Here is a 115,343-nt window from a genome sequence, read left to right on the forward strand (position 1 = left end):
GTTAGAAAAGCAAATGTAGGCATAAGTAACGATAAGGCAGGTGAGAAACCTGCCCGCCGATAGACCAAGGTTTCCTGGGCGACGCTAATCGTCCCAGGGTTAGCCGGGACCTAAGGGGATTGCCGAATGGCATACTCGATGGATATCAGGTCAAAATTCCTGAGCATCCTATATCATCGACGGAGTGACGGAGTGATGAAGTATCTGCGTACTGACGGATTAGTACGTTGAATTGCGTACCTATAGGTTGTGTAGTTAAATGCGCACGACTTGGGGAAACAAGACAGTACAGAGCGGCCACGGCCAATCTGATAACGATATGAAACGCTTCCAAGAAAACCTTCTAAGATTATGTTATAGGATCCCGTACCCCAAACCGACACAGGTGGTCAGGGTGAGTAACCCGAGGCGCTCGAGTGATTCATGGCTAAGGAACTAGGCAAATTAGCCCCGTAACTTCGGGAGAAGGGGCGCCTACTTACTTTGTAAGAGGCCGCAGCGAAGAAGTCCAGGCGACTGTTTAACAAAAACACATGGCTATGCGAACTCGAAAGATTCAGTATATAGCCTGACACCTGCCCGGTGCTGGAAGGTTAAGAGGGGGAGTTAGTGGTAACACGAAGCTCTGAATTGAAGCCCCAGTAAACGGCGGCCGTAACTATAACGGTCCTAAGGTAGCGAAATTCCTTGTCGGGTAAGTTCCGACCTGCACGAATGGTGCAACGATCTGGACGCTGTCTCGGCCATGAGCTCGGTGAAATTGAAGTAGCGGTGAAGATGCCGCTTACCCGCAACGGGACGAAAAGACCCCATGAACCTTTACTGCAACTTAACGTTGGCCGTTGGCCAGGAGTGTGTAGGATAGGCGGGAGACTGTGAAGGAGCGTCGCCAGGCGTTTTGGAGTCATTGTTGAAATACCGCCCTCTCCTGTTCGACGGTCTAACGGGTTTTGAACCCGGACATTGTTTGGTGGGTAGTTTGACTGGGGTGGTCGCCTCCAAAAGAGTAACGGAGGCTTTCCAAGGTTCCCTCACGACGGTCGGCAATCGTCGGAAGAGCGCAATGGCATAAGGGAGCCTGACTGCGAGAGAGACATCTCGACCAGGCACGAAAGTGGGACATAGTGATCCGGTGGTACCGCATGGAAGGGCCATCGCTCAAAGGATAAAAGGTACTCTGGGGATAACAGGCTGATCTCCCCCAAGAGCTCATATCGACGGGGAGGTTTGGCACCTCGATGTCGGCTCGTCACGTCCTGGGGCTGGAGAAGGTCCCAAGGGTTGGGCTGTTCGCCCATTAAAGTGGCACGCGAGCTGGGTTCAGAACGTCGTGAGACAGTTCGGTCTCTATCTGTTGCGGGCGTTGGAAATTTGAGAGGCTCTGACTTTAGTACGAGAGGACCGAGTTGGACACACCTCTGGCGTACCGGTTGTTCCGCCAGGAGCATCGCCGGGTACCTATGTGTGGAGCGGATAAGCGCTGAAAGCATCTAAGCGCGAAACCCACCTCGAGATGAGATTTCCTTATGAGGGTTGTTATAGATGATGACGTTGATAGGCTTCAAGTGTAAGTTCAGAGATGGATTAAGCTGAGAAGTACTAATCGCCCGAAAGCTTTTCTTCGGTTGGTGTCCCCTGATGGGGACACTGACAAAGTTTTTACTGTTCACAGTCAATGATATTAAGACATTGATGGTGCCAATGACGTAGGTGTTCACCTCTTCCCATTCCGAACAGAGCAGTTAAGCCCTACAGTGCTGATGGTACTGGGTTAACCCCCGGGAGAGTAAGTCGGCGCCACATTCCTAAAATATAGAAGGTTAGTTAACACAAGATGTTGGCTAACCTTTTTTTGTTTGTGCATATATCAAATGAGAATGTTGTTGGTGTCCAATGTAGTTATATCTTCGTAAACCGATGGTCCCCGAGGGGCCAAGGCCGCCTCGCTGGAGACGTGGATGTGGATGGAAAATCCAATATCTCAGAAATTACAGATGCCCAAATAATGTAGACCAATAATTCGTGTAACGAGGGGCCAAGGCCACCTCTACAAAGACGGAGAAATAAATAATGCATCCACGAAAAATAACCCCAAAATCTTGGAAGCTATTATTATGTCGATGATCTTACCTACTACCTACTACCTACTACCTACTACCTACTACCTACTACCTACTACCTACTACCTACTACCTACTACCTACTACCCCCAACCTAACATGCCCCAAATGATGCTCACAATGCCAAGCATAAATCCCAATATTCTCTCCTAAACTAATTTTCTGACCATGTTCAGGATGTAAGAAAGCACGTTTTAAATCTTCATCGTTTAAACTTTTTAAGAGCACTACCCATTTTTTATGTAGTGCTTTTAATAAGAGTAACGAACTATCAACATCATTATCTAAGGAGTCTGATAATTCAGCCCATCGATCCTCAAAATAAGGACGTATTGTTGGTGTATCTTCTGTTAATGCCAATTTAAATCTGATAAAACTATTCATATGACTATCCGCACAATGATGAATGACTTGTTTTACAGTCCATCCCCCAGGACGGTATGTAGCATTTAATTGATCTATTGAGATATCTTTGATGAGTTCTTCGATTGCATTTGGAAACCTTTCAATAACATGAATCCAGTTTGATATATTTTCTGATGTGATATCAAAAGAAGTAGGACATTCTCCTATGGGAAATTGAAGATTGGTGTCTATAGTCATTTTTGTTTGTTGTTAATAAGTGTAACTTTCTGATAAATCTAACGTTTTATTATTTATACAATAAACATAATTATCTGATATCGATGAAAATATTTTTCGATTTCAGATTTATTCTTTTTATGACGAACGCATACTCGAAAATGAACTAGTCAACTAAAACAAATTCTCTCTTTAAAAATGATCTTAAAACTAACCTCCTTATACCTAAAAGGTAAAGGTAGAAGCGTCTTTGATGCTCAGAGTGTACTCATTAAATTTTTCGTGGCCCTTATGGTGCTCTATTTTGGAGGAGCAGCAGTAAGTCTAGGTTTTTTCTTGGACAACATCATGTTGAAATATGATGAAACTCAAGTAGCCACTCTTACTCTAAGTAAGTTTCTTTATTATTACTTTGTTTTGGATCTGTTTCTTAGATCAGTTATTCAAAATCAAAGTCCATTTGATGTAAAACCCTATTTGTATTTACCTATCAAAAGGTCGAGCTTACTTCATTTTCTTCAAGTGAAATCGCTTTTTAGTGCATTTAATGTACTACCTTATTTTCTGTTTTTGCCTTTCTTTTTTATTGCAGTAATCAATGACGTAGATGGCATACAAGCTTTAGTTTGGTTGATATCAATAACACTTCATGTGTTGATAAATAATTTTCTTGCCTATAACATAGGGAAAACTGTAGGGAAAGCATTCATACCTTGGTTAATTATCACTTTATCTATTTTAGGTTTAGGTTATGTTGATATCAAAGGATATTTACCACTTTCAACCTACTTTGCAGAGTACTTTAATTTGGTGGTGACATCAACTTGGATGGTCATTATCCCTATTTTACTTTTTGTGGGTATCTATTTCATCACTCTAAATTTGTCCAAAACATTATTACTGACAGATCAAGAAATTCATAAGGAGAAAGTTTCTTCATTTGATTTGAGTTATTTGATAAAAGGCGATTCTGTCATGAAGAGTTTTATGATCTATGAATCGAAGTTGATTCTAAGAAACAAAAGATTGAAAAATCTGGTAGTAATGGTGTTTCTTTTCCTTTTCTATCCAATGATCGTCGTAAAAACTCAAGAACATCAAGCGCAAGTAATGCTATTTTTCTTTTGTTGGTTTACTACCGGAGTAGTAGGAGCAATGTTTGGTCAATTTATGTACGCATGGGAAGGGAAATTTTTCAATTTTATTCGAACACAACCGTTCACAGTAGAGGATTATATTAAAGCGAAGCATAACTTTTACTTAGGCATTACCACAATATCTATGATTTTGGGTTGTAGTATTTTTGCTTTCCTTGATCTAAACTTTGCCCTAATGATCTTTGTGGGTTACTTATTCAACATCGGAATAAATCTCAAGTTGATTTTCTTTATTGGTACATTCAATAAAAAGTCTATTGAATTAGATAAAGGAACAGCCTTTAATTATCAAGGAACGCAAGCATCGCATTTTATTTCCAATTTACCATTAATGATTATTCCTCTTGTTTTGTATGCCATAGGTTATTATGCTTTTGATCACTACACCGCATTAATCATTGTTTCTTCTGTGGGAATTTTAGGTTTATTATTCCACGGTTTTATGATTAAACCACTAGTGAATCAATTTAACAAGAGAAAATATAGAATGTCAGAAGGCTTTAGTCAATAAATAATATCATGATACATACAGAAAAACTAATTAAAAAATACGGTGATAAAACAGCTTTGTCTGTAGAAACGCTGGATATCAAAAAGAACGAAATTGTTGGTCTTGTAGGAAATAATGGAGCGGGTAAAACCACTTTTCTAAGTTTACTACTTGATTTAATAAAAGCGACTGATGGAGAAATAAAAATTAAAGATTCGGCAGTTTCAAAATCAGAAGAATGGAAAAAATATACAGGTTCATTTTTAGACGATTCCTTCTTGGTACCTTTTATGACTTCATTAGAATATCTTGAATTTGTTGCGAATTTACATCAATGGAAGAAAGGTGATTTGGATGAGTTCTTAACTCAGAACAAAGCTTTTTATGGTGATGATTTTCTGACAGGTAAAAAGATGATTAAGGATTTATCGAAGGGTAATAAAAACAAAACAGGAATTTTGGGAGCGTTAATAGGTAACCCAGAGTTATTGATATTGGACGAACCTTTTGCCAACTTAGATCCAACCTCTCAGCAATGGTTACGATTAAAAATTCAGAAACTATCAGAAGAAGGTGTAACTGCCATTGTTTCAAGTCACGATTTACAACATGTAACAGGTATCAGTTCTAGAATAGTGATGTTAGAAGATGGTCAAGTGGTTAAAGATGTTGAAAATACAGAATCGACATTGGAAGAATTGGAAAGCTATTTTGGAGCAAAAATTACTGAAGAATCAATTTAACCTACAAATGTTGATAACTTTTTGAAAATACTACCATGAATTATAGTGAAAATAAAAAGTTATTCACAATTAAGGTCAGAATTTAGATATTACAGAAATAAGTAGAAGAAACTACTCATTTATCGACATCAAATTGTTTGTAAACGGTGGAGTTGTTGATAAGTGATGGTGGATATTAAAATAGTAATGGGTAATCAAGATGTTGTTCACATTTTTGATTATCCATTTTTCATATTATGTAATAAGTTAAATGTTTTGTTGATTTCTCCTTTTTCAATCACAATGGAAAATTCGTGTTTAGTAGAAATAAATTCAACGACATTGATTTTATTCCATGCTAAAGTTTTCAAAATAAAATAGAATACACCAGGAGCATCTTTATCATAAGACATTGGCATACGCATCGTCACGGCTGCAAGGTCTTGGATTTCTGTTAGCTTTTCTTCCTCATCAAATAGCTCTTTTACTTTTGGAGCAAAAGATTTTGAAGTAATGATGTTCGTTTCGTGCATACCTTTAGAAGATGCATGAAACAAATCGCCAGTAACATTTTGGACTAATTCCAATAATTGTTTCTGACACCCAATCAAAGTCGGAGAGTTTTTGTAAGCAAAATCGACCAAATCGGATCTCACCAAAATATCACCCATATGTCGGATATATTCTTTGGCTTGATCTTCCATTCCAGAAGCTTCCACTTTGTGAGCCATTCTTTTTAAGGCCATCACAATAGCACCTTCCTGAACCTCTTTTTGCATGAGGTCATTGATTTCAGGATTTAATTTTCTAGCCAAGGCACTGTAGTTCACAATACCCTCGGCAATTCCTTCCTGAAGAAATGGAGATTTATTAATAATGTCTGAAATGGTTTCTGCTAATGTCATAGTTGTAATTGTATAAGCCCCAAAATTAAGAGGATATTTGCTGCAATGAAAGTTGTGTTAACGTTCTATCAATAATCTTTTCCCAATGATGGTAATCGTAGAATGCTAATGGTGTCTTTTTTTTCTCTAAAATAGGAGTTTCAATAATTTTTTGAGCAAATGCTTTACTATCCTCATCTTCGATGATAGTAATTTTATCATCAAGCGTTTTGATATTGATACCAAAACTTCCACTTCGGTAAGATATTGCAGTAGCACCTAATGACAAAGATTCCATTAATTTAATCTTTACACCGCCACCAATCCAAATAGGGTTCAACATTACATCTGTTCCTTTGATATATAAGTCGAGATCATCTACAAATCCTAACCAAGTGATATCATCGGATTGTTGGATATAATTTAGCTCTTTGTTTTGAATATTTTTGCCTGCTAAAAACAGGTGTATTTTTTTATTTGCCTTTCTTACTTCCGGTAGTACCTGATACAATAAGTTTTCTAACCCTTTTTGATTAGGGGCATAGTCCATAGGACCAAAATAGAATAAACTCAAAGTATCATCAGATATTTGGTGGGATTGATATACCTTTTGTCTACTCTCTGCTATATCAATAGGAAATTGATTCACCGATGTTCCATAAGGCATATTCAGGCATTTATCTTCCATCAACCCAATATTCTTGATAGCAAATTGACGGTCTTCTTCAGAGATGAATAAGACTTTATCAGCTGTTTTATAAGCGAACGATTCCAGCATTTTCATTAGTGGCCACCATATTTTACCCATGCTTTTAAAGCGGGTATATTCTATGTTGTGGGAGAAAATCAGAAAAGGGATACCTAGAATTCGACAAATTGGGAGGATTAATAAGCTCATAAAGGGCTGATTAAGTAAAATTTGCTTTGTTTTTAGCCTTTTTGCCGATTTATATATTTTCCATCCTACGAAAGGATTTATATATTTTGTAATTTTGTCGCCGAAAACTTTTTCAATCTTGAATGGGATTTTAATATCAGGATTGTTTGTGGTGGTGATGCAAGTTAAAGGTGTCTTTTTAGACAATTGCTCGCAAACATGGTAGTTGGCTTTATGACCTCCATTTACAGGAGGTAAAAAACGATAAGGCTCTATTACAATAAACATATCGTGAAGTAATAAAACAATTAATATCTTTGCAAGACGTAGAAAACGTTTGAAGTATTTTGAGAGATAATTCCTCAAAAAAGATTACGCTTTAAAACTTAATTAGAATACAATTATGAAATTGGCAATTGGTGGTGACCACGCAGGTTACGAATACAAGAAAGCAATCATCGAACACTTAGAGTCGAATGGTCATGAAGTAAAAGATTTCGGTCCTTTTTCAACAGATTCTTGTGATTATCCTGATTATGTTCACCCATTGGCTGAGGCTGTAGAAAATGGTGAGGTAGAATTCGGTATCACTATTTGTGGTAGTGGTATTGGTGTATCAATGGTAGCGAACAAGCACCAAGGTGTTCGTGCAGGTCTTTGCTGGGAGCCAGTATTGGCACAGTTAACGCGTCAGCATAATAATGCAAATGTATTATCAATGCCTGCTCGTTTTATTTCATTAGTAAGAGCTATCGAGATTGTAGATACATTTATTTCTACAGAATTTGAAGGAGGACGTCACAATAATAGAGTGAACAAGATTCCTTTATCATAAACTATCAAATAACTTAAAAAATGATTCAAAGAATCCAATCGATCTTTTTATTCTTGATCGTAGTCGGCATGTTTGCTGTAAACTTTGCTCCGATTTGGAGTGCTGGTGAAGCAGTATTAACTTCAAGAGAATTTACTTACAGTGGAGGGGTTATTAACACAATGGCTATTGCTGTTGTAGCAACAATATCTGCATTGGTCGCTTTATATTCATTACTATCATTTAAAGATAGAATGAAGCAGGTGAAATTGAACCTTGTAAATACATTATTAATCTTTATTACTTTAGGTTTAATGATGTACTACGGTTATTATCAAGGAGCGGAATTAGCTGGAGCAAATGGTGAACCTGCAGTAGGTTTCTTTTTGCCAGTTTTCTCTATTGTTCTTAACCGTTTAGCGATTAAATTCATTCAAAGAGACGAAAAGAAAGTAAAAGATTCTATCAGCGGTCGTCTTAGAGACTAATTGATAGTATCAGATACTTATTGAGAAGGTAAAGTAGCTTAGGTTACTTTACCTTTTTTAATAATCAAAATTACTATCAACTACCTAATTCACTTTCTTATCATACATCAATTTTTATTAGTTGTTTGATATCTACCTTTGTAATAGATCAAATAATAAAACATAAATAAAGATACGATTATGAAAAAGTTACTTTCTATTTTGGCCCTTGCAATTATGATGATGTCATGTGGAGATTCAGAAACAACATATGAACCAGACAATGCAGTTTTACCTTCAGATACAGATCCTGTTCATGGTAATACAGCGCCTAATGAACCACATTCGAATTAAAACAAAAACTGTCTGATTAGAGAATGGTAGTTTAGAAAACCTCAGATAGGTAGTTTAAATATTAGTTGAGATTAATAAAAAAAGAGGTAGTCACTGTGTGTGCTACCTCTTTTGCTTTCTTGAATCAAGAAATATTATATCTCGAAAGATCTCACTGTTTCGTCGATCTTTAAAGTTCCATCGTTGTATTCAGAGATGAATTTTGCAATTACTTCATCAGTGATTTCTTCAACGTGTAAACAGATATCGATAGGAGTACCGTTACCTTCTTCGTCATCAGGACGTTCTTCTACGAATTCACCTACATCGTAAGTATCGTCTTTAGATAAAGTAGCGATAGCTTCGTCGACAGCATCCATGTGTGGACCATCCATTACGTCGAAGTCAGCATCAGCAAACTTTGGATTTTCGTTGATGACGTGTTGAACTGCTTCTTCGTGAAGTTTCATTACGTATTCCATTTCTAAAGTATAGATAAAGGCATCCATTACTTTTTCTTCACCATCTCTTGTGCTGATGAATTGGAATTGTGCTTGGCTGTCATCATTCTCCTCAGGAGAAGAATAAACAAAAGATTTACCTGCAGCTTTGATCGCTGACTTTACGTTGTTTAATAATTTTGAGCTCATGTATTATGAATATCAATATTTTAAGTGACGCAAAGGTAAGATAATAATTGGTTTAAAGGTACTCTTGTATAGCATCAGTTGAAATTGTTGACCATTGTTTAATATTCTGTTTAAACTGAGTGAAGCTTTCGTACACTTTTTTAGCAAATGGATCTGATGCGATGAGGTCGGACATCACTGAGTCTGCGTTTTGTTTTAAAGTCTCCATTACTTCTTTCGGGAAAGGTAATATCTCGTTATTTCCTTCGGACTTTATTTTCTCTAAGTATTCTGTATTGAACTTTTCAAATTCAGACATCATACTACCGTTATATTTTAAAGAAACGATTCTGATCATTTCCTGTAAATCTTCTGGAAGACTATCGTATGCTTTTTTATTACAAACCAACTCTAATGTGGCCGATGGTTCGTGCCAACCTGGATAATAATAGTACTTGGCAATTTTATGAAATCCCATTAAGTAATCGTGATACGGACCAATCCATTCTGTCGCATCTAAAACACCTCTTTCTAGATTGGTGTAAATTTCACCACCTGCTACTGTTACAGCAGTACCTCCAGCTCTTGAAAATACTTTTCCTCCGAGACCAGGAATTCTCATTTTTATTCCTTGAAGATCTTCAGCTGTTTCGAGTTTCTTATTAAACCAACCTCCCATTTGAACGCCGGTATTTCCACAAGGGAAAGGTTCTAGTCCAATCTTATTATATAGTTCCTTCCAAAGTTCGTTTCCACCGCCATATAATAACCATGCATTTTGTTGCCTTGTCGTCATACCAAATGGAGTAGCAGTGAAAAATACGGAAGCAGGAATTTTACCCGCCCAATAATAAGCAGCACCATGCATCATTTGTGCGGCACCCAGTTGTACTGCATCAAAAGATTCTAAAGCTGGAACCAATTCTCCTCCTCCGAATACCTTTATATTAAGGCGGCCATCAGATAGCTCTCTGAGTTCATCGGCAAGATTGTTTACTCCTTCACCAAGAATAGGGAAGTTAGGAGGCCATACCGTTACACATTTCCAATTAAATACCTTCTCTTTTTTTTTACTTTTGACAATTTCTGAATTGTTTTCTTTGCTACAAGATGATAAAGCAGTAGCAGATACTAGAGCACCTCCACTTACTTTAGTAAGCTGTTTGATAAAATGTCTTCTATTTTTTTTGTTGTTAGTATTCATAGTCAAAAAATGAAAGGTTGAGAATGTGTTACTTATCAAAAAGTAGCAATGTTAGGAGTAAAAATATGACTAACTCATAATGAATGATATACAAAAAAAGGCATTTTGATGAAAACTCCTTATATAAATAAACAAATTGTTAATAAAGTTCTCCTATCTCACTGTTTTTAAGTGATGTATAAATAAAAATTTGGGAAGTAAAATAATATGATTACCTTTGCAAGCCGTTTGAAAGCTGTACTGTATCGTTACGGCTCTAAGAAAGGCATCAAATTGAAGGACCAGACGGGGAGTTCAATGCGAGTTTTTCTTTACAGAGTTAGGTGTAGATGAGTTGAATTTCAGGCGTTTAATTAATTAATTTTTAAAGTAAAGAACAATGCCAGGACTTATTGCAAAAAAAGTCGGTATGACTAGTATTTATGATGAAAACGGCAAGAACATCGCTTGTACGTTGATTCAAACTGGTCCTAACGTTGTGACTCAGGTTAAGACGGTAGAATCTGATGGCTATACAGCTATTCAGGTGGGCTTCGACGAGAAGAAGGAGAAGCGTACGTCCGCTGCTATGAAAGGTCACTTCTCAAAAGCTGGTACCACACCAAAACGTAAAGTGGTAGAATTCCGTAACCCAGTTATGGAAAGAGCTCTAGGAGATGTATTGAAAATGGATGAAATCTTCGCTGAAGGTGAATTCGTAGACATCGTAGGTACTTCTAAAGGTAAAGGTTTCCAAGGTGTAGTTAAGAGACACAACTTCGGTGGTGTAGGTCAAGCTACTCACGGTCAGCATAACCGTTTAAGAGCTCCAGGTGCGATTGGTGCATGTGCAACTCCATCACGTGTATTCAAAGGTCTTCGTATGGCTGGACGTACTGGTGGTAAGCGTGTTAAAGTGATGAACTTACGCGTTATGAAAATGTATCCAGAGGATGGTTTAATCCTTGTTTCTGGTGCAATTCCAGGTGCTAAAAATTCTTACGTAATCCTTGAAAAGTAATCAGTAGATGGAAATCGCAGTATTGAACTCAAAAGGCGTTGAGACTGGTAAAGTAGATTTACCAGAAGCAGTATTTGGTATCGAGCCAAATGATCATGCTATCTATCTTGACGTAAAAGCGTATTTGGCGGCACAACGTCAAGGTACGCATAAAGCTAAAGAGCGTGCGGAGATCGTAGGATCTACTCGTAAGCTTAAAAAACAAAAAGGTACAGGTACAGCTCGTTCGGGCTCTATCAAATCACCTGTTTTCAGAGGTGGTGGACGTATCTTTGGACCACGTCCGAGAAACTACCGTCAAACGCTTAACAGAAAACTTAAGCAATTGGCTCGTCGTTCGGCGTTGGCTTACAAAGCAAAAGAGAGCAATGTAACAGTTTTGGAAACTCTTTCTTTCGAGGCTCCACAAACTAAAGCTTACAAAGAAGTATTATCAAACTTGCAATTCTCAGACGTGAAGACTCTTCTAGTTTTGGGTGAGCAAAACGATAATGTTTACAAGTCAGCTAGAAACTTGCCAAAAGCAAACGTAGTAGTTGTTGATTCATTGAACACTTACGAAGTATTGCACGCGGACAAGTTGATCATCGCTCAAGATGCAGTTGAAAAATTTTCTAACCTTTAAGCCTTAATATAATGCAAGTATTAGTAAAACCTATCTTGACAGAAAAGGCTGCACTTGCTCACGAAGGTGGTGTTTACACTTTCGTTGTGGCTAAAGGAGCTAACAAGGTACAGATCAAACAAGCTGTAGAAGCTAAGTATGGTGTTAACGTAGAGGCAGTAAGAACTGCTATCCTACCAGGTAAATCAAAAACTCGTTACACAAAAGCGGCTGTTATTAACGGTCACACATCTTCTTTCAAAAAGGCGATGGTAAAAGTAGCTGAGGGTGAGATTATCGACATCTACGAAGGTCTATAGGATCTGAAATCTAAAATTGAAAATATACCTCCGGAGTAGCAATACTCCGGGTAGTAGTATATAAGTTTAACCAATTTGCTGTGTATGGGAGTCAGGAAAACCTATCTGAAACCCGTAAGAGCAAATACGAAAGTTTGAAAAATGGCTGTTAAAAAGTTAAAGCCCACAACTCCGGGACAGCGATTCAGAATCGCTCCTACTTTCGAGGAAATCACGAAAAGTACACCAGAGAAATCTCTGACTGTTGGTAAGCACCGTTCAGGTGGTCGTAACAACTCAGGTAAAATGACTGTTCGTAATAGAGGTGGTGGACACAAGCGTCGTCTTCGTGTTATCGACTTCAAACGTAACAAGCATGGTATCCCTGGTATCGTGAAATCTATCGAGTACGATCCAAACCGTACTGCTCGTATTGCCTTAATCTACTATGTAGATGGTGCTAAAGCGTATATCATCGCTCCAGAAGGACTACAAGTTGGACAGACTATCTTGTCTGGTTCAGGTGTAGCTCCAGAAGTAGGTAATACACTTCCATTGTCTGAGATCCCTGTAGGTTCTATCATTCATAACATTGAGTTGAAACCAGGTAAAGGTGCTGCTATGGTACGTTCTGCTGGTGCTTACGCTCAATTGTTAGGTCGTACTGGTAGATATGCTACAATTAAATTACCTTCAGGCGAGACAAGATTAGTACTTATCGAGTGCTTTGCTTCTATCGGTACTGTATCAAACGGCGATCACATGAACGTTCGTTTAGGTAAAGCAGGTAGAAAGCGTTGGTTAGGTCGTAGACCACGTGTTCGTGGTGTTGCAATGAACCCAGTGGATCACCCAATGGGTGGTGGTGAAGGTAAATCTTCAGGAGGACACCCTCGCTCACGTACTGGTGTTTACGCTAAAGGTCAAAAAACGCGTAACACTAAAAAGTACTCTAGTAAACTAATCGTTTCAAGAAGGAAAAAGTAATTTAAGCTATGGCAAGATCGCTAAAGAAAGGACCTTATATTGATTTTCGTTTAGTAAAGAAAATCGACGCAGCTAATGAGTCTGGCAAAAAGTCTGTTATCAAGACTTGGTCACGTAGATCTATGATCTCTCCAGACTTCATCGGTCACACATTTGCTGTACACAATGGTAACAAATTCATCCCTGTTTATGTAACTGAAAACATGGTAGGTCACAAACTAGGTGAATTCGCTCCAACACGTACTTACAAGGGTCACATCAATAAAAAAGATAAAGGCAGAAAATAATGGAAGCAGTAGCAAAACTTAACAATTGCCCTATCGCTCCACGCAAGATGATGCTTGTTGCGGACGCAGTAAGAGGTGCTCAAGTTATCGATGCACTGAACACTCTCCGTTTTGCTCAGAAAGCTGGTGCTCCTCTAGTAGAAAAGTTAATTCTTTCTGCTGTGGCAAACTGGGAAGCAAAAAACCCTGACGAGTCTGTAGAAGATGCAGATTTATACGTGAAAACTATCTTTGTAACTGGTGGACGTCAATTAAAGCGTTTCCGTCCAGCTCCACAAGGTAGAGCACACAGAATCCGCAAGCGTTCTAACCACGTTACAGTTGTGGTTGACGCTCGTAATACAAGCCTTATCGACGTAGTCGCTGAGGATACAGAATCAAACGAGTCAGATAACTAAAATTAGGTTTTTCCCATGGGACAAAAAATTAATCCAATTGGTCTTCGTTTAGGCTATATCAGAGGATGGGAGTCTAGCTGGTATGGTGGAAAAGATTTCTCTGACAAGTTAGTAGAGGATGACAAGATCAGAAAGTATATCGCAGTTCGTCTTCCGAACCCACGTGCAGGTATTTCAAGAGTAGTTATTGAGCGTACTATCAAGCGCGTTACTTTAACTATCCACACTGCTCGTCCAGGTGTAGTAATCGGTAAAGCGGGTACTGAGGTAGATAAAATTAAAGAAGAGTTGAAGCGTTTAACTGGTAAAGATGTTCAAATCAACATCTCTGAAGTTAAACGTCCTGAGACTGATGCGAAATTGATCGGTGAGTCAATCGCTCAACAACTGAAAAGCCGTGTATCTTACCGTCGTGCGATGAAGCAAGCAATTGCTAACGCTGTTCGTCACGGTGCGCAAGGTATCAAAGTGAAGCTTTCAGGTCGTTTGGGTGGTGCTGAAATGGCTCGTACTGAACTTTACAAAGAGGGTCGTATTCCTTTGCACACACTTCGTGCAGATATCGACTACGCTTTGTCTGAAGCTCTTACTGTATATGGTATCATTGGTATCAAAGTTTGGGTATTCAAAGGTGAAGTATTAGGTAAGCGTGACCTTTCTCCATCTGCTGAAACTGGACGTCGTGACAACCGTAGAGGTGGTAACGATAGAAAGCGTGGCGGAAACGATCGTCGTAGAGGCGGCCGTGGTGGCAGAAAAGGTGGTGGTAACAGAGGCGGTGGCAAACAGTCATAGTCTCGTTAGTTAACCTAACTGAACACAGGTGGACCCTAGCAGTTTTTTAATTGCTAGGGTCTTTTTTTGTGTCTTACGTTGGCTTTTTAAAAGAGTATTTATAACTTTCAAATTCTTATTATATAATTCATCATGTAATAAGGATGTAGTAAACTGACAATACATCGTCTTTCTATTATCATTAATCACTCAAACAGAATAATATTATCAACTTTTTGAAATACTTAGCCTAAAAGCAAATTTTATTTTGATGATATTTTTATTGAGTGAATAAAATTTTGATTTAAGTAAAATCAACATAATAAGTGGTAATTTTTAACATAACTTTTCATCGAAATTTGTAGCTCTTTCTTTGATGTAGTTTATTGCGGCTTCATTTGATATTTAAACGAGGATATATCAAGTGATTGGTTTACTCATTGTAATTATTACGAACAGATTATACTATTTAATTTATGGCGGGGGTATCTGAAAGTAGCCGTGGAGGCTTCTCTAATAAAATAGGATTCGTTTTAGCCGCAGCAGGTTCAGCTGTTGGTCTTGGAAATATATGGAAATTCCCTTTCGAAGTAGCAGACGGAGGAGGTGGTGCATTTGTAGCAATGTATTTAGCTTTTTGTTTTTTATTATGTTTTCCTGTGATGATGGCAGAGATTGCTATCGGACGTAAAACAAATAAAAACGCAGTAGGTGCATTTGAAACAAATGGACATAAGAATTGGTCTGCAGTTGGTAAAATGGGAGTACTTTCTGGTGCTTTGATTTTATCATTTTACAATGTAGTAGCCGGTTGGGCATTTGGGTTTGCTTTGGAAATGATCGCTGGTAACTTCGAAATAGGAGCCAACTTTGGTCAGTTTATTTCTGATTGGCACATTAACCTTGCTTTTTCATCTGTATTTATGTTCTTGACAATTTACATTGTGATGAAAGGCGTATCGGGTGGAATTGAAAAAGCTTCTAAAATATTAATGCCTTCACTATTGTTTTTGATTTTAGCCCTTATGGGATATGCTTTAACTCAAGACGGAGCAATGGAAGGTGTTGCGTTCTACTTAGTACCTGATTTTAGCGAAATCACTTTCGATGTAGCATTCTCTGCTATGGGACAAGCGTTCTTCTCATTATCATTAGGTATGGGTGCCTTGATTACTTACGGTTCATACGTTGGTAAAAAAGATAATATAGCACATTCTACTGCAATGATCTTACTAACAGATGTTGGTATCGCCTTTATTGCAGGTCTAATGATGTTCGCATTTATCTATTCTCAAGGTTTACAAGGAACAAGCGGTGGTGCAGGTTTAATCTTTACAGTTTTACCTAGTGCTTTCGAATCATTAGGACCAGTCTTAGGTAGAGTAATTGGAGCAGCATTCTTTATTTTATTATCATTTGCAGCTTTAACATCTACGGTATCTTTACTAGAAGTTCCTGTAGCTTATGTTGTAGATGAGCATGAAGTAAGAAGATCAAGAGCAGTGTGGATTGTTGGTGGTTTGATATTCTTATTGGGTATTCCTTCAATGTTAGGAAATGGTACAGTAGATTTCTTCAATAATTTCATTACCTATAGTTCAGGTAAAACGGTCAACTTTATGACGTTTATTGAGAACCTAGCTTCTGATACATTCTTACCTTTAGGTGGTTTCTTTATTGCTCTTTATACCGCTTGGGTGTGGAGAGGTGATAATTTCAAAAAAGAATTAGAACAAGGAAATCCAGGCTTTGGTGATACAATTTTAGGTAAGTATTCAATATTTGCTTTAAAGTTTTTAGTTCCAATTATTTTAGGAGCTATAACTATGGTGACTATTTCTGATAAATTCTTAGGACTTGATTTATTGGAAATAACTAGAAACCTTATTAATGATCTTATAAAATTTATAAATACTTAATTACGTTACTCTCAATATTTTTGAGTATTACTATAAAATTCTGTAAAAAGGAGATCATTTATTAAAAAAATGATCTCCTTTTTTTATGATTTTCATTCATTTCGAAAAAATTAATGTTTAAGTCGTCATGTTTTTATAATTTTACGGCTGAATTTTTGAAAAGATCATTGAAAATGGCAAAACAAGACAAAGAAAATATGTTCCAAAAAGTCGTTTCCCATGCTAAGGAATATGGCTTTGTTTTCCCTTCGTCGGAAATTTATGGAGGACTTCAAGCGGTATACGATTATGGATCAAATGGTGTTGAGTTAAGAAACAACATCAAGAAATATTGGTGGGCTTCTATGGTGCAAATGCACGAAAACATTGTAGGCCTTGATGCATCAATTTTTATGGATCCAAAAGTATGGAAAGCTTCAGGTCACGTTGATGCTTTTAATGATCCTTTGGTTGATAATAAAGACTCAAAGAAAAGATATAGAGCAGACGTACTTATCGAAGATTTGATGGCCAAATACCAAGGCAAAATCGAAAAGGAAGTAACTAAAGCTCAAAAAAGATTTGGTGATGATTTCGATAAGGAGCAATTCTTAGCGACGAATCCAAATGTGTTAAGAAATCAGAAGAAAATCGACGAAATCGAAGCGAAATTTAAAACCGCTTTAGAGGAAGACGATATGGAAGGATTAAAAGCGATTATTGAAGAAAACAATATCGTTTGTCCTATCTCTGGTACTTGTAACTGGACAGATGTTCGTCAGTTCAACTTGATGTTCTCAACTGAGTTGGGTGCCGTAGCTGGTGATTCTAACAAAGTATATTTACGTCCGGAAACAGCACAAGGTATCTTTGTAAACTTCTTGAATGTGATGAACACTTCTAGACAGCGTCCTCCTTTCGGTATTGCTCAAATTGGTAAAGCATTCCGTAATGAGATCGTCGCTCGTCAGTTTATCTTCCGTATGCGTGAGTTTGAACAAATGGAGATGCAATTCTTCATTCAGCCAGGTACGGAAATGAAGTGGTACGAATACTGGAAAGAGCAACGTATGAAGTTCCATACAGCTGTTGGTAACGCTGATAATTATGTATTCCACGATCACTTGAAAACAGCTCACTATGCTAACGCGGCAGTGGATATTGAGTTCAAGTTCCCATTCGGTCAAAAAGAATTAGAAGGTATTCACTCGAGAACTGATTTCGATTTGTCAGCTCACCAAGAGTTGTCTTCTAAGAAGTTACAATACTTCGATCATGAGTTGGGTAAAAACGTTGTTCCTTACGTAGTAGAAACTTCTGTTGGTTTGGACCGTATGTTCTTATCGATCCTAACAGGTGCTTACACTGAAGAAGAAGTGGAGGGTAAATCAAGAACTTATTTGAAATTCCACCCAGGTCTTGCTCCAATTAAAGCAGCAGTATTCCCATTAACGAAGAAAGATGGTCTTCCTGAAAAGGCAAGAGAAGTGATGAACGAAATCAAGTTCGATCACAATGTTTCTTATGAGGAAAAAGATGCTATTGGTAAACGTTACACTCGTCAGGATTTAATTGGTACTCCTTACTGTATTACTGTAGATCACCAAACTTTGGAAGACAATACAGTAACAGTTCGTGAACGTGATACAACAGAGCAATTCAGATTACCAATTGCTGAATTGAAAGCATATTTAGATAAGCATTGTTCGTTAACTAGCTTGTTAAAGCAATTAGTATAAAGCTAATTTCCATTAAAAAGTAAGCACATCTTGTGAAATTACTTTTGATGAAACTTAGGTTAACTAGACAATTTGTATATTTAAGGCTCAAGTCAGAGAATGACTTGAGCTTTTTTTTACTCTTATTTTTGCTTGATGAAGACAAACAATATTCACTCTTTATATATATCACTTATTATTAGCCTTTTTTTATTCACCTCATGTCAATGGTCAAGTCAATATACTTACCAGCAAAGAAGTGAAAAGAAAAAAAGAGAGTTACAGGCTAAACATGGCGGAAGTTCCTCTTCTTCTAATAATAATAACAGTTCTGTATCATCGAATACAAACAAAGAGAATAAGCCAAAATCTAAAAAAGGGATAGAGCATAAAATACCTCCAGGAAAAAAGTTAACTCCTCAAGAGTATATTGATTATTATAAGGATTATGCTATTGAGTCTATGCACCATAAAAAGGTACCTGCGAGTATTACCTTGGCTCAAGGTTTATTAGAGTCTGGTGCAGGTAATAGTAGTTTAGCCAGAGCTACAAATAACCACTTCGGAATTAAGTGTGGAGGTAATTGGTCTGGTAATACGTATAAATACGATGATGATAGACCCAACGAATGTTTTAGAGTCTATAATTCTGTATTGGACTCTTACGAAGATCATGGTAATTTTCTTAGAACTAGATCATGGTACGCGCCTTTGTTTAAGTTGAAGATAACAGATTATAAAGGTTGGGCCAAAGGATTAAAAAAGGCAGGTTATGCCACCGATCCTAAATACCCATCGAAGTTGATAAACATAATAGAAAAGTATCGACTTTACGAATACGATAAAAGATAGCTGAAAAGCACATGGTCTAAATAGAAATTAAACCATGTGCTTTTTTTGTTTCAGTTAGTTTTTTAATTTAAACTAGAGTTTGATACTCACTCATAATAAACGATTCTCACTTGCTTAACATTCTCTCATGAAAACAAATTTTCAATCGCTATTTGATTGGTTCGGTCTTAACTATAGATCAATTGAAAGTATCATTTACCTTGTTCCAACACTTGTTTTATTTCTTTTTGCTGATGTGATTTATCAAAAAATCTTTCCTTCTCCTGCAGTCATAGTTTTTGAGGCATCATCAAATAATTTAAAGGAGAGCAAAGAGATACCTTTATTTGACCCTAATATTTTTACTGTAGAAGAATGGAAAGATGTTGGTTTAGAATCTCATGTAGCTAAATCAATAGTAAAATATAGATTAAAAGGAGGAAGGTTTAATTCAGTTGAGGACCTTAAGAAAATCTATTTATTAACTGATGATGTATATGATCAAATAAGCCCTTATGTGAAGATTGATCCACCTAAATTAGAAAAGAGAAAGTGGGTGAAAAAAGAGAAGTATACTAGATATTCAAAAGAGAAGAAGACTACTACAGCATTTAACCCAAAACGATTTGATCCCAATAAAGTGAGTAAGCAGGAATTGCTCGAAATGGGTTTTTCCCATCAATTATCAAATAGTATGGTGGCTTATAGAACAAGTGGAGGTTCTTTTAAGAGCAAAGATGATGTTTTGAAGTTATATGGTGTGGATTCAGCTCAATTTATGGAGTGGAAAAAGTATATCAATTTGCCAGAACAAGAGCAATTGTTGGTAAAAGAAGTACCTAAAGTTATATCAAAGTTTAATTTAAATAAGGCAACACATAACGAATTAACCCAATTGAAAGGTATAGGTGATTATTCTGCTAATCAGATAATAAAGTATAGAAATCGATTGGGAGGAAGTTTTTATTCCCTTCATCAATTAGAAGAAGTATTTGGAATAGATTCTTTAAAAGTGAAAATTTTAAACGAATTTTGCTATATTAATCCTGAAGATATCAAGAAGATTAATATCAATACTTCTACTTATGAACAGTTGGCTACTCATCCTTACTTAAACTATAAACAAGCTCGTTGGATAGTAATGTATAGAAAACAGCATGGTGATTACGCTGATTTGAGTGATGTATTAAGAATTAAGACTTTACAAAAACAGGATCTATTATTGATGATTCCTTATCTACAATATAATTGATAGTATTCATGCAAAGGAGTATTCCTATATTTTTTATTACCTGCTTATTTTTTTCTTTTAGTGTAACAGGACAAAGCAGAAAGATTGATCCTATTGCCTTATTAACGAATACAAGATTATTGTCTTCAGATTTTTATCAAGGTAGAAAAACAGGAACTATAGGTGGAGAAAGAGCCAAAGAATTTGTTACTGATAAGTTTAGCGAAATTGGATTGTTAAACCTTCATCCTGATGGTTTTAAGCAAGATTTCAGTTTTTACAATCGCCTATATAATTTGAAAGCGAATGGAAGTAATATTATTGGCTATTTAGAGGGTGAACTGTGGCAAGACCCCAAAGAAGGGTGCATAATAGTTGGTGCTCATTATGATCATTTGGGGATTTTTGGAGGGAATACATATTATGGTGCAGATGATAACGCTTCAGGTGTTGCTGCATTAATCGAAATTGCAAAATCATTTAAAGAAACACCTCCTCAAATTCCAATAGTATTTATTTCTTTTGATGCTGAAGAAATGGCTTGTGAGGGATCAAAGTATTTTGTGGAATCTTCTTTACTTCCCCATGAAAGTATTTTCTTATTTATCAATTTAGATATGATTTCTATTTCTGATAAATCAGAGTTGGGGGTTTCTGGCACTCATTATCATCATGAATATAAGAAAATGATAAATGAGGCTGCTTCAGGTAAGCATTTGAAAATGAAATATGGTCATGATAATGCTAGAGACACAGAAAACTATTGGGTAGAATCTTCAGATCATAGAGAGTTTCATAAATATCAAATTCCGTTTATTTATTTCGGTGTTGAAGAGCACGAGCATTATCATCGAACCACCGATACGTTTGAAAATATTGATATTGGATTTTTTGTTGAATCAGCACAATCGATTCTGGAGTTTGTCGATTTAATTGACAATAAAAAAAGCTTTCAACGTTACCATCAAAAGCTTCTTAAATAATTCTGCTGTAAGGGAAGGATTCGAACCTTCACGGAGCACTTAGCGGCCAAGCAAATCGTGTGTGCATCTCACGTTTCAGTGGTCAACCCATTACTTAGTGTTTATCGTGTGATCCCCACCCCCGAGACAGGAGGGCATGTCTGCCAGTTTCATCACCTTACAGTGTATTTCAAATTCAAACTTTATCGATTATAAAGTTTAGCTGTAAGGGAAGGATTCGAACCTTCACGGAGTACTTAGCTTTTAAGCAAATCGTGTATGCATCGCACGTTTAGTGGTCAACCCATTACTTAAAGTTTATCGTGAACCTCCACCCCCGAGACAGGAGGGCATGTCTGCCAGTTTCATCACCTTACAGTATTATATCAACTTAACGGGGTTTGATATCTTTATACCTTTTTCCCTTATTGTTGATACAAAGTAAGGTAATCTTGATTTATAATGCAAATATTTCAATAAAATAACTAAATATTTACAGATATATCAATTTTAATCTTTATTTGTTATGTAATTTGTAATTTAAGGAGGGTAAAATGAAGTTTGATTAAAGATTTAATAAAAAAGTTCCCTGTAAATTAAAAAATCACCCTTTTTGTGAGGGTGATTTTCGATATTTTTGCAACAAATAATGGTTATTGTTGATGATTTTGTATCAGTGTTAGGGGAATTTTTATCAATTATGACTGTATGATAAAGATACATGGCTTTTTATGGATGTCGACTTTTGCCTTTTTCCATTGTTTGATTGTCATTGTTTTGATGTACTCATCCTCTGCATTAATGTTGGCAGCAATACAAAGCTTAGTATCTCCATTTAAGTTTTGACAAAGATCTTCAAGCATGGCAGTGTTTCTAAATGGAGTTTCCATGAAAATTTGTGCTTGATATAACTTTGAAGAATCTTTTTCTAGATTTTTTAGTGCCTTTTGTTTCTCTGCTTTTTTTATAGGAAGGTAACCGTGAAAAGCAAACTTTTGTCCGCTTAACCCTGATGCCATAAGTGCTAAAAGTATTGAAGACGGACCTACAAGAGGTTTTACTTGAATATTGTTCTTGTGAGCGTATTGAACGGCTAAAGCACCGGGGTCTGCAATACCTGGACATCCTGCCTCTGAAACTACACCAACGTTTTCTCCCTTTGGAATATTTTTAAATAACTCTTGAACTTTTTCTGGCTTTGTTTTTTTATCTAAAATCTGAAAATTAAGATCTTGAACAACAATACCTTCGATTTTCCAACCACCAATAAATCGTCTTGCAGTTCTTAAATCCTCTACAAGGTAGTATTTTGTAGTACGAACAGCTTCTTTTGTTTCAATTGGAAGGCTGTCATAACTATCAGCAGCAAGTAAACTTGGAATTAAAAATAATTTCACTTTTTTAAAAATTTAGTGGTTGAAATGAAAAATGGAACACTTTTGATGCAAAATAAGTATAATTCATTTTTAATTAATATAGAACGTGTGAATTGATAGTAAACAATTCCTTATTTTTGCACGCTAATACTTAAACCTATAAGATTCTTCATTTTATTAATATAAAATGAGCTAAGGTTTAAAAATGGTGAGTAATGCTAAACGAGACTGAACAAATAAAAATTGGATAGTTTTAAAAATATAGACATAAAGAGTGTATTAAAGAAAACATTAGCCATGCTGGTATCATTCTATTTGATGTTCCTAGCTTTTGGGGTAATGAAATATTCTTTTACACTAATGGGGAGTGAAATAGCTGAGGATTTAGTGAAAGTTCCTCATAATCCCTTTATATATTTCTTCATAGGGTTATTGGGAGCAGCAGTTTTTCAAAGCAGTTCAGCGGTAACAACTATTGTTGTTGGGGCCGTTGCTTCTGGACATATGTCATTGGACGATGCAGTATTTATTGTAATGGGGGCAAATATCGGGACAACTGTCACAAGTACAATCGTCGCCCTAAGTTATATAGATGATAAATCGGTATTTATGCGTGCCCTTTCTGGAGCAGCTTTGCACGATTTCTTTAATATTAGTGTTGCATTAATATTTTTACCATTAGAAATTTTTACAGGATTTTTGTCTAATCTATCACAAAAGCTTGCGGGTATATTATTTGATCAACCTACTGATTTGGCAGTAAAGAACTTTAATGGTTTTGGGTTTGGATTGGATGGAGTTGTTAAATACTTATTTTCAAATCTTACAGACTACCCTTGGTTAATCTTTTTTATTGCGATTGTATTAATTGTAGGTTCATTAAAGTTGATCGGAGGGGTAACTAAGCAAGCCTTGATGGAAAATAATAGTATTTCGACAAACTCTTTAATCTTTAAAAGTGATGGGGGAAGTTTATTGTCAGGTACCTTGATAACTTCTATAGTACAATCAAGTTCAATAACATCTTCTTTGATTGTTCCATTAACTGCTTCAAAGAAAATATCATTAGAAAAAGGATATATGTTTATAATGGGAGCCAATGTCGGTACCACAATCACAGCTTTATTCGCTTCTATCACAACAGGGACAGAGTATGGGATTGAAATTGCCTTAACCCATGTACTTTTTAATGTATTGGGTGTATTAATCTTTTTATTAATCCCTGGAGTGAAAAAATTTCCTATTTGGTATGCCAAGAAATTAGGCTTTTTAGCAGCAAAGGATAGAATATTTGGATTCTTATATTTGTTTACACTGTTTTTTGTATTACCATTCTTATTAGTGTGGTTCAGTATATAAAAAAACAAATTACAAATCTTGATAAAAAAAGAGGATAGCTTTTATAAATTAAGCTATCCTCTTTTTTTTAATTCCAAATCTCAGCTTCCTCCTTGTCATAGGTGTACTTCGAAGGTTTGTCTTTCATGGAATTTGATTTTCCTTTTATCGTAGGGTTATGAACATTCTTAAAGTGGGGAGCAAATCGCTGTCGTTGTATTTGCTTACCTGTATTTTTTCCTCTTCCCTTGCCATAATACATTTTAGTAAGAGAAAGTTGTTGTTTTACTTTTACATAATTAGGTTTAAAATTTGCTGCTTGTCTTGCAATCTTACGATTCCTCGATCTATCAACAATTACATAACCTCTATATTGAGCAGCATCTCTACCTACTCTTCTGCCAGGTTTTTTTTCAACAACTACATATCCACCTTTATAAGTAGCGGCATCCCTACCTACTTTTCGGCCAGGTTTCTTTTCGACCACCACGTAAGCACCTTCGTGGTTAGCGGCATCTCTACCTACTTTTCTACCTGGCTTCTTTTCGACTCTTATATAGTATCCTTTACTTTCTGAAAAATCTTTTTGAACCTGTTTTGCTTTGTTTTTGGGAACTCGAATTTCCTGAGGGTTATTTTTATGTTTATTTACTGCTTTATATTTATTGGTAGGATCAACATTTACATAAGGTTCAAACTTTTTCATATCCTTCGAAACTTGCTGTCTCGCATCGTTCGAGAATTTTAATTCAGGTTCTACCTTATTTGCGTTTTTTACACCTTTCCTTGTTTTTTGTTCATCCAAATGTTGATTAGAAGAATTACTATCCCTATTTCTTTTGGTTGGTTGAGAAGGAGCTGCCATTTCTTTTTCATAAAACTTAGCCTTTTTCTCATTGCTCTTTCTTTCATCCTTAAAATCTTTATTTACGGATTTATTATGTTTTTTGGATGAATTCGTATGATAATCCCTTTTACCACTCATTTTGTAGGTGCTTTTTGATTCCTCTTGAGGAGTAGCCGTTTTTCTTTTAGACTTACTATTACTTTTTTTATCCTTATTAGTAATTGCTTGCCTTTGTTTATTCGGATTACCTTTTTGTTCGTAAGGGTTACTATTGCTTATTTTCGTTCTCGTTTTTTTAGATTGAGACTTCTTATTTTTTATTTCCTTATTGTGCTGTTTTGAGTTTTTAGTATGATCTTTTCTTTTTTGAGCATAAGATCCCGTAGTAGCTAAAACTAAAAATAGCCCGAAAAATAAAAGAATTTTGTATAGTGTTATGTCAGATGATCTATTAGCCATGTGTGTATTCCAAACATTCTAAAAATCGAAATCACAACCATTGTAACAAGTAGCCACCGTATAAAGATGTTTACTTTATCAGACTTCGATGCTATTTTACCTGCAAACCATGTGCCTAGAACTTGGCCTACAGCTAATAATAGTGCTGCTAGCCAAACAACTTGTCCCTTAATGACAAAAACTATAAAAACCGGAAGGGTATAAGCAGCAATTATTAGCATTTTTATGGCATTGGCTCTAATGAGCGTCATTTTACCTAAATTTGATACACTTACGAGTATCATTATACCAATTCCTGCCTGAACAAAACCTCCGTAAAAGCCTATACAAAAGAATATGATATTGTCTCTCCAAAATGTGTATTGTGGTTTTTGGGTTGCAGTTACTTTTAAATTGACTCCTTTTTTATTTTCATTTAATATGGGGTAGAGCATAAGCAACATCAAAGTACCAATAATATATTGAAGGATTTTTTCATCGATATCAGAAACAGTTAATGCACCAACGATTGCACCCAATAAGGAAGGGATCACATATTTCATCGAAGAAGGTATGTCTAATAAGTTACTTTTCTTAAAAGTATAAGTTCCTGTTACATTTTGGAATAATATCCCTAATCGGTTTGTACCATTTGCTAAGCCAACAGGCATTCCTATAAACATTAATAAAGATAGGGTGAATAGCGATCCACCTCCTGCTAATGTGTTAACAATACCTGCTATAATTCCGGTTGTAATGTAGGCGATGAGTAATAATGGGTCTAAAGAATGATAATCCATGGAAAGTTTTTAGGATAAATCTTTATTTAAGAAATATTTAGTGAGTAAGCCTACTAAAAGTTAACTATATTTGTGGCTGAAATTCAAATAAATTAGCCAAAAATGTTATTAGTTTCATATATATCAGAAAATAAACTAGAAGTAATCCAAGGATTACAGAAAAGATATATCGAAAATGCAGAAGAAGTAGTAGAAGAAATACTATCTCTAGATGCGGAAAGACGTCAAGCTCAAAAAGACAGAGACGACGCCTTGGCTGAAGCAAATAAATCTGCTAAAGAAATCGGTATGTTGATGAAAAATGGTCAAAAAGAAGAAGCCGAAAAAGCAAAAGCATCAGCATCCGAAAACAAGCAGAAAGCAAAAGAACTAAGTACAAAGGTTTCTGAATTAGAAGACACTCTTCAAAATAAATTATACCATATTCCTAACATTCCACATCCTTCAGTTCCATTGGGGAAGTCTGATGAAGAAAATGAGGTAATGTATGAAAAGGGAGAAAAACCTACTTTTGCGGAAGGAGCAAAACCTCACTGGGACCTAATCGAGCAATATGATATTATTGATTTCGAATTGGGGAATAAAGTAACAGGAGCAGGTTTTCCTTTCTACAAAGGAAAAGGAGCTCGTATGCAAAGAGCTTTGATTAGCTTTTTCCTAGATGAGGCAGTTTCTGCGGGTTATCTAGAGGTACAACCTCCAATCGTAATCAACGAAGCATCGGGTTATGGTACAGGTCAGCTTCCTGATAAAGAAGGTCAGATGTATTTTATGGGGGCTGATAACTTATACATGATACCTACTGCTGAGGTGCCAATTACAAACATGTATAGAGGTAGCTTACTTCAAGAAAATGAATTGCCTAAGAAAATGGCAGGGCATACACCATGTTTCCGTCGAGAAGCGGGTTCTTGGGGAGCACACGTGAGAGGCCTAAATAGATTGCATCAATTTGATAAGGTAGAGATTGTTGAGATCCAAAAGCCAGAAGATTCAGCTGATGCTCACGAAAGAATGGTAAAACACGTAGAATCTCTTTTAGAAAAACTAGGTTTACCTTATAGAAGACTATTATTATGTAGTGGAGATTTAGGTATCAACGCTAATCTTTGCTTCGACTTAGAAGTATATTCTGCAGCTCAAGAAAGATGGTTGGAAGTTTCATCAATTAGTAACTTTGGAAACTACCAAGCAAACCGTCTTAAATTAAGATACAGAGACAATAATAAGAAGACTCAATTGTTGCATACTTTGAATGGTTCAGCACTTGCTTTACCAAGAGTTTTAGCTGCAATTTTGGAAAATAATCAGACAGAAAAAGGAATTTTAGTACCTGAAGTACTGCAAAAATATACTGGTTTTGATTTAATTGACTGATATATAGTAATATTTATCGTTGTTAACTAACCAAGTGCTTGTATTTTAATTTTAAATATAATATTTTTGCATTCCGTTTGGGAGAGGTTTGTGAAAACTGATTTCAGACTTAATCTTAGAATTTTAAATATAGATATATAATGGCAAATCATAAGTCAGCTAAAAAGAGAATTCGTTCGAATGAGGCGAAGCGCTTGAGAAATAGATATCAACTTAAAACAACTCGTACTTTCGTGAAACGTTTACGTGACACTAAAGACCACGCTGAAGCGGTTGAGTTGTACAGCAAAGTTGCTTCTATGATTGACAAGTTAGCTAAGCGTAACATCATTCATAACAAGAACGCAGCTAATAAAAAATCTAAATTGGCTAAGCACGTTAACAAACTTGCTGCTTAATTTAGAATCACAACGTTTACGTTGAAAAACATTCAAGCCAAGATTATGATTTAATCTTGGCTTTTTTCATTTTTGTACTATCAATCTAATTTCATCATCAAGGAATCGAAACCTTGATTTTGACTTAACAACTCATTTTTTAATATACTATGAACTTCAAGCATATTGTACTTGCTCTTCAGTTTGTATTGCTTTCAATCGTTATTAATGCTCAAACTGTAGATTTTTTGAAAGCCGATACAACAGACACAAATAAAACATATCCGCGATATATGTTTGCCCAAACAAAACTTCATTATGGAGGGCACTTCTCAACAGGTGTAGATGGATTAGAAGAAGTCGAAAGAAATAATTTCAGTGCCATGGAACTTAGAGTAGGTTGGAAAGGCTACGGTAGGAAGAGGTGGCAAAAATTAATGGGGTACCCGAGTTATGGTTTTGGCTTATATCAAGCAACCTTTTTCCCAGAAGCCAATATTCTAGGAAGTCCTTCTGCTGTCTATGGTTTCTTTAATGCACCATTTAAAAGGTATAAGAAATGGAGTCTAAACTATGATTTAGGAGTTGGTTTGGCTTACGATTTCTTTGGTTATGATCCAGAAAATAACCCCGATCAAACCGCAATTGGTAGTGATTTTAATGTCTATTTTACTGTTTCAGTAGAAGGTGAATTTAAACTATCTAGAAGGTTAGACCTTACAACTGGCTTCTTATTTACACACTTTTCAAACGGAAGAACAAGAACGCCAAATAAAGGGGTAAACTTATATGGTCTAAATGCTGGTTTGAAGTATAACTTTAATGCTTACATACCAAAGCAAGGAGGACAGCGTTTAGCTAAAGATCAAGATCCTAGACCTAAATATATAGATTACAACCTACCTGAATTTAAGCCGTATTGGGAATATTATATGTTTGCTGCAGGTGGTTGGAGTACATCGCCATATGATATTGAAGATAGAGAATTATACTATGGTGTTGCTACCTTAGCATTTGATGTGGCAAGACACTATTCACATAAAGGTAAATTTGGTATTGGTGTGGATGTTTTCAGAGATGGTTCTTTGGTCGAAGAGTATCAAAACAAACCAGAATATGCGAATGGAGTACCAGAAAGTAGATTGTGGTACCCTGGTATTCATGTCTCTCACGAATTATTAATTCATAGGTTTACTTTGGTTACACAAGTGGGTGTACCTCTAATTCATGTTGAAGGCCGTGGAGGCTGGTACGGTAGAGTAGGTGGTCGTTATGATATCACTAGAAAGGTATTCGCGCACTTGGCTTTAAAAACACCTGGCGGCTTTATTGCTGACTTTGTAGAGTGGGGTGTAGGGTTTAGAATGTATGGTAAGAAAAAAGCTTAGAGTAGGTTTTTCCATGTTCCTTTCCACCAATTGTATTTAAATGTACTTGAAAGGGATTTCCAAAAATACTTATTGATATTTACGCTAAACGACGGTTGCATATAGCAATTGATCGTGCAAGAATCACATTCAGGTAATCGTCCTTCTTTAGGAATGATTGCCTGAATTTTTTTTGAATTATAAAGGGTGTGTAAGTTCTTTTCAATAGGAAAATGATCTTGACCTAAATGATAGCAAGGTAATATCAATTCGTTCTTGGGAGATATAACTATACTGCTACTTGCTGCTTTACATACAGGCTGATGTATATTATTTCCTCCATCTAATCTTAAATCGATCAAAGCATCATTTAGAAAAATCCATTTTTTCTTTCCCCATTGTTTTAATTCAGATAATTGATCGGTGGATAATTGACTGCCAATCGAATCATATTCAAAAATGGGGTTAAGGATTAGGATCAATTCATTTGGCTTAGAGATTTTTTGATAAACATCCGATATTTCATTCAAATTATCCGGCATGACCGTAAATAAAATATCGGGACGTTCCCCTAATGATCGAGCAATATCAATAGATTCAATTACTTTGTCGTAGCAGGCTACTCCTCGTCCTGTATCATGTTTTTCTTTATCGAAACTATCCAAGCTAAAATGAAGCATGTCTATCAACCCTTTTAACTGTTCTGCTCTTTTAGGATAAAGTAAAGCATTGGTAGTTACTGTGGTGATGAATCCATAATCTTTAGCCAATGCTAGTAATTCATGGAGTTGTTGATGAAGGAGCGGTTCACCTCCAGTAAAGTCAATTACTTTTACCCCTAATTTTTTTAAATCTTCAAAATTGGCTTTTGCGTCTTCAAGGGTAATATAAGGAGATGGCTTTTCCCAAATATCACAAAAATGACATTTTGCATTGCACCTGTAGGTGACGTAATAGTTGCAGAGTACAGGATGGGAGATGAGACGCATTGTTTAAGTAATAAGTAGTAAGTAATAGGTAATAGGGGGGAATACTCGCTATTATTTTTATTACTTGATTTGTTAATAGTTAGGTAAAAGCTATAATTGCTTTTTAAGAAAAAGGTAGTAGATAATAGAGATGTTTTTGAGAACTCCTATTACCTACTACCTATTAGTTATTACCTAATTATATTTCTTTCGCAGGCATACCAAATACAGTAGTATTAGGTTTAACCTCCATCATAACAAGTGAGCCAGGTCCTACTTGAGCACCTTCACCAATGATTACATTAGGAGCGATAATAGCACCAGAACCAATATGTGCACCTTTACCAATTTGAGCACCGGCACCAATAATAGCTCCAGAGCCTACTGTTACTAATTCATCCAATTGAGCATCGTGTTCTAATACGGCATTGGAATGAACGATACAGTGGTCGGCCATTTTTACGTCAGATCCAATTCTAGCACCAGCGTTGATGAAGTTGCCGTATCCAATAAATGCAGATTCAGCGATGCTAGAATCTTTATGGATCGCATTTACAGGCATCACCTTACGGCGTTCTTTTACTACTTTGATAATACTCTGACGAGTGTCTAACTCTTCTATAGCAACAAAAGCATCGCACTTTTTACCAATATGTTTCAAGAAATCGTTGGTAGGAGCACCCATTACGGTAACATCCCCTATTTCCGCACCATGAAGTTCTTCATTGCCATCAAGGAAACAATACACCATTATTCCTTGGCTTTTAAAGATATCAAGAGCAGCTTTACCTAAACCGCTTGCACCAATGATGATTACTGGATTTAATTCCATAATTTATTCTGAAGATATATTCTAATCGAACCTGATTAATATATAAACTTAATCATGTTCTTATTTAAAAGAAAAGGATAGTACAAGTAAATTACGAGTACTATCCATGAAAATATATTTTGATCAAGAATTAGTATGCCTTAGCGAAAAGCACACGTTGAGTAGAAGGATTGCCTGTGTAAATACACTTGCCCTCTTCTTGCTCGTTATTTAAAGGAATACAACGAATTGTTGCCTTTGTTAATTCTTTGATTTTTTCTTCTGTTTCTGTTGTTCCATCCCAGTGAGCAGATATAAATCCACCTTTGTTTTCTAAAAGGTCTTTGAACTCATCAAAAGTATCTGCTTTAGTGATGTGTGTATCTCTATAATCAAGTGCTTTTTTGAAGATGTTTTCTTGGATATCCTCCAATAATTGTTGAACTGTTTCAACAATACCATCTAGCTGATACGTATTTTTCTCTTTAGTATCACGACGAGCAATTTCTACAGTACCATTTTCTAAGTCACGCTGACCCATTGCGATACGAACAGGAACACCTTTTAATTCCCAATCAGCAAATTTGAAACCTGGGCGTAGAGAATCTCTGTCGTCGAATTTTACAGAAACTCCTAATTTTTGAAGCTCTTTTTGGATAGGCTTAATTTTCTCAGCAATAGCTTCCAATTGATCTTCACCTTTATAAATAGGAACGATAACGACTTGGATAGGAGCTAATTTTGGAGGAAGTACTAAACCTTCGTCATCTGAGTGTGCCATGATTAAAGCACCCATTAAACGAGTAGAAACACCCCAAGAAGTACCCCAAACATGCTCTAGTTTATTGTCTTTATCTGAGAATTTTACATCAAATGCTTTGGCGAAGTTTTGACCCAAGAAGTGAGAAGTACCTGCTTGTAATGCTTTACCATCTTGCATCATTGCCTCAATACAGAAAGTGTCTACCGCACCTGCAAAACGTTCATTAGCAGTTTTTACACCTTTTACCACTGGAACACCCATAAAGTTTTCTGCAAAATCAGCATATACCTCCAACATTTGTTTTGTTTCAGCAATTGCTTCTCTTTCAGTAGCGTGAGCCGTGTGACCTTCTTGCCATAAGAATTCAGAAGTTCTTAGGAATAAACGAGTACGCATTTCCCAACGCATTACGTTTGCCCATTGGTTGACTAATAAAGGAAGATCTCTATATGATTGGATCCAGTTTTTATAAGTACTCCAAATTACAGTCTCCGATGTAGGACGTACGATTAATTCTTCGTCTAGTTTAGCTTCAGGGTCAACAACAACTCCAGATCCATCTTCAGCATTTTTTAAACGGTAGTGAGTCACTACTGCACATTCTTTGGCGAAACCATCTACGTGATCAGCCTCTTTGCTTAGGTAAGATTTCGGGATAAGTAAAGGGAAATAAGCATTAGAGTGTCCTGTATCTTTGAACATCTTGTCTAATGTTTGTTGCATTTTTTCCCAGATAGCGTAACCATAAGGTTTGATAACCATACAGCCTCTTACTGCTGAGTTTTCAGCTAAATCTGCCTTTTTTACTAACTCGTTGTACCACGCCGAGTGATCATCGCCTCTCTTCGGTAAGCCTTTTGCCATGATATATTTATTATCTGTAAATTGTTATAACCTCTTTTAACTCTCTTGTAGAGATAAAGTTAGGGAATGTTAGCTTAAAATTGTTATATTTGTAATGAAGCTAAACAGAAACCTAATCATGCTTCGACAAGAGGTTTGCAAATATAATAATTTTTTAACCTCATATTGATTAAAAACCGATGTAACTACGTTTATTATGAATAAATGGATATGCACCGCTCTCAGTACACTATTCATCGTCGCTTCTGCACAAGCGCAAGAGTTTGATGATATGTACTTCACTAAAGCGGATAGAGAGGTATTAAGTGCAAAGCCTGCAGCTGTTCCAGTTGATATGGGGATGCATAGTTTTCCAGCTACACCGGAAAGACAAAACCCACAAAGTAGATTTTCTAATCCAGACGGTGCAGGTTCTGGATATGGATATAATTATTATGTAACAGAAGAAGGAGTAATTCCTTCATCAATACCCACAGAAGGAAATGCTTACATGGAAGCTACTCAAGGAATGAGTATCGCCGAACAAGCAGGAAAAACATCTAAAAAAGGTGGGTTTTTCTCAAATCCTTCTATAAATATAGGCATGAGTGCAGGTACATTTGGTACTGGTACGAGTGTTGGTATAGGATTCGGAAATAATTCAGCTTTCCAACTTGGTTTAGGAATTGGCATGGGCATGGGTATGGGAATGTACCCAGGTTATGGCATGGGTTATCCAGGTATGGGCTGGGGTATGGGTTACTCTGGTTATGGAATGGGCTATCCTGGCATGGGCTGGGGTTATCCAGGCATGGGTTGGGGTATGGGATACCCTGGCTACGGTATGGGTTACCCAGGTATGGGCTGGTACGATCCAATGATGGCTGGCCGCTACCCTGGCATGGGTTGGGGTTATCCAGGTATGGGTTGGGGTTATAGACCAATCCGTGTTACTCAGTCTCCTGAACAAAGAGCATATGCTAACAGTGTTAGAAATAGAGGTTTAGCACAATCGAATAAAGGTTTAAAGTATCCATCAAGATACAGAACACCTTCGACGGCTTCTTCTGGTGCTAGATCAGCAGGAACGCCAAGTAAATCACAAAGATACAATAACACAAGAAGTTCAAATCCGTTTAATAACAATTCTTACGGAAGACCTTCTTATAATTCTGGAGGATCATCTTTCAGAGCTTCACCTTCTTCTGGTGCAGGAAGAAGTTCTGGTTCTGCGGGTAGATCAGTCAGAAGAAGATAATTTCACTTACATATGAGCAAAAGGATGTTTCTACCCGAAGCATCCTTTTTTTAAATTCAATAACTAAAAACAACTATCTCCTATCATTTTTTCTAAATAATTATCACAAATACTTATGATAAATAATCTAACAGGGAGAAAATTATTCATCTTAACGATATTTTTTTTAGTGTCGATGGGTACTAATGGACAAACTTATCTTGCCACTGGGTTTTATAAAGATGTGGTGAATTTTTCGCAGCAAAATCCAATGGGTACAGCCAGGGTTAGAGGACTTGGAGGTGCTGGAGTATCGCTTGGTGGTGACTTTTCGCATGGTGTATTAAACCCAGCAGGTTTGGGTTTTATAAGAAAATCAGAATATCATTTTTCAGCTGGTATGGGCTTTACAGGTTCTTCAGCTAGTGGGGTGGGTACATCAGGTACCGGTAATGCGTCAAAATTTTTCTTACCAGAATTTGGTATCGTTTGGGATCACGCAAGTGTTTCTGATAACGGTAAAGGTGCAGGTTGGAGAGGAGGAGCCTTTTCAATATCATTTAACCGATTGGCTGATTATAACCAACATATTTCTTACACAGAAGATGGTACGAATCGTACATCAATGTTGAACTATTTGGAAGAAGCAGCATTTGGAGTAGAAAAGTTTAGACTTGACGAAGCTAAAAGCTTTTATAATCAAGGTTATCCTTTTATTGCTTTAGATGAAATGGCTTATTATCTAGATCTAATCAAACCAATTTATGGTGATGATGACGAAAGCTATAATTATTACTATATCTTGGATAGAGATAAAAATGGTTTTACAAACACGCCTGTATCATCAAGAACTCAAGTAGAAGAAACTCGAGGTGGTCAATACGAAACCAGTTTTGCCTATGGTGCAAATTATGACGATAAGTTCTATATAGGAGCAAAGGTAGGTATTCAGTATACCAACTATCACAAAACATCTTCTTATGTAGAGTTAAGAGATAGTCAGTTAACATATCTTGGTTTGAATGAGGACTTCAGAACCAATGGTTGGGGTATTAATCTCCAAACCGGTGTGATATGGCGACCAATTGATGCATTACGTATAGGAGCGACAATTACATCTCCTACATGGCATACAATGGAAGACACTTACACAGCAACTATGACGAGAGATTATAATAATTACATTTGGAATGATGCCAAATATCAAGATGCTCATTTTGCAGGTGATGATCCTTCTTTCGTTTACAACCCAGAAGGAAAACCATTGTATAATCCAAATGCATCTGATGTTGATGCCAAATACAATGGTAGAAGATCAGCTCGACATGAAGAAATAAGAACCACTTATAATATGAATACTCCTTGGAGAGCATCTGGCGGTTTTTCTACTTTCTTTGGGAAAAAAGGTTTCCTAACGGTTGATGTAGAATATGTTGGTTATACTGCAATGAAGATCAATAAAATGAAAACCTATTATGGGCCATATAGTGACGGTTTCCCTGATAATACAGAAGGTGATAATGAAATCCTAAATGAGGAGTATAGAAACACAGTCAATATTAGGTTGGGTGGAGAGTTTAGAGTAAATAAAAACTTTAACCTAAGAGCAGGATATGCTTTCTATCAAGATCCACAAAAAGAAGAATACAACCTTGGCGTAGATAAAAGTAAAATGTTGTACTCTGGTGGTTTAGGTTATAGAAATAAAGCATTCTATATAGATATGGCAGTAATATATTCTCAATGGAAAGGTTTACATAGCCCATATCAATTAGATGCCAACTTTGTTGATGAAAACGGCAATACAGTTTTGATTTATCCTATCACAGATATTACCAATTCTCGTACAGAGGTGATTTTTAGTATAGGAAAACGCTTTTAATTACTATGTATAAAATTATCAATGATCCTATTTATGGTTTTGTATCCATTGGGTCAGATCTCATCTTAGAGCTCGTCAATCATCCCATTTTTTTACGATTGACTAGAATAAAGCAAATGGGTTGTTCGAGTGTGGTATATCCTGGAGCACAGCATACTCGTTTTAGTCATGCTTTGGGCGCCATGCATTTGATGAAATCTGCCATAGAATCATTGGCAAGAAAAGGGACATCAATTTCTGCGGAGGAAAAAGAAGCAGCAATGATTGCTATCTTACTTCATGATGTTGGGCATGGTCCTTTTTCACATGCATTGGAAAAAATCTTACTAAATGTTCATCACGAAGAGCTTTCTCTTTATTTAATGCATCAATTAAATAAGGAGATGGATGGTCAGTTAGATATGGCTATTCAAATGTTCACGGGTGAGTATCCTCGACATTTTTTTCATCAGATGGTATCTAGTCAGTTGGATATGGACCGACTAGATTATTTACAAAGAGATTGTTTCTTTTCTGGTGTGATCGAGGGAAGTGTGGGTGCAAATAGAATCATCAAAATGCTTGATGTTCATGATGATGAGATTGTTATTTTGGAAAAAGGAATTTACAGCATCGATCGTTTCTTAAATGCTAGAAGAATGATGTATTGGCAAGTTTATTTACATCGTACAGGCCTAGCTGCAGAGTTGATGCTTCAGAATATTATTAAAAGAGCAAAATATTTAATAGAACAAGGTAAGGAATTGATGTGTGATCCTGACTTGGGCTTTTTTTTAAAAAACTCTATTTCTAAAAAGAATTTTGAAAGTGATCCTAAAATTTTAGAACACTATTTACAATTAGATGATTACAATATTTGGAATGTTATCAAATCTTGGCAAAAATGTGGAGATAGGGTTTTAGAAGTTTTGGTAAAAGGGATCTTACAAAGGAAATTATTTGATTGTGAACTTTCACATGAAGAATTTGATCAAAATAAGATTGATACAGTAAAAAAATCACTGTTGGATAAAAATTTTTCTGAAGAAGAAATTGGCTATTTATGTTTACATGGAAAGGTAAGTAACGCTGCTTATACTTCTGATAAACAGAATATTAAGGTGAAAATGAAAAGTGGTGATATATTAGATATTTCAAATGCATCTGACTTATCAAACATAGAGGCATTAACTAAAATTGTCACAAAATATTATCTATGCCAACCCAAAGTTGTATCTTAGCATGATTTTTTGTTCGTTGGTCGAATAAAGATCAAAAATTTAATATATTCTGATAAAGAAATAAGAGGCAATACCGCATTATGAAATTAGAAATTACTGTACAGCAGATTGCAATGCTACTTCAGGGTGAAGTAGTTGGAGGGGATGCAAATGCAAAAGTTTCTACAATTGCTAAAATTCAAGAAGGTGATGAAGGAGCCATCTCGTTTTTAGCCAATATGAAATACGAAGAATTTATTTATTCAACTAAAGTGAGTGCGGTTATTGTAAGTAAATCTTTTGTTCCAAAACAGGAAGTGCCATGTGCAATGATTGTAGTGGAAGATGCTTATGCAGGATTTACTGATTTATTAACAGAGTACCAAAGAATGTTGAGTTTAGCAAAGGTAGGTATTGAACAACCTGCTTTTATAGACGAATCTGTTGAAATGGATAAAGCGACAGCTTATGTTGGGGCTTTTACTTATATATCTAAAGGTGTGAAAATTGGTAAAAATGCTAAGATTCACCCACAAGTATTTATTGGAGAAGGTGTAGAGATTGGCGATAACTGCGTCTTATATGCAGGGGTAAAAGTTTGCCATGGTTCTAAATTGGGTAACAACTGTACCCTACAAGCCGGAGCAGTAATTGGTTCTGATGGCTTTGGTTTCGCACCTCAAAAAGATGGTACTTATAAAACTATTCCTCAAATTGGTAATGTTATTTTAGAAGATAATGTTGATGTTGGAGCGAATACAGTGGTAGATAGAGCCACAATGGGATCTACAGTTTTGAAAAAGGGAGTGAAACTAGATAACCTTATTCAAATTGCTCACAATGTAGTAATTGGTTCAAATACTGTGATTGCTTCACAAACAGGTGTTTCTGGATCAAGTGAGATTGGAGAAAACTGTATGGTAGGTGGTCAAGTAGGTGTATCTGGCCATATTAAAGTTGCAGATCGTACAATGATTGCAGCACAATCAGGATTAGCTCAAGGTGTGGAGCAAGCGGGAACAAGAATTATGGGTTCTCCTGCAATACCATCTATAGAGCACTTAAAATCTTTTGCAGTGTATAGGAAGCTACCTGAGTTGCAAAGAATTGTAAGAGATCTTGAAAAAAAAGTATTAAGTTTGTAGTCTGGTAACTTTTACCGACTTAATTAGAATAGAATAAACCAAGTAGTTCAGCAATTTTAAGTTGCTAAACCTATTGAATGATGTATACAAAACAGCATACAATTAAAGAGCCAGTGACCGTAGAAGGCGTTGGTATTCATACAGGAGCCATTAGTAAAATGGTATTTTTACCTGCGGAAGAAAATCACGGTTACAAATTTCAAAGAGTTGACATCGAAGGTCAGCCAACAGTGGATTGTGATGTAGACAATGTAGTAGATGTTTCTCGCGGAACTACAATTGAACAAGATGGAGCAAGAGTAAATACTGTTGAGCACGTTTTAGCAGCTCTAGTTGGATTACAAATTGATAATGTTTTGATCCAAATTGATGGTCCAGAACCACCAATTATGGAAGGAAGTTCTATTAAATTTGTAGAAGCTTTAATGGAAGTAGGCTTAGAAGAGCAACAAAGCTTGCGTAACTTCTTTGAAGTTCCAGAAGGAGTATTCTATAAGGAAGATGATAGAAAAGTAGAAATTGCTGCATTGCCATTAAACGATTACCGTTTAACTGTAATGGTAGATTATAACTCTCCAGTACTTGGGTCTCAGCATGCTGCTTTAAATAATATAGAAGATTTTGCTGCAGAAATTGCATCATCAAGAACTTTCTGCTTCTTACATGAAGTAGAGGCCTTAAGAAAAGCCAACCTTATTAAAGGTGGTAACTTTAATAATGCCATTGTTGTTGTTGATCAAGTAGTAAATCAAGAAACTTTAGACGATTTAGCTGAGTTGTTTGAATTACCATCAGTAGAAGTTGCTGAAGAAGGTATTTTGAATAACGTAGAGTTACGTCACCCTAATGAACCTGCACGTCATAAATTGTTAGACATGGTAGGTGATTTAGCATTAGTAGGTAGACCAATTAAAGGTCAAATTTTAGCGGCTCGTCCAGGTCACGCTGCCAACGTAGCTTTCGCTAGAAAATTAAAGAGTTTGATGTTGAAATCAGCTCGTAAAAATGTACCTACTTACGATCCTCTTCAAGCTCCAATATATGATATTAATCAAATTGAGGAGTTACTACCACACAGGTATCCATTTAGATTAGTTGATAAGATTACAGAGATTACTGATAAGTATGTTATTGGTGTGAAAAATGTAACGATCAACGAGGAATTCTTTATGGGTCACTTCCCAAGCAACCCAGTAATGCCGGGTGTACTTCAAATTGAAGCAATGGGACAAACAGGTGGTATTCTAGTATTGAACTCTGTGGATAACCCTGCAAATTACTGGACTTACTTTGTTGGTGTAGAAGAGTGTAAGTTTAGAAGAATGGTAGTTCCAGGAGATACATTGGTTATCAAATGTGAATTATTGATGCCTATTCGTAGAGGTATCGCAAAGATGAAAGGTCAAGCTTATGTAGGTGATAAACTGGTTACAGAAGCAATTATGACAGCATCTTTAGTAAAAAAAGATAATAACGCTTAAAAATATTAAAGGATGAGTAGATTGATTTACAATCTTCCCATCCTTCCTTCAATTTATTTGATGGAGTCACTGATCTAGATATAAACGATGTCGAAAAATCCTTACGCTGAGAAATATCCGATGACCAATATCCATCCTGATGCAAAAATTGCAGAAGGGGTGATCGTAGAACCTTTTGCCACTATCCAAGGAGATGTAGAAATTGGTGAAGGAACATGGATTGGTCCTAATGCGGTAATTATGGACGGTGCACGTATCGGAAAAAATGTAAAAGTTTTTCCAGGTGCATGTATTTCTGGTATTCCTCAGGACTTGAAATTTAAAGGAGAACAAACACTTACCTATATTGGCGATAACACGGTTTTAAGAGAATGTGTGACTGTGAGTAGAGGTACTACAGATAAAATGAAAACAGTTGTAGGTAGCAACTGTATGTTGATGGCTTACGTACATATTGCTCATGATGTCATCATGGGAGATAACTGTATTTTATCTAACTCTACACAGATTGCAGGTCATGTTGAGATTGCTGATCATGTAATCATTGCTGGAACTGCAGCTGTTCATCAATTTGTGAAAATAGGAGCCCATGCATTTATTGCTGGTGGTTCTTTAGTAAGAAAAGATGTTCCTCCATTTGTAAAAGCAGCAAGAGAGCCGCTAAGCTATTGTGGTATTAATTCAGTAGGTCTTAGAAGAAGAGGGTATGAGAGTGAATCTTTACAAGAAATTCATGAAATGTACCGTTTAATCTATACAAGAGGATTTACTATTGCAGAAGCAACTAGAACAATGGAAGAAGAGTTTGTTTCTTCAGAAGAAAGAGATTCAATTCTAGAGTTCCTTAAAAACTCTGAGAGAGGCATCATCAAAGGATACTAACATTTATATGTTTATATTGAAACCATCTTTTCTATTAAAGGAAAGATGGTTTTATTTTTTATAAGATGAAAATAGAATTATCAAGTTTAGGAAAACGATTTGCAAGAGAATGGATATTTAGAGATATCAATTATTCTTTTGTCCAAGATAAAATTTACGCTATCACGGGAGGAAATGGTAGTGGTAAGTCTACTTTTCTAAGGATTTTGGCAGGGATTAATGATCCATCAAAAGGTCAAATCAATTATTATGACCAAAAAGGGAAAAAGATAGCGGTAGAAGATATTTGGAAAGTATTATCAATTGCTGGTCCTTACACAGAATTAATTGAAGAATTTACTTTAGAAGAGCATCTTGATTTTCATTTTTCCTTAAAGAAAGGAACAAAAACGAAAAAAGAAATTATTGATATTCTGGGATTTGAAAAGTCGAAAAATAAGCAAGTACAGGACTTTTCATCGGGGATGAAACAGAAGTTAAAACTAGCACTAGCCTTCTTTACAGAGGGTGAAATTTTACTTTTAGATGAGCCTACGTCCAATTTAGACGCCAATAATATCAAATGGTATCAAAATTGGTTAGAGAAAGTAAAACAGAATAAACTATTGATTATCTGCAGTAATCAAAAGTATGAATATGAGATATGTAATGAAATAATTTCTATAGAAAGTTATAAATTCTGATATGATTTAGTATATTTGCTATCAGTCGGTCTCCTTATTTCAATTGTCTCTATTACATTCTAAAACTTAAAAAAAAATTGTAATGAAAAACATTTGGAAAAACGCACTATTGGTAATTTCACTAATTGGTTTAATGGTATCAGTATCTAGCTGTGGTAGCGATGATAATCCTGATCCAGCTCCAACTTCAACTACTTATACTCAAGCTAGTATTACGTATCCTGAAGGTGAAACTGCTCCGTCAGTATCTATTACAATGGTGTTACATTCTGACAAAGTAACTTTATCTGGTATTGGAGATGCTACTTTAATGCCAGCATTAACAGATGGTGATCACACTTATGAAACTTTCAATGCTCTTTGGACTGAAGGTAGTGTAAGTAACTCGACTTCTGCTGCAACAATTACTTTAGTCAAAACAGATGATAGTTCGTCTGCAAGACCAAAAGGTACAGAAAGAAACTATACTTACGTCTTCAACAAGAAATAATAAGTTTTGACTGTAAGGAACGACCTTATTGAAATAAGACCCTATTACTTTAAGTGATGGGGTTTTTTTTATGCCTTTTTTTTGAGGATATATACATTAACTTTGCAGCTCATTAAAATCACATATAAACTACATTTATGAAATTCTTTAAAATCGACCTGGGTATTGCCATTTTAATCGCAATGATTTTAGGGGCAGCGTTGGGTTACGTTTTCGGTGAAGACGTATCTGTCATCGCACCAATAGGTCAGATCTTTATAAAACTACTATCCATGCTAGTGATTCCATTGGTATTCTTCTCTATTATTATGGGAGCACAAGCACTGGGACAATCTAAAAATGCAGGTAAAATCGGTACTTTAACATTTGTCTATTTTGGGGTTACCTCATTTATAGCAGTGTTCTTTGGTATATTATTTCCAATGATATTTGAGCCAGGAGCAGGATTGGATATCTCTAATCTAGCACAAGGAATTACAGATGCCTCTTTAAAAGACAGAGGAGATGTTGCTGGCTTTTGGGATACATTACTTGGAGCCATTCCAGCCAACCCTTTCTTTTCCCTTAGTAAAGGTGAGGTTTTACCTATTATTGTTTTTGCTTTATTCTTTGGTGTAGGAGTTGGTAAGCTACCTAATGAAAAAAGAGATTTAGTAACTAAATTTATAGAAGGAGTGAACGATGTTCTTACTTGGATGATCATCAAAGTGATGTGGATTGCTCCTTTTGGTGTATTGGCTTTAATGGCTGATGCAGTAGGAACATTTGGTTTCGATGTCTTGTCAAGTATTGGACAGTTATTTATACTTTATATGCTTGCTTTGCTGATTGTGACTTTCCCTGTTTTCGGATTATTGGTACAATGGTTAAGTAAAGTATCTGCTCTTAAGTTCTTCAAAGAGATGATGACGCCACAAGTATTTGCTGTATCATCTGCCTCTTCTTTGGCTACATTGCCATTAAATTACAAGGCATGTGAAAATATGGGAGTAAAGAAATCTATTTCTTCCTTTGTACTTCCATTAGGTGCAACAGTGAATATGGCAGGAAATGCAGTATTTAACCCTATGGTCGCTATATTTTTTGCACAGTTATACGGTATGGAATTAGGCTTTAGTGAATACATAGCCATTGCTATCGTTTCTGTTTTAGGAGCAGTAGGTACAGCTGGAGTACCAGGCCCAACATTACTTTCTGTTGCGGTTTTAATGGCTGTAAATATTCCTGTTGAAGCTCTTCCTTTAATTTTTGGTGTAGACAGAATATTTGACATGTTCAGAACGGCTGTAAATATCACAGGGGATGCATCTTGTGCTGTAATTATGGAAAATTTAGATTCATCTACAGATGACATTAAAGAAGTAAATACAAAAGCAGCATAAATAAGTAGGATTACAACATAAATTTAGTTTATCAATTGCATATTTAAAGCCTAATAAATTGATGAACATTTATGATAAGGGTGTCGATAAATTATTTCGACACCCTTATTTTATTAAATACTATTTAATAGATGATACTTTTTGATCTATATCCCGAATTCTTTATAAGATAATTCGATTTAGTTTGAAACAATTTACATTAGAACTACTAAATTGAAGGATCAACTAATAATCTACTTGTCAATTATATGTCGAAATCTACTTCCCCAAACAAAGAAGGTGAGAAAAAGCCAATGACGTTATCCACTAAAATCCTCATTGGTTTATTTATTGGAATAGCAACAGGTTTATTTTTTGGAGAATATTGTAAGCATTTAGCAATTGTTGGAGATGCCTTCATCGGGTTGCTTCAAATGACGGTATTACCGTATATTGTTTTCTCTCTTATCGTTAATATTGGTAGGTTATCATTAGATGATGGTAGAAAGCTTATTATACAAGGAATTCGTTTCCTTTCAATTTTATTGGCTATTGGTTTAACGGTAGTAATGATTTTACCTTTAGCCTTTCCAGAATGGAAGTCAGCGAACTTCTTTAGCTCAAGTTTTGTAGCTCCAGCTCCTGAATTGGATTTTTTAGAACTATACATTCCAGCTAATCCTTTTTTCTCTTTATCATCAAGTAAAGTTCCTGCAGTAGTGCTGTTCAGTATTCTTGTGGGTATTGGAGTGATGCAGATCAAAGGAAAAGACAAGGATATGTTATTGCATAGTTTAGATGCTTTCAATAAAGCACTAAACCAAGTAAATAAATTAGTAGTAAAGCTTACTCCGGCTGGTGTTTTTGCCATAGCAGCAAGTACTGCAGGAACCATGACATTGGATGAACTCGGTAAAATGCAAGCCTATTTGCTTACCTATATTGTTGCTGTAGTAATCATGTGTTTTTGGGTGTTACCAATGCTAATTTCTGCTTGTACACCATTTAAGTATAAGGATATTTTCAAGTACACCAAGGCTACATTAATAACCATCTTTGCAACAGGTAAAATCATTGTGGTTTTACCTCAGCTTATCGAAGATATCAAAGAGCTTTTTGAGGAATACGATTTAAATTCTGAAGAGAATAACGCAGGTATAGATATTTTAATGCCATTAGCATATCCATTCCCGAACTTGGGTACCTTATGTATTTTCGTATTCGTTCCATTTGCCTCATGGTTCATAGGTAGTGGCATATCCTTAAAAGATTACCCTATGTTTATGGGAGCAACTCTTTTAAGTAGTTTTGTAGCCCCAGTAACCGGTATTCCTTTTATGTTGGATCTACTCAAGATACCTAAAGATATGTTCCAATTATTTGTGGTATCTACAGTATTTACAGATAGAGTTAGAGTAGTATTAGGTGCAATGCATTTAATTACACTCACTATTTTAACACTATCTTCAACTTATGGATTTTTCAAAGTAAAAAAGAGAAAAATAGTTTTTGGACTTGCCACTACTGTAGGTTTATTTTTTGTGACTTTAATACCACTTCGTATCTTCTTAGGATATTCTTTAAAAGATGCTTATCAGAACGATAAAGTGATCTCCAATATGCAACTTATCCATAAGTTGGTACCTTTTACAGTAATTGAAAAGTCGACACCTAATCCAGATCCGCTTTTAGAAAATGAAAGTGTTTTGGATAGGGTGAAAAGAAGAGGGAAAATTAGAGTTGGTTTTTATGAAGACGAGATCCCATTCAGTTATTTTAATGAAGAAGGAGAGTTAGTTGGTTTCGGTATTGATATGGCTCATGAACTAGGTTCTGCTTTGGAGGTTGAATTAGAATTTGTACCAATTACTGTTGGTCATATGCCTGAGGAACTGAAAAACGATCATTTTGATATTGTCATGTCAGATATATTTATGTCCACACAATACTCTGCAGAGTTATCGTTTTCTAATCCATATCTTGATGTTACCATGGCATTAGTAGTCAAAGATCAAGATGATTACTTCAAACAGTTTGAGACAACTGCTGCATTAGATTCCTTTAGAATAGGTTATTTCGAAAGAAAAGATGTAGCTGATAAGTTTATCAAATACTTCCCTAATGCGACAGGGGTGAGGTTAGATTCCGTCAATCAGTTCTTTTATGATATTGAGGATAGTATTCCTGCTTTAGATGGATTACTGACAAGTGCTGAAAGAGGTGCAGCTTTAACATTACTTCATCCAGAATATCAAATAGCTAATCCTTTACCTTATAAAATAACATTGCCATTAGCTTATCCAATAGGAAATAATGATGAGGCCATGACAAGCTTTGTTTCTAACTGGATTGAGGTAAATAAAAGAGACGGTACTATCGATCGTTTCTATGATTATTGGATCTTAGGCGATGATCAGTTAAGAAGGAAAGAACATTGGAGTGTGATCAAAGACGTACTTCATTGGGTAGATTAATTCATCAAACTAAATATAAAGATTGTGCTTCACTTAAAAGTACAATCTTTTTTTTGACCTATAATGAGTAATATTTTTGAACAAATTCCCGTTTTATAACTAAGAATATTTAGTATATTGAAAATCATTTTTTAACCTATTCAGATAACTTCGTGATATAAACTTAAAGTCTCATGTATCAGAAAAAGCGCTCCATTGTAATAAGTTATGTTCTCTTATTTTTATTTTCTTGTGCTCCTCATCAACAGCCAAATGAACTGAGTAGTTTGGATCATTTTAATGGGGAAGATTTTAACTGGAAAGCGTTAACTGGTCATGATGTTTTCGTTGCATCACGTTCTAGTGAGTCTGAAGAAGTGATGGCTAAAATTTACTCTTCTCCTGCAATGCAAGAATTACAGGAAGCAAGAGATAAAATGCCAGAGAGTTTAGCTTTACTTACGGATAATTTCCTGAATGAACTTTATGAGGATTTTGATAAGATGTCAGAACATCAGCAACAGATGTTGTTAGAAAATTCTCATTGTGGATTTAAGGTGTTAAATAAGCAAACTGATCCTAAACGTTTTGCTTTAATTCATCAAAAAATGAATAAAGCATTTACTTATTTGAGACAAACTAAAGGCATACGATCTGGATATGCTTTTGTTGGTAATATTGCAAAGTCTAATGTTGGAGGTCAAAAAGGATATATTGTAAATATGTCTACAGGTGAATTAGTAGAACTTCCCATTTCAAGTGCATGGCACGGTATAGGTTTTGAAGAAGATTCTGAAAGAACTCCATTGGGCTATTTTATTGTTTATGAAAAATATTCTCAACCTGGATGGCAGTCAAGAACAAAGACAACTTCTCCTAAAAGAATGTTTTGGAAGTTAGAAGGACAAGCTTATACCAATGAGGCACTATATATTTACAGAAAATCAACTAAGACTGAAAAGGCATATATCTGTTCTAATCAATTTGGTTTGATTGGACAAAATTTTGGGGCTGAATTTGTTGACCTCGAAGCTATCAAATACTTGCGTAAAAATCCAGATGAGTTTGCGTTTATAGATAATAGTAACTCAGGTATACGACAACTCTATCTACACGGTACAAATAGAGAAGATCAATTGGGATATGAACTTTCAGGTGGATGTGTTAGAATGTCCAATCTTAATTCTTTTATCATCAAAGAGATTGTAAAGAAACAGCAAACTATGCCTGTATTTTTAGATGCAGCCGCTTTACATCCTCCTAAGAAAGTTAATTTACCAGGGTTTGATACTTCAGATTTGGAATCAGTATATAATGAGCAAAGTATTGTGATTAGAAAACAGAATATGCTCGATTCTATGACACTGAATAATAAGCTCTATACGAAAATACTTCCTCCTTTAGCTAATTCGATTGCTTACAGAATGTCTAAAATAGAAAAGCAATCTGCGGATGTGAAAATTAGTATCAATGTACCATTTCCAGAGTCAGCCATGAAATATTGGTTGCATATGCAAGATACTTCAGATTATAGTCATATTCCATTTCAACAGCACTTTGGCTTTAGAGGTGAATATTACAAGGATATGCTGAAAACAAGTAATACTCATCCATTCTTTAAGAAGTACGATTATGAAGAGATTAAATCTTATTTTACAGGAAGATTAGATGATGCTAAAGGTAGACTTCAGGAAGACTTATCAAGAGCATTTATTAAGTATGATCTGGACACTGCAGAAATGTTTGACATCGTCAATATAGAAGAGCAAACGATAATTGACCCTTACTTTAAAGATGATAATGATTCCATAAGTGGTATAGAGTTTTTATCTATTTCTGATGAAAGACGGAGAGTGATGCACTATATGGGACTTTTGGATACATTGGCGACAGAGTTTCCTGAAAATTTAGAAAATTGGGAACATTTGAATTGGATCAATGCCTACACGTTTTTAAGAGATAATGAGCCAGGCACCCAACCAGCAGGAGAAATTGATTATTACGATGCGATAATGGCACAGGCATATATCTATGCTATGGGAGAAAGAGAACTGTACGAAAGAGAAATTAAGGCAGGGAAACTTCTTCCAATTAAAGGTCAGGAATTCCAAGATTACTTAGTTAGTAAATATGGTCCTGAAGGGGCTTTGAAACTAATGGATGAAATAGGTCTATGGAAGTTGTTTCAGTATTCAAGGAGCTCGGAGAATACGGCGAATATGAAAATCACTACCGTTTCCAGACCAAAAGAAGAAATGATATGGGGAATCCACCGTTTAGCAGAGGCGTATTATTCTAAATACAAATGGATTTCTAATCAATATGTAATTACCTCTTCGGTAAATGGACAAGCAATCTCACTTGCTGATTAGGGAATAAGATGATTGGGAGCCTTTCTAAATAATGTGTTTTAGAAAGGCTCCAAGTTTAAAAAATCATGCGGTTTATATAAAAAAAGAAGGTGCTTCGTTATTAAACGGAAACACCTTCTAGTTCTATATAAAAATCGACAACTCCTTCTTCTGCTAATAATTTAGAGGCATAAAAGTCGTCTTCGGTTAAATCGTGTTGTGCATTTTCGAAGAAAATCTCTTCAGAGTTATCATCGTAAATGAGGGTAACCTTAAATGTGGTTGCGTGAGTGTCTGTACTCTCATAACCACCTTCCCATAGGTATTGATTTGTATTAGCGATACTCATAGATATCAAAAATGATTATACTTAAATTTAATCAATTTTGATGAATCAAATACATCTTAAGAAAAGTTTTTTGCCTTTGATTTGTTAATTAATATTTACTTAAAAATCAAAGATGAATAAATAGTAAAATGACCGAACAATTCATTATCAAGTCACATATATTTAATGTTGACAGGAATGATTGTTCGGTCATTATTATATTTCAAAAACTAAATTAGTATTGGCAGCTTATTAAAATTTCCATCCTACCCAGAAACTTAGGGCAACAGTTCTTGTTAAACCATCAGGACGTGCTTCTCTTGCCATAACAGGAAAACCTAAATCAGAACCAATAGTATATTTATCGAATGTTTTAACAATGCCACCAGTGATGTTTAAAGTCAATCCACTAGAATTTTCGATGTTAATACGTTCATTTGTTTCAGGATCTACATATGAATCTTCTCCAATGTGATAAATACCCAATAAACCTGCTTTCCATGACCATTTGTCTTTACTCTCTGCTGTCTTTTTATATTCTGCACGTAAAGCTAAATCGGGCATACGTTCGTAACCATTAGTCGTTAAAAGTTTGGATTCAGCAGTTTGGTTTGGATTAACATATGTACTATTATTCTGAGTTAACGGATGCTGATAACCTGCTGAGAATAAAAATTTATTCACGTTGACTGCAATACCAGCCAATGCATCAAAAGTACCTAAAGAGGGTTGATAAGCCATAGGTAGAGCTTTTCCGTTATCGCTAAGGTTACCGTCGTTTAACGGTATTTTGGTACCACCAAAGACAGTTGCTATCACATTATCATTTTTATAAACAGGAACAGATAAAGATAGCGTTATATCACCCAAGCCAGCTGCAGTACCTAAATCACCTGTGGAAACGATATAAGGCATTACAAACTGAAAATAAACTTTATCATTTACATTATAATCAGCTTCTAACTGAAGTCCAATAATGTGTGTTTGTTTCTCTCCAAGAGAATAAGTTGGTTTAACTCTAATTTCGCCATTAGAAGCATCATCGGCCATTGTATTGTTGTGGGTCATTGGACCGATACTACAGACACCTGCGTCAGAACATCCTTGTGCTTTTAATGTTTGAGTGGAGATAACAATCGAAAATAGAACGAGAAGTGAATAAAATCTGAAATAAAAAATTTTCATTTTGTTCAAGAGAGTGTAAATAAACACTAGGATTAAGTTACATCTAATGTACAAAAAAATAATTGTTTGTTTAAACAATTATTGTAATTATGAAGATTCGATATGTTTTTTATTCAAATTATCTAGAAAAAACAGCTTTTCAGAAGGGATTTTTAATAGAAAAGATTGAAGTCGGATGGTGTTTTTAGTGATCAAAATCTCGAATGTATCATCATTTTTTAATTTAAACGAGACATTGATATTTTGTTCTGAATTATAGAAATATTGTCTTTTAGAAGGAAGTAATTCTATAAAGTCTAATTTTTTTTCATCACAAGCTAATGCCATCAGTTTCTTGTTTTCAAAAAAGAATCGCCAAGATTCATTTACATTTTGATTAAAGATACTGATCATTACCCTTTCCTGAGCCAACTCATTATCTAATAAACCTTCGTCTTCAACTTTATAAATGGTGATGGAAGAAATTTTATTCTCTTGAGCGAAGGTGGTTGTATACCCACCAATAAAGAATAAAATGGTGATAAAAGCTTGTTTGAATGAATGGGTGTGTTGTGTAACTATGTTAGTTATGTTGATCACACTGCAAAATTAAACTTTATATTAACTAATCGTAATCTTTTGAGATTTATCTGATAAAAAAACGGGAAGCATTTAACTTCCCGTTCGTTGTGTATTTTATTTTTTAGAAAATAGTATGTCTTTCTATTTTCGATTCATCTTGTATTTGTAATTGTTCTTCCTCTATCTCGTCTACAATAACGTGAGGACGAACACCAATTACGAGCATGTCATCAATTTGTCTTTGATTGCCTTCTCTCATCCATTGTTCCATAAACTTAGATATCGCTTCTCTTTGAATGTTCATATCTTTTTTATGCACATTATATAAGAGTTCTTTAAATGGACGTTGCATTAGCTTTCTTCCACTAGGACCACCAAATTGATCTTGGTATCCATCTGAACAAATGTAGAATACTTCGATGTTCTCTAATGGTAAAGAGAAAGAGTCGTATACCTTTTTCTGATTCTTCTTACCGCCGACACCAAACTTACCACCTTTTAAGCGTTGAAGTTCTGATGGATTGGTTTTATCAACATAGTATAAAGGTCTACCTGCACCAGCAAATGTTAATGTTTTACGTTTAGGAGATACCACACAAACTGCAATGTCCATACCGTCTCGAGAATCATCATTTTCTGCTTGGTTCAAGGCTTGACGAATCATATCATTCATCAATTTCAAAATACGACCCGGATCAAGAATACCTCTTTCATAAACAATTTGGTTTAGAAGGTCATTACCGATTAATGACATGAAGGCTCCTGGAACACCGTGACCCGTACAATCTGATGCTACGATAATGTAATTTTCGTTTTTCTCACCAAACCAATGGAAATCACCCGATACAATATCTCTAGGCTTAAGGTAAACGAAACCATCCCAGTGAGGTCCAATACTTTGCATTTTGTCTTCCATGTCAGATGGACGACCAAATACGGCTGTTTGCATTCTACGGGCATAGTTTACGGAGCTTTTTACTTTTTCGTTATGTTGAGAAAGTAGTAAGGCTTGTTCTTTTACCAGTTCGTTTTGTCTAAGAATTTGCTCTCTATGGGATTTCATTTCGTGATGTTGTTCACGAATTGTTCTTGTTGTTTCTTCTAACTGATTGTTTTGATCTTTCAGTTTACTTGCCGCTTTTTCTGCATCCTTTTTCGCTCGTTCTAGTTCCTTGGTGTTGTGGTTTAGAATGGCTTCGGATCTTTTTAAACGGTTAAATGCTTTTTCTAATTCGTAGTTTTTCTCAGAAAGCTCGTTAGATTGCATTTCCACCTCTTTCGTACGAATATTTACTTGTTCCTCTAGTCTTCTTTGCTCTCGTCTTGATCTGTAACGGTTAATTTGGATAGTAACGACAATAACAAAAATGGTTACTCCTAAATAGATCAAATAACTCCACCATTGTTTATAGAATGGAGTGTAAACAGAGAAACGTTGAGATAAAGGTCTTGACCAAGAGAAGTTACCAGTTTTACGACCTCTAATTTCTAATGTATATGTTCCGGATTCCAATTCGGAGATTAGTAATCCTTCTTTTTCTTTATCAAAGTTCATCCATTCGTCTTTTCCTGGGTATCCAAGAATACGTCTTTGGAAAACTACGTTTTCAGTAGGATAAACAGAAATATGATAATCCAAACGTAAATAACTATCCGATGGAACTTCTAAGCTTTTATTTAGAGGGATATCATCACCTCCTGCAGATATCTTTTTAACAATTGGTCTTGGAGTTTCTTTTAATACCTGAAGGTTAGGGGCAAAACCAATACCTCTTGTAGTTGATATAAATAATCGACCATAAGCATCAATGAACAAACCTCTAATATTGAAGTTGGCATCAGGAAGACCATCTTTATTGTTATAGATCAAATATTCTTCAACTTCAAAGTTATAACGAATCAATTCATTTGATGTCGCCACCCACAGTTGTTTTTCACTAGGGTCAATTCCTAATGCGTTATTTGTTACAGAAGTATAATCACCAAAGTTAAGACGCTTAAACTTTTCGTCTTTTAATAATAAGGTACCATAAGAAGTAGCAAGAATTATTTCTCCAGTACTTAGGGTCGCAATATCGTTTGTTTGGATGTTGTTGTCTATCCTAAATTTAATCTCTGGAGTCAGGTTTTTAAAGATGTCGTTTCTTTTATCATATTGATAAATTAGACCATCTTTAGCTGTACCACCTACAAAAATTTCTCCTTTATCGTCAATTTTTATAACGATAGGTCTACTACTAATACCGTTTTCAATACCATAGATAATTGGCTTGTTGTCTTTTCCAATTTTGATGGCACCAACAACACCATCTTGACAAGTCCATAGGTAGCCATCTTTATCTTGCTCTAAGATATAAATAGCACCACCAACATTAGACATATCAATTTTCTTTACCTCTTTACCATTTCTCCAAAGCTGAATAATACCATTGGCATCAGAAGTATAAACACCTTCTTTTGTTGGTAGAATTCTTAGGAATGAGTTACCATTTCCTGTAGTGATCTTATGGTTGAGTGTAAATTGGTTTAACGTATTTATAGTACCGTTGAAAAAATTATTACCATCAGAGAAGTAAATGTTATCGTCATCTCCACTGATGTGTTGTATATATGATGTACTTAAGTTGTTCGCGAAAACATTAAATGGCAATTGTTGGAATAGGGAAATACCATTGTCCTTTGCTAACCAAATATCAAGATCATTATAGTAAATAGTATTACCATTGTAAACACCTAATTCTGGATCACGGAAGAGTTTGAAACCTTTAAATGTGGTCTCCAAACGATACATACCACTAACAAACCCGGTCACCAAGTACTGATCGGTACCAATTTCTTGAATAAATGAAGCATCAAACTGTCTACCGATCTGATCTACTTTGACTTTATCGTTAGTAACGTCTACTAAGGATACGCCTCTATCGCTATCTGCAACTAAAAAAGCAGATTCTGTGTACCAAATTGCATGTTGGATATTTTTTAACTTTCCAACCTTTTTTGATACTAGAACAAATTTGTCTTTTTCTACATCAAATCTGTAAACATGACCAGAATAGTGAAAAGCGTATAAGTCACCGTTTGCATTTTCCACCAATTGGAATGAACGGTTTTCATTTTCAGCAGGAAGTGTAAAATCGGTTAATTTTACTTCAAACTTATTGTTTTCATTTTGACGGAATATTTGGTTGTTATCGGCAGCCCATAATACATTGTCTCTGTCTTCGTAAAGTAATTTACCATAATGAAGTTTGCCAGGTACTTGTTCTTCCGATTCCATTTTTAAAAGGAAGTTCCAATATACTCCATTCGGTTTACTATAGATTTGTACAATCTCTTTATTCGAAATTGCATAAAGAGAACCGTCTTTTTTCTGGAATACTTGTTTGATGTATTGGCTTTCTAATTTTTTAGTTCCTAATGAAAGGAATTCGCTACCATCGTAACGAATAAGGCCATTATCACTTGCTATCCAAAGGTAACCAATGGAGTCTTTTGCAATATTTTTGATATAATCAGCTTTTAAGCCATCATCTTTAGAGTAGTGAGTACTTAAAATATTTTGAGCTGATATAGGGTTACTTATTCCAATAACAACTGAAAGTAATAAGAAAGAAGTAAAGTAATTTATGATGTTGTAGTACTTTTTCATGGCAATACTCTGCGTTGAACAAGTCAAAAAAAGGATCAAAAAATGCTATTAATTAGCGGTTTATCTAAATTCTGAGAAGAATAGACCTCAAAGAACAAGATTATAATACAATTATTTACAAGAATAATCAAATTACTAACGCTAAGGAGTAGCTTTTAGTGTAAAAAAAACGTGAATTGTAAGCTTTAAGGCAAAAAAATAAAAAACGATGCAAGCTGATTTGTCATTAGTAGTCTTATTTGCGCATATAATTTAAATGAACGCTATCCTTAAAGTTGATTTTAATGTTTTTGTTACCACTTATCTTACTCAATATAGGTGCCAAATATTGTTTTGCGTTGTCTTTTGCCCTAGCTTCTAACTGCATTTCTTGCCCAGTTACTTTTAATTTCTTTTCTGCTTCGATGTAAAGTTTGTTCATTGCATCTGGACCAGCATGTTCAGAAGAATATATTTTTACTTCTTTTGGGTTTATTCTACCATCAATATGAAGTATAGGTAGATCGATAACTACAGTAGAATCTATTAAGTGAATATCGTCTTTTTTGATTTCATTCAGATTGATATAAGCCACAATCTCACCTCCAATAACTGCAAGAATTTTAGATTTAAAGAATTCATTGGCTATAGGAATATCCTCAAGGTATTCGTTATCTTCCGAATACTCAGCTACATCTCTAACATGTGCCTTGTAGAGTTCTAAGCGACCTAAACCTTCCAATTCTTCAACGATAAGTTGATGATCATTTTTTTCCTCAGAGTAATTATCCTTGTAGATGTCAAATAGAATATAGAATGACATTAATATAGCAATTGAGGAAAGAAGTATTGTATGAATCTTTGAGGACATAAATTTGTACTTATTAGCGAATTAATTTCATTCAAAATTACATTCGAAAATTGGATATACCTAAACAATCAATTTGTTGAATGACAATTGTTTGCAATTAATTGTTACTTTCTAACATAACTCTCTGATTTTTTAGAAATAATAACATTGCAAATAGATATCTCTATGATAATTATCAATAATCACTAGTTTTTTTCTGATGTATTTGAAGTTATTCCGAAATCTATTAGTTTTGATGATTTAATAATGCAAAAAAGTGCACATAAAAAATGTTGTGCTTTGATTAGAGTTGCTTAAACTTTAATAGAATAAATTACCATTTTTAAATTAAATGAAAGTCTCCACACAACTTCCATTTCAGTTAGTATATTCATTATTTCAACATCAATTCTTAGGATATCTTTTTGAGTCCTTTGTTATACAATTAAATAAGGAAAATAAACTAACCCTTCAGCATCAGAATATTTCCTCTAGAAATGCTCATGAATTTAAACAACGCTTAGACGATACAGATTTTGAGCTTATTGCTTTAATGGATGAAATTCAGCCCGATGCCATTGCCAACCGTTTTGGTAATAAAAAGAGAATGAAACCAGACGTATTCTTTTTGACTGTTTTTGATGAGCAAAAAGGAGATGAGTTATTGCAAAAAAAGATTAACGCTTTTGTGGAGAAACAGCGTTCGAAAATCTTAGAAAAACTGCATAATAAAATGGTTTTCGAAATGGGGAAAGATGGTAATCCTACCTATAAAACGATTCGGGTTCAAAAGGAAAAAGCTGAAATAGAATTCAGATTCTGGAGAAATAAAGAACAAGAAAATACGAACTACCGACCATTCATGTTTTATGATGGTGAAAAGGTTGAGTTTCAATATAAAAATGCGGTGTTATTATCAAATACTCCGGCTTGGCTTTTACTCGAAGGAAAGCTTTTTACTTTTAAAGGTGGTGTCGACGGTAAAAAAATCAAACCATTTTTATACAAAAACTTCATTGCTGTTCCTCAGAAAATGGAGAAAAGTTATTATGAGAAGTTTATTTCTCACTTAATAGAAGACTACAAAGTGTGGGCAAGTGGTTTCTCTATTGTGAATAGAAATGAAGAAGTAAAAGCAAAACTTAAGGTAACTGAATTAATAATTGAGTCAGAAGACGAGAACGTTGTTCTTCCATCAGAAGTAGAATTATTAATGCAGTTTGATTATAACGGTGTTGTTGTTGATGCTTCTACATTTGGTAAAAGAAGTAAAGTAACAATGCTTTATGAAGACGACGAATTTACATTTACCAAAACATGGAGAGATACTCGATTTGAAGAGTCTATTCTTCAAACAGTAGGTAATATGCAATTAGACGGTATTGATAAGGGTAGGGTGGTTCTTCCTAAAAACGATGCCTTTTCGTGGTTGTCAAAGCATTCGAATACATTAGCTGATTTCAATATTAAAGTCACACAATCCCTAGAAGAAGGGAAGAAATACTTCGTAGGTGAATCAAAGATTAACCTCGAAGTGACTGAAGATAGAGATTGGTTCGATATAAAAACAAAAGTAGTATTTGGGGAATTCGAAATTCCTTTCCAAACGATCAGAAAATTGATTGTTTCAGGAAGACATGAATTCGAATTACCAAACGGAGAAATTGCCATCATTCCTAATGAGTGGTTTACTCAGTATCAAGAACTCTTTTATTTCCTTGATCATGAATCCCCAAGATTACAGAAACATCACCTTGCTTTAGTACAAGATTTACAAGAAGGTTCGCTGGCCAAAGTGAGCTTCGATAGAAAACTTGAACGTTTAAGCGACTTCGATAAAATTGAAGATTATAAAGTACCTAGATCGTTCAAAGGAAAATTACGTCCTTATCAAAAGGCAGGGTACAATTGGATGAGATTCTTATCTGAGTATAATTTTGGGGGGTGTCTTGCTGATGATATGGGTCTAGGTAAGACCGTTCAAACTCTAAGCGTCTTAGAATTTGAAAGAGTTTCTCATAATGGAACATCTCTTCTGATTATGCCGACTTCATTGGTATACAACTGGGAGATGGAGGCGAAGAAATTTACGCCGAAGATGAAAATACTGAACTATACAGGAACGAATAGAGTAAAGAATCCAGAAAAATTTGGTCATTATGATATCGTTATCACTTCTTATGGTACAGCAAGAATTGATGCCGAGATTTTATCGGAATATTACTTCAATTATATTATTCTAGATGAAGCACAAACGATCAAAAACCCAACATCGATTGTGACCAAAGCTGTCAATCAGTTAAAAAGTAGAAAGCGATTACTATTGACAGGTACGCCTATTGAGAATACTACTATGGATTTGTGGTCGCAAATGAATTTTGCCAATGTAGGTTTATTGGGTAGTCAGAATTTCTTTAAAAAAGAGTTCTTGACGCCAATTGAAAGAAGAAAGGACGAAGAAAAATACAATAAATTATATCGTTTGATCAAGCCTTTTATTATGAGAAGGCATAAGTCACAGGTGGCATCAGAATTACCAGAAAAGGTAGAGAAAGTGATGTACATCGATATGACTACAGAGCAAAAGAAGAAGTACGAAGAAGTAAAATCTTCTTACAGAAACGATATTTTAGAACATATAGAATCAACAGGAGTGAAAGGTTCACAATTCATGCTTTTAAAAGGCTTGACAGAATTGAGACAGTTGGCCAATCACCCTAAATTGGTGGAAGAAAAATACGAAGACTCAGCTGGTAAATTTGATGAGGTGATTCGATCACTGAATAATGCCGTAGCAGAAGGACATAAAATATTAGTTTTTAGTCAGTTTGTGAAACACTTGTCTATTTTCAAAAAAGAGTTGGATGATAATGGAATGAAGTATGCCTACTTGGACGGAGGAACAAAAGACCGTAAAAAGGAAGTAAACGATTTCCAGAATAACAAAGACATTCAAATTTTCCTTATTTCATTAAAAGCTGGTGGACTAGGATTAAACCTTACTGCGGCTGATTATGTATTTATTTTAGATCCTTGGTGGAACCCTGCAATCGAGGCACAAGCCATAGATAGAGCACACCGAATTGGTCAGGAAAATAAAGTGTTTGTCTATAAATTTATAACAAGGGGTACAGTGGAAGAGAAGATCTTGGCACTTCAGCAAAGCAAAAAGGAATTAGCAGATACTTTGATTACAACAGAAGAAAGCTTTATGAAGAAGTTAAGTAAAGACGATATTAAGACACTACTGTCTTAGTAAATTATAAATGAGAAACCTATTTAGTGAGTTTGACACAATAGTTAAATTAATACTATCAAAATGCAAACGAGCGTTAGCTCAACATTTCACGTTTTTCATTCTTCATTTTTAATTTTTCATTAAATCAAAAAGGGCACTTCAGAATTACTGAAGTGCCCTTTTTGTATTTTCTACTTGAGAATTAGTTAAAGATATATCTTAAACCAACTTGCATTCTCCAACGAGAATCAGTAGAAGTGTTGTTAACGAAAGTAGTGTTACCGCCAACATATTGATATTGTGGTGTATTCGAATCAGCTGATGAATAACCAACAAAATTAATAAAGCGATCGTTAGCTACTTGCTGACGTACACCCCATGATGAGTTCAATAAGTTACCTAAGTTTTGAATATCAAATGATAGTTGGATAGTGTTTTTCTTACCACCTACCTCGATATTGAAGTCTTGAAGTATCTTCATGTCTAATTGAGTGTACCAAGGAGAAACAGCACCGTTTCTTTCAGCATAATCACCTCTTCTTGAACTTAAATAATCATCTTGAGAGATATAAGCATCTAATTGATTCCATTGTTCTTCAGCTGAAACAACAACGTTACCAGTACCATCTGTGATATCTACCAATTGAATTTCATCACGGTTAGAAGGAACGTACATTAAGTCGTTACCTACGATACCATCTCTGTTCATATCACCTGCGTATGTGTAAGAGAATCTGTTACCTTGTGCAGCTTCGAAGAACATACCGAATGAAGTACCAAAATTCTTTTTGCTACCATACTGAAGTGCATATGAAAGAGAGGCGATCAATCTATGTTTTAATCCAAATGAAGAGAACGCTAAACCAGGAGTGTTAGGGTTGCCCACTACTGCATTTCTTTGATAAGCATCAGCAGCAATTTCACCAGGGTTAGATGTTACATCTTTCGCTTCTGAATAAGTATAAGCAGCCATCAATGACACACCAGATCTAAAATTCTTTTTCAATTGACCTGTTAAACTATATTGGTAACCTTTGTCTGTATTGTCCAACATAATCATACCTGCATCAAGGAAAGAGTTTTCTTGACCTTCAGCATCCGATGGACCTTGCCACATTGGTTTAATTCTAGGACCAGTTGCAGGGTAGATTTCTCTGTTATCAGCACCATTTGCTCTTTCTCTGTTTGTAACCATGTTATAGTTTACGTGTTGAACAGCGTGCATATCTTTTGTATAGATAGCTTCGAAAGTACCAATAATACCACCTGGAAGTTCGTGATCAATGGCAAAGTTAGATCTCCATACCTGAGGGAACCTAAAATCGTCTGTAGTGCCATTAATTTGGAAAGTGTACCAATCGTCGAATTGAGAGTTTGCAGCTTGGTTAGAGATCCAAACAAAAGGAATTCTACCAGTAAACAAACCAGTTCCACCTCTTAACTGAGTTGTATTTTGACCATTTACATTGTAGTTAAATCCAACTCTTGGAGAGAACATTGGTGAGTTCTTAGGAAGTTGAGTAACATCAACTCTTGCTGCTTGATCATTCTGATCTCTCCAACCTTCGTAATTATCAACCTGTTCGTTTGGAGCAATATCAGTTAAATAGATTGGAACATCCATTCTCAAACCATAAGTTAAAACGAAGTTATCATTTACATTCCATTCGTCTTGTGCATAAAGGGAGAACTGAGCAACGTTTACATCAACAGATTTAATTGGAGCACCTGTTACTGCAGATCTATATCCTTCATAACCACCAAATCCACCAAAGTATCCATCTAAAGCTGTTTCTAAACCTGCAGCTCCTGTGTATTCATATCCACCAAAGAATGGGTAGCCATATCTTTGTAAGTTGAACGCATTTTCAAAACCAAAATATTCAAAGTTTGTACCCAAAGTAATGGTGTGATTTCTTTTATAAATAGTGAAGTTATCTGTAAACTGGAATACGTTTTGGCTTAATTTATTTTCTACTGAGAATTGCTCAGAACCAAAAGAAACATAAGTTGTACCTCCTTTAACAACATCCACCATTGGGAAAGGCATTGAGTTAGGTAACTCACGAGTATCTCTGAATGCAGTATAACCAATTTGCATTTTGTTTGAGTACTTATTACCGAAACGGCTATTTAATTCTGCCATAAATGAATCGAAGTTGTTATTGATTCTATAACCAGAATTTTGATATTGCATGGTATTCACTGATGGAACACGAGATGAAGGTGCAATTGCAATTGGGTGAGGCAAATTATCTCTGTAAGAAGTTAGGTGATTATAACGAATAGAGAATGTGTGTGACTTGTTAATATTCCAGTCTAACTTAGCCAAAAACTTATTGTTGTATGTCTCTAAGTTATAATCTTGGTAAGGACCTGTTTCGTAACCATACTTATTTCTCAATAGGCTGCTGATGTCTTCTAGATCTTGTTCTAAAACTCTTGATACACCAGAAATTTTACCATCTAAGGCATCTTGTGCTTCTTGCTCATTTTTTGCAGCCCTATAAGTAGTAGCAGGATCAGTTCTTCTAGTAAATTCAGCATTAGCAAAGAAGAAAAGTTTGTTTTTAAGAATAGGACCACCAATACTAAAACCAGATTGATTGTAATTTAAATCAGGATTAATAATATCTGCACCATCTACAGTGCTACCGATCATACTGTTGTTTCTAAAATAAGTATAAGCAGTACCCTTAAATTCGTTTGTACCTGATTTTGTAACTGCATTTACACCGGCACCTGTAAAACCACTTTGACGTACATCGTAAGGAGCCAAAGAAACTTGAACTTGCTCAATAGCATCAAGAGAAACAGGTTGAGAGTTTGTTTGACCACCAGGAGCGGCAGCGTCTAGTCCAAAAGAGTTGTTGAAAATAGAGCCATCAAGAGAAAAGTTGTTGTAAAGATTGTTTCTACCTCCAAAACTATTTCCGTCTGATTGAGGAGTTAGTCTTGTAAAATCAGAAGTTGATCTTGAAATCGTAGGCATCATTCTCAACGTGTTTTCATCAACATTGGTAGCAGCACCAGTCATTTCTGAATTAGCTAAACCCTGTGTCGCTGTGATTTCGATTTCATTCAACATTTCGTCCTCCGAGCTCATAGTAACATTTAAAACATAAGTGTTACCTAATGTCAAATTGATGTCTTTATAAGCTACATTTTGAAAACCTACATAAGATACGATCACTTGGTAAGGGCCACCTACTCTCATGTTAGGTAAAGCAAAACGACCATCTTCTCTAGTAGTTACTCCGTACTTAGTACCAGAAGGAGTGTGTGTAGCAAATACAGTAGCACCGATTAAAGTGTTCCCGTCTTCATCAGTAATTAAACCACTCATTCCAGATGTTGTGGTTTGGGCATGGATATTAAATCCTAAAAAACTGAGGAATAAAATTGTAATGACGTAGCGTGCCATAGAATTAGATAAGAATTTATGTTTGTGAAAGCTTACAATTGTATGCAAGTGCAATGTTAAATGAACTAAATGTTAATCTCAATTGGTAGAATACTAACTATTAAATAAGTGTGAATAAGTAGGTTATAATATTAATCGTTATTAATTGAATAATCATTCACTATGGTTATTTAGTTTTTGCGAATTTTATAAATATTCGATGAAAAATTATCAATTTACTATTTTTAACTTATGTTTTATTAAGTTGTGTTTATAAAGAAATTTTAACAATTAAATCAAAAATTAATTTAAGATTGGTGGATTTATTAAAATATATAGTATTGAAAAATAGGTAGTTGTTAATGAGAGAGACTGTAAATAAAATTAAATGGGATGTTAATTTATAATTTGATGTGATTTACAATTATAGATTTACATCCGTAAATTCTAATTATGCCTAAAAAAATAATTTTGATAAAAAATAAACTATAATTTATTGATAGTAAAATAATTATAACTAACTTATAAGTTTTTGAGATAAAATTCAGGAAAAAGCCTTGCAGAATAAAAAAATGTACGTACCTTTGCATCGCAAGTCAGGTCGATTTGCTCCCTAGAATCCCCCAGGTACGGAAGTAAGCAAGGGTAATAGGTTGTAGCGATGCGTTCCTGGCTTGTTTTTTTATACAAGACACTTTGTAAAAAGAGGTAGATAAACATTAAAGTTTTTTCTACCTCTTTTTTTATTTTTGATCTAATTAATAGTTACTCTTCAATTACCTATATCAGGTAACCGATATTCAGAATCAACCAAAATCATCTACTTTTATATCTTCCGAATTAATAAATGGATTACAGGATAATTGCTTTGATAAGCTATTACTGAACTCATTTGACCCAACAATATAATATTGGAAGTCTTCCCATTGATGTAAATACTCATTCAATAAATTAGAATCGATCCTTTTTTCTTTTGAAGTAAAAACCGGCACATAATTAAAGTTATCCAATTTCATTTTTAAGAAATCTTGATGATAAGCGGCACTTTCTTCAGTTTTATTGGAATAGAAAAGGTAAATAGGATGTTTATAATCCATTTTTTTTAATTCCATTAATAGCGGAAGAATAGGAGTAATACCAATGCCAGAAACGATAAACGCAATTCCCTTCGTTGCATTTTTAACTGTAAATTTTCCAATAGGTCCATACATTTTACTGTATTCATTTACAACTAATTCACTTATTGACTTTTTAAAAGCACTGTCACTGTATCTCATAGTAAATCGTATATTATTTTCAGTTGGGTGTGATACAATTGATAATGGTCGATGTGGAATATCTAATTTTGAGTAGGCAGGGTTGATAAGTTCAAGGATGGCATATTGTCCTGCGTCATAATCAAAATTATCAGGTTTTTCATAGACCAATTCTACTGTATTTTGAGCAATATTTTTTTTCTCAATAAGCTTAACCAAACGATTATCTTGAACATCTGATTTGGTTAACTTTTTAGAATTAATGGATTTGTCCACTTGGTTCGCACATAGGAAACCACTGATAATAGCTCCTGTAAATCCACCGCCAGGAAAAGTCCAAGCACCGGCGAAATGTAAATTTTTGACAGGAGATTGTAATGGATTTCTCCCCATTCCTGATTGCTCTGGGGTTTGCGCAAAACCATAAGGAGTACCAAATGGATTTCCTGTATATCTATTTATTGTTTTTGAAGTGGCTAATTCGTAGTACTCAATCTCATTGGCTATACCGGGTATTTGATTATTAAGTCTATCAATAAAAATTCTAGAGACCTCTTCTTTTTTGATTTTATATTCTTCAGGAGATAAATTTTCCCAATCCGTCAGGTAATCTGCACAACAGATGATTCCAAAGCTTTTGTGTTGAGGAGCGAGTTCAGAATCAATCTGACTATAATCTACAAATACATAATTTCTTTCTTTGTAATCGCCTTTAGCATTGGGATAAATATCGTTTATATTCTTTACTGATGATGAGTTGAAGAAAGTAGAGTAATACTTACTTCCCAGCTCTTTGATATCGCTTTTAAAGCCTAAGTAGATGCTTAATAAGGAACATGCAGGTCTTAAATGATCAACCTTCTTACCCAATTTTATAGCTTCCTCATTTGGTAGCATTTTTTTAACCACTGGCACAGCACAATTGGCTATTATTTTTTTTCCAGATACTTTTTGGGTGTTATTAGGATTAAAAGCATCTTGGAAAACAACTCCAGTTGCCACCTTGTTTTCAATAATTATGTTTTTAACCTTCTGACCTAATAGTACAGTACCACCGTTTTCTTCTATAAACTCTTTAAGGTAATCAGATAGCTTTTGTGACCCACCTTTGATGAAATATCCTCCTCCAGAAATATAAGAGGTTTGAGCAGCCGAAAAATAGATCATAGACATGCTGTAAGGATCATCATGATAATAAAGTAAGTTGGCCTGTAGTACTAACTTCAGGTTATCATCATCAAAGTAATGATCCAACCATTCTCCTAACGTTTTTTTAGATGCTTTTACCACATTTGGATAAGTCAAAGGCATAAATGGCAAGTTCAAATACTGCTTCCATTTATCCACTGGAAAACAGGGTAATTCTGAAAGTATAGCATCCATGAAAAGTAAGAACTTTTCGATGTTCTCACGTTCATGAGGGAATTTATCAGCTAAAGCATTTAATGCTGCTTCATGACCGTGAGGAAGAACAAAATCAAGATCATTCGATTTGAAATAGTACACTTCAGGAACTTGTAGTAAATCGACATTCTTTTTGATATCAAGATAATCGAAAATATCATTTTTGATATCCCTTTCGTATAAACCATCCATTTCATGAAGACCAACCTCCATGATGAAATCTTTTCTTTTAAAAGTAGTCGCACAACCTCCTATAACATAATGTTGTTCTAAGAGTAACACTTTTTTTCCTCTTTTACTTAAAGTAGCGGCAGAGACTAACCCTCCAAGACCACCACCAATGATAATAGCATCGTATTGTGGGTATGACATCTTATTTAAGTTTGATATTTAGTTCAGTTAATTTATTTTTTTTGACGTTAAATGAAGCCTCCTCAAAATTAGGAGGGGAAAATACACCAAAAACATTATTTGAAAATCCATATTTTTCAGATGGTTTTCCAACCCAGTTAGTATTTAATTTTTTGTCTTCATTTTCGTCATGCCATACGGCTATAGCATATGTCCCCTCAGGCAGGTCATCTACAGAAATTGTAATTTCCGAGCCATTGGGAGAAATAGAATATCCCTTGTAAAATTCATTAGATTTAGGGAATGTAGATGATGAATTATAAATACCTATTTCCACTTTACCTTTGGAAGATTTCAAACCGGAAATAGTTATTGTTACATCATCTGTAGGTATACTTAACAGGTGAGTATATATTAATAGGTTTAACAGGAAAGACATGACGTGATATTTTTGTTTGATTGCAATTACAAACTTTCCTTAGAGAGTTAAAACCTAAAAGTTACGGTTGGGAGAAAATGGGGTGAGAAGGCCCATTTTTTGTGTAAAAAGGGATGTTTTAGTGATGAATGGGACGAATGGGACACTAAATAAATAGAATATTTTACTTGTAAATACTGATCAGTTCCTTAGAAAATGACCTAGAAACGGGTATTTGAAAATCGATGAAATCGATGTGGAGTTCATAATTTCTAGCATTGCCACTTACCCTAATTATTTTATCAAAATTAGCAATATAAGACCTGTGACATTGATGTACATTGTAGCTGTTGTCAATTTGTTGAAGAGCCAATTTTAACGATAATCGAACAACGTCTTTTTTCAGTTTATGATCATCAGAAATAGAATAAATTTCTATATAGTTACCTTCTGATTTTATACAGATAAACTGATCTAAATTGTAAGTGTATGTTTTGTTGTCTGTTTGAAAAGTAATCCCTTTTTCTACTACTGCTTGATTAACTTCGTTGCTGACTAACTTTCTGGTAATTTTTTTTGCAGCCTCTTCATGTTTATGCCTTAAACTTTTTTCTGTGAAAAGTATAAAAACAAAAATTGGAAATATACCGACAGAAAAAGTAATACCTATAAACTTGATGTATGAGTGGCTAACATCGAAAAACTCTTTTCCAACAACGCTTGTATAGTACCAATTGACAGTACTAATCATCAAAGTGATTAAAAGAGTGAAAAATATAGCTTTACCCACCGTCCATTGATCTGGCTTAAAGAAATCTTTAAATAATATTGGAAGTACAAAAAAACAAAAAGCTACAGAAGAAAATGTAATAAGTCCGTAACCTAAAATGAATAGAGGTTTGTAGAATGAAATACCTGCAATGCCAAAAGGTTGAAACACACTTAAAAAGACAATTACAAATGCACCAAACAAAAAGGAAGCTAGCCATTTCATTTTTTGATCTGTTATTAAAGGGAAGGCTGCGTTTAATTTCTTAAATAACATAATGGAATTAATTAGTACTCAAAAATAGTCAAATTTTAATATTTTGGAGTACTCGATAAAAATTACTGCTACTCCTATGTTATTAGTGAAAAAAAATCTAATTATCTCTATAATTAGAATGACCGGTTGATCATACAACCCCAAACAACCACCCCTGAAGATGTAATTCCTGTTTCACCTCCAATCTGCATTCTATACTTTTTGATGTTATAATACACATTGAACCAATACACTTGACTCCATTTTTCAGCCCAATCAGAAGAACTATTACTTTCGTCAATTTGATATTCAGAATGTTTCATGACCCAGCCTGCAGCCAAATCGAAACGACCTCCAGAAATCCAATAATATCCATTGTTGATGCTATAGTTATTTAATCCAGATGTGATATCCTTATTAAATACTAGATAAGGCAGTAAATGCTTAGTTAGGTATCCATATCCAAGCGATAATGTGAAATTATTTTCGGTGACATCTTGATATCCGGCCCTGAAATTGACCATGTGCTTTGGGGTAATATTTTGCCATACAGATACTTGTTGTAATCCGCCCATGCCATAATAATATTGAACACTTGTTTGTGCTTTGACTTTATCAAAAGAAAAGAATAACAAAAGAAGAGTGGTGAAAATGATTAAAAACCTTTTCATTTAAATGATATATACGATTAGAATGTGCTTAGTATAACAAAGTTAATTTTGATAGAATAATGGAGGAGTATCTTCAGATTAATGATTGATAACACTAACATCTATTAACCTAAGTTTAAGTCGGTATTTTTTTAAAAAAAAGAAAAGGCTGTCAAATATAATATTTGACAACCTTCTTGGAATCAACTTAAAAATTTAAGTTTGATGTAGTTTAAATAAAATTGGTATTTATGACCAATGTATTTTTCGAACAATTACCTTGCTCAAACTATTTATGTTTTTTTCTAAAATCTAAAGCTTTAGAGAACATGATTCCCCAAAACCAAACTCCCGAAGAAGTAACACCTACTTCTGCACCCACTTGAGCCTTCATATCGGTTAGGTTATAATAAACATCAAACCAATAACTCTGACTCCATCTGCTGTAAGTGTCAGTAGGTATTTCTGCCTGAGGATTCGAATACGTTTCATGCTGATTTAAAGTCCAACCTAATGCAAAGTCCCATCTTCCTCCAGGAGCCCAATAATAACCGTTGGTAAACGAATAATTATTTAAGTCTGAAGTGACGTCTTTATTGAAAACTAAGTAGGGTAAAAACTCTCCAAATAAACGACCATAACCAATAGACAGAGAAACATTATCCTCAGCAAAATCTTGATATCCTACACGGAAGTTTAATAAATCGTTATCTGAAACATTCTGCCAAACCGAAATTTGTTGAACATTCCCCATACCATAGTAATACTGAACACTAGTTTGGGCGTGTAAATCGTTAATGGTAAACGAACAGTACATAGTTATTACTGCAAATGTAAGTAGTAGCTTTTTCACGTAAATTAGTTTAAGATAAATAAAACTTTATTCCTTATAAAGAAATAGTATGTTTGTATACCAACAAATGTACGTGAGTGATAATTAAATAGATAAGCTTTAAGTTAAACGATTGATAACATAAACATCTGTTATACTGTAAAAACAAAAAAGACTTTTACGAATTGTTACAAAATCGCAAAAGCCTTGTGTAAAAGTTAAATTGATTTAAATTAGATGTTAAACAATTTATTCTTCCATGTATATGTCAATTAAACCATCAGGTAAATTGGTGATCAATTGTTTCTTTTCCATATCAGCTTTAATCACAATATCATCACTAATAGGGATAAGAACTTCTTTCCCTTTGTAATGCATTTCAATTAAATCTTGTGCAGAATTGGTGTAGATCTTTTTGATCTGACCAAGTTCACCTAGATTGTTATCAACGATCGTAAAGTCAACTACATCGTGGTAGTAGAACTTACCTTCTTCTAATTCAGGTAGAGCAGCTAACGGAAGATACAATTGAGCATCTTTTAATGCTTCAGCATCTTCAAGAGTTTCTATATCTTCGAATTTGGCAATAAATCTATTGTTATGCATCGAAAGGTATTCTAAAAAGTAAGGAACAAGATTTCCTCTTCTTTCTATAAATACTGCATCTAACCCTTCGTATTGAGTTAAATCATCCACATCAGCGAAGATCAATACTTCTCCATTTAAACCATGAGTTTTAGTAATCTTACCGAACTCGAAACACTCTTCTTTAAGCATAATATTTTTGATTTACTTTTTTCTAATTTATTCTGTCATCAAAATAGACAACAATTGCAATTGCATATCCGATTTTTGATGATCAGATAATTGTTCGATTTCATGTACTTCTTCGACCATTTTTTTAGCTAAAACCATAGCATCCTGAGTAGATCTTTTTCTATTGATCATTCTGATACTATTAAAGCGTACGCCTTGAAGTAAAATACCGAACTCGGCTAATTGTACTTTTAATGAGGTCATCAAAGCACTGTTAATTTCATTCGAGTGTAATCGTAAAGAAACGCCATTAGCATTATCAAACGGATACATCTCTACTAAAGTTTGGGCTTTTTCTTTTGTTATGGAATTGACTGTTTCTTGAACATCAGACATTCCAAAGTGTACCTTAGCCGCATCTTTGATTTGCCAACGACATTCGACGTTAAGTTCTAAAGCGACTCCATCTTTAGCAAAAGATTCCCATGGCCCAATATGTTGTACATTATTTTTTAGGTTTACCTTAATGATCTTTCTAAAAGGATGTGACCAATAAAAGCCAGCGACATTGATGGTACCTTTATATTTTCCTAATAAATTAATTAAGGCAGCCTCTCCATTGGCCACAGTAAAGTAACCTCTTAACAAGACAAGGTCTATAAAGAGAATAAGCATACTCACTGCACCAAGGTTGGGTAATGATAACACATATCCAGCAACTCCAAATAGAATTGTCTGTATGATAATCATGAAATACCCCGAGAATCCTTTTAATAATTTGTCTGTCATGGATTATTTATTGAATTGATTCATTGTTCTTGATAAACCTATACTTGAAAAAGATTCACACATTTGAACAGATGTATCGATTAATGTATCTAAATCTATTTTTTCATCTTCAGTAAATTCACCTAAAACAAAATCGACTTGTTTTCCTTTTGAATAGTTATCACCAATACCAAAACGTAATCTTGGATAAGCCGCCGACTGTAATTGGGCCTCAATATCTTTTAAGCCATTGTGACCTGCAGCACCACCTTTACCTCTCATTCTTAAGGTAGTGTAAGGAAGGGCTAAGTCATCAACAATGACCAAAATATTTTCTTTTTGGATCTTCAACTGGTTTGCCCAATACTTTACTGCTTTACCACTAAGGTTCATAAAAGTGGTTGGTTTAATTACAGTAATGCTTCTTCCTTTATGTTTAAAATCTGCCACATAAGCCAAGCGATCCATCTCGAATTTAGCATCATGTTTTTTTGCGATAGCATCTGCCACCATAAAGCCAATATTATGACGCGTTTTTTCGTATTCTGGACCGATATTGCCTAAACCGACGATTAAATATTTCATTGTAAAAATTATTTTCTGATTTTGATTCGCAAAGATAGTTTTTTGATCACTTTTAATAAAGCGAAAGTACCAACGCTTTGTGATTCAGTTCGATTTGAAGGACTTTTAGAGAATCGTTAACAATTTTTGGCGATGAAAATAAATAAGCAGTTACTCTTTCATTATCATCTTTTATTCTTTGGATATTGTCTTTCAGCTCTAATTTTTGATTTTTACTGTATGCGTAAGCTTCCCAAACTTGCTTTGGAATATCTTCTTTTGGTGTTGAACAATCTACCCATACTTTGTTGATAAACTCCTTCTGATCAATTTTTAATAATTCAACCGGAAGCGTTCCACAATTGATAGAAAATATAGAATCGGATAATTGAGAGCCGATTCTGAATGCTTGATCAGCAATTTCGTTTTCTTTAAACCTTTTGATTTTTCTCTCCTTAATCTGTTTGTTCACTTCAGGGGCATTGATTTTATCTGAAGTTTTAAAACCACAAGCAGTGATACTAAAAAAGAGTACGAAAGTCGAAAGAATTTTTAATGTGATTCTATGCATTTTGAGTTTTCAAAAGATGATTTTATAAATTGCACTTCAAAACTAATAAAGTACACTTATCAAAGTGTAGTTATATAGCTTATTTTTTGATTAGATATACAATAAAAATTATTTCATAGATGAATTTGTTTTATAGAGAACTAGGAGAAAAAGGAAATACACCACTAATTATACTTCATGGTTTGTTCGGACAATGTGATAACTGGATGACATTAGGGAAGAAATTTGCGGAAAAGTTTCATGTATTTTTAGTCGATCAAAGAAATCATGGTCAGTCTCCTCAAAGCGATGAATTTTCCTATGAAATTTTAGCTCAAGACCTTAAAGATTTTATTGATCAACATGAATTAGTAAAACCTGTTCTTTTAGGGCATTCTATGGGAGGTAAAACAGTGATGCAATTCGCTGCAAACTTTCCAGAAGTGCCAAGTCGTATGGTAGTAGTTGATATTGCTCCAAGACATTACCCAGTGCATCATCAAACCATCTTAGAAGGATTAAATGCTATGCCGATAAATACTTTAAAATCAAGAGGCGAAGCAGATAAAATTTTAGCCGAATACATTCCGAATTTAGGTGAAAGATCATTTCTACTTAAAAATATCTATAGAAAGAAAGAAGGTGGTTTTGCTTGGAGAATGAATTTACCTGTTTTAACTGAAAAGATCGAAGAAGTAGGTAAAGCATTGGATAGTAAATACCTTATTGAAGTACCTACCTTATTTATTGGAGGAACGGACTCTAATTATATTCAGTCTTTTGATATGTCAGAAATAGATGAAAAATTTGCTTCCGTACAAATAGAGATGATTGCAGATGCCGGACATTGGGTACATGCACAGAAGCCTCAGGAACTATTAGAGGCTGTTTTGAATTTTATATTATAAATTACGTAATTTTACACTGATCACTGTTTTACTATCAATAAATACTAAGTGGAAGAATTCATACCATATAAACACAAGGAACTTTCAGAAGCAGAAATGCTTAAAGTGACACAAGAATATTTGGAGAAAATTTCTCATAGAAGATCATTAAGAGAATTTTCAGATAAAGAAGTTCCAAGAGAAGTAATAGAAAATATTATTCAGGCAGCAGGTGCAGCTCCATCAGGAGCAAATAAGCAGCCATGGATGTTTTGTGCTGTTTCCAATCCTGAAATGAAAAAGAAAATTCGTGTAGCAGCAGAAAAAGAAGAATATGAAGGCTATCACGGACGTATGTCTGAAGAGTGGTTGGAAGATTTGAAGCCTTTTGGCACAGATTGGAATAAACCATTTCTAGAAAAAGCTCCTTGGTTAATTGTGGTCTTTAAACAGGTCTACGAAATAGATGAAATGGGGGTGAGACACAACAACTACTACGTGAATGAATCGGTAGGTTTAGCTTGCGGTTTCTTGCTTCATGCAATACATGAGGCAGGGTTAGTAGCATTAACTCACACACCTTCGCCAATGAACTTTCTTGCCAAAGAATTAGAAAGACCAGCCAATGAGCGACCTTTCTTATTGATCCCTGTTGGATACCCAGAGAAAGATGCCTTAGTGCCTAATATCGAAAGAAAATCACTTCGCCAAATTAGTCAGTGGTACTAATATAAGTGAAGAGTGAAGAGTGAAAAGTGAAAAGTGAAAAGTGAATAGCGATTTGCTTTGAAAATATACTGAGTTGAGAAATTTACCTTTAAGTTAATTTCTCAACTTTTTTATTGATGAAAATTGATAATATGATAGAAAAACCCTTAAAATTATACTTTTCTTTAATTTTGAGAGTTTTTTAGTGAATAAAGTAGAGTCAAAAATCTACTAAAGTATAATTTTAGACATATTTCTGATTTATCAAATTATTATGTGAGAAATAAAATTCAACTAAAAAATACAATATTCAAGCTCTATAGCGAGGTGAATTTTTAGTGAATTCTCTCTCACTTTATAAACAAATCCCCCGCAACGGGGCTTTTGATACGTACCTACATAGAACGAAATCAACCCTTAGTTTCTTAGTTCCTTACTTCTTAGTTAAAACGAGCGTCAGATTAGAAACTCCTAATTCCTCCCTCCTAATTCCTAATTAAAAAACGAGCGTTATTTTCGCTACCTACCTATACATCATATACACCGCCGACTTCTTCCTAAAATCCTCTTCATCTTTTCTCCAATAAGGTTTTACATCATCAAAAAGATAGTTTTTAGTGAAATTAGTGCGAATAAGATTAGTGCCACATACTTTATCAAACATACCGAATCGATTTTCTTTACCAGCAAATAGATCTTTATCCGGATAGAGGTCTTTTAATACGGCTAAGGCATGAAATTGAATTTCAGATAATCTTACTTTATCATAATCGGTAATATATACTTGAACACCATGAAGCTTCTTGCCTTTTTTGTCTTTATAGTACGGTGTAAACGTTATTTGTCTGAAATGTACCCCATCAAGATGTAAAGCATTTAAAGCTTCTGCATATTTCAATCCATTGATCCATTCAGAGGCAAATACACCAAAAGGAAGGGTGTAACCGATTCCGATAAAACTAGCTTCAAGTTCTCCAATTATACCTGTGGCAGGGTAAAGTTCGGCCGTTTGAACATTTGGAATATGAGGAGAAGACGGTACCCAAGCACGACCAGTATCTTGGAATCTCATAGAACGTTTCCAACCTTTCATTGGAATTACTTTGAGTTTACATTTTTTACCTCCTTTGAGCCATCCTTCATGATTCATCATGTAGGCCAATTCTCCAACGGTAAGTCCATAGATGTAAGGAATTGGAAATTGACTCACAAAAGAAAAGTATCCTTCCATTACAATATTACCTTCCACTTTTTTACCTCCTAATGGATTGGGGCGGTCTAAAACAATCACCTCTTTTCCATTTTCCGCGGCTGCTTCCATTACTAGTCCTAATGTACTAATGAAAGTATAAGATCGAACTCCGATATCTTGAATGTCATAGACGATCACATCTACATTTTCGAGCATTTTAGGAGTTGGTTTTCGAGTTTTTCCATATAAAGAGTAAACATTTAGCCTAGTGGTTTTATCAAGATAACTATCTACGTGAGCACCCGCATCTGTATCTCCTCTTACTCCATGTTCAGGGCCATAAAGTGCAGTTAAGTTTACATTTGCAGCTTGATGTAAAATATCAATTGTAGAAGTGAAATTTATATCGATACCGGTAGGATTAGTAACCAACCCAACTCGTTTGCCTTCTAAAGTTTTAAAATTTTGATCTTTCAGCACTTCGATACCCACCTTAACATATGAGGTTTGTGCTTGAATGTTAAGTGTAAAAAACAGAAATAGAGTAATGTAAAAATATTTATTTAGCATAAGGGATATTTAAATGAGTAATCGTTAAGTGAAGATAGGGAAAAAATAGGTAGAAGTTAGGAATTAGGAGGGAGGAGTTGCGGAATTGACGCTCGTTTATTTAAGTAATAACTAATAGGGAATAGGGAAATTGTATTGTTGGAGATGGAGTATCATAAGCCCAGTAATTTATTGCTGGGGATGTGGTTTTTGAAGTAAGAGGTAAGAGGTAAAAAGTAAGGGATGGTTTTGTGTGAATTTGGTAATTAAGATAAAACCCATTTTAATACTGTCGCTATTACCAAACTAGTGACCGCGTTATGAGGAGCGTAAATTCAGCACCTACTACCTACTACCTGCTACCTAATATCTACAATCCGAGGTCGGGAGACCTCTTACGTTTTAAAGGCACAAATGACGCTTTCGCTAAACATTTGCACCAGAGGTGCAAACCACCCATACCCCTCCTTAACATCTCACGTTTTTCATTTTTAACTTTTCATTTTTAATTTCCCATACAAAAAAAGCCCTCAGGCTTCCCCAAGAGCTTTTTACCAATTCAATTATATATGGCTTAGATGAAGTGGTAGCGAACGAATGCTTCCATTGCTTCATATTCTGCTAGTCCAAGTTGGTTGTAAAGCTTGGCAGTATCAGAGTTACGCTCTTCGGCACGTTGCCAGAATTCACGGTCGTCTGTACCTTGGAATACCACACCGTCTTTTTGAGACTCGTGGAAGAAAATTGCTTTACGTTTGATCATCACTTGCTCTGGTGACATTGGTACAGCCATTTCGATTTCGTCGATTGGCCACTCATGCCATGCACCTCTGTATAACCAACACCAGCAATCTTTCATGTAATCTTCATTTTTCAACTCTTCAAGAGCAGCGAAGATCGCATCTAAACAAACGCGGTGAGTACCGTGTGGATCGGCTAAGTCACCTGCTGCATAGATTTGGTGAGGCTTGATTTCTGAGATCAAGCTTTTGATGATTTCGATATCTGCAGGACCTACTGGGTTCTTACGCACTTTACCTGTTTCATAGAAAGGAAGATCTAGGAAGTGAACTTTTGATTCTGGAACTCCAGTGTAACGACAAGCGGCAATTGACTCGTCTCTACGGATCTGACCTTTTAACTGACGAACAGCCAAAGAGTCGATATCACCTTCTTCTTTAGCATCAAGGAAACCTGTAATTTCTTTGAACTTAGAATTTGATTCTGCTGTATCGAATCCGAATTTCGCCATCAATGATTTTGAGAAAGTCGCATATCTACGAGCATCATCATCAGAAACGGCAATGTTACCAGATGTTTGGTAAGCAACGTGTACTTCATGTCCTTGGTCCACTAAACGTTGGAAAGTACCACCCATAGAGATTACGTCGTCGTCTGGGTGAGGAGAGAAGATAATTACACGTTTCTTTGCAGGTTCAGCTCTTTCAGGACGTTGTGTATCGTCTGCTGAAGGCTTACCTCCTGGCCATCCAGTAATTGTATGTTGTAAAAGGTTGAATACTTCGATGTTCAAATCGTAAGCAGCACCTTTTGTTGATAACAAGCTATCTAAACCATTTTCGATATAGTCTTTGTTTGTTAGTTTCAATACAGGCTTACCTGTTTTGTATGCTAACCAAACAACGGCTTTTTTCATCATGGCTTGTGTCCATTCTACTTCACGAACTAACCAAGGGTTAGTTACACGAGTTAATGATTCAGTAGCACCCTCATCTAGGAATACTGATACGTTGTCGTGTTTTTGAAGGAAAGTGGCAGGGACTTGCATAGAGATATCACCCTCTACCATTTTTTGAACGATCGGTGCTTTACCAGAACCCCAAGCCATCATAATGATACGACCAGCTTGCATGATTGGCTTCACACCCATTGTGATCGCACGTTTTGGAACGTTGTCTAAACCACCGAAAGATGGAGCAGCATCGATACGAGTTACTGCAGCAAGCGTCACCATACGAGTACGGCTATTTTCTGTAGAACCCGGCTCGTTAAAACCGATATGGCCTGTACGACCAATACCTAAGATTTGGATATCCAAACCACCTGCAGCAGCAATTTTTGCTTCGTAGTCTTGACAGAAAGCGTAAACGTCTTTCATTGCCAAAGTACCGTCAGGAATATGGATGTTTTTCTCTTCGATATCTACATGATCAAAAAGGTTCTCTTTCATGAAACGAACATAAGAATGAATCGAATCAGGTTGCATTGGATAGTACTCATCCAAGTTGAAAGTGATCACATTTTTGAACGACAAGCCTTCTTCTTTATGAAGACGAATAAGTTCGTCATATACTTTAAGAGGAGAAGAACCTGTAGCTAAACCTAAAACAGCGTTTTCACCTTTAGAAGCTTTGTCGCGAATAAGGTCGGCGATTTCATTAGCGATAACGATAGATGCTTTCGCACTTGTTTCGAAAGTAAGCGTTTCTAAACGCTCAAACTCTCTGTCTGTCATCACCTGTTGGTTTAACAATGTAGTGGTCATAATATATTTTTTTATGTTGGTTTTTTACTCTTTTAATGCTCGAAAAGAAGTATAGAATCGGTCTCTTTTTCTTTTCGATGTACCAAAATTATGTAGAGGTGTAGATTGTACATAATAATTTCGATACAAGACGTTCGTCGATAGATAAACGGTTTTGATCGATCATAACGTTCCATATAGAGTGATTTTTAAATATCATTCACAATAAATTTTACAAGTGATTACCAAATGTGAATGAATTTATATTCTGTATTATTAAAGGAACTATTTAGGGTGTATAACTCATTACTGATAACGAAAAATGATCTCATCTTTAATTTAATAATTAAAAATGACCTATACATTAAGCTAAAATGAATAATTGAGGGTAAGTAAGAATAAGAATAGTTTTGTTCTTAGTGCAAAGGGTAAAGAATAGAATGGACTTTTTGGGTTATACTTGCAAAATTACTCTGTGATTTCGTTGTCATTTTCTTCTTCTTCCTCTTCTTGATGAGGGAAAATTAGTCTAACCATGTCAATTCTAGCTCCATCCATGGTAACAATATGGAATTTTAGGTCCTCAATATCGATTTCTTCATCAACTACAGGTATGTTTCTATAATGATGTAAAATAAAACCTCCAAGGGTATCATATTCTCCTTCTTCTATTTCCCAATCTTTCTTTTCGTTGAGCCAATCAATTTCATGTCGAGCAGTTAGAAGAAAAGTATATTCATTTTCTTGAAAGAAAGGAAGTTCCTCTTCATCGTGTTCATCTTCGATTTCACCTACAATTTCTTCAGTAATATCTTCTAACGTAACAATGCCTGCAGTTCCACCATATTCATCAATAACAGATACTAAACTTTTCTTTTCTTCCATCATAAATGTCATCACTTCATCTGCAGCAGCAGTTTCTGGACGAGTAGGGATCTCATGGAGAATTTCTTGTATAGTTTCAGGCTTTTTAAATAACTGTCGAGCGTGACAGTAACCTACAATATCATCAAGGTCTTCTTTATAAACTGGGATTTTGGAATGTCCGCTTTCTATAAAGAGTTTCTTCAGTTCTTCAATATCTTCTTCAATATCGATAGCAACGATTTCTTTTCTTGGAATCATAACATCTCTCACACGAACATCTTTAAATTCTAATGCGTTTTCCAAGTAGGTTTTATCAATAGCATCTCCTTCTGAATCTTCTTGATCAAGTGATGCTACTTCTATATCTCTAATATATTGACTCAGATCGGTGAGGTTGAATGAATTTTGTTCTTCTTGAGAATGGAAACCAAATATATTTTTGATAGTAAACTGTGATAATTTTTCTACGCACCAAGTAATTGGATATAAGAGTGTGTAGATAACATTCATTGGAGGCGATGCAATATTTAGGAAAACATCGGGGTTGATCATCGTTAAACTTTTGGGTAGAAATTCCGCTGTTATTAAAACGACAACTGTAGATAAAATAGTTTGTGTAATTAAAACAGTGACTTCTACAGTCCCAGGATCCATGGATGGAAATTGAGTCATATAAAAGTTTTGTAAAATTGGGTCTAAAACTTTCGATACAAAAATACCATACATCACTAAAGCAGTGGTGTTTCCGATTAATATTGTGGTAATAAAAGTCGATTTATTTTCGAAAAATTTATTAATAAGACGACCTGCCAAAGAAAGCTTTTTTCTTTGTACCTCTATATGAAGACGATTCGCAGAAACAAATGCGATTTCCGTCGCCGAAAAGAAGGCGGAAAAAAGTAGACAAAGTCCTATGTAAATGATGTTTTCGTTCATTATAATTCTTAATTTCTTATCAAATATCAAAAAAAGTCTTGGAGAGTGACACTATTTTTGAATTTTTTCCTCACAATAGTACAAATGTATCTATATTTATGGCTTGATACACATCGCAAAATATGTTTGGACAATAATATGAAGGAATTAAAATTAGATATTCGCGTAGAAAAAGCTCAAAATTCTCGTTTAAGCGAAGTAGATTTTGACAATATTGCATTTGGTAAAACGATGTCCGATCACATGTTTGTCGCAGATTACCGCGATGGTGAATGGCAGGACTTGAGAATTGTCCCTTACGATAGTTTTCAACTTGCACCTGCAACGTCGTCTTTACATTATGGCCAGTCAATTTTTGAAGGATTAAAAGGATTTAGAAATGCTCAAAACCCTGAAGAAGTCCTTGTGTTTAGACCAGAAGAAAATGCAAAAAGAATGAACGTCTCTGCTGAGCGTATTTGCATGCCTAGTATCCCTGAAGAAATTTTTATGGAGGGTCTTCACCGTTTGATAGAAATTGATAGAGATTGGGTACCAAGCACGCCGGATAGCTCACTTTATATTCGTCCATTTATGTTTGCTACTGATGAGTTCTTAGGAATGAAACCATCAGACACGTATACTTTTGCTATTATTACTGCTCCTGCAGGTAAATACTATTCTAAAGCTTTAAGAGTTAAAGTGGAGAAGGAATTCAGTAGAACTGCACCAGGCGGAACTGGATTTGCAAAAGTAGCAGGTAACTATGCTGCATCTTTACTTCCAGCTAAATTGGCTGCTCAACAAGGGTACGATCAATTATTATGGACAGATGCTAAAGAGCATAAGTACATTGAGGAGTCAGGTACAATGAACGTTATGTTTGATATTGACGGAACATTCGTAACAGCACCAACTCTACCAGTAGAAGATACTATCCTTAGATCAATCACTCGTTTAACAGTAATCGATCTTATCGAAGGGATGGGACATAAAGTAGAAGAGCGTCATATTTCAGTGGACGAAGTAATTGAATCGATAAAAAATGGAAAACTGAGAGGTGCATTTGGTATTGGAACAGCGGTAACAATCGCTCCTTTTGCAGTGATCTCTAACGATGGTGAAGATTTCGATCTACCTGCAGATTATACATTCTCTACAGAATTGAAGGCCAAATTCCAAGGTATTCAAAAAGGAGAAATTGAAGATACGAAAGGATGGACATATAAAATCTAATTTTTATAACTCCATTATTTGATATTACCTAAAGAAGCTGCTCTTTGTTTTTATGATAAAACAAAAGGCAGCTTCTTTTTTATGGGATTCATATTACTTTGTACTTATGTACTATTGAAATTTATATAACTAATTGATGATGAGATGTGTTAGGTGTTATAAAATCACGTATTCATCAAAAAATAATAGCGAAAATGATTCTAAACCGTATTTAAATTTATTAATTTTGTGATGAAATTAATTCTTACCCGACCGACTATCAAATATCATGAAGCCATTGCTAATTACCTTTCTCATGTGCTTTACTCCGTATTATGTTACACATCAACAGGGAGTAAAATGTCCATACGACAATCACTTCACTCAAAGAACAGTAGAAGACAGTGAAACACTATTCTATGGAGGTTTTCATCAAAAGTTTGACATCTCTAATTACTCTCCATATTTAGCTCGTTGTGGCAAATGTAATTTTCTTGGAACTGAAGATGATTTCAAGAAAAAATATTCCAAAGAAGAAATGGATTATATCCTGAAAGTTTCTAATAAACATGCCCATCAAAAATTAGATAACAATGCTGCTATTTACAGAGTGGTTATTGAGATGAAAAAAGAGTTGAATCACCCAAAAATCGAAATTGCTGAGGTGATGTTAGCTGAATTGTTTTTTGAACTTGATCCTGAAAAAAGGAAAGATAAAATACCAGAATTACTGGGTTACTTAGAACACATCGAATTAGAAGATGGGTCTTATCAAGATAAGTACCACAGTAATTTGAGTTATTCTATAAGTCAATATAAACAGGAAGTATCTGGGGAATAGGTTATTTCTTTTTCTTCTTCTTGATCTCTGGGTGAGCATCAAGATATTTATCCCAAAGATCAGGTCGTCTTTCTTTTGTTCTTTCCATAGATTCCTCCAATCGCCATTCATCAATTTTAGATTCGTGGCCAGAAAGTAAAATGCTAGGGACTTCTTTTCCTTTCCACTCTTTTGGGCGAGTGTATACTGGTGGGGCTAGTAGACCATCTTGGAAAGAATCGGTTAGTGCTGATGTTTCATCGCCTAAAACTCCTGGAAGTAGACGAATTATAGCATCAGCAACAACTGCTGCAGCTAATTCACCTCCAGATAGCACGTAATCTCCTATACTTATTTCTCTAGTTACGAGTTCGTCTCTTACTCTTTGGTCAATGCCTTTATAATGACCACAAAGAATAATAATGTTTTCACATGTAATCGAAAGATGATTGGCGATTTGCTGATTGAATACTTCACCATCAGGAGTCATATAAATTACTTCCTGATACTCTCTTTCTTTTTTTAAGTCTTCTATGCAATTGAAAATAGGTTCACACATAATGACCATGCCTGCACCATGACCGTAAGCATAATCATCAATATGACCGTGTTTATTCACTGCGTATTTTCTTAAATCATGTACATGCACTTCAGATAATGATTTATCGTTAGCTCTTTGTAAGATAGAATGTGAAAAAGGACTGTCCAACAAGTTCGGAACACATGAAATAATATCAATACGCATAATTTTCAATCAATTTTTTTGATGATTTGAGTACAAAATGCCTCTAGGGATTACTTTAAATGAGATGTACTAACCTATACAAAGATAGAAACAAAGACAAAGATACCTTAGTGGAGTCCATTTCAATTCACTAATATTTATAACTTTTTGGATTTGTTGTAAATAAATGTTAACTTGGAACACTGTTAAATAATTATCTCTCCGATAACAACACATTATTATGAAAATATTAAAGTTATTATTAGCTACCGGGATAATTATAGCTATGTCAAGCTGCACTTCATATAAGAATCATGTAGCTGCAGGTTATAACCCAAATAACACTGAAAACATTTACCATTTGGTACACGAATAATTTTAACCATTATCAAAAAGAAATTATTAAGTATGAAATGTTAATTATTACAAACCCTTCGTTGCATTCAATGAAGGGTTTTTTATTTTCTTTATGTTGAATGCACTTTGTTATTCAAAAAGTGTGTCTTTAGTTATTGATTTGTATGGTATTTTTCAACTTTATAAAAATTGTTATCAAGTTGTTAGTATAAGTGTAACACTTACGATATTTATTTCAAGGATTAGCTATAAACCGAAACATCGCATTTTAAAATGTCAAAAGTTGTTCTCTTCAATCTAATCTGAGGGCAACTTTTTTAAAATCATTTTAAGCTACATCAACCTTCTACCATCATAAATTTAAACCTAATTAGCATTATGAAAAAAGTAAAAATCTTATTGAGTATCGTTACCATTGTAGCTTTAAGTAGTTGTATCACATCTAAAAATACAGTGGCTGTATCCGATCCGGATCATCCACATTCTATTTATGAGAAGGTGTATCATTAGTACAATTAATGATTACTAACACATATTTCTATAAATTACTTTTTAATTACTTGTATTAATAAAGGAATCATCGAACTTTGTCTACCTAAAGTATTTACACTCAATGAAGATATTTTAGAATATTTCAAGTATTAAAAAAGACAATATGCTTTTCTCGCAAGTTCCAGGAGCAAATGATATAAAGAAGGTATTAATTCATGCCGCACAGCAAGGTAAAGTAGCCCATGCACAACTTTTTATTGGTAAAGAAGGAGGGGTGCAGTTGGCTTTAGCTTTGGCATATGCTACTTATTTAAATTGTGAAAATCCTACAGATGAGGATGCTTGTGGTGAGTGTAAATCTTGTAAAAATGCGGAACGATTGATGTATCCTGATCTTCATTTTGTTTTGCCAACCGTATTGACAAAGAAAGTGACTAAAAGAGAGGATGCCACTTCCGATAAATTTTTACCCGATTGGAGATCGTTTCTTTTAGAAGAAAATGGTTTGTATAAAAATGTTGCCGATTGGGTAGATCATATTGGAGGAGATAACAAACAAGCAATGATTACTCGACAAGAGAGTAGACAAACTATTAAAGCCTTGTCTGTTAAAGCACATCAGAATGGTTATAAAATTGTTTTAGTATGGTTACCTGAATTGATGCAGGCACCCGCAGCAAATGCCGTTTTAAAAATATTGGAAGAACCGCCAGAAAAGACATTGTTTTTTATGGTAACGAACGACCCAGAGAAATTGATAGTGACTATTTTATCAAGAACACAAAAGGTATTCGTTCCCTCACCTTCTGACGAACATATTTCTAAGTTCTTAATTGAACAAGGTGTTGAAACTGAAAAATCGAAAAAGGTGGCATTTTTATCTGATGGAAACATTAGAGAAGCACTTCGAATAGCATCAGATATTCCAGATCAAAGCGAGAGTTTGTTTAAAGAATGGATGCGTGCTTGTTTTAAACCAAGCTTTACTGAAATTATCACACAGTGGTCGGAAGAATTCAATAAGTTGGGTAAGGAAGGGCAGAAAAGTTTCTTCAAATTTGGTTTGACCTTGTTTAGAGAAGCCATGCTTATCAAAAATCAAGCAGATCAAGTGGTTCGTTTAGACGAAGAGTCGCACACCTTTGCTAAAAATTTCGCTCAAGTGTTAAGCGATAAAAACTTACCCATGCTGGTAAACAGTTTTAACGATGCTTGTTATTTTATCGAAAGAAACGGAAATGCCAAAATTGTATTTGTGAGTTTGTCGATAAAAGTAAGTCGTGCTTTCGGCCGAATTCAGTAGAAAAAAGTTCCAATTTGGCAAAAAAGTTCTTTGCTCTAATCAGTATATTTTTATATTTGTATAGAGAACTAGATAAACAACCCATTTTTCCTATGTCTTTGTACTATCTAGTACTGGAAAAAGAAACTCAAAAAAGTATTACATATGAACTTTAAAGAAGAATTTAAAAAATTTGCTCTGAAAGATCAGGGGATCTCTAGCTTGCATACGGATGCATACATGAGTAACATCGAAAATACTACACCTTACGTTATCGAGGAAAGAGAGCGTAACTTTAGACAAATTGATGTATTCTCAAGATTGATTGCTGACCGTATCATTTTTATGGGAACTCAAGTAGATGATCAAGTGGCAAATATCGTTGTTGCTCAGTTGTTATTCTTGGAATCTTTAGATGCAAAGAAAGATATTTTGATGTACATCAATAGCCCAGGAGGATCTGTGTATGCTGGTTTGGGAATGTATGATACAATGCAATATGTACGTCCAGATGTGGCAACTATTTGTACTGGTTTAGCTGCATCGATGGGAGCTGTGCTTCTTGCAGGTGGTGCAGATGGTAAAAGAGCTGCTTTACCACACTCAAGAATAATGATCCACCAACCCTTAGGAGGTGCTCAAGGTCAAGCTTCTGATATTGAAATTACAGCTCGTGAGATTCAAAAATTAAAGAAAGAATTGTACGAGATCTTATCAACGCATACAAAGCAACCTTACGATAAAGTGTGGCAAGATTCTGATCGTGATTATTGGATGAGAGCACAAGAAGCTAAAGAATATGGTTTGGTGGATGAGGTTTTAACTAGAAAACCATAATTCATTAAGTCGATTTACAAAATAATAAAGGTGGTCATTCATTAATTTTAATTAAATTAGTGTAAATGATTACAATAGAGAGGGAAATGCAACACATTTCCCTCTTGTTTATGCTAAGAAAGTGCAATTAAATACGTAAATTGCGTTTTCAATCAAAATTGAAATTTATCAGTTAGTTGACTGATAATGAAAGAAGAGTGTTTAACACTTTTTGTGAAAAAGGATAGTTAATAATAAATGAAAGGAAATTTCTGTTCATTTTGTGGCGCACCGAAAGATACGGTAGAGCTAATGGTTTCGGGACAAAATGCCCAAATCTGTAATAACTGCATTGAGCAAGTGCATCAGATCTTAATGGAGGAAAGAAAGCCTCGTAAACAAGATGCTGAAACATCAGACTTTACCTTAAAAACGCCTGCAGAAATGAAAAAACATCTTGACGAATATATTATTGGTCAGGATAAAGCGAAGAGGGTGCTATCTGTAGCAGTATATAACCACTATAAGAGGTTAAATCAAAAAGCAGATAATGATGAGGTGGTAATTGAGAAATCAAATATCATCATGACAGGTAATACAGGTACTGGTAAAACGTTATTGGCTAAAACTTTAGCAAAAGCGCTTCAGGTTCCTTTTTGTATTGCTGATGCTACTGTAATTACAGAGGCAGGATATGTAGGTGAGGACGTAGAAACTATTCTTACACGTTTATTACAAGCAGCTGATTACAATGTAGAGCAAGCTGAAAGAGGTATTGTTTACATTGATGAGATTGATAAAATTGCTAGAAAATCTGATAACCCATCCATCACAAGAGATGTATCGGGTGAAGGTGTTCAGCAAGCATTATTGAAATTATTAGAAGGTTCTATTGTTAATGTACCACCACAAGGCGGTAGAAAGCATCCAGAACAAAAACTTATTTCAGTAAATACTGAAAATATCTTATTCATTTGTGGTGGAGCATTTGCAGGTATTGCAGATATGATTGCCTCTCGTTTAAATACAAGACCTATTGGTTTTGCAGGAAAAGAGGATGATCTACCTGAATTGGATAAAGAACAACTTTTAGAGTTTGTTACTGCACAGGATTTGAAACGTTTTGGTATCATACCAGAATTGATCGGTCGTTTACCATTGGTAACTTACTTGAAGCCATTGGATAAAGATGCATTAAGAAATATCCTAACAGAACCAAAGAATGCACTAACAAAACAATATCACAAATTGTTTAAGATGGAAGACATCGAGTTAGAGTTTACTGATGGTGCATTGGATTACATTGTTGAAAAAGCAATGGAATATGATTTAGGTGCAAGGGGACTACGATCAATCCTTGAAGCAATTATGTTGGATTCTATGTACGAAATTCCATCTAGCGATGAAAAGGTTGAGAAGTTTGTAATCGATAGAGATTACGCAACTTTAAAATTTGAAAGTTCATCACATGCAAAAAACCTAAGAGTTGCATAACAGGATTAAAAAATAAAGTAATAAACAGACAGCAAAACACTATTTTTAGTGCTTTGCTGTCTGTGTTTTAAATAAAATTTGTTTTATGGATTTTAGCAATATGTTTGGACAATTAAAACAAGTCCAAGAGAAATTAAAAGAAGCACAAGAGGAGTTAGTAAATGTAGTTGCTGAAGCAGATGCTGGAGGCGGTATGGTGAGATGTGTAGCAAATGCTAAGAAACAAGTCATCAAATTAGATATCGACCCTTTACTTTGTAAAGAAGAAGATAAAGAAATGCTTCAAGACCTTGTGATCGCAGCAGTGAACAAAGCAATTGCAGAAGCAGATCAAAAAGGACAAGAGCGTTTGATGAAGACTACAAAGGGGATGATGCCAAATATTCCAGGTATGGATTTTGGAAACCTAGGATAACAAACTTTTTTAATATAGTAATTTATATATGCTTCCCTACGATCAGGTTGCGGTCGTTATTTTAAACTACAACGGCAAACATTTTTTAGAACAATTTCTTGATAGTGTTATTCAAAACAGTAACAATGCGAGAATTATTATTGCAGATAATGCTTCTACCGATGGTTCAGTGGAATGGTTAAGTAAAAATCAACCCTCTGTAGAGGTAATTGTTCTCGATAAAAACTATGGTTTTACGGGAGGTTATAACCGTGCCCTCGCACAAGTAGAGTCTAAATATTTCGTTTTATTAAACTCTGATATCGAAGTTCCCGAAAATTGGCTCGCTCCAATGCTAGAGTTAATGGAATCCGATGGTCGTATCGCTGCTTGTCAGCCTAAAATCAAATTGTTTTCTGAAAAGCAATATTTTGAACATGCAGGTGCAGCTGGCGGTTTTATCGATTATATGGGTTACCCTTTTTGTAGGGGACGAATCATGCATACATTAGAAGAGGATAAAGGGCAATACGACGATACTCGAGAGATTTTTTGGGCTACTGGTGCATGTTTATTTATTCAGTCTAAACTATATCATCAAATGGAAGGTTTAGATGAACGTTTTTTTGCCCACATGGAAGAAATTGATCTATGTTGGAGATTAAAATCGGCGGGTTATAAAATCATGACAGTGGGTAACTCAGAAGTGTATCACGTTGGAGGTGGTACGTTAAGCAGAGACAATCCTAAAAAGACATATTTGAACTTTAGAAATGGGTTATTTTTACTATTTAAAAACCTACCTACCAAACATTTGTTGCCAAGCATTTTTATTCGAATGGTTTTAGATGGAATTGCTGGAATTAGGTTTTTATTTAAAAGTGAAATGGCTAATTTTCTCGCTGTAATTAAGTCGCATAGGGATTTTTATCTATCTTTACGCTACTTAATATGTCAGAGAAAGAAAATTCCTGAAAAGAGACTTTTTTTTGATCAAGTTTATAAAAGATTGATCGTATCGGAATACTTTTTGAAGAGTAGAAAAAAGTTCTCAGATCTTCAAGATATTGAATCTCTAAAATAGAGTCTCTCTGGAGTTCGACGACTGACGAATATACTTCCTTATATTAATAAAAAAGTGAAGAGAAAAATAGAGGATAATAGGTGAGCCAAATGTAAATAATGAAGCATAAACAAAGTAAAGTCTAATGCTATTAGAAGAAATACTTAGTTTATTACCCAATTTAGAACATACACCATATGCTTGCTTTTCGATGAATCTTTGAATTAATCTAGGGGTCATAGTTTTATAATATGTTAATTATTGAAAATATTAATTTAAATCGATAGAGCATATTTTTTTATCATTTATCTTTAAAAAATAAAAGTAAATATACCTTTTGTGCTAATTTCACTCTGATAATCTACCTTTTTACTGGTTAAAATTCTAAAAAAAGTTAAGATTTGTACTGTAAAGATGAAATTTGCCTACATACGGGTAAATTGCGGATCTAGAAATAGAAAAATTTTGGATGACGATTATGAACAAATACACTAGTGCTTTGTCAACTGTACTTGCTGCAGGTACATTGTTCTTCACGAACTGCTCGAACGTAGACGTGAATAAGATGGCCGAAGAGCAAGGCTTGACAATTAATCCTTCACCGTTAGAATTACACGGTGACTCTGTAGTTTTTGACATTGATACAAAACTTCCAGCGAAGACGTTGAAGAAAGGTTTTACTTACGACGTAGTTGTACAGTATAACCCTAACGATGCTGAGCCTATCGAAGTAGGTGTTGTATCTTTCAATGGCGATGATTATGCTGATGCTCCTGAAGCTACTCCATCATTAAGCGAGCGTATGGCGTTTGCTTACGAGGATAAGTTTGAGAGAGGTCAATTAGAATACTTAGGTCGTGCGACTAAAGTGAAAAACCAAAAAGTTAAAGAAACTAACGATGGTGCTTTCGCTGCAATGCCAAACGGTTTAGGTCAAGGTGTTATCACAACATCTAAAAACTACCAACCAGTATTTATCGCGAACTACGCGGATCACGGTTACAACGATGCAGAAGAGTATATCCCAACTAACGTTGATTTCTTCTTCTTGCAAGGATCATCAGTTCTTCGTTACTCGGAGAAGAGAGGTGAGCAAGGTAAAGCTTTAACAGAGTATGTTTCTGCTAACAACCCTACAAGAACTGTAACAATTACAGGTTCTCACTCTCCTGAAGGTTCGACTGAGGCTAACACTAAATTAGCTAACAAGCGTCCTGAGGCTGTACAAAGTTACTACGAGTCTTTATTAAAGAAATATAAAGTTGAGGAAGGTGAAGCTCCTCAATTCGTTACTAAGCCAGTAGTAGAAAACTGGTCTGCTTTCAAGGCTATCTTGAAAGATTCAGACAAGTTTACTGATGCTGAAAAAGATGAAATCTTATCAGTAGTAAATGGTTCAGGTGATTTCGTTTCTAAGCAATTGAAATTACAATCATTAGCTTCTTATAAGAAATTATTCCGTTACGTTTACCCTCCATTACGTAACGCTAAATCAGAGATCTTAGAGATCAAAGATAAATTGGATCCAGAAGTAATCAAGTCTCGTGCTGCTAGCATCGCTGACGGTCAAATGGCTCTAGATTCATTGTCTACTCCTGAGTTACTTTACGCTGCACACTTCGCAACTGATCTTGACGCTAAAGTTAAAATCTACGAAGCTGCTATCCGTAAAGACGATTCTGCAATCGCTCACAACAACTTAGGTGCAACTTACTTCGCTCAAGCAAAAGCTGCTGATGCTGACGCTGCTGCTGCATTGATCGAAAAAGCAATCCCTCACTTCGAGACTGCTGCTAAGTCTAACAGCATGCCAGAAGCTTACGCTAACCTTGCAGGTGCTAAGTTGACTAAAGGTGATGTTGAAGGTGCTCAAGCGGATATCGCTAAAGCAAATTCTTCTAACCCTTCAGTTGCTGCAACTACAAACGCAGTGAAAGGTTATGTTGCTTTATCAGAAGGTGATTATGACGGTGCTATCCAGTACTTCTCATCTGCTGGTGACGACGCAACTGTTCTTTACAACAAAGGTCTTGCTTACTTATTGAAAGCTGAAAAATCAGGTGCTACTGATTTCTCTCAAGCAACTGCTGCTTTCGGTGAGTCAATCAACGCACAAGACAACGCTTGGGCTCACTACGGTAACGCTATCGTTGCTGCTAGACAGTCTAAAGCTGACGAAGCAATCAAAGAAATCAAAGCTGCTGGCGACTTGAAAACAAAAGCTGCTCAAGATCTTGAGTTCTTCGCTCTTTGGGAAAATGCAGATTTCCAAGCTGCTACTAAGTAGTTTGTAAACATAAAAGCAAAACAAAAAAAGGCTTACTTCTTAGGAAGTAAGCCTTTTTTTGTTTTGAGCGAAGGGGGAAATGAAAAATTAAAAGTGAAAAATGAAAAACGTGAAATGTTAGGGTAAATGTGTAAATATATCCCAGAATAAATTATTGGGCTATTGATACTCTATCTTCAATAAAATTATTCCTTATTCCCTATTAGTTATTACTTATAAACCGAGCGTTAGTTTAGTAACTCCTAATTCCTACCTCCTAACTCCTAATTAAAAAACGAGCGTTAAATTTGCTACCTGCTACCTGCTACCTGCTACCTAATAAAGATGCTGATACCTCTGCGATATCATCTTCGGCGTCACCCCAAATTTCTTTTTAAATGCTTCTGTAAACTTGGTACTCGATTTAAACCCACAGCTTCTGCTAATTTCTAATATTGATTTGTTCTCTGTGGCGAGCATTGATTTGGCTTTCTCTAATCTGAAGTTATAATGAAAACGATGGATGGATGTACCAAAAACCTGTTCAAAGTCTCTCCTTAGTTTTGAAACGGAGAAACCATATTCTTCAGATAAGCTTTCTAATGAGGGAGGACGTTCCAAGCTTTGTAATAACTTGTTTTTTAAGTCCATCATGTAGGTGAAATCCTGTTCATGTAAGCTGTGTTCTTTTATTTGATTTCGGCTTAGTAGCTTATCATAAAAGATACTTACACAGTCGCTGCCTCTTGCTACTAGTCGATTATTAAATACGGGAACATGCATTTCTCTAGACATTCCAAAAGCATCTTTTAACTGAACTTGTACTTCTAATGGGACAATCTCTGTTCTCCACCATAAGGAGGATTGATTAAACACATCACCAAAATACTTTGTAAAAGATACATGCTCATATTTAACGGCTTCTTGATCAACTCGGACAGCTAACCATTGATTAAGCGTATCTTTTTTGATATCCACCAAAAAATCTAAACGAGTATCGTAAGCTATCATATTGCCTGTTAACCCTAAATCTTTCCCCAGTTTTGTTTTCTTTCCTTGCATTACGGCTCCAATATGTTCAAAGCGAAAACAAATACGAGCTGTTTCTTTGGTTTCACCTAAAGTGATCATTTGATGATCGTTTTTAAATTTTAAGGAGTTTAAAGTAACTTCTAAACCTTTTTGTAAAGAAAAATACCATACAAATCCCTCCACCCATTCGTTATTTACAGTATAGTGGTGTTTATTATGAAGGGTACCTCCAAAAGTATCTTTTAGTTGGAGTAATAAAGAATGCTGTGTTCCTTCATTAAATGTAATTTGATAGGGGATTTTTTTACTCATCTTAGATTTCATCAAAAGTATTTAACCAATAACAAGAAAAACCCTCTATTTTAAAAATAGAGGGTGAAAATTACTTACTAATAAAGGAGTTATTTTTGAGCTTTTCTTTCGTCATTCCACTTATTGTACTGTTCCATAATTTTATCAATTGTGAAACTGTCAATAGATTGGATTTGAGGGTACTCGTACAACGATTGTACAAACTGACCAGCGATATATCCACCTTTGTAAAGGAAGAAAGGTCTTTTTGATAACCAATGCCAGTAAGAGTTCGAATCTGTATCAGCACGCTCGTATGGATCTCTTCTAATGTTGAATACTTTTGGAGCTCTTAACTCAACGAATGGCTCTAACCATAACGCTAATGTTTTCGCTCTTTGCTCCATGTATACTACTTTCCAGTCATCTGTACGAATTGCAGTGATGTCACCATCATCAGAAGTATAAATGAATGTATGTCTTGGAGATTCTTCTACTTCACCTTTGAAATAAGGAAGCATGTTGAAACCATCAATAGTAGTTTGAACATCTCTACCCATGTAAGAAATACCTGACTCAATTTCTTGTTTGATGTTATCTACACCAGCTGCAGATAATAAAGTAGGTAGCCAGTCTTGGTGAGAAACGATACCGTTCAATACTTTTCCTTCAGGGATTTGACCTTTCCACATTACGTGACAAGGGATTCTGTAACCACCTTCCCAGTTCGTGTTTTTCTCAGATCTGTATGGAGTTACAGCACCGTCAGGCCATTCGTTGTAGTGAGGTCCGTTGTCAGTAGAGTACATGATGATCGTGTTTTCCATCATGCCCAAATCTTCCAACTTCTGTAAAATCTTACCAATGTTTCTGTCGTGACCAACCATTGCATCCGCATAGAAAGTGTCACCTTCCATTCCAGAAATACCTTTGATGTCCTCAGCAGGGTAAGTAGGGTAGTGCATACCTACTGTATTGTACCATAAGAAGAAAGGCTCATCTTCTTCAGATTTCTCGTCTAACCACTCTAAAGTTCTATCAGTGATTTCTCGGTCTACAGTTTCCATACGCTTTTTCGTTAATGGACCTGTATCAGAAATTCTACCGTCAGCATATGAGTGGATGACACCTCTTGGAGCGAATTTTTCTTTGAACCACTCTTCTTTAGGGTAGTCCTCGTGCTCTGGCTCTTCCTCAGCGTTCAAGTGGTAAAGGTTACCAAAGAACTCGTCGAAACCGTGGTTTGTAGGCAATTGCTCATCTCTATCACCAAAGTGATTTTTACCAAATTGAGCAGTAGAGTATCCTTCTCTTTTCAACAACCAAGCGATAGACGGGTGCTCGTTTTTGAATCCAGCAGGAGCACCCGGCATACCAACTTTAGATAAACCAGAACGGATAGGGCTTTGTCCTGTCATGAATGCAGATCTACCTGCAGTACATGACTGCTCTCCATAGTAATCCGTAAATGCAATTCCTTCTTCAGCGATTCTGTCGATGTTAGGAGTTCGATAACCCATTTGACCTCTGTTCCAGAAAGACAAGTTAAATTGTCCGATATCATCACCCCAAAGGATAACGATGTTTGGTTTTTGATTTTTCTTTGGTTTTCCTTTGTCATCGGCTAAACTGACAAAAGACAACGCAGATAATAATAGTATAATTACCTTTTTCATATCATGTATTAGTCTTAATTCAATGATATAAAACGGTAGGGAGCTCTTTGTAGATTATACTTTAGTTTTCAAAAAATATCCTGTTTTGTTCAAGTGGTTGTTTTTGGTTTTACCATGCTTTCTTGAGCCCATGATTGAAATCATGGGTTGGTGAAGTGGTGATTTTTTTAAGACTGAAGTCTTTAAAAAATTGTACTACAACCTAATTTTTATGACACTTTAGTGTCATAAAAATCAACTTATCACCAACCCACGATTTCAATCGTGGGTAATAAAGGTATGGGAAGCTGTTAAAGCACTATCTGATCAATTTTATTCAATTCTTCCGAACTAAACTCAATATTATTCAGGCAGCCAATACTATCAAGAAGTTGTTCTTTGCGACTTGCACCTACTAATACAGAAGTCACACTTTCATTTCTAACTAACCAAGCCAATGACATTTGAGCTAACGTTTGTCCTCTGCTTTCGGCTATCTCATTCAAAGCTTTCACCTTATGTAATACCTTGTCAGTCAGCTGTTCTTTATTGAGGTGGATTTTATTTTCATTGGCCATTCGGCTTTTTTCTGGAATACCATTTAAGTATTTATTCGTTAGCATTCCTTGGGCAAGAGGAGAGAAAACGATGGCACCTTTTTTATGTTCCGCTAATTTATCAAATACTCCTTTTTCTGGAGAACGATCTAATAGTGAGTATCTACATTGATGAATGATAAAAGGTGTCTTTAACTCTTTGAATAGTTGAACAGCCTTTTCCGTTTGATCAGGATCATATCTTGATATACCTATATATAATGCTTTACCCGACTTGACTAATTGATCTAAAGCCAAGACAGTTTCTTCCAATGGAGTTTCAGGATCGAATCGATGAGAATAGAAGATATCAACATATTCGAGACCCATTCTTTTTAAGCTTTGGTCACAGCTCGAAATAATATATTTCCTTGACCCCCCAATACCATACGGTCCAGGCCACATATCGTATCCTGCTTTACTACTTATAAGTAGTTCATCTCTGTAAGGGAGAAAGTTTTGCTTTAAAATCCGACCAAAATTTTCTTCTGCAGAACCATATGGAGGTCCGTAATTATTCGCTAAGTCAAAATGAGTGATGCCGTTATCAAAAGCAGTGGTGGCAATTTCTGTTGCATTTTCGAAGTTATCATGATTACCGAAATTGTGCCACATTCCTAAAGATAGGATAGGAAGTTTTAATCCACTGTCTCCACATTTACGATAAAAAATTTTTTCGTATCGATCCTGTGATGGAGAATAAATTGGTTTAATCATATTAAATAATGTTGTTTTTTTGTTCTCAACGAAAATACAAGATTTAGTATCGAAAAGTCTTTATTTTTATAAATTTTGGGTGAATCGGGGATCAATTATCAACTTTTAATGATATATGTTCTTTTTTCACTAAAACCTTTTGCACTATCCTATTAAAAAATAGATGAAAACTTATTATCTTGGCATCCGAAAACGAAAATACTGATATAATTAGCAGAACTTTTAATAAGTAATGAGAGAAATACAATTCAGAGAAGCCCTTAGAGAGGCGATGCAAGAGGAAATGCGTCGTGATAAAGATGTATTTATCATGGGTGAGGAGGTTGCTGAATACAATGGTGCCTATAAAGTAACTCAAGGTATGTTAGACGAGTTCGGTCCTGATCGTGTGATTGACACTCCGATTGCAGAACTTGGTTTCGCAGGTATTGGCGTTGGTGCTGCCATGAACGGTACACGTCCAATTGTTGAATTCATGACTTTCAACTTCTCTTTGGTAGCAATTGACCAAGTAATTAACAGTGCAGCGAAAATCCTTTCGATGTCTGGTGGACAATATTCGGCACCAATGGTATTCCGTGGTCCAACTGGTAACGCTGGTCAATTAGGAGCTCAGCACTCCCAAAACTTTGAAAACTGGTATGCTAACACTCCAGGTTTGAAAGTAGTAGTTCCTTCAAATCCATATGATGCAAAAGGTCTTCTTAAAGCATCGATTAGAGATAACGATCCTGTTATTTTTATGGAATCAGAAGTAATGTATGCAGATAAGGGTGAAGTACCTGAAAGCGAATACATTATTCCATTAGGGGTTGCGAACGTAATTTCAGAAGGTACAGATGTTACTTTGGTATCTTTTGGTAAAATGGTTCACGTAATCACTAAAGCGGCAGAAGAGTTAGAAGCAGCAGGTATCTCAGTTGAAGTAATCGACTTACGTACAGTAAGACCAATCGATTATGATGCGATCCTTACTTCAGTGAAGAAGACAAATCGTCTTGTAGTTGTTGAGGAAGCTTGGCCATTAGCGTCAATCTCGTCTGAGATTTCTCACCACGTACAATTGCATGCATTCGATCACTTGGATTCTCCAGTGGTAAGAGTAGCATCTAAAGACGTTCCACTTCCTTACGCACCAACATTAATCGAAGAAATTCTTCCTAACGTTGCACGTACAGTAGAAGCGGTAAAGAAAGTGATGTACAAAAAGTAATCTAGATTACCTTATTTAGATTATAAACTTCATAAAATAAACCTCTTGTTTCAAGTATCTTTGAGACAGGAGGTTTTTTTATACCTACAACTAGCACAATAAACACTAAATGGAATGGAACCTAAGACAGAAATCGATTATACAATTAGTTTATGCGATGTTTCAGAAATAGATCGCATTGCCCCATTATGGAAAAAATTATATGCCTATCATCATGCAATGAGGCATCATACAGATCATGAACCAACGGATGCCGATTGGAACCGTAGAAAAACCAAACTTCGCGATAAGGCTTGTGATATGATTGTATTCATCGCCGTATCAGAAAATCAGACTGTCGGCTATTTAGTGGCATCACTACAAAAGCTAGAACCTACTTGTGGAGAAGTTGATTCTTTATTTGTTAGAGAGGACCTTCGAAGTGATGGAATAGGTGGTGCTTTACTTGAGGAAGCCTTAAATTGGTTTAATTATAAAGGTGTGATCAGAAAGAAACTTGCTGTAGGTGTCGAAAATGAAAGAGTACTTCGTTTTTATGAACGTTATGGGTTTAAAGCGAAGAGGGTGATACTTGAAGGATAAGGTAAAGAATACGGTATTGATTATCAGTATGTTTTTCATCATATACTTAGTGATGTTGTATTATTGAATGATTGATTTTTAATTAACTAATATTCCTTCTCTTTTTTTTATACTATTCTGATAATGAACTGTTTTATTTTGTTATTCTACGTGTATTTTGTTAAATTGTTATAAATCAGTACTTTATTTACCCTAAAATTCTTCACTCGCTATTTTATTGTTGTCTAGTACTTATTTACCTAAATTTTCATATTCTCAATAAACTTGTTTCTGATTATGACTACACTACCCAAAAGAATGAGTTGGTTTTTTATCCTAACTCTACTCGTTTCTGTATCCTTTTATTCGTGTGACCAGGATGCAACAGAAGAAATATCAGCTTCTAATCTCAGAGAAGGCCTAAGTGGAGCTGGTAATTATGACATCATCACAACAACTGATGGTTTTTCGTTTACTCTTGAAATCGATCAAGATAATGCACAAGATATCAGTCATCTTGTTTTTCAATTTACTGATTGTGAAGGTAATTATGTAAATATTGATAATTACATTACAGCTACAGTGAATGGAATGGATTGGCCTTTAACTTCTACAACAGGAAGTGGTACGGATTGTACTTTTGATACGGGAGACTTTGTAAAATTCGATGATTTCGGATTTGAAGGAGGTGTAGTTACAGTAGAGTTTACATTAGATGTACAAGTGGAATTCGGTACTGTATTAATTAAATCTGGACAAGGATGTTATCCTTTTGATATTGAGGGTAATTGTGGAGATGATGAAGAATGTGTTTATACAACGGAAAGCTTCGACATTTTTGCTGGACAAACAATATTAGTTGGAGAATTATTGGTAACTAATGATGAAGAAAACCTTTATGTAACTTATAGCTCTACATCTGATGATATGTTTGCAGAAACACATTTATATGTAGGAGCTCTAGAAGATTTACCTACAAATCGTAAAGGAACGCCAGTACCTGGTAAATTCCCATACAAAACTAATCATGATCCAGCTGTAACTTCATTTACTTACACAATACCACTTGCAGACCTGCCAGATTGTTACATTATTGCTGCTCATGCTGCAATGACAAGCGATGAAACTGCATGGAGTTTTGGAGATGAATTTGAAGGAACTACAAGATGGGGTTGGACTAGTAATTATTGTACACAAGTATGTGAATAATTAAAATTTGAAAATAATTAAAGAGATATTGTTTTATTAAAATTAATAAAATGGTATCTCTTTTTATTTTAGAAATAGCTTAAAATAAGATATCAATCAGGTATTTATATATAATATAGCAGAGTGAAAAACTATAAGACTTTTATTGACTCATTTAAAGATTGACTAAAGTTGAGACATTTGATTAGAGGTTTTAATTGGTTTTGTTGAAGCTAGTTTACTAAAAACATTACTTCTTACTTAAATAATTATCACCGGAAAAAAATACGGGACTTTTGATATTCCTCCTCAAAAAACTATTCCTTATTCCCTATTAGTTATTACTTAAAAAATAACGAACGTCATTTTAGTAACTCCTAATTCCTCCCTCCTAATTCCTAATTAAAAACGAGCGTAAATTTTGCTACCTGCTACCTGCTACCTAATCCCTAATTTCCCTAACGAACGTCTCTTCCGGATAAATCACCTCAGACAAAAACAGCCCCTGACCTGGAGCCAAATGTTTTGCAGCTCTTTTTCTATCTTTTAATGCGAGTGTTTCTCTCATGTAGTCCACTGTCATTCTCCCCATGCCCACTTCCATCATGTTGCCTACGATAATACGGATCATCCCTCGGAGGAAACGGTTAGCGGTGATGTGGAAAGAAAGGTTATTTCCTTCTTTGGTCCAATGTGTCGACATGATATCGCAAATATGGGTATTTACATCGGCGTGCATTTTAGAGAAGGCAGTGAAATCTTCGAATTCTAAAAGTACTTTGGCAGCTTCTTGAAGTTTATCAAAATCAGGTTTTCTGAAGTATTGCCAAACGAGACCTTGTTTGAAAGGGGATTTTTCAAGACAAATATCGTAGCGGTAACTTCTTTTAGTGGCATCAAATCGTGCGTGTGCATCTTCTTTTACCTCCCAAAGGCTTTTTACAGCAATATCATTAGGTAAAAATGAATTGATGCGGTGAAGGATGTTCTTGCCATTTAAATCATCGGGATGATCAAACTGAGCGTATTGTTGTGCACAGTGAACGCCAGTATCTGTACGACCGCTTCCAATAGTATTTATTTCTTGACGTAATAATTTGCTGAGGACAAAATCCAACTCGCCTTGTACGGTAGTGGCATTTGGTTGTACTTGCCATCCGTGATAGTTGGTACCTAGGTAAGCGATTTCAGCAAAATATCTCATTATACTACTGTTTGATGATCAAAAATGGTTTTCGAGATCAATTTAAAATTTTGATAAAAAAAAACCGCAAAACCTGTTAAGATTTTGCGGTTAGCACGGGCAGTAGGATTCGAACCCACGACCTGCGGTTTTGGAGACCGTAACTCTACCAGCTGAGCTATGCCCGTGTGTCTTTAAGACGTTGCAATATTAATAGGTAGATCTTTTTTATGCAAATACGGATCAATAAAAAAAATCAAATACACTTTAAGGTATTCATTATGAGCCTAAAAAAAAGAAGGCTGATGTAAAAGAAAATTCGTTTTATTGGAATTTATCTCTTAAATCAGCCTTTAGTCGATGTTTTACATCAAATGACTTCTAAAAATACAAAAGTATTATAGTCCTAAAACTTCTACACCTTGATTGAAGATGACATCTGTAGGAATGTTTGCATCATCAATTTTATCAAGATCTTTTTGAAGGTCTAAAGTAATCTTACCTTTTTCTTGTACAAGTTTAGAAACACCTTCGTAATCGCCATCACCTTGAAGTTTAAGAATGATTGCAGAAAGGTCGTTCATTGCTTGTTCCATTTTAGGGTAATTCACTTTATAGAATCCAGAAGCTTCGTCATATTCAAAAGCACCATGTTCTTTAAAGAAATTGAAACGGATCATGTTCGCTACACCATGTGCTGATGCCGCACCAAAACGTACCGAACGGAAAATACCAGCAAGGAAAGTAGTGTAGTAGTCTTTCATGTCACCTTTAATTTCTCCTTTTTTATGAAGTTGAGAAACCATGTAAAGACCCAAGATATCTGCTTTTCCTTCTTCTAAAGCTGAAGCATGTTCTTTTAGTGCTTTTCTTACAGTACCTTTTCCATTAATCGTCTCTTTGATACCCAACCCGTGTGCCACTTCATGGAACATAGTGTTTGCAAAGAATGCATCGAAAGTAATGTGTTTTCTTTGAGAAGGATCGATCAATACTTCTGAAATAGGAACTAGAATTTTTTCGTACTTCGCACGCATGGCGTTTTTCAACTGCAATCTTCTTGAACCTTTTTGTTCCTGCACTCTTTCGTCATTAGGAAGGTTGATCGCAATTGTTTTTGAACCAGCATTACAATCACCAGCATAGTACACCACATCGTAGGCGTTTAACTGAGAGTCGGTACCTGGAGTTTCGATTTTGTATTTACGCTCACAAGGAAGTCCTTTTTGAAGTTCAGGTAGGAAAGAAGCAAATTTTGCTAATTTCTTCGACCACTCCATATCTTTGATTAAGACATAAGCTTCAAAAGAGGTTTTATAACCAAATAATTTGTCTTCGTAGTTTTCGATAGGACCCACCACAAAATCGATTGGATTTTCTTTCATGTCCATCCAAGCCATATCAGAAGCAAGGTAATCGTTCGATAAGAAAGCGTTTGCTCTTAATTTAAGGTATTTCTTTAAACCAGGGTCTTTCGCTAAATCAGAACATTCCATCAAAAGGCTAGACGCTTTTTCTAATTCGATTCTATACTCCTTCGAGTAAGGTACCACTTTTAGTTCGCCTCTAACATCCCTTCTAATAACAGTATATAAGCTATTTTTATCTTGATTACTAAGTGCGTTGAACTCCTCCTTGGTCATATCTTGAGGATAGAAATTCGCTCCAATTGGTTTCTTAGAGATACCATCAATAAATGGTTTATTATCTTGAAGCCTATCCCATGGACCGTAGTTTACCTCAGCATATCTTTTTAATTCATCAGTTTTTAAAGATGAAATAAATGATTCTTTATCGCCGTAAGCCTGTTTCCAGAAAAGGTTATCCATAATCTTACTTACTTCGATCATTTTTTTGATCATCAAACGCTGGTTTTTATCTAAATGCTTGATGTCTGAAGTAAGTGTGAAGTCCGTATAATCTACCAAATTGCTCACCTTTGGAACGGTTACTACTTTTTTCTCTTCTTTCTTTTGTTCTTGGGAACATCCACTAAACAATGTAGCTCCCATGGCCAAACCTGCTATCAGGATTGTTTTTTTCATTTCGTTTTTATTTATGGTTAGATAAATAATTTATGACCGTAAAAGTAAACGTTGCGTAGTAAGTGATCAATAAATTGAGGATAAATCTATTCAGAAACCCACTTAAAATAACTTTTTAAAGGAAGATGATCTGAATACGTATTGGATTTAAGTACTTCTGTATGGGTGTTTTCTAGTCTTTGATGATCAAAAAAAGTGTAATCTATTCTAATAGGTAAGTCCCTGTACGTAAACGACCAACCGTAATCTCCTGTAAAATGAGAATCTTTCGTATGTTTTTTTAGGTTAAAGTAAGCATTACTATAAGGTAAAGAGTTGGCATCTCCACATAAAATATAAGGGTATTTGCAGTTTTTTATCAAGCTATTTAATTGATCAACTTGCTCTTCCCTTTTTAATGACGAATGATATACTTTTTTAAAGATATTGATTCCCTTTTCAATAAAGGATTCATTGGTCTTATTTCCGTTATCAATAGCTAGGGATTGTAAATGGAAATTGACAATTCTTAAAGTATCGGATGAGTCATTGACAACATCCACCCATATAATTCCATTGGTTACACCGCTCACTTTTTTATTAAACTTGATAAATCCTTGGTCGATAATCGGATACTTTGAAGCGATCCCTAAACCAAAAGTGGCCCCAATATGATTGGTAAGAAATGGAGGAGCATAAAGATGTAGTTTTTTGATATCAGTTAGCTTGCGGTTGAGTTGAAATAAACTATCTGGATTTGACTTTTTTAATAAAGTATCACAATTATAATATTCCTGAAAACAGTAAATGTCGGTATCATCCTTTAGAATCCAGTCAATCATTCCTTTCGATTCTTTATAATCTTGATTTAGATACTGATAGGTGTTAAAAACAGAGACATTATAACTCATTACAGAGAAATCAGCTTCCTTTTGTGAACTAATATTCATTAATAAAGAAAGGTCTGATTTACAGATAATAACAGTTATATACAATAAAAAAAACTTTTTAAAATGTCTCTTTTGTTGAAATAATTCAATTAAAATTGAAACAAATAAAAGTAGTAAATAGATCGGTGTCCCTAATGATATTACAAACGCAAGAGGGAAGATATTAGCAGGTAATAGACCTATTATTGTTAACAGAATAAGTGATATTCCAAAAAATCTAATCATATACAAAGATAAAAAACCTAAAGATGCGATTAATCACTTTTTTAATTAACGTAAATTTTTAGTTTTATGAAGTGATACGCATAAGTTAAATGAAATAAACGGTAGGACATAACTACTTTGTTTAGTAAACACCCATCACTAAATGAACACAATCGAAAATGATGACCAAAGTCAGTAAAAACTGTTGACATCCGTCATGTAACACCCGTTGAAATGACAATTATCTTTGCGTAATAATATTAGAACTCTTTTATTTTATACATTTTATATATCCATGAGTGCAATCATAGTATTGATAGGAATTAGTCTGGTAGTCGCCTTGATTTTTTTAGGTGTGTTTATCTGGTCTGTAAAGTCCAATCAGTACGAAGATACTTACACTCCAAGCATCCGAATATTATTCGAAGACGATGATCGACAAAGAACAGCAACACAAACCGGAGACGACGAGCAATCTTGAGCATTTCTCGTACGATAACGTGATTGTAAAGAATTTCGCAATCGCGACAATGTTTTGGGGGGTAGCCGGTATGGTAGTGGGACTTTTAGTAGCATTACAACTCGCAAACCCTATCTTTAATATAGGCGAACAAGCCTGGTTAACATTTGGTAGACTTAGACCGCTTCATACAAATGCAGTTATCTTCGCTTTCGTAGGTAACGGTATGTTTGCAGGTATCTATTACTCATTACCTCGATTGTTAAAAGCTAGAATGTACAGCGACCTACTTGGTAAGATACATTTCTGGGGATGGCAATTGATTATTCTTTCCGCTTTAATTACTCTTCCTTTAGGTTTTACTCAAGGTAAAGAATATGCAGAATTAGAATGGCCAATTGATATTGCAATTGCAGTAATCTGGGTAGTATTTGGTTTAAATATGATCATGACGATGATCAAACGTCGTGAACGCCACTTATACGTAGCAATTTGGTTCTACATTGCCACTTTCGTTACTGTAGCGGTACTTCATATTGTAAACTCTTTAGCTTTACCTTTATCGTTATTCAACTCTTACTCTGTGTTTGCAGGTGTACAAGACGCCTTAGTTCAGTGGTGGTATGGTCACAATGCAGTAGCATTCTTCTTAACTACTCCTTACTTAGGTTTAATGTACTACTTCGTTCCTAAAGCAGCGAATCGTCCGGTATACTCTTATAGATTATCGATTATCCACTTCTGGTCATTAATCTTTATCTACATTTGGGCAGGTCCTCACCACTTATTATATACTGCATTACCCGACTGGGCACAATCATTAGGTACTGTATTCTCAGTAATGTTGATTGCTCCATCTTGGGGTGGTATGTTGAACGGTCTATTGACACTAAGAGGTGTTTGGGACAAAGTACGTACAGAACCAGTATTGAAGTTTATGGTAGTAGCACTTACTGCTTATGGTATGGCTACTTTTGAAGGTCCAATGTTGTCTTTCAAAAACGTAAACGCAATTACTCACTATACTGACTGGACAATTGCTCACGTTCACGTTGGTGCATTAGGATGGAACGGTTTCTTAACATTCGGTATGTTATACTGGTTGTTCCCGAAAATGTACAGAACAAAATTACACTCGCTTAAATTGGCGAATGTTCACTTCTGGTTAGGTACATTAGGTATTGTATTCTATGTAATTCCAATGTATTGGGCAGGTCTTACACAATCATTAATGTGGAAAGACTTTACTCCAGAAGGATTCTTGAAGTATCCTAACTTCTTAGAAACAGTTACACAAATTATCCACATGTATGAGCTTAGAGCTTTTGGTGGTCTATTGTATGTTGTTGGTGCTTTAGTAGCCGTTTACAACTACTACATGACCGCTGCTTCTGGTTCTTTATTGAAAGAAGAAGAAGCTTCTGCTCCAGCACTACAAGGTGGTCATAAGATAAAAAGATGGCACGAATGGATCGAGGCTCGTCCAATTCAAATGACAGTCTTCTCATTAATTGCTATCTCAATTGGTGGTTTGGTAGAATTCTTACCTACGTATTTTGTGAAATCAAATACACCAACGATCTCTACTGTTCAACCTTACACCCCATTAGAATTAAAAGGTCGTGATATCTATATCCGTGAAGGATGTTACTTATGTCACTCTCAAATGATTCGTCCTTTCCGTTCAGAAACTGAACGTTATGGCGATTATTCTAAGTCTGGTGAGTTCGTTTATGATCATCCATTCCAATGGGGATCGAAACGTACTGGTCCAGATTTAGCAAGAGTTGGTGGTAAGTATCCAGATTCATGGCACTACAACCACATGTTAGATCCAGGTTCAATGTCACCAGGTTCTATCATGCCATCTTATCCTTGGTTATTGGACGACGACATCAATGTTGATGATGTTCCTGCTCAAATCTCATTAATGAGAAACTTGGGTGTTCCATACGAAGAAGGTTATGAGGACAAAGCAGTGGCAGACCTTGATAAGCAAGCAGACGAAATCGTTGAAAGCTTAATCAATGACGGTTCTGAAACTGATTCTAGAAAAGAAATCGTAGCACTAATTGCTTACCTACAAAGATTAGGTATCGACGCTGGTAAAGCATCAAGTGTTCCTTTAAAATAATTTATAGCGAAGGTGGCTTGTAAGAGTCACCTTCCAAATCAACCCTTGTTATGTATAAAGATGTACTAAGATCTATAGAAGATGTTGAGATATTTCCAGTGATTGGAATACTCATCTTTTTCACTTTTTTCGTTGCCTGGAGCATTTATGCTTTTAGTATGAAAAAAGATGAAGTAGCAGAACTATCTAGTATGCCTTTAGATCTTGATGAAGACACCGAAAATAACAGCACAAATGAATTTAAGTAGACTTTCGAAACATTTAATGTCTATGGTGATGATCCTAGGCATGATTTTATTCAACGCTTCAGGCGCATTCGCTCAATCTGGTACACAGAGTATGCTAAACTCTATGAATGCAAGCGAGTGGGCAATTACATTATTAGGATTTGCTATCGTAGTATTTTTCTTGATCTTCCTAGTATTGGCTTTGGTGTTTTATACAGTGGTTGTGACAAAAAAACAAACAAATCAATAACTGTTACTTGTATTGATTTTCAAACTATTTGAAACATGAAATCTGCAAATAAAAAAATAATGGCGATGGTACTGATGGCACTTACAGGTCATTCAGCATTCGCTGCCGGAGATCAACTGATCTACGGTGTGGATAATTTCGATACATTGTTGTTTATTCTAGTAAGCATCTTAGGTTTACTTTTTATTGCAATAATGATCGTTGCTTTAGGTTTACTTTATGTTGTAAGACAAAGCTTACAATCAATGCCTAAAACAGAAGAAGAGTTAGCATTCGAAAAAGCTGGAGAAACTGGCTGGTGGCAATTCTTCTGGCAAAAGCTTCAAGGTGCCAAACCAATGGCATTGGAAAAAGATATCTTAATGGACCACAATTACGATGGCATCCAAGAATTAGATAACGATCTTCCGCCTTGGTGGAAAGCAATGTTCTACATCTGTATCTTAAGTGGTTTTGTTTATTTAGGTGTTTATCACTGGTGGGCAGAGTCGGATGCAGAACCTGTATCTATTGCAGAATATCACCAAACAATGGAAGATGCGGAAGCAGCTAAGAAAGCCTACTTAGCAACTATGGCAAATTCAATTGATGAAACTAATGTTGCTGTTTCTACTGATGCTGGCGATTTATCAGCTGGTAAGAAAGTATTTGATGGTAACTGTAAAGCTTGTCACGGTGGTGCCGGTGAAGGTGGTGTAGGTCCAAACCTAACTGACGAATACTGGTTGCACGGTGGTGATGTTGCAAGTATTTTCAAAACTATTAAATACGGTGTGACGGAGAAAGGTATGTTGGCTTGGGAATCTAAGTTAACTCCTCAACAAATGTCGCAAGTATCTAGTTATATTTTGAGCTTACAAGGAACTAACCCTCCGAACGCTAAAGCACCTCAAGGTGATAAAGTAGCTGCAGAATAAAACATTTTAATATAGAAGAGGGTAGTCTATTTAGATTACCCTTTTTGTCTTTATTAAATATCAATATATCATCATATATAAGAATATTATGTAAATTGATGATATATAAACCTAACCAATAGAAAAGACTATTGGATTAAGATCTTCATCATAAATAAGCACGTCTGATCATGAGAAAGGATTTACACTCCCAATCGCCGGATTCATTCAGAGACAGTATATCTACTGTAGATTCACAAGGTAAAAGGATTTGGCTTTACCCAAAGAAGCCAAGCGGGAGATATTATAATTCAAGAAAGTGGGTAGCCTACATTTTAGTAGCCTTCTTTTTTGTTGGACCTTTCCTTAAGATCAACGGACAGCCTTTCTTTATGATGAATATTCTAGAAAGAAAGTTTGTCATTTTCGGACAACTTTTTGTTCCTCAAGACTTCTTCATTTTTGTATTGATCATGATTTCCCTCGTCATATTTATCGTATTGTTTACGGTAGTTTATGGACGTGTATGGTGTGGATGGACCTGTCCTCAGACCGTTTTTATGGAAATGATCTTTAGAAGAATCGAATATTGGATTGAGGGAGATGCGAATCAGAAAAGAAAATTGGATAATGGCCCTTGGACAAGGGAGAAATACATTAAAAAGATTTCTAAGCATACCATTTTTATCGTTTTCTCTTTAGCCATAGCCAATATGGTTTTAGGTTATATCGTAGGAGGAGATGAACTGATTCATATGGTGAAAAATAAACCTGCTGAAAACTGGCCAGTCTTTTTGGCACATATTGGCTTCGCAGGGATCTTCTATTTCGTTTTTGCAAAATTCAGAGAACAAGCATGTACTCAAGTTTGTCCTTACGGACGTTTGCAAGGTGTATTTTTGGATAAAGATTCCATCGTAATTTCTTATGATCACGTAAGGGGTGAACCAAGAGGAAAACTAAAGAAACAGAAGAAATCAGCATCAGGATGTGGAGGTTGTGGATCTCAACAAGAAGCCGTAAAGCCGATTGTAAGTAGAGTTAAACCAAAACGACCAACTCCTGCACCACTCCCTGAAATTAAGAAGGAAGAAAAAACAAAAGAAGAGGAAGTTAGAAAAATGACATTAGCAGATGTGAATGCTTCTGCTTCTGAAGAACAACCTCAAGGAGATTGTATCGATTGTAAACTTTGTGTACATGTTTGTCCAACAGGAATTGATATCAGAAATGGTACTCAATTGGAATGTGTGAACTGTACTGCTTGTATCGATGCTTGTGATGAAGTAATGGATAAGATTGATAAGCCAAGAGGACTTATCCGTTTTGCCTCAGCTAATGATATCGAAAAAGGAAAACCATTTAAGTTTACCACAAGAATAAAAGCTTATACAGCTGTATTAACCATATTGGTAGTGGCAGTAGTATTTGCTTTAACGACAAGAAACGATATAGAGACTACGGTTTTAAGAGCTCCAGGCATGTTGTATCAAAAAGCCGATAATGGTGATATTAGAAATTTATATACTTTAAATATCATCAATAAAAGCAATGTAGATTATAACGACTTATCGGTGAAGTTGGTGGAGCGAGAAGGCAAAATCACTATCGCAGGTGGTCAAATGATATTGAAACAAGAAGGAAAGCTCGACGGTGCTTTCTTTATTGAAATTCCACCAAGTGAATTGGATGGAAGAAAGAATGAAATAAAACTTCAAATAATGAATGGTGACCAGATAATTGACGAGGTATCGACCAATTTTATGGGACCAGCTAAAAAGCGTAATTAAGATGAAAGTACATTGGGGGAAAAGTGTTGTAGTAGTATTTGTTATTTTTGGTGTATTTATTATTTCAATGGTCATCAAAATGTTTCAAGTACCGGTAAATATGGTTTCCAAACAATATTATGCCGAGGAACAATTGTATGAGGTACAGCAACGACAAAAAGACAATATCAAGTTGTTGTCTGCTGAACCGATCATCACATTAAATAAGGCAGATGGTAATATCGATTTCATTTTACCACAGGATATTCAAGATATAGAAGGGAACATTCGTTTCTTTCGTCCATCAGATAGTCGTTTAGACTTTAATGCACCACTAGAATTAAACGAGGCCAATGCACAAGCTATTGATGCAAGCCGCATGGTGAAAGGACGTTGGATCATCAAATTAACCTTCACTTCTAAAGGTGTAGACTACCTATATGAAAAGTCTTTGGTCATTTAAGATCAATTAATATATAGGATATGAACGAGTTATATTTAACGGCATTAGGACTAGGCTTTGCAGGCAGTTTCCACTGTTTAGGTATGTGCGGTCCTATTGCGTTAGCGATTCAAGGAGGTCAAACAAGCGGACCAAAACTTTTCTTAGACAGACTTCTTTACAATTTAGGTAGGGCAATAACCTATGGCTTTTTAGGAGCAATTGCGGGTCTTATTGGCCATGGTTTATCTTGGTTGGTAGGGTATCAGGTATATCTAACAGTATTTTTAGCTGTTATGATGATTGCCTTTGGAATTTTTACCATCAATCCAGATAAGTTGCTAAACATGGTGCCTTTCTTGGGTGGTTGGTTCCAATGGATTAGAAAGCAGCTAGGTAAATTTATGAGGGACGCTAAATGGTATAACTTCTTTACCATAGGTGTATTGAATGGCTTTTTACCATGTGGGTTGGTGTACATGGCAATGATTGCTGCATTATCTACAGGAAATGCCTTTGAAGGGATGAGTTACATGATTGCATTCGGAATGGGTACAATTCCTATGATGTTTGGCGTGGCTGTAGCTGGTCAGTTTTTAGAAGCTAAAGTAAGGTCCAAAGTGAAGAAGATATATCCTGTTCTTTTTTTAGCGATGGGTGCATTGTTGATGATGCGTGCTTATAACATTCATGAATCTTCTAAAGAGTTGGCCGAAAAGCCAATGGAACAGGTAGAAATGAAGTGTCATTAATCTATTTGTAACAATTGATAAAGGATACCAAATTATCTTGTTTTGTATAATCTTGTTAGGAGACTTAACAGAAATGTATAGATAATATCGTATATTTAAGAAACAATTGACACCTGCATTTTATTGACACAACAATTTATCGAGAACCTGTTTTTCAATTTAAATTAGACGAAAATGCCTTCACACGAAATCAAAACTTGCCAGCGTTGTAAAAAAGATTTTGAATGTAAAGTCGGGAACATCACTCAATGTCAATGCTACGAGGTAAAAATGACCTATGAGGAAACTCAGAGAATGAGAAAAGAATATGATGATTGCCTTTGTGCATCATGCATGTTGGAACTTCAAATCCAATACAGGAAAGAAGAAGTATTTAGTAAGTAATTAACATCGAAACTTTATATATCTACAAAAGTCACGGATTCAGTATCTTGTGACTTTATTTTTTTGAAAAAAAATCATTGCACAATCTATAGTTACATTTAAAAGATTATGATGTCTTAATTGTACATAACAATGTACTTAAAGTGAAATTAACATTATAAATTCCCCCATTTGTTTCAACAAAATTCCTTACATTTTTCTGAACTATTGCATAATCTTAAAGTTGGATTATATAAAGATATAGCTGTTTGCGACTATTTGGCATGTTATTATAAACTTGTATAAGTGAAATTTTCTTCGATATCTTTGTAATGCTATTATACGACATTCTATTTGATTGCTAGAACCTTAAATTGCTCACATTGTGAGACCAATTCAATAACTGACTTAAATAAATAATGAAAAAGCAATTACTGATGCTGATCCTGATGGGGATCACCATAATGAATTCCTATGCTCAAGAATTCATTAATTTTGAAGACAATTCAAATCAAAGAAAAAACATCTCTCTTCAACAAACTGAAAGCGTATTACGACAACAACTACAATTGACATCTCCCGTTGTTTTTAAACAAATTGATACCAAAGTTGACGACCTTGGAATTAGCCATCGTCGTTTTCAAGAGTATTATCAAAATGTGAAAGTTGAATACGGAGGTTACACCTTAAACTTCAAGGGAACAACTCCTCTTTCAATTGTTCACTATGTAAAACAAATTGATATGCCTTCGGTAGAAGCAAGTATATCTGAAGAAGAAGCCTTGAGTCTTGCCGTAAAACATGTTGGTGCATCAAAGTATATGTGGCAACTTGCAAATCAAGAAGAAATGGCTTCAAAAATGTCAAATGGAAAACAAACGACATTCTATCCGAATGCAGAGTTAGTGATCGTTCCAAATTACGAAGCCACAGAACGTGAACTTAAAATGAAACCTGTATTGGCGTATAAGTTTGATATCTATGCTGAACAACCACTTAGTAGATCTTTTATTTACATTGATGCTATTACGGGTAAAGTGGTTCATATCAACCCGATTATAAAACATGCAGAAGCGAATGGAACTTTGGCGACTCGCTATTCAGGTTCAAAAAGTTCGAAGACAGATTCTTATAACGGTAGTTATCGTTTACGTGATTATACTAGGGGCAGTGGTATTGAAACGTATGATATGAATACTGGTACCAACTACAACTCTGCTGTAGATTTTGTAGACAGTGATAATAATTGGACTTCTGGAGAGTGGAATAATGCTCAAAAAGATAATGCAGCATTTGATGCACATTGGGGGGCACAAATGACTTACGATTATTTTATTTCAGAACACAACAGAGATAGTTGGGATGGAAACGGAGCTAAAATTAAAAGTTACGTTCATTTTGATAATGCCTATGATAATGCATTCTGGAATGGATCTGTAATGACTTATGGAGATGGTAGTGATACTTATTTCGATGCATTGACTTCTTTAGACGTTGCAGCTCATGAAATAGGACACGCTATCTGTGAAACAACGGCCAATCTTGTTTATCAAAGAGAATCTGGAGCTTTAAATGAAGGGTTTTCTGATATTTGGGCCGCTTGTGTTGAAGCTTTTGCTGCTCCAGAAAAAGATATTTGGTTAATCGGAGAGGATATTGAAAGAAGATCTACGAGTCAGGCACTACGTTCGATGAGTGATCCAAATTCTGAGAATCAACCCGATACTTATGGAGGTTCTTATTGGCAAAATCCCAACTGCGGAACACCTACCAGAAATAATGATTACTGTGGAGTACATACCAATAGTGGCGTATTAAACCATTGGTTTTATATTCTTACAGTTGGGAAAAATGGTACAAATGATATCGGAAGCAGTTACTCAGTTTCAGCAATAGGTATAGAAAAATCGGCTAAAATTGCCTATCGTACAGAGGCGGTTTATTTAACCTCAACATCTACTTTTGCTGATGCAAGAACGTTTTCTATTCAATCGGCTATAGATTTATACGGAGCAGGTTCTAACGAAGTAGTGCAAACAACGAATGCATGGTATGCTGTTGGCGTTGGAAGTGAATTTGGTACGATTTCTTATTGTTCTTCTGCAGGATCGGATGCCTCATATGAATGGATTGCCAATGTTACTGTTGGTGATATGATAAACACTACAGGAACCAATGGAGGGTATAATGATTTTTCTTCTTCTAAATCTGTAACAATGTCTGCGGGAAGTACCTACAATGTTTCATTATCACCTGGTTTTTCTAATACAGCTTATAATGAATATTGGAAAATATGGATTGATTATAACGGTGATGGAGATTTTGACGATGCCAACGAGTTAGCTTTTGATGCGGGCGGTTTAAGTCAAGCTACTCAAACAGGAAGCATTACAGTTCCATCCACAGTAGGTGATGTTACCACTAAGATGAGAGTGTCTATGAAGTATAATGGAGCTCAAACTGTCTGTGAAACCTTTAGTTATGGCGAAGTTGAGGATTATGAAGTAATTATCTCAAATAGCGGAACTCCTCAAGTATGTGATGTACCAACAGGATTATCAGTAAGTAATATTACAGCTTCAACTGTGGACGTTTCTTGGAATAATGTTTCCGCAGTCAACGATTTTACAATAAGATTAAGAGAAAGTGGAGGAACTTGGAGCGATTATACGGCTACCAATCCAAGTGCGTCTTTTACTGGTTTAACGGAAAATACGTCTTATGATCTTCAGGTGGCATCCAACTGTTCATCTGGTTCATCCGCCTTTTCTTCAATCGTTTCCTTTACTACTTTATCATCAGGAGGAGGCGTTCCAACATCATATTGTTCGTCTACAGGTAGCAACGATTTTTACTTCTGGATTGATAATGTAAATGTAGGAGGATTAAATAATTCTACTTCAAAAGATGGAGGATATGGTGATTACACCAATCTTTCTGCAGGTACAATTACAAGAGGAGCAAGTGAGACCATCACGTTTAGTGCTGGATATAATAATACTCTTTACACCGTGTATTGGTCAATTTGGATTGACTATAACAGAGATGGTGATTTCGAAGATGCTAACGAACTTTTTGTGCAAGGATCATCAAGTAGTGCGGGTACTTTAACATCGACCCAAACGATTCCTGCTACAGCTTCTTTAGGAACTACCCGAATGAGAGTCTCGATGAAGTATGGATCCGTATCTACACCTTGTGAAACATTTACTTACGGTGAAGTGGAAGATTATTTAGTGAATATCACTTCTTCTCCAAGTATAAATGCTCCTTTAGTTTCTTATGGTAGAGAGTTGATATCTGCAATGCCATTAGACAATGATATCTTATCAAGGGATTTTAGTATCTATCCAAATCCATCAAGTACTCTGATAAATATTGATGCCAAGACATTTGTAGGTAATGGGGTAATGAATATTTATAGTATCAATGGACAAAATATCCTTTCAATTCCGGTAGATCAATCGAAGACTGTTCTTCCAATTGATCAACTTAAAAAAGGATTGTATTTAATTAAAATCAACAATGAATTAGAGTCTCAGACCAAGAAGTTTATTGTAGAGTGATTAAATCAGAGTTCTTTGAGCTCAAAAACATCTAGCAATTAGAATTAGATAGACAATCAAATAATAGCAAAGCTGTCCTGAATTTTGGGGCAGCTTTTATTTTTATTGAGGATCTACATCAATACTCACCCAAACTCTACTAAATGCCTTTTCTTCTTTTTGCTGAAGAATGGCTTTTTGGATAAGTCCTTTTGCCTTTTTTAAGTCGATTCCTTCTCTCTCCAACTTGATCAAAATTTCTGAGAGGAAGTAATTTCTAATTTTATTGATACCCGGTTCTTGAGGTCCTAAGATACGTTTTTGTCCTAACCAATTGACCAATAGTCGAGCTAATTTTTCGGACGCTTGATTGGTTAAATCTTGCTTCTCACTTCGAACAGTTAATTTGATTAATCTCGTGTAAGGAGGGTAATGGTATTGTTCCCTATCCTTAATTTCTTTTCTAAAGAAATTGCGGTAATCGTTTCGAGCGACTTTAGCAAAAAGTGTTTCTTTAGGTTGATGTGTTTGTAAGATAACAGTACCGGTTTCTCCTCTACGACCTGCTCTTCCACTTACCTGTGTTAGTAATTGAAAGGCTCTTTCATGAGCTCTAAAATCGGGATAATATAACATAGTATCGGCATCAATGATACCAACTAATCGTACATTACCAAAGTCTAATCCTTTGGTCACCATCTGAGTACCTACCAGTACATCAATGTGCCCTTCTTCGAAATCAGTGAGTATTTGTTCGTAGCTATGTTTTCTTCTCGTGGTATCCAGGTCTAAACGCCCCACACGAATATCAGTTAAATGCGTTTTTAATCCTTCCTCAATTTTCTGAGTTCCCAATCCTACCGTCTTCATATTGGTAGAACCACAAGAAACACAAGTATGAGGAACGTGTTCTTTATGTCCACAATAATGGCATCTCAGCTCATTTCTATAAATATGATAAGTGAGTTTTACATTACAGCTTGGACAAGAAGGCACCCAATTACATACATCACATGTTACGTAAGGGGAATAACCTCTTCTATTTTGGAATAAGATAGATTGATAGCCTTGTTCTGTATTATTATTGAGTTCATGAAGCAGATCATCAGAAAAATCGTCCATCATTTTCTTCTGTTTCCGCTTCTCTTTTATATCTATGATTTTGATTTCTGGCAATTGAGCATCTCCAAAACGTTCATGAAGCCCTGCATAAGCATACTTTTTCTTAGCCGCCAAATAATAGGATTCCAAAGAAGGAGTAGCTGATCCCAAAACTACTTTTGCATGATGCATATGAGCCAAAACCAAAGCCAAATCTCTACCCTGATAACGTGGGGCAGGGTCGTGTGCTTTGTATGAACTATCGTGCTCTTCATCGACAATAATTAAAGAAAGATCTGTGAAGGGTAAGAATAGTGATGATCTCGTACCAACAACTACTTGGAATTGATCTTCTTGTACGCCTTTCCACGTTTCTACTCTTTCATTATCAGAAAATTTGGAGTGATAGATCCCTAAGACGTCACCGAAATAGACTTTCAACCGTCTTACCAACTGACTAGTTAGTGCAATTTCTGGTATCAAGAATAAAGCTTGCTCACCGTTATCAATTACACTTTTGATTAACTGAAGATAAATTTCTGTTTTTCCACTTCCGGTAATTCCATGTAGCAAACAGACATTTTTATCATTCAGTCCCTGAATCGTTTTTTCTAAACATTCCTGTTGGGCAGGTGACAAGACAGGGGTAGGTTGAACTTTATCAGCTGCGGATAATTCAAATCGGGGGACTTGTCTTTCGAACTCTTCAAATATGCCATTTTTGGTCATTGTTCCCACCGAACTAGGGGAAAGGGGACGACCAGCATGAAGAAACTCTCTTTTGTTTACACCATGAAAATTCAAAAGGTGATCATCATGAATAGGCACCAAAGAAAGGTACTTTAGCAGTGCATCTTCTTGTTTTGTTTTTTTGGCTAGATGTTCGAAAAGCTTGTCAACGAGATGAGGTTGTTCAGCATAATATTGCACCAACCTCAACCTCTTTTCCATTTTAGGTTTATACTTTTCCTTAATTTTTTCTATCAAGAGAATGGCCTCCATTTCTATCAAATTCTTGATAGTTTTATAAGGACTTTTGATTTCCAAAATTTCACCCACTTGGGTGTAAGGAATGGTTTGTTCTTTCTCTAAATAGCTCATCAAAGTAAATTCTCGATCGTTCAAACGCTCAAGATTTTCTTCAATGACAAAATGAGGATGGATCTGTAAAAATGACTGGCTACTCAGTTTAAGTCCTGACGGGAGTGCTACATTGAGGACTTCGCCGATAGAACACATATAATAGTCGGCCACCCATTGCCAAAGTTTTATTTGAGAAGGCAGGACACTTGGTTCTACCTCCAAAACTTCTAGTATAGGTTTAGGATCGTATTTCTCTGTTACTTTTTGATGAATCTCCGAGACAATACCCGTGTACATTTTTCTATTTCCAAATTCTACAAGCACACGATGTCCCACCACCAATTCAAGATCTAATTGAGGTGGAATAGCATAGCAAAAACTTTTTGGAATAGGTACAGGTAATAAGACCTCGGCAAATTTCATAGAAGCATTATAAACGGATGAATAAAAACTACAGTCGTTTTCTCGGAGTAGTTGCTTGGAATTCTTTCAAGTATTCAGGCTCCCAATAAGCTACATCTTTAAAAGCTTCTTTTTTATATTCTTCTAATGCCAACTCGCCAATATATTTGGCTGAAGGAACAATACCTTTAATTAGCTTAGAACTTCTGTTTTCTAATAAAGGAAGACATTTTTCAGCACCATTACCAAAATAGACCAATCTACCTTCCACATCATTGAAACTTTCTTCGTCCATAATTTTTGGTTGAGGCGAAAGTAACTCCTCCATACCTTTAGTATATAAAGCAGTATACACTTCCATTCTTCGGGCATCCAACATTGGGCAGATCATATCACCTTCTTCAGCATATTCGCTCACCTGAAGTGCCATCGACTCCAAAGTACTAATCCCCATTAAAGGAATATCCAAAGTATAACAAATACCTTTTGCTGTTGACGCCCCAATTCTCAATCCTGTATAAGAACCCGGACCTTCGGAAACAGCCACTCCTTTAAGGTCGCTCATCTTCAAGTTGGCATTCTCTACCAAGTTCTTGATCATCACTGCCAGATATTCTGAGTGTGATTTATCAATATGTTGTTCGTAGTAAGAGGTCAGTTCCCCTTCTAATGTATGTAATGCCACCGAACAAACAGTGGTAGAAGTATCTATACTTAAAATCATGGAGTTCAATATCAAAAAGAACAATAAAGTTCTTGATTAAACAAAAGAGCGAATACATCACTCTAATGTAAAATTAAAAATACTATTTAATAAGGGGGCTATAGGTTAAGAAATATTTTACTTCCAGCTGCCGCAGGAAGAGTGAATAGTGATTAGTGAAGAGTGAAGAGCGATCATTATAATAAATACTTTCATTTCTAAATTTTACACTAGGTTTCGAACTAATTTTATCGTGATGAGGAGCGTAAATTTAGTAACTCCTAACTCCTAGTTCCTAACTTCTCTCTAATAGTTCGCATAACGAGGGGTTGCACCGCCTCGTTTTGGAGAATGAGTAAATTTTAGGGTATGCAAATGAAAAGGTTTATTAGAAAACGATATTGTTGCGTTTTAAAATAGAGGGGTTTCACCACCTCTCTCATCAAAATAGCATATTTCTCTAAAAAACGAGGTCGGGAGACCTCTAACGTTTATGGGCACAAATGTCGCTATCGCTTAACATTTGCGCCAGTTTTACCTTTTCCCTTTTACCTCTTACTTAAAACGAGCGTTAATTTTGCTACCTGCTACCTGCTACCTATTCCTCCACTGTTTTCGCTTGTATAGTCACAATATCCAACGGCCATTCCCCTTCCGTTTTCTCCGCACAGATCTTATCTACTACGTCCATTCCTTCTATTACTTCTCCAAATACGGTGTGCATGCCATCTAAGTGAGGGGTGCCACCAATTTTTTTATAGATTCTTCTTTGTTGGGCATTGTACTTCACTCCGTTTTCTTGTTCAGAGGCAGCCAATTCATTGTCGGTGACAGGATATCCTTGAACGATGAAGAAGTCGAATGGAGTTGATTCTCTTTTTGGGTTATTATCGTATTCTCTAGCCGCAGCAACTGCACCTCTTTTATGGATGTGTTTCTGAGGATAGATTTCGTTGGGTAAATGGTATTTGCCGAATGATCTCTTTTTCTTTCTGAATTTTGGATCATCAGTATCTCCGCCTTGGGCGATAAATTGAGGGACGACTCTGTAAAACTCGGAGTTATTAAAGTAGCCTCTTTTGGTTAACATGATAAAAGAAGAGCGATGTCTCCAAGTGTCTTTATATAGTTTGATTTTGATATCACCTAAACGAGTGGATAATAAAACGATGGAATCTTGGTTTTCTTGACCGTACCAAGTGAGCTCTTCCATGGCATTTTCATCGTTGAGTTCAGGCATCGTTCGCTTCACTACCTTTTTCTTTACGTACTCTTGTTCCTGAAATTTGTCGCTTTTTTTCGATTCACATCCTAAAATGAAAATTCCAAGAAGTAGTAGTAAAATTTGAAGTTGGCTTTTTCTTAACATTGGAGTTATTTGTTTAAAATCTTTACTCAAAACTACGGAATCGCTAAAAAAATACAATCTGATACCTTTTTAATCTTTGTTTATAACACATTTTCACAAATCATGTAACATTGAGTTAATTTTAAAGGTAATTTAATTAACAGATAGTTTAAGATTTCGATATTAATACAAAACAAACGCCCTATACATTTGCACCTGTGATTT

The 115,343-nt window shown here is 35.3% G+C and carries 97 protein-coding genes, 1 tRNA gene and 2 rRNA genes (1 of these 100 only partly in view); 59 read left to right on the forward strand and 41 right to left on the reverse strand.

From position 1 onward, the window contains the following. Positions 1-1,623: ribosomal RNA gene (locus MY04_RS18630) — 23S ribosomal RNA — on the forward strand; it begins 1,258 nt to the left of the window's first position. A gap of 68 nt (positions 1,624-1,691) precedes the next feature. After that, a 5S ribosomal RNA gene (gene rrf / locus MY04_RS18635) occupies positions 1,692-1,803 on the forward strand. A gap of 386 nt (positions 1,804-2,189) precedes the next feature. On the opposite strand, the gene MY04_RS18640 is transcribed toward rrf, so the two are convergent. Then, positions 2,190-2,723 (reverse strand): YfiT family bacillithiol transferase, encoded by a 534-nt coding sequence (locus tag MY04_RS18640; protein ID WP_066212165.1) that lies wholly within the window; start codon positions 2,721-2,723, stop codon positions 2,190-2,192. 177 nt (positions 2,724-2,900) lie between these two features. Between MY04_RS18640 and MY04_RS18645 the strand changes: the two genes are divergently transcribed. Both MY04_RS18645 and MY04_RS18650 read left to right on the forward strand, forming a co-directional pair. Then, positions 2,901-4,370, forward strand: coding sequence for a DUF5687 family protein (locus MY04_RS18645; protein ID WP_066212170.1), 1,470 nt, complete (start codon positions 2,901-2,903; stop codon positions 4,368-4,370). A gap of 8 nt (positions 4,371-4,378) precedes the next feature. Continuing rightward, entirely contained in the window at positions 4,379-5,092 is a 714-nt protein-coding gene (locus tag MY04_RS18650) for an ABC transporter ATP-binding protein (RefSeq protein WP_066212173.1), read from the forward strand. Positions 5,093-5,310: 218 nt separating this feature from the next. Here MY04_RS18650 and MY04_RS18655 read toward each other — a convergent pair whose 3' ends face one another. Next, positions 5,311-5,976: a hypothetical protein gene (locus MY04_RS18655; RefSeq protein WP_066212175.1), complete on the reverse strand. Its 666-nt coding sequence runs from the start codon at positions 5,974-5,976 to the stop codon at positions 5,311-5,313. A gap of 25 nt (positions 5,977-6,001) precedes the next feature. Further along, positions 6,002-7,120, reverse strand: coding sequence for a glycosyltransferase family 4 protein (locus MY04_RS18660; RefSeq protein ID WP_066212176.1), 1,119 nt, complete (start codon positions 7,118-7,120; stop codon positions 6,002-6,004). 115 nt (positions 7,121-7,235) lie between these two features. On the opposite strand from MY04_RS18660, the gene rpiB reads away from it, so the two are divergent. The 3 genes from rpiB (at position 7,236) to MY04_RS18675 (ending at position 8,467) form a co-directional block, all read left to right on the forward strand. Then, positions 7,236-7,667, forward strand: a complete 432-nt coding sequence (rpiB, locus tag MY04_RS18665) for a ribose 5-phosphate isomerase B (RefSeq protein WP_205960485.1) — start codon at positions 7,236-7,238, stop codon at positions 7,665-7,667. A gap of 20 nt (positions 7,668-7,687) precedes the next feature. Beyond that, on the forward strand, positions 7,688-8,134 hold the full coding sequence (locus tag MY04_RS18670) for a DUF4293 domain-containing protein (RefSeq protein WP_066212179.1): 447 nt from the start codon (positions 7,688-7,690) through the stop codon (positions 8,132-8,134). 180 nt (positions 8,135-8,314) lie between these two features. Next, entirely contained in the window at positions 8,315-8,467 is a 153-nt protein-coding gene (locus tag MY04_RS18675) for a hypothetical protein (protein ID WP_158297770.1), read from the forward strand. A gap of 134 nt (positions 8,468-8,601) precedes the next feature. Here the strand turns inward: MY04_RS18675 and MY04_RS18680 are convergent, their stop codons facing one another. Both MY04_RS18680 and MY04_RS18685 read right to left on the reverse strand, forming a co-directional pair. Beyond that, positions 8,602-9,096 carry a hypothetical protein gene (locus MY04_RS18680; protein WP_066212181.1) on the reverse strand — a complete coding sequence of 165 codons (495 nt, stop codon included), beginning with the start codon at positions 9,094-9,096 and terminating at the stop codon, positions 8,602-8,604. A 52-nt stretch (positions 9,097-9,148) separates the two neighbouring features. Then, complete coding sequence (locus MY04_RS18685) at positions 9,149-10,279, reverse strand: TRAP transporter substrate-binding protein (protein ID WP_066212183.1); 1,131 nt, start codon at positions 10,277-10,279, stop codon at positions 9,149-9,151. Between the two features lie 379 nt (positions 10,280-10,658). Here MY04_RS18685 and rplC point away from each other — a divergent pair, with 379 nt between their 5' ends. The 12 genes from rplC (at position 10,659) to MY04_RS18745 (ending at position 21,289) form a co-directional block, all read left to right on the forward strand. Continuing rightward, positions 10,659-11,279: a 50S ribosomal protein L3 gene (rplC, locus tag MY04_RS18690; RefSeq protein WP_066212185.1), complete on the forward strand. Its 621-nt coding sequence runs from the start codon at positions 10,659-10,661 to the stop codon at positions 11,277-11,279. A 7-nt stretch (positions 11,280-11,286) separates the two neighbouring features. Further along, positions 11,287-11,904 carry a 50S ribosomal protein L4 gene (gene rplD, locus MY04_RS18695; protein WP_066212187.1) on the forward strand — a complete coding sequence of 206 codons (618 nt, stop codon included), beginning with the start codon at positions 11,287-11,289 and terminating at the stop codon, positions 11,902-11,904. A gap of 11 nt (positions 11,905-11,915) precedes the next feature. Beyond that, positions 11,916-12,203: a 50S ribosomal protein L23 gene (rplW, locus tag MY04_RS18700; protein WP_044229482.1), complete on the forward strand. Its 288-nt coding sequence runs from the start codon at positions 11,916-11,918 to the stop codon at positions 12,201-12,203. A gap of 141 nt (positions 12,204-12,344) precedes the next feature. Continuing rightward, positions 12,345-13,169, forward strand: a complete 825-nt coding sequence (rplB, locus tag MY04_RS18705) for a 50S ribosomal protein L2 (protein WP_066212189.1) — start codon at positions 12,345-12,347, stop codon at positions 13,167-13,169. Between the two features lie 8 nt (positions 13,170-13,177). Beyond that, positions 13,178-13,456, forward strand: coding sequence for a 30S ribosomal protein S19 (rpsS, locus tag MY04_RS18710; protein ID WP_066212191.1), 279 nt, complete (start codon positions 13,178-13,180; stop codon positions 13,454-13,456). After that, positions 13,456-13,854 carry a 50S ribosomal protein L22 gene (gene rplV, locus MY04_RS18715; RefSeq protein WP_066212193.1) on the forward strand — a complete coding sequence of 133 codons (399 nt, stop codon included), beginning with the start codon at positions 13,456-13,458 and terminating at the stop codon, positions 13,852-13,854. The genes rpsS and rplV overlap by 1 nt, the downstream gene beginning before the upstream one ends. Positions 13,855-13,869: 15 nt before the next feature. After that, positions 13,870-14,649, forward strand: a complete 780-nt coding sequence (rpsC, locus tag MY04_RS18720; RefSeq protein WP_066212195.1) for a 30S ribosomal protein S3 — start codon at positions 13,870-13,872, stop codon at positions 14,647-14,649. A 455-nt stretch (positions 14,650-15,104) separates the two neighbouring features. Then, positions 15,105-16,547, forward strand: coding sequence for a sodium-dependent transporter (locus MY04_RS18725; protein ID WP_066212196.1), 1,443 nt, complete (start codon positions 15,105-15,107; stop codon positions 16,545-16,547). A 173-nt stretch (positions 16,548-16,720) separates the two neighbouring features. Next, entirely contained in the window at positions 16,721-18,265 is a 1,545-nt protein-coding gene (locus MY04_RS18730; RefSeq protein ID WP_066212198.1) for a glycine--tRNA ligase, read from the forward strand. Between the two features lie 135 nt (positions 18,266-18,400). After that, complete coding sequence (locus tag MY04_RS18735) at positions 18,401-19,096, forward strand: glycoside hydrolase family 73 protein (RefSeq protein WP_066212199.1); 696 nt, start codon at positions 18,401-18,403, stop codon at positions 19,094-19,096. 127 nt (positions 19,097-19,223) lie between these two features. Next, positions 19,224-20,327, forward strand: coding sequence for a ComEA family DNA-binding protein (locus MY04_RS18740; RefSeq protein WP_066212202.1), 1,104 nt, complete (start codon positions 19,224-19,226; stop codon positions 20,325-20,327). An 8-nt stretch (positions 20,328-20,335) separates the two neighbouring features. After that, positions 20,336-21,289 (forward strand): M20/M25/M40 family metallo-hydrolase, encoded by a 954-nt coding sequence (locus MY04_RS18745; protein WP_066212204.1) that lies wholly within the window; start codon positions 20,336-20,338, stop codon positions 21,287-21,289. A 677-nt stretch (positions 21,290-21,966) separates the two neighbouring features. Here MY04_RS18745 and MY04_RS18750 read toward each other — a convergent pair. Further along, positions 21,967-22,665: an SAM-dependent methyltransferase gene (locus MY04_RS18750; protein WP_066212206.1), complete on the reverse strand. Its 699-nt coding sequence runs from the start codon at positions 22,663-22,665 to the stop codon at positions 21,967-21,969. 222 nt (positions 22,666-22,887) lie between these two features. Here MY04_RS18750 and MY04_RS18755 point away from each other — a divergent pair, with 222 nt between their 5' ends. Continuing rightward, complete coding sequence (locus tag MY04_RS18755) at positions 22,888-24,003, forward strand: Na/Pi symporter (RefSeq protein ID WP_158297771.1); 1,116 nt, start codon at positions 22,888-22,890, stop codon at positions 24,001-24,003. 67 nt (positions 24,004-24,070) lie between these two features. Here MY04_RS18755 and MY04_RS18760 read toward each other — a convergent pair whose 3' ends face one another. After that, positions 24,071-25,288, reverse strand: coding sequence for a hypothetical protein (locus tag MY04_RS18760; RefSeq protein ID WP_066212210.1), 1,218 nt, complete (start codon positions 25,286-25,288; stop codon positions 24,071-24,073). Further along, complete coding sequence (locus MY04_RS18765) at positions 25,264-26,067, reverse strand: sulfite exporter TauE/SafE family protein (protein ID WP_066212212.1); 804 nt, start codon at positions 26,065-26,067, stop codon at positions 25,264-25,266. Before MY04_RS18765 ends, MY04_RS18760 begins: the two co-directional genes overlap by 25 nt. A 102-nt stretch (positions 26,068-26,169) precedes the next feature. Between MY04_RS18765 and serS the strand changes: the two genes are divergently transcribed. The 3 genes from serS to MY04_RS18780 all read left to right on the forward strand — a co-directional run bounded on the left by serS (position 26,170) and on the right by MY04_RS18780 (position 29,209). Further along, entirely contained in the window at positions 26,170-27,444 is a 1,275-nt protein-coding gene (gene serS, locus MY04_RS18770; protein WP_066212215.1) for a serine--tRNA ligase, read from the forward strand. A gap of 140 nt (positions 27,445-27,584) precedes the next feature. Further along, the gene (gene rpsT / locus MY04_RS18775) at positions 27,585-27,842 is read left to right on the forward strand and encodes a 30S ribosomal protein S20 (protein WP_066212218.1); all 258 of its coding nucleotides are present in this window, start codon (positions 27,585-27,587) and stop codon (positions 27,840-27,842) included. Between the two features lie 149 nt (positions 27,843-27,991). Then, positions 27,992-29,209: an acyloxyacyl hydrolase gene (locus tag MY04_RS18780; RefSeq protein ID WP_066212220.1), complete on the forward strand. Its 1,218-nt coding sequence runs from the start codon at positions 27,992-27,994 to the stop codon at positions 29,207-29,209. On the opposite strand, the gene MY04_RS18785 is transcribed toward MY04_RS18780, so the two are convergent. From MY04_RS18785 to proS, 3 genes are all read right to left on the reverse strand, one after another. Beyond that, the gene (locus tag MY04_RS18785; protein WP_066212222.1) at positions 29,206-30,177 is read right to left on the reverse strand and encodes a radical SAM protein; all 972 of its coding nucleotides are present in this window, start codon (positions 30,175-30,177) and stop codon (positions 29,206-29,208) included. The two genes, MY04_RS18780 and MY04_RS18785, sit on opposite strands and share 4 nt — an antisense overlap. 178 nt (positions 30,178-30,355) lie before the next feature. Next, entirely contained in the window at positions 30,356-30,988 is a 633-nt protein-coding gene (locus MY04_RS18790; RefSeq protein WP_066212223.1) for a NeuD/PglB/VioB family sugar acetyltransferase, read from the reverse strand. Positions 30,989-31,118: 130 nt separating this feature from the next. Next, positions 31,119-32,594 carry a proline--tRNA ligase gene (gene proS, locus MY04_RS18795; RefSeq protein ID WP_066212225.1) on the reverse strand — a complete coding sequence of 492 codons (1,476 nt, stop codon included), beginning with the start codon at positions 32,592-32,594 and terminating at the stop codon, positions 31,119-31,121. Positions 32,595-32,790: 196 nt separating this feature from the next. Here proS and MY04_RS28110 point away from each other — a divergent pair, with 196 nt between their 5' ends. The 11 genes from MY04_RS28110 (at position 32,791) to MY04_RS18850 (ending at position 47,758) form a co-directional block, all read left to right on the forward strand. Then, positions 32,791-33,831 (forward strand): hypothetical protein, encoded by a 1,041-nt coding sequence (locus tag MY04_RS28110; RefSeq protein ID WP_066212226.1) that lies wholly within the window; start codon positions 32,791-32,793, stop codon positions 33,829-33,831. Positions 33,832-33,946: 115 nt separating this feature from the next. Next, positions 33,947-35,692: an OmpP1/FadL family transporter gene (locus MY04_RS18805; protein ID WP_084005963.1), complete on the forward strand. Its 1,746-nt coding sequence runs from the start codon at positions 33,947-33,949 to the stop codon at positions 35,690-35,692. Between the two features lie 5 nt (positions 35,693-35,697). Beyond that, a complete protein-coding gene (locus tag MY04_RS18810; protein WP_066212231.1) occupies positions 35,698-36,912 on the forward strand; it encodes an HD domain-containing protein in 1,215 nt (404 codons plus the stop codon). An 80-nt stretch (positions 36,913-36,992) separates the two neighbouring features. Further along, positions 36,993-38,036 (forward strand): UDP-3-O-(3-hydroxymyristoyl)glucosamine N-acyltransferase, encoded by a 1,044-nt coding sequence (lpxD, locus tag MY04_RS18815; protein ID WP_066212233.1) that lies wholly within the window; start codon positions 36,993-36,995, stop codon positions 38,034-38,036. Between the two features lie 80 nt (positions 38,037-38,116). After that, positions 38,117-39,517, forward strand: a complete 1,401-nt coding sequence (locus tag MY04_RS18820; RefSeq protein ID WP_066212234.1) for a bifunctional UDP-3-O-[3-hydroxymyristoyl] N-acetylglucosamine deacetylase/3-hydroxyacyl-ACP dehydratase — start codon at positions 38,117-38,119, stop codon at positions 39,515-39,517. An 87-nt stretch (positions 39,518-39,604) separates the two neighbouring features. Next, positions 39,605-40,399, forward strand: coding sequence for an acyl-ACP--UDP-N-acetylglucosamine O-acyltransferase (gene lpxA / locus MY04_RS18825; RefSeq protein WP_066212235.1), 795 nt, complete (start codon positions 39,605-39,607; stop codon positions 40,397-40,399). 65 nt (positions 40,400-40,464) lie between these two features. Next, positions 40,465-41,082, forward strand: coding sequence for an ABC transporter ATP-binding protein (locus MY04_RS18830; protein WP_066212236.1), 618 nt, complete (start codon positions 40,465-40,467; stop codon positions 41,080-41,082). Between the two features lie 82 nt (positions 41,083-41,164). Beyond that, positions 41,165-41,572 (forward strand): hypothetical protein, encoded by a 408-nt coding sequence (locus MY04_RS18835; protein ID WP_066212238.1) that lies wholly within the window; start codon positions 41,165-41,167, stop codon positions 41,570-41,572. Positions 41,573-41,709: 137 nt separating this feature from the next. After that, positions 41,710-42,954: a dicarboxylate/amino acid:cation symporter gene (locus tag MY04_RS18840; protein WP_066212240.1), complete on the forward strand. Its 1,245-nt coding sequence runs from the start codon at positions 41,710-41,712 to the stop codon at positions 42,952-42,954. 248 nt (positions 42,955-43,202) lie between these two features. Next, positions 43,203-45,407, forward strand: coding sequence for a cation:dicarboxylate symporter family transporter (locus MY04_RS18845; protein ID WP_066212241.1), 2,205 nt, complete (start codon positions 43,203-43,205; stop codon positions 45,405-45,407). A 173-nt stretch (positions 45,408-45,580) separates the two neighbouring features. Next, on the forward strand, positions 45,581-47,758 hold the full coding sequence (locus MY04_RS18850) for a L,D-transpeptidase (RefSeq protein ID WP_066212242.1): 2,178 nt from the start codon (positions 45,581-45,583) through the stop codon (positions 47,756-47,758). Between the two features lie 100 nt (positions 47,759-47,858). Here MY04_RS18850 and MY04_RS18855 read toward each other — a convergent pair whose 3' ends face one another. From MY04_RS18855 to MY04_RS18875, 5 genes are all read right to left on the reverse strand, one after another. Continuing rightward, the gene (locus MY04_RS18855) at positions 47,859-48,086 is read right to left on the reverse strand and encodes a hypothetical protein (protein WP_066212243.1); all 228 of its coding nucleotides are present in this window, start codon (positions 48,084-48,086) and stop codon (positions 47,859-47,861) included. 231 nt (positions 48,087-48,317) lie between these two features. Further along, positions 48,318-49,250: a hypothetical protein gene (locus MY04_RS18860; protein WP_066212245.1), complete on the reverse strand. Its 933-nt coding sequence runs from the start codon at positions 49,248-49,250 to the stop codon at positions 48,318-48,320. 87 nt (positions 49,251-49,337) lie between these two features. Then, entirely contained in the window at positions 49,338-49,829 is a 492-nt protein-coding gene (locus MY04_RS18865; protein ID WP_066212247.1) for a hypothetical protein, read from the reverse strand. Between the two features lie 103 nt (positions 49,830-49,932). Beyond that, entirely contained in the window at positions 49,933-53,460 is a 3,528-nt protein-coding gene (locus MY04_RS18870) for a SpoIIE family protein phosphatase (RefSeq protein WP_066212251.1), read from the reverse strand. Between the two features lie 235 nt (positions 53,461-53,695). Next, entirely contained in the window at positions 53,696-54,310 is a 615-nt protein-coding gene (locus MY04_RS18875) for a DUF4230 domain-containing protein (RefSeq protein ID WP_084005964.1), read from the reverse strand. A gap of 331 nt (positions 54,311-54,641) precedes the next feature. Here MY04_RS18875 and MY04_RS18880 point away from each other — a divergent pair, with 331 nt between their 5' ends. Further along, positions 54,642-57,545 (forward strand): DEAD/DEAH box helicase, encoded by a 2,904-nt coding sequence (locus MY04_RS18880; protein WP_066212254.1) that lies wholly within the window; start codon positions 54,642-54,644, stop codon positions 57,543-57,545. 184 nt (positions 57,546-57,729) lie between these two features. On the opposite strand, the gene MY04_RS18885 is transcribed toward MY04_RS18880, so the two are convergent. The 10 genes from MY04_RS18885 to MY04_RS18930 form a co-directional block, all read right to left on the reverse strand. Next, positions 57,730-60,951, reverse strand: coding sequence for a TonB-dependent receptor (locus tag MY04_RS18885; RefSeq protein ID WP_066212255.1), 3,222 nt, complete (start codon positions 60,949-60,951; stop codon positions 57,730-57,732). 785 nt (positions 60,952-61,736) lie between these two features. Continuing rightward, positions 61,737-63,962, reverse strand: a complete 2,226-nt coding sequence (locus MY04_RS18890; RefSeq protein WP_066212257.1) for an FAD-dependent oxidoreductase — start codon at positions 63,960-63,962, stop codon at positions 61,737-61,739. 1 nt (position 63,963) lies between these two features. After that, complete coding sequence (locus MY04_RS18895) at positions 63,964-64,380, reverse strand: DUF2141 domain-containing protein (RefSeq protein ID WP_066212259.1); 417 nt, start codon at positions 64,378-64,380, stop codon at positions 63,964-63,966. 163 nt (positions 64,381-64,543) lie between these two features. Next, positions 64,544-65,404, reverse strand: coding sequence for a LytTR family DNA-binding domain-containing protein (locus MY04_RS18900; RefSeq protein ID WP_066212261.1), 861 nt, complete (start codon positions 65,402-65,404; stop codon positions 64,544-64,546). Positions 65,405-65,517: 113 nt separating this feature from the next. Continuing rightward, positions 65,518-66,054, reverse strand: coding sequence for a hypothetical protein (locus MY04_RS18905; RefSeq protein WP_158297772.1), 537 nt, complete (start codon positions 66,052-66,054; stop codon positions 65,518-65,520). Positions 66,055-66,322: 268 nt separating this feature from the next. Beyond that, positions 66,323-66,886 (reverse strand): hypothetical protein, encoded by a 564-nt coding sequence (locus MY04_RS18910; RefSeq protein WP_158297773.1) that lies wholly within the window; start codon positions 66,884-66,886, stop codon positions 66,323-66,325. 228 nt (positions 66,887-67,114) lie between these two features. Further along, positions 67,115-67,642 (reverse strand): ribosome maturation factor RimM, encoded by a 528-nt coding sequence (rimM, locus tag MY04_RS18915; protein ID WP_066212265.1) that lies wholly within the window; start codon positions 67,640-67,642, stop codon positions 67,115-67,117. 27 nt (positions 67,643-67,669) lie between these two features. Continuing rightward, positions 67,670-68,410 carry an SPFH domain-containing protein gene (locus tag MY04_RS18920; RefSeq protein ID WP_066212267.1) on the reverse strand — a complete coding sequence of 247 codons (741 nt, stop codon included), beginning with the start codon at positions 68,408-68,410 and terminating at the stop codon, positions 67,670-67,672. Between the two features lie 3 nt (positions 68,411-68,413). Next, positions 68,414-68,974 carry an aminoacyl-tRNA hydrolase gene (gene pth, locus MY04_RS18925; RefSeq protein WP_066212269.1) on the reverse strand — a complete coding sequence of 187 codons (561 nt, stop codon included), beginning with the start codon at positions 68,972-68,974 and terminating at the stop codon, positions 68,414-68,416. A gap of 52 nt (positions 68,975-69,026) precedes the next feature. Beyond that, a complete protein-coding gene (locus tag MY04_RS18930; RefSeq protein ID WP_066212270.1) occupies positions 69,027-69,524 on the reverse strand; it encodes a hypothetical protein in 498 nt (165 codons plus the stop codon). A 119-nt stretch (positions 69,525-69,643) separates the two neighbouring features. Here MY04_RS18930 and MY04_RS18935 point away from each other — a divergent pair, with 119 nt between their 5' ends. Both MY04_RS18935 and MY04_RS18940 read left to right on the forward strand, forming a co-directional pair. After that, positions 69,644-70,411, forward strand: a complete 768-nt coding sequence (locus MY04_RS18935) for an alpha/beta fold hydrolase (protein ID WP_066212273.1) — start codon at positions 69,644-69,646, stop codon at positions 70,409-70,411. A gap of 48 nt (positions 70,412-70,459) precedes the next feature. Beyond that, positions 70,460-71,119: a nitroreductase family protein gene (locus tag MY04_RS18940; protein WP_066212275.1), complete on the forward strand. Its 660-nt coding sequence runs from the start codon at positions 70,460-70,462 to the stop codon at positions 71,117-71,119. Positions 71,120-71,621: 502 nt separating this feature from the next. Here the strand turns inward: MY04_RS18940 and MY04_RS18945 are convergent. From MY04_RS18945 to MY04_RS18955, 3 genes are all read right to left on the reverse strand, one after another. Further along, positions 71,622-72,860 (reverse strand): exo-beta-N-acetylmuramidase NamZ family protein, encoded by a 1,239-nt coding sequence (locus tag MY04_RS18945; protein WP_066212276.1) that lies wholly within the window; start codon positions 72,858-72,860, stop codon positions 71,622-71,624. Between the two features lie 553 nt (positions 72,861-73,413). Further along, complete coding sequence (gene nagB, locus MY04_RS18950) at positions 73,414-75,345, reverse strand: glucosamine-6-phosphate deaminase (RefSeq protein ID WP_066212277.1); 1,932 nt, start codon at positions 75,343-75,345, stop codon at positions 73,414-73,416. Positions 75,346-75,792: 447 nt separating this feature from the next. Next, positions 75,793-77,127: a hemolysin family protein gene (locus tag MY04_RS18955; protein WP_066212278.1), complete on the reverse strand. Its 1,335-nt coding sequence runs from the start codon at positions 77,125-77,127 to the stop codon at positions 75,793-75,795. 138 nt (positions 77,128-77,265) lie between these two features. Here MY04_RS18955 and MY04_RS18960 point away from each other — a divergent pair, with 138 nt between their 5' ends. After that, positions 77,266-78,342: a branched-chain amino acid aminotransferase gene (locus MY04_RS18960; RefSeq protein WP_066212280.1), complete on the forward strand. Its 1,077-nt coding sequence runs from the start codon at positions 77,266-77,268 to the stop codon at positions 78,340-78,342. 295 nt (positions 78,343-78,637) lie between these two features. Next, a complete protein-coding gene (locus MY04_RS18965) occupies positions 78,638-79,162 on the forward strand; it encodes a hypothetical protein (RefSeq protein WP_066212283.1) in 525 nt (174 codons plus the stop codon). Position 79,163: 1 nt separating this feature from the next. On the opposite strand, the gene trmD is transcribed toward MY04_RS18965, so the two are convergent. After that, complete coding sequence (gene trmD, locus MY04_RS18970; RefSeq protein ID WP_066212285.1) at positions 79,164-79,886, reverse strand: tRNA (guanosine(37)-N1)-methyltransferase TrmD; 723 nt, start codon at positions 79,884-79,886, stop codon at positions 79,164-79,166. A gap of 714 nt (positions 79,887-80,600) precedes the next feature. Here trmD and MY04_RS28260 point away from each other — a divergent pair. The 6 genes from MY04_RS28260 (at position 80,601) to MY04_RS18995 (ending at position 85,784) form a co-directional block, all read left to right on the forward strand. Further along, complete coding sequence (locus MY04_RS28260; protein ID WP_257794053.1) at positions 80,601-80,732, forward strand: hypothetical protein; 132 nt, start codon at positions 80,601-80,603, stop codon at positions 80,730-80,732. Between the two features lie 145 nt (positions 80,733-80,877). Then, entirely contained in the window at positions 80,878-82,017 is a 1,140-nt protein-coding gene (locus tag MY04_RS18975; RefSeq protein ID WP_066212288.1) for a DNA polymerase III subunit, read from the forward strand. Between the two features lie 144 nt (positions 82,018-82,161). Then, positions 82,162-82,833 (forward strand): ClpP family protease, encoded by a 672-nt coding sequence (locus MY04_RS18980; RefSeq protein WP_066212289.1) that lies wholly within the window; start codon positions 82,162-82,164, stop codon positions 82,831-82,833. Positions 82,834-83,070: 237 nt separating this feature from the next. Continuing rightward, the gene (gene clpX, locus MY04_RS18985) at positions 83,071-84,306 is read left to right on the forward strand and encodes an ATP-dependent Clp protease ATP-binding subunit ClpX (protein ID WP_066212290.1); all 1,236 of its coding nucleotides are present in this window, start codon (positions 83,071-83,073) and stop codon (positions 84,304-84,306) included. Between the two features lie 85 nt (positions 84,307-84,391). Next, the gene (locus tag MY04_RS18990; protein ID WP_066212292.1) at positions 84,392-84,721 is read left to right on the forward strand and encodes a YbaB/EbfC family nucleoid-associated protein; all 330 of its coding nucleotides are present in this window, start codon (positions 84,392-84,394) and stop codon (positions 84,719-84,721) included. A gap of 28 nt (positions 84,722-84,749) precedes the next feature. Beyond that, positions 84,750-85,784 carry a glycosyltransferase family 2 protein gene (locus MY04_RS18995; protein WP_066212294.1) on the forward strand — a complete coding sequence of 345 codons (1,035 nt, stop codon included), beginning with the start codon at positions 84,750-84,752 and terminating at the stop codon, positions 85,782-85,784. Here MY04_RS18995 and MY04_RS28340 read toward each other — a convergent pair. Continuing rightward, entirely contained in the window at positions 85,776-86,003 is a 228-nt protein-coding gene (locus MY04_RS28340) for a PspC domain-containing protein (RefSeq protein WP_084005965.1), read from the reverse strand. The two genes, MY04_RS18995 and MY04_RS28340, sit on opposite strands and share 9 nt — an antisense overlap. 238 nt (positions 86,004-86,241) lie before the next feature. Between MY04_RS28340 and MY04_RS19000 the strand changes: the two genes are divergently transcribed. After that, complete coding sequence (locus tag MY04_RS19000; protein ID WP_066213451.1) at positions 86,242-88,050, forward strand: tetratricopeptide repeat protein; 1,809 nt, start codon at positions 86,242-86,244, stop codon at positions 88,048-88,050. Between the two features lie 315 nt (positions 88,051-88,365). Here the strand turns inward: MY04_RS19000 and MY04_RS19005 are convergent, their stop codons facing one another. The 3 genes from MY04_RS19005 to mgrA all read right to left on the reverse strand — a co-directional run bounded on the left by MY04_RS19005 (position 88,366) and on the right by mgrA (position 92,320). Then, positions 88,366-89,373, reverse strand: coding sequence for a helix-turn-helix transcriptional regulator (locus MY04_RS19005; protein ID WP_066212296.1), 1,008 nt, complete (start codon positions 89,371-89,373; stop codon positions 88,366-88,368). Positions 89,374-89,462: 89 nt separating this feature from the next. Beyond that, on the reverse strand, positions 89,463-91,028 hold the full coding sequence (locus tag MY04_RS19010) for an arylsulfatase (RefSeq protein WP_066212300.1): 1,566 nt from the start codon (positions 91,026-91,028) through the stop codon (positions 89,463-89,465). A gap of 290 nt (positions 91,029-91,318) precedes the next feature. Further along, positions 91,319-92,320, reverse strand: a complete 1,002-nt coding sequence (mgrA, locus tag MY04_RS19015; protein WP_101958155.1) for an L-glyceraldehyde 3-phosphate reductase — start codon at positions 92,318-92,320, stop codon at positions 91,319-91,321. Between the two features lie 232 nt (positions 92,321-92,552). On the opposite strand from mgrA, the gene MY04_RS19020 reads away from it, so the two are divergent. The 3 genes from MY04_RS19020 to MY04_RS19030 all read left to right on the forward strand — a co-directional run bounded on the left by MY04_RS19020 (position 92,553) and on the right by MY04_RS19030 (position 95,303). Beyond that, entirely contained in the window at positions 92,553-93,533 is a 981-nt protein-coding gene (locus tag MY04_RS19020; protein WP_066212302.1) for a pyruvate dehydrogenase complex E1 component subunit beta, read from the forward strand. Positions 93,534-93,647: 114 nt separating this feature from the next. After that, positions 93,648-94,115, forward strand: a complete 468-nt coding sequence (locus MY04_RS19025; RefSeq protein ID WP_066212303.1) for a GNAT family N-acetyltransferase — start codon at positions 93,648-93,650, stop codon at positions 94,113-94,115. 297 nt (positions 94,116-94,412) lie between these two features. Continuing rightward, positions 94,413-95,303 carry a hypothetical protein gene (locus MY04_RS19030; protein ID WP_158297775.1) on the forward strand — a complete coding sequence of 297 codons (891 nt, stop codon included), beginning with the start codon at positions 94,413-94,415 and terminating at the stop codon, positions 95,301-95,303. A 421-nt stretch (positions 95,304-95,724) separates the two neighbouring features. Here the strand turns inward: MY04_RS19030 and truA are convergent, their stop codons facing one another. The 4 genes from truA to MY04_RS19050 form a co-directional block, all read right to left on the reverse strand. Next, entirely contained in the window at positions 95,725-96,486 is a 762-nt protein-coding gene (gene truA / locus MY04_RS19035; RefSeq protein ID WP_066212306.1) for a tRNA pseudouridine(38-40) synthase TruA, read from the reverse strand. Between the two features lie 94 nt (positions 96,487-96,580). Continuing rightward, positions 96,581-96,653, reverse strand: a tRNA-Trp gene (locus MY04_RS19040). Between the two features lie 210 nt (positions 96,654-96,863). After that, on the reverse strand, positions 96,864-98,510 hold the full coding sequence (locus MY04_RS19045; RefSeq protein WP_084005968.1) for a dipeptidyl-peptidase 3 family protein: 1,647 nt from the start codon (positions 98,508-98,510) through the stop codon (positions 96,864-96,866). Between the two features lie 86 nt (positions 98,511-98,596). Further along, positions 98,597-99,439 (reverse strand): endonuclease/exonuclease/phosphatase family protein, encoded by an 843-nt coding sequence (locus tag MY04_RS19050; RefSeq protein WP_066212309.1) that lies wholly within the window; start codon positions 99,437-99,439, stop codon positions 98,597-98,599. A 499-nt stretch (positions 99,440-99,938) separates the two neighbouring features. Here MY04_RS19050 and ccoS point away from each other — a divergent pair, with 499 nt between their 5' ends. The 10 genes from ccoS (at position 99,939) to MY04_RS19100 (ending at position 110,502) form a co-directional block, all read left to right on the forward strand. Continuing rightward, positions 99,939-100,124, forward strand: coding sequence for a cbb3-type cytochrome oxidase assembly protein CcoS (gene ccoS / locus MY04_RS19055; protein WP_066212311.1), 186 nt, complete (start codon positions 99,939-99,941; stop codon positions 100,122-100,124). Continuing rightward, positions 100,075-102,237, forward strand: a complete 2,163-nt coding sequence (gene ccoN / locus MY04_RS19060) for a cytochrome-c oxidase, cbb3-type subunit I (RefSeq protein WP_066212313.1) — start codon at positions 100,075-100,077, stop codon at positions 102,235-102,237. The genes ccoS and ccoN overlap by 50 nt, the downstream gene beginning before the upstream one ends. Before the next feature lie 50 nt (positions 102,238-102,287). Continuing rightward, complete coding sequence (locus MY04_RS19065) at positions 102,288-102,485, forward strand: hypothetical protein (protein ID WP_066212315.1); 198 nt, start codon at positions 102,288-102,290, stop codon at positions 102,483-102,485. Further along, entirely contained in the window at positions 102,472-102,714 is a 243-nt protein-coding gene (locus MY04_RS19070; protein ID WP_066212317.1) for a hypothetical protein, read from the forward strand. Before MY04_RS19065 ends, MY04_RS19070 begins: the two co-directional genes overlap by 14 nt. Before the next feature lie 35 nt (positions 102,715-102,749). After that, on the forward strand, positions 102,750-103,631 hold the full coding sequence (locus tag MY04_RS19075; protein ID WP_236941082.1) for a cbb3-type cytochrome c oxidase N-terminal domain-containing protein: 882 nt from the start codon (positions 102,750-102,752) through the stop codon (positions 103,629-103,631). Between the two features lie 170 nt (positions 103,632-103,801). Continuing rightward, positions 103,802-105,400, forward strand: a complete 1,599-nt coding sequence (locus tag MY04_RS19080) for a 4Fe-4S dicluster domain-containing protein (RefSeq protein ID WP_066212319.1) — start codon at positions 103,802-103,804, stop codon at positions 105,398-105,400. 1 nt (position 105,401) lies between these two features. Beyond that, complete coding sequence (locus MY04_RS19085; protein WP_066212320.1) at positions 105,402-105,842, forward strand: FixH family protein; 441 nt, start codon at positions 105,402-105,404, stop codon at positions 105,840-105,842. Between the two features lie 20 nt (positions 105,843-105,862). Beyond that, a complete protein-coding gene (locus tag MY04_RS19090) occupies positions 105,863-106,573 on the forward strand; it encodes a sulfite exporter TauE/SafE family protein (protein WP_066212322.1) in 711 nt (236 codons plus the stop codon). Between the two features lie 174 nt (positions 106,574-106,747). Continuing rightward, on the forward strand, positions 106,748-106,957 hold the full coding sequence (locus MY04_RS28345; RefSeq protein ID WP_066212324.1) for a cysteine-rich CWC family protein: 210 nt from the start codon (positions 106,748-106,750) through the stop codon (positions 106,955-106,957). 398 nt (positions 106,958-107,355) lie between these two features. Beyond that, on the forward strand, positions 107,356-110,502 hold the full coding sequence (locus MY04_RS19100; protein ID WP_066212326.1) for a M4 family metallopeptidase: 3,147 nt from the start codon (positions 107,356-107,358) through the stop codon (positions 110,500-110,502). Positions 110,503-110,604: 102 nt separating this feature from the next. Here the strand turns inward: MY04_RS19100 and priA are convergent, their stop codons facing one another. The 3 genes from priA to MY04_RS19115 form a co-directional block, all read right to left on the reverse strand. Next, positions 110,605-113,088 (reverse strand): replication restart helicase PriA, encoded by a 2,484-nt coding sequence (priA, locus tag MY04_RS19105; RefSeq protein ID WP_066212328.1) that lies wholly within the window; start codon positions 113,086-113,088, stop codon positions 110,605-110,607. Positions 113,089-113,116: 28 nt separating this feature from the next. After that, positions 113,117-113,791, reverse strand: a complete 675-nt coding sequence (gene tsaB, locus MY04_RS19110) for a tRNA (adenosine(37)-N6)-threonylcarbamoyltransferase complex dimerization subunit type 1 TsaB (RefSeq protein ID WP_066212330.1) — start codon at positions 113,789-113,791, stop codon at positions 113,117-113,119. Positions 113,792-114,368: 577 nt separating this feature from the next. Further along, positions 114,369-115,139 carry a peptidylprolyl isomerase gene (locus MY04_RS19115; protein ID WP_066212332.1) on the reverse strand — a complete coding sequence of 257 codons (771 nt, stop codon included), beginning with the start codon at positions 115,137-115,139 and terminating at the stop codon, positions 114,369-114,371. Positions 115,140-115,343: the final 204 nt, after the last annotated feature.

Source organism: Flammeovirga sp. MY04, assembly GCF_001682195.2.
Taxonomy (GTDB): Bacteria; Bacteroidota; Bacteroidia; order Cytophagales; family Flammeovirgaceae; genus Flammeovirga; species Flammeovirga yaeyamensis.

Bases quoted from the DNA above. Each gene is read 5' to 3' on its own strand.
- MY04_RS18670 (WP_066212179.1), top strand. From the start codon at position 7,688: ATGATTCAAAGAATCCAATCGATCTTTTTATTCTTGATCGTAGTCGGC.
- trmD (WP_066212285.1), bottom strand. From the start codon at position 79,886: ATGCGTATTGATATTATTTCATGTGTTCCGAACTTGTTGGACAGTCCT.
- ccoN (WP_066212313.1), top strand. From the start codon at position 100,075: ATGATCGACAAAGAACAGCAACACAAACCGGAGACGACGAGCAATCTT.
- MY04_RS28260 (WP_257794053.1), top strand. From the start codon at position 80,601: ATGAAAAAAGTAAAAATCTTATTGAGTATCGTTACCATTGTAGCTTTA.
- MY04_RS19030 (WP_158297775.1), top strand. From the start codon at position 94,413: ATGAGTTGGTTTTTTATCCTAACTCTACTCGTTTCTGTATCCTTTTAT.
- MY04_RS18820 (WP_066212234.1), top strand. From the start codon at position 38,117: ATGTATACAAAACAGCATACAATTAAAGAGCCAGTGACCGTAGAAGGC.
- rplC (WP_066212185.1), top strand. From the start codon at position 10,659: ATGCCAGGACTTATTGCAAAAAAAGTCGGTATGACTAGTATTTATGAT.
- MY04_RS18945 (WP_066212276.1), bottom strand. From the start codon at position 72,860: ATGCTAAATAAATATTTTTACATTACTCTATTTCTGTTTTTTACACTT.
- MY04_RS18860 (WP_066212245.1), bottom strand. From the start codon at position 49,250: ATGAAAATTTTTTATTTCAGATTTTATTCACTTCTCGTTCTATTTTCG.
- MY04_RS18650 (WP_066212173.1), top strand. From the start codon at position 4,379: ATGATACATACAGAAAAACTAATTAAAAAATACGGTGATAAAACAGCT.
- MY04_RS18975 (WP_066212288.1), top strand. From the start codon at position 80,878: ATGCTTTTCTCGCAAGTTCCAGGAGCAAATGATATAAAGAAGGTATTA.
- MY04_RS19115 (WP_066212332.1), bottom strand. From the start codon at position 115,139: ATGTTAAGAAAAAGCCAACTTCAAATTTTACTACTACTTCTTGGAATT.
- MY04_RS19020 (WP_066212302.1), top strand. From the start codon at position 92,553: ATGAGAGAAATACAATTCAGAGAAGCCCTTAGAGAGGCGATGCAAGAG.
- proS (WP_066212225.1), bottom strand. From the start codon at position 32,594: ATGGCAAAAGGCTTACCGAAGAGAGGCGATGATCACTCGGCGTGGTAC.
- MY04_RS18785 (WP_066212222.1), bottom strand. From the start codon at position 30,177: ATGCGTCTCATCTCCCATCCTGTACTCTGCAACTATTACGTCACCTAC.
- MY04_RS19000 (WP_066213451.1), top strand. From the start codon at position 86,242: ATGAACAAATACACTAGTGCTTTGTCAACTGTACTTGCTGCAGGTACA.
- MY04_RS18980 (WP_066212289.1), top strand. From the start codon at position 82,162: ATGAACTTTAAAGAAGAATTTAAAAAATTTGCTCTGAAAGATCAGGGG.
- MY04_RS18790 (WP_066212223.1), bottom strand. From the start codon at position 30,988: ATGGAATTAAATCCAGTAATCATCATTGGTGCAAGCGGTTTAGGTAAA.
- MY04_RS18960 (WP_066212280.1), top strand. From the start codon at position 77,266: ATGAAGGAATTAAAATTAGATATTCGCGTAGAAAAAGCTCAAAATTCT.
- MY04_RS19045 (WP_084005968.1), bottom strand. From the start codon at position 98,510: ATGAAAAAAACAATCCTGATAGCAGGTTTGGCCATGGGAGCTACATTG.
- MY04_RS18680 (WP_066212181.1), bottom strand. From the start codon at position 9,096: ATGAGCTCAAAATTATTAAACAACGTAAAGTCAGCGATCAAAGCTGCA.
- MY04_RS18765 (WP_066212212.1), bottom strand. From the start codon at position 26,067: ATGGATTATCATTCTTTAGACCCATTATTACTCATCGCCTACATTACA.
- MY04_RS18685 (WP_066212183.1), bottom strand. From the start codon at position 10,279: ATGAATACTAACAACAAAAAAAATAGAAGACATTTTATCAAACAGCTT.
- MY04_RS19100 (WP_066212326.1), top strand. From the start codon at position 107,356: ATGAAAAAGCAATTACTGATGCTGATCCTGATGGGGATCACCATAATG.
- ccoS (WP_066212311.1), top strand. From the start codon at position 99,939: ATGAGTGCAATCATAGTATTGATAGGAATTAGTCTGGTAGTCGCCTTG.
- MY04_RS19085 (WP_066212320.1), top strand. From the start codon at position 105,402: ATGAAAGTACATTGGGGGAAAAGTGTTGTAGTAGTATTTGTTATTTTT.
- MY04_RS18920 (WP_066212267.1), bottom strand. From the start codon at position 68,410: ATGACAGACAAATTATTAAAAGGATTCTCGGGGTATTTCATGATTATC.
- rpsS (WP_066212191.1), top strand. From the start codon at position 13,178: ATGGCAAGATCGCTAAAGAAAGGACCTTATATTGATTTTCGTTTAGTA.
- rplB (WP_066212189.1), top strand. From the start codon at position 12,345: ATGGCTGTTAAAAAGTTAAAGCCCACAACTCCGGGACAGCGATTCAGA.
- MY04_RS18870 (WP_066212251.1), bottom strand. From the start codon at position 53,460: ATGAAAAAGTACTACAACATCATAAATTACTTTACTTCTTTCTTATTA.
- MY04_RS18660 (WP_066212176.1), bottom strand. From the start codon at position 7,120: ATGTTTATTGTAATAGAGCCTTATCGTTTTTTACCTCCTGTAAATGGA.
- MY04_RS18900 (WP_066212261.1), bottom strand. From the start codon at position 65,404: ATGTTATTTAAGAAATTAAACGCAGCCTTCCCTTTAATAACAGATCAA.
- MY04_RS18810 (WP_066212231.1), top strand. From the start codon at position 35,698: ATGTATAAAATTATCAATGATCCTATTTATGGTTTTGTATCCATTGGG.
- MY04_RS19080 (WP_066212319.1), top strand. From the start codon at position 103,802: ATGAGAAAGGATTTACACTCCCAATCGCCGGATTCATTCAGAGACAGT.
- MY04_RS18880 (WP_066212254.1), top strand. From the start codon at position 54,642: ATGAAAGTCTCCACACAACTTCCATTTCAGTTAGTATATTCATTATTT.
- MY04_RS18830 (WP_066212236.1), top strand. From the start codon at position 40,465: ATGAAAATAGAATTATCAAGTTTAGGAAAACGATTTGCAAGAGAATGG.
- MY04_RS19070 (WP_066212317.1), top strand. From the start codon at position 102,472: ATGAATTTAAGTAGACTTTCGAAACATTTAATGTCTATGGTGATGATC.
- MY04_RS19050 (WP_066212309.1), bottom strand. From the start codon at position 99,439: ATGAATATTAGTTCACAAAAGGAAGCTGATTTCTCTGTAATGAGTTAT.
- MY04_RS19010 (WP_066212300.1), bottom strand. From the start codon at position 91,028: ATGAAAAAGGTAATTATACTATTATTATCTGCGTTGTCTTTTGTCAGT.
- MY04_RS18890 (WP_066212257.1), bottom strand. From the start codon at position 63,962: ATGTCATACCCACAATACGATGCTATTATCATTGGTGGTGGTCTTGGA.
- MY04_RS18995 (WP_066212294.1), top strand. From the start codon at position 84,750: ATGCTTCCCTACGATCAGGTTGCGGTCGTTATTTTAAACTACAACGGC.
- MY04_RS18730 (WP_066212198.1), top strand. From the start codon at position 16,721: ATGGCAAAACAAGACAAAGAAAATATGTTCCAAAAAGTCGTTTCCCAT.
- pth (WP_066212269.1), bottom strand. From the start codon at position 68,974: ATGAAATATTTAATCGTCGGTTTAGGCAATATCGGTCCAGAATACGAA.
- lpxD (WP_066212233.1), top strand. From the start codon at position 36,993: ATGAAATTAGAAATTACTGTACAGCAGATTGCAATGCTACTTCAGGGT.
- rpiB (WP_205960485.1), top strand. From the start codon at position 7,236: ATGAAATTGGCAATTGGTGGTGACCACGCAGGTTACGAATACAAGAAA.
- MY04_RS19025 (WP_066212303.1), top strand. From the start codon at position 93,648: ATGGAACCTAAGACAGAAATCGATTATACAATTAGTTTATGCGATGTT.
- lpxA (WP_066212235.1), top strand. From the start codon at position 39,605: ATGTCGAAAAATCCTTACGCTGAGAAATATCCGATGACCAATATCCAT.
- MY04_RS18895 (WP_066212259.1), bottom strand. From the start codon at position 64,380: ATGTCTTTCCTGTTAAACCTATTAATATATACTCACCTGTTAAGTATA.
- MY04_RS28345 (WP_066212324.1), top strand. From the start codon at position 106,748: ATGCCTTCACACGAAATCAAAACTTGCCAGCGTTGTAAAAAAGATTTT.
- MY04_RS18905 (WP_158297772.1), bottom strand. From the start codon at position 66,054: ATGAAAAGGTTTTTAATCATTTTCACCACTCTTCTTTTGTTATTCTTT.
- nagB (WP_066212277.1), bottom strand. From the start codon at position 75,345: ATGACCACTACATTGTTAAACCAACAGGTGATGACAGACAGAGAGTTT.
- MY04_RS18760 (WP_066212210.1), bottom strand. From the start codon at position 25,288: ATGGCTAATAGATCATCTGACATAACACTATACAAAATTCTTTTATTT.
- rpsC (WP_066212195.1), top strand. From the start codon at position 13,870: ATGGGACAAAAAATTAATCCAATTGGTCTTCGTTTAGGCTATATCAGA.
- MY04_RS18645 (WP_066212170.1), top strand. From the start codon at position 2,901: ATGATCTTAAAACTAACCTCCTTATACCTAAAAGGTAAAGGTAGAAGC.
- MY04_RS18805 (WP_084005963.1), top strand. From the start codon at position 33,947: ATGATAAATAATCTAACAGGGAGAAAATTATTCATCTTAACGATATTT.
- MY04_RS18875 (WP_084005964.1), bottom strand. From the start codon at position 54,310: ATGTCCTCAAAGATTCATACAATACTTCTTTCCTCAATTGCTATATTA.
- MY04_RS18745 (WP_066212204.1), top strand. From the start codon at position 20,336: ATGCAAAGGAGTATTCCTATATTTTTTATTACCTGCTTATTTTTTTCT.
- rplD (WP_066212187.1), top strand. From the start codon at position 11,287: ATGGAAATCGCAGTATTGAACTCAAAAGGCGTTGAGACTGGTAAAGTA.
- MY04_RS18740 (WP_066212202.1), top strand. From the start codon at position 19,224: ATGAAAACAAATTTTCAATCGCTATTTGATTGGTTCGGTCTTAACTAT.
- truA (WP_066212306.1), bottom strand. From the start codon at position 96,486: ATGAGATATTTTGCTGAAATCGCTTACCTAGGTACCAACTATCACGGA.
- MY04_RS18965 (WP_066212283.1), top strand. From the start codon at position 78,638: ATGTGCTTTACTCCGTATTATGTTACACATCAACAGGGAGTAAAATGT.
- MY04_RS28340 (WP_084005965.1), bottom strand. From the start codon at position 86,003: ATGACCCCTAGATTAATTCAAAGATTCATCGAAAAGCAAGCATATGGT.
- priA (WP_066212328.1), bottom strand. From the start codon at position 113,088: ATGAAATTTGCCGAGGTCTTATTACCTGTACCTATTCCAAAAAGTTTT.
- mgrA (WP_101958155.1), bottom strand. From the start codon at position 92,320: ATGATTAAACCAATTTATTCTCCATCACAGGATCGATACGAAAAAATT.
- MY04_RS18935 (WP_066212273.1), top strand. From the start codon at position 69,644: ATGAATTTGTTTTATAGAGAACTAGGAGAAAAAGGAAATACACCACTA.
- MY04_RS18885 (WP_066212255.1), bottom strand. From the start codon at position 60,951: ATGGCACGCTACGTCATTACAATTTTATTCCTCAGTTTTTTAGGATTT.
- MY04_RS18675 (WP_158297770.1), top strand. From the start codon at position 8,315: ATGAAAAAGTTACTTTCTATTTTGGCCCTTGCAATTATGATGATGTCA.
- MY04_RS18840 (WP_066212240.1), top strand. From the start codon at position 41,710: ATGAAATTCTTTAAAATCGACCTGGGTATTGCCATTTTAATCGCAATG.
- MY04_RS28110 (WP_066212226.1), top strand. From the start codon at position 32,791: ATGAATAAATGGATATGCACCGCTCTCAGTACACTATTCATCGTCGCT.
- MY04_RS19065 (WP_066212315.1), top strand. From the start codon at position 102,288: ATGTATAAAGATGTACTAAGATCTATAGAAGATGTTGAGATATTTCCA.
- serS (WP_066212215.1), top strand. From the start codon at position 26,170: ATGTTATTAGTTTCATATATATCAGAAAATAAACTAGAAGTAATCCAA.
- tsaB (WP_066212330.1), bottom strand. From the start codon at position 113,791: ATGATTTTAAGTATAGATACTTCTACCACTGTTTGTTCGGTGGCATTA.
- MY04_RS18640 (WP_066212165.1), bottom strand. From the start codon at position 2,723: ATGACTATAGACACCAATCTTCAATTTCCCATAGGAGAATGTCCTACT.
- rplW (WP_044229482.1), top strand. From the start codon at position 11,916: ATGCAAGTATTAGTAAAACCTATCTTGACAGAAAAGGCTGCACTTGCT.
- MY04_RS18725 (WP_066212196.1), top strand. From the start codon at position 15,105: ATGGCGGGGGTATCTGAAAGTAGCCGTGGAGGCTTCTCTAATAAAATA.
- rplV (WP_066212193.1), top strand. From the start codon at position 13,456: ATGGAAGCAGTAGCAAAACTTAACAATTGCCCTATCGCTCCACGCAAG.
- MY04_RS18735 (WP_066212199.1), top strand. From the start codon at position 18,401: ATGAAGACAAACAATATTCACTCTTTATATATATCACTTATTATTAGC.
- MY04_RS18780 (WP_066212220.1), top strand. From the start codon at position 27,992: ATGAACTTCAAGCATATTGTACTTGCTCTTCAGTTTGTATTGCTTTCA.
- MY04_RS18835 (WP_066212238.1), top strand. From the start codon at position 41,165: ATGAAAAACATTTGGAAAAACGCACTATTGGTAATTTCACTAATTGGT.
- MY04_RS19090 (WP_066212322.1), top strand. From the start codon at position 105,863: ATGAACGAGTTATATTTAACGGCATTAGGACTAGGCTTTGCAGGCAGT.
- MY04_RS18855 (WP_066212243.1), bottom strand. From the start codon at position 48,086: ATGAGTATCGCTAATACAAATCAATACCTATGGGAAGGTGGTTATGAG.
- MY04_RS18655 (WP_066212175.1), bottom strand. From the start codon at position 5,976: ATGACATTAGCAGAAACCATTTCAGACATTATTAATAAATCTCCATTT.
- MY04_RS18845 (WP_066212241.1), top strand. From the start codon at position 43,203: ATGTCGAAATCTACTTCCCCAAACAAAGAAGGTGAGAAAAAGCCAATG.
- MY04_RS18990 (WP_066212292.1), top strand. From the start codon at position 84,392: ATGGATTTTAGCAATATGTTTGGACAATTAAAACAAGTCCAAGAGAAA.
- rimM (WP_066212265.1), bottom strand. From the start codon at position 67,642: ATGCTTAAAGAAGAGTGTTTCGAGTTCGGTAAGATTACTAAAACTCAT.
- rpsT (WP_066212218.1), top strand. From the start codon at position 27,585: ATGGCAAATCATAAGTCAGCTAAAAAGAGAATTCGTTCGAATGAGGCG.
- MY04_RS18955 (WP_066212278.1), bottom strand. From the start codon at position 77,127: ATGAACGAAAACATCATTTACATAGGACTTTGTCTACTTTTTTCCGCC.
- MY04_RS18930 (WP_066212270.1), bottom strand. From the start codon at position 69,524: ATGCATAGAATCACATTAAAAATTCTTTCGACTTTCGTACTCTTTTTT.
- MY04_RS19005 (WP_066212296.1), bottom strand. From the start codon at position 89,373: ATGAGTAAAAAAATCCCCTATCAAATTACATTTAATGAAGGAACACAG.
- clpX (WP_066212290.1), top strand. From the start codon at position 83,071: ATGAAAGGAAATTTCTGTTCATTTTGTGGCGCACCGAAAGATACGGTA.
- MY04_RS19075 (WP_236941082.1), top strand. From the start codon at position 102,750: ATGAAATCTGCAAATAAAAAAATAATGGCGATGGTACTGATGGCACTT.
- MY04_RS18850 (WP_066212242.1), top strand. From the start codon at position 45,581: ATGTATCAGAAAAAGCGCTCCATTGTAATAAGTTATGTTCTCTTATTT.